Source organism: Sanguibacter sp. Z41_6, from assembly GCF_059621145.1.
In genome coordinates, this window is sequence record NZ_JCAQIF010000004.1 from 282,568 (window position 1) to 372,600 (window position 90,033).

At 71.8% G+C, this 90,033-nt stretch carries 88 protein-coding genes, 3 tRNA genes, 1 other RNA gene and 1 pseudogene (1 of these 93 only partly in view); 37 read left to right on the forward strand and 56 right to left on the reverse strand.

All coding sequences use genetic code 11. The features are described from left to right. The 4 genes from AC54T1_RS11440 to AC54T1_RS11455 form a co-directional block, all read left to right on the forward strand. On the forward strand, positions 1 to 85 hold the final stretch of the coding sequence (locus tag AC54T1_RS11440; RefSeq protein ID WP_496912002.1) for a TraR/DksA family transcriptional regulator. It extends 308 nt beyond the left edge of the window; the window shows 85 of its 393 coding nt (coding positions 309-393); its start codon lies beyond the left edge, outside the window; its stop codon occupies positions 83 to 85. A 37-nt stretch (positions 86 to 122) separates the two neighbouring features. Further along, positions 123 to 761: a uridine kinase family protein gene (locus AC54T1_RS11445; protein ID WP_496912003.1), complete on the forward strand. Its 639-nt coding sequence runs from the start codon at positions 123 to 125 to the stop codon at positions 759 to 761. A 157-nt stretch (positions 762 to 918) separates the two neighbouring features. Beyond that, a complete protein-coding gene (locus AC54T1_RS11450) occupies positions 919 to 1,950 on the forward strand; it encodes a LacI family DNA-binding transcriptional regulator (protein WP_496912004.1) in 1,032 nt (343 codons plus the stop codon). A gap of 89 nt (positions 1,951 to 2,039) precedes the next feature. After that, a complete protein-coding gene (locus tag AC54T1_RS11455; RefSeq protein ID WP_496912005.1) occupies positions 2,040 to 2,858 on the forward strand; it encodes a TspO-related membrane protein in 819 nt (272 codons plus the stop codon). A 146-nt stretch (positions 2,859 to 3,004) separates the two neighbouring features. Here AC54T1_RS11455 and AC54T1_RS11460 read toward each other — a convergent pair whose 3' ends face one another. After that, positions 3,005 to 5,581 carry an ATP-dependent Clp protease ATP-binding subunit gene (locus tag AC54T1_RS11460; RefSeq protein WP_484345495.1) on the reverse strand — a complete coding sequence of 859 codons (2,577 nt, stop codon included), beginning with the start codon at positions 5,579 to 5,581 and terminating at the stop codon, positions 3,005 to 3,007. Between the two features lie 311 nt (positions 5,582 to 5,892). Between AC54T1_RS11460 and AC54T1_RS11465 the strand changes: the two genes are divergently transcribed. Next, entirely contained in the window at positions 5,893 to 7,788 is a 1,896-nt protein-coding gene (locus AC54T1_RS11465) for a M48 family metallopeptidase (RefSeq protein ID WP_496912006.1), read from the forward strand. 46 nt (positions 7,789 to 7,834) lie between these two features. Here the strand turns inward: AC54T1_RS11465 and pgi are convergent, their stop codons facing one another. Next, complete coding sequence (gene pgi / locus AC54T1_RS11470) at positions 7,835 to 9,493, reverse strand: glucose-6-phosphate isomerase (RefSeq protein WP_496912007.1); 1,659 nt, start codon at positions 9,491 to 9,493, stop codon at positions 7,835 to 7,837. Between the two features lie 190 nt (positions 9,494 to 9,683). Here pgi and AC54T1_RS11475 point away from each other — a divergent pair, with 190 nt between their 5' ends. After that, on the forward strand, positions 9,684 to 10,127 hold the full coding sequence (locus AC54T1_RS11475) for a hypothetical protein (protein ID WP_496912008.1): 444 nt from the start codon (positions 9,684 to 9,686) through the stop codon (positions 10,125 to 10,127). A 45-nt stretch (positions 10,128 to 10,172) separates the two neighbouring features. On the opposite strand, the gene AC54T1_RS11480 is transcribed toward AC54T1_RS11475, so the two are convergent. The 6 genes from AC54T1_RS11480 to AC54T1_RS11505 are packed head-to-tail and all read right to left on the reverse strand — an operon-like array spanning position 10,173 to position 14,942. Next, a complete protein-coding gene (locus tag AC54T1_RS11480) occupies positions 10,173 to 11,393 on the reverse strand; it encodes a glycosyltransferase family 4 protein (protein ID WP_496912009.1) in 1,221 nt (406 codons plus the stop codon). After that, entirely contained in the window at positions 11,390 to 11,824 is a 435-nt protein-coding gene (gene dtd, locus AC54T1_RS11485; protein WP_496912010.1) for a D-aminoacyl-tRNA deacylase, read from the reverse strand. The genes AC54T1_RS11480 and dtd overlap by 4 nt, the downstream gene beginning before the upstream one ends. A gap of 3 nt (positions 11,825 to 11,827) precedes the next feature. Next, complete coding sequence (locus tag AC54T1_RS11490; protein WP_484345490.1) at positions 11,828 to 12,145, reverse strand: DUF2516 family protein; 318 nt, start codon at positions 12,143 to 12,145, stop codon at positions 11,828 to 11,830. Positions 12,146 to 12,161: 16 nt separating this feature from the next. Further along, on the reverse strand, positions 12,162 to 13,235 hold the full coding sequence (locus AC54T1_RS11495) for an FUSC family protein (RefSeq protein WP_496912011.1): 1,074 nt from the start codon (positions 13,233 to 13,235) through the stop codon (positions 12,162 to 12,164). After that, positions 13,232 to 14,359 carry a CAF17-like 4Fe-4S cluster assembly/insertion protein YgfZ gene (gene ygfZ / locus AC54T1_RS11500; protein WP_496912012.1) on the reverse strand — a complete coding sequence of 376 codons (1,128 nt, stop codon included), beginning with the start codon at positions 14,357 to 14,359 and terminating at the stop codon, positions 13,232 to 13,234. Before ygfZ ends, AC54T1_RS11495 begins: the two co-directional genes overlap by 4 nt. A gap of 1 nt (position 14,360) precedes the next feature. Then, complete coding sequence (locus AC54T1_RS11505; RefSeq protein WP_484345487.1) at positions 14,361 to 14,942, reverse strand: heme-binding beta-barrel domain-containing protein; 582 nt, start codon at positions 14,940 to 14,942, stop codon at positions 14,361 to 14,363. A gap of 148 nt (positions 14,943 to 15,090) precedes the next feature. Here AC54T1_RS11505 and AC54T1_RS11510 point away from each other — a divergent pair, with 148 nt between their 5' ends. Beyond that, positions 15,091 to 15,474 carry a DsrE family protein gene (locus tag AC54T1_RS11510; protein WP_484345486.1) on the forward strand — a complete coding sequence of 128 codons (384 nt, stop codon included), beginning with the start codon at positions 15,091 to 15,093 and terminating at the stop codon, positions 15,472 to 15,474. Here AC54T1_RS11510 and AC54T1_RS11515 read toward each other — a convergent pair. Next, positions 15,471 to 16,205 (reverse strand): hypothetical protein, encoded by a 735-nt coding sequence (locus AC54T1_RS11515; RefSeq protein ID WP_496912013.1) that lies wholly within the window; start codon positions 16,203 to 16,205, stop codon positions 15,471 to 15,473. The genes AC54T1_RS11510 and AC54T1_RS11515 overlap by 4 nt on opposite strands. A gap of 152 nt (positions 16,206 to 16,357) precedes the next feature. Between AC54T1_RS11515 and AC54T1_RS11520 the strand changes: the two genes are divergently transcribed. Further along, positions 16,358 to 17,152, forward strand: a complete 795-nt coding sequence (locus tag AC54T1_RS11520; RefSeq protein WP_484345484.1) for a winged helix-turn-helix transcriptional regulator — start codon at positions 16,358 to 16,360, stop codon at positions 17,150 to 17,152. Then, entirely contained in the window at positions 17,149 to 18,078 is a 930-nt protein-coding gene (locus tag AC54T1_RS11525; protein ID WP_496912014.1) for an alpha/beta fold hydrolase, read from the forward strand. Before AC54T1_RS11520 ends, AC54T1_RS11525 begins: the two co-directional genes overlap by 4 nt. On the opposite strand, the gene nth is transcribed toward AC54T1_RS11525, so the two are convergent. Beyond that, positions 18,065 to 18,778, reverse strand: coding sequence for an endonuclease III (nth, locus tag AC54T1_RS11530; RefSeq protein ID WP_496912015.1), 714 nt, complete (start codon positions 18,776 to 18,778; stop codon positions 18,065 to 18,067). The two genes, AC54T1_RS11525 and nth, sit on opposite strands and share 14 nt — an antisense overlap. Positions 18,779 to 18,897: 119 nt before the next feature. Here nth and AC54T1_RS11535 point away from each other — a divergent pair, with 119 nt between their 5' ends. After that, a complete protein-coding gene (locus AC54T1_RS11535) occupies positions 18,898 to 19,311 on the forward strand; it encodes a hypothetical protein (RefSeq protein WP_484345481.1) in 414 nt (137 codons plus the stop codon). A gap of 157 nt (positions 19,312 to 19,468) precedes the next feature. Next, on the forward strand, positions 19,469 to 20,104 hold the full coding sequence (locus AC54T1_RS11540) for a Crp/Fnr family transcriptional regulator (RefSeq protein WP_484345740.1): 636 nt from the start codon (positions 19,469 to 19,471) through the stop codon (positions 20,102 to 20,104). A 15-nt stretch (positions 20,105 to 20,119) separates the two neighbouring features. Here AC54T1_RS11540 and AC54T1_RS11545 read toward each other — a convergent pair whose 3' ends face one another. Both AC54T1_RS11545 and sp36 read right to left on the reverse strand, forming a co-directional pair. Continuing rightward, the gene (locus tag AC54T1_RS11545; RefSeq protein WP_496912016.1) at positions 20,120 to 20,614 is read right to left on the reverse strand and encodes a RidA family protein; all 495 of its coding nucleotides are present in this window, start codon (positions 20,612 to 20,614) and stop codon (positions 20,120 to 20,122) included. Further along, the gene (gene sp36 / locus AC54T1_RS11550) at positions 20,611 to 20,778 is read right to left on the reverse strand and encodes a Sp36 family protein (RefSeq protein ID WP_484345479.1); all 168 of its coding nucleotides are present in this window, start codon (positions 20,776 to 20,778) and stop codon (positions 20,611 to 20,613) included. The genes AC54T1_RS11545 and sp36 overlap by 4 nt, the downstream gene beginning before the upstream one ends. A 92-nt stretch (positions 20,779 to 20,870) precedes the next feature. Here sp36 and AC54T1_RS11555 point away from each other — a divergent pair, with 92 nt between their 5' ends. From AC54T1_RS11555 to AC54T1_RS11565, 3 genes are all read left to right on the forward strand, one after another. Next, positions 20,871 to 23,150 (forward strand): transglycosylase domain-containing protein, encoded by a 2,280-nt coding sequence (locus AC54T1_RS11555; protein ID WP_496912017.1) that lies wholly within the window; start codon positions 20,871 to 20,873, stop codon positions 23,148 to 23,150. Positions 23,151 to 23,154: 4 nt separating this feature from the next. Further along, the gene (locus AC54T1_RS11560) at positions 23,155 to 24,096 is read left to right on the forward strand and encodes a metallophosphoesterase (RefSeq protein ID WP_496912018.1); all 942 of its coding nucleotides are present in this window, start codon (positions 23,155 to 23,157) and stop codon (positions 24,094 to 24,096) included. A 94-nt stretch (positions 24,097 to 24,190) separates the two neighbouring features. Next, a tRNA-Pro gene (locus tag AC54T1_RS11565) sits at positions 24,191 to 24,267 on the forward strand. 102 nt (positions 24,268 to 24,369) lie between these two features. Here AC54T1_RS11565 and AC54T1_RS11570 read toward each other — a convergent pair. Continuing rightward, complete coding sequence (locus tag AC54T1_RS11570) at positions 24,370 to 25,473, reverse strand: 3-deoxy-7-phosphoheptulonate synthase (RefSeq protein WP_496912019.1); 1,104 nt, start codon at positions 25,471 to 25,473, stop codon at positions 24,370 to 24,372. A gap of 261 nt (positions 25,474 to 25,734) precedes the next feature. Here AC54T1_RS11570 and AC54T1_RS11575 point away from each other — a divergent pair, with 261 nt between their 5' ends. Beyond that, positions 25,735 to 26,232 carry an NUDIX hydrolase gene (locus tag AC54T1_RS11575; RefSeq protein WP_484345475.1) on the forward strand — a complete coding sequence of 166 codons (498 nt, stop codon included), beginning with the start codon at positions 25,735 to 25,737 and terminating at the stop codon, positions 26,230 to 26,232. Between the two features lie 44 nt (positions 26,233 to 26,276). On the opposite strand, the gene AC54T1_RS11580 is transcribed toward AC54T1_RS11575, so the two are convergent. From AC54T1_RS11580 to AC54T1_RS11605, 6 genes are all read right to left on the reverse strand, one after another. Next, on the reverse strand, positions 26,277 to 26,999 hold the full coding sequence (locus AC54T1_RS11580; RefSeq protein ID WP_496912020.1) for a hypothetical protein: 723 nt from the start codon (positions 26,997 to 26,999) through the stop codon (positions 26,277 to 26,279). Then, positions 26,996 to 27,931, reverse strand: a complete 936-nt coding sequence (locus AC54T1_RS11585; protein ID WP_496912021.1) for an ATP-binding cassette domain-containing protein — start codon at positions 27,929 to 27,931, stop codon at positions 26,996 to 26,998. Before AC54T1_RS11585 ends, AC54T1_RS11580 begins: the two co-directional genes overlap by 4 nt. Then, positions 27,928 to 28,290, reverse strand: coding sequence for a GntR family transcriptional regulator (locus tag AC54T1_RS11590; protein WP_484345472.1), 363 nt, complete (start codon positions 28,288 to 28,290; stop codon positions 27,928 to 27,930). The genes AC54T1_RS11585 and AC54T1_RS11590 overlap by 4 nt, the downstream gene beginning before the upstream one ends. A gap of 227 nt (positions 28,291 to 28,517) precedes the next feature. Continuing rightward, positions 28,518 to 29,612: an aspartate-semialdehyde dehydrogenase gene (locus AC54T1_RS11595; protein ID WP_484345471.1), complete on the reverse strand. Its 1,095-nt coding sequence runs from the start codon at positions 29,610 to 29,612 to the stop codon at positions 28,518 to 28,520. Next, the gene (locus AC54T1_RS11600; protein ID WP_484345470.1) at positions 29,609 to 30,901 is read right to left on the reverse strand and encodes an aspartate kinase; all 1,293 of its coding nucleotides are present in this window, start codon (positions 30,899 to 30,901) and stop codon (positions 29,609 to 29,611) included. Before AC54T1_RS11600 ends, AC54T1_RS11595 begins: the two co-directional genes overlap by 4 nt. Positions 30,902 to 30,988: 87 nt before the next feature. Beyond that, positions 30,989 to 31,738, reverse strand: a complete 750-nt coding sequence (locus AC54T1_RS11605) for a TSUP family transporter (protein ID WP_496912076.1) — start codon at positions 31,736 to 31,738, stop codon at positions 30,989 to 30,991. A 135-nt stretch (positions 31,739 to 31,873) separates the two neighbouring features. Here AC54T1_RS11605 and AC54T1_RS11610 point away from each other — a divergent pair, with 135 nt between their 5' ends. Together AC54T1_RS11610 and AC54T1_RS11615 are read left to right on the forward strand one after the other, a co-directional pair. After that, positions 31,874 to 32,989: an ABC transporter ATP-binding protein gene (locus AC54T1_RS11610; protein WP_496912022.1), complete on the forward strand. Its 1,116-nt coding sequence runs from the start codon at positions 31,874 to 31,876 to the stop codon at positions 32,987 to 32,989. Further along, positions 32,986 to 34,125: an ABC transporter permease gene (locus AC54T1_RS11615; protein WP_496912023.1), complete on the forward strand. Its 1,140-nt coding sequence runs from the start codon at positions 32,986 to 32,988 to the stop codon at positions 34,123 to 34,125. The genes AC54T1_RS11610 and AC54T1_RS11615 overlap by 4 nt, the downstream gene beginning before the upstream one ends. 3 nt (positions 34,126 to 34,128) lie before the next feature. On the opposite strand, the gene AC54T1_RS11620 is transcribed toward AC54T1_RS11615, so the two are convergent. From AC54T1_RS11620 to ffs, 8 genes are all read right to left on the reverse strand, one after another. Then, positions 34,129 to 34,728: a DUF5063 domain-containing protein gene (locus AC54T1_RS11620; RefSeq protein WP_484345738.1), complete on the reverse strand. Its 600-nt coding sequence runs from the start codon at positions 34,726 to 34,728 to the stop codon at positions 34,129 to 34,131. Between the two features lie 35 nt (positions 34,729 to 34,763). After that, the gene (gene recR, locus AC54T1_RS11625) at positions 34,764 to 35,363 is read right to left on the reverse strand and encodes a recombination mediator RecR (protein WP_484345467.1); all 600 of its coding nucleotides are present in this window, start codon (positions 35,361 to 35,363) and stop codon (positions 34,764 to 34,766) included. A 327-nt stretch (positions 35,364 to 35,690) separates the two neighbouring features. Then, a complete protein-coding gene (locus AC54T1_RS11630) occupies positions 35,691 to 38,060 on the reverse strand; it encodes a DNA polymerase III subunit gamma and tau (protein WP_496912024.1) in 2,370 nt (789 codons plus the stop codon). A 141-nt stretch (positions 38,061 to 38,201) separates the two neighbouring features. Beyond that, entirely contained in the window at positions 38,202 to 38,378 is a 177-nt protein-coding gene (locus tag AC54T1_RS11635) for a hypothetical protein (RefSeq protein ID WP_496912025.1), read from the reverse strand. A 34-nt stretch (positions 38,379 to 38,412) separates the two neighbouring features. Continuing rightward, complete coding sequence (locus AC54T1_RS11640) at positions 38,413 to 39,090, reverse strand: methionine ABC transporter permease (protein ID WP_496912026.1); 678 nt, start codon at positions 39,088 to 39,090, stop codon at positions 38,413 to 38,415. Beyond that, positions 39,087 to 40,208 (reverse strand): methionine ABC transporter ATP-binding protein, encoded by a 1,122-nt coding sequence (locus tag AC54T1_RS11645; RefSeq protein ID WP_496912027.1) that lies wholly within the window; start codon positions 40,206 to 40,208, stop codon positions 39,087 to 39,089. Before AC54T1_RS11645 ends, AC54T1_RS11640 begins: the two co-directional genes overlap by 4 nt. Positions 40,209 to 40,334: 126 nt before the next feature. Beyond that, positions 40,335 to 41,222, reverse strand: a complete 888-nt coding sequence (locus AC54T1_RS11650) for a MetQ/NlpA family ABC transporter substrate-binding protein (protein ID WP_496912028.1) — start codon at positions 41,220 to 41,222, stop codon at positions 40,335 to 40,337. 446 nt (positions 41,223 to 41,668) lie between these two features. Then, positions 41,669 to 41,765: signal recognition particle sRNA small type (gene ffs, locus AC54T1_RS11655), an RNA gene on the reverse strand. Positions 41,766 to 41,880: 115 nt separating this feature from the next. Here ffs and AC54T1_RS11660 point away from each other — a divergent pair. Beyond that, positions 41,881 to 41,965, forward strand: a tRNA-Ser gene (locus AC54T1_RS11660). Positions 41,966 to 42,021: 56 nt separating this feature from the next. Here AC54T1_RS11660 and AC54T1_RS11665 read toward each other — a convergent pair. After that, positions 42,022 to 43,560, reverse strand: coding sequence for a hypothetical protein (locus tag AC54T1_RS11665; protein ID WP_496912029.1), 1,539 nt, complete (start codon positions 43,558 to 43,560; stop codon positions 42,022 to 42,024). Between the two features lie 84 nt (positions 43,561 to 43,644). Here AC54T1_RS11665 and AC54T1_RS11670 point away from each other — a divergent pair, with 84 nt between their 5' ends. The 3 genes from AC54T1_RS11670 to AC54T1_RS11680 are packed head-to-tail and all read left to right on the forward strand — an operon-like array spanning position 43,645 to position 45,110. Next, a complete protein-coding gene (locus tag AC54T1_RS11670; protein ID WP_484345462.1) occupies positions 43,645 to 43,941 on the forward strand; it encodes a type II toxin-antitoxin system VapB family antitoxin in 297 nt (98 codons plus the stop codon). A gap of 25 nt (positions 43,942 to 43,966) precedes the next feature. After that, entirely contained in the window at positions 43,967 to 44,620 is a 654-nt protein-coding gene (locus AC54T1_RS11675; protein ID WP_484345461.1) for a LytR C-terminal domain-containing protein, read from the forward strand. Between the two features lie 25 nt (positions 44,621 to 44,645). Further along, positions 44,646 to 45,110, forward strand: a complete 465-nt coding sequence (locus tag AC54T1_RS11680; RefSeq protein ID WP_496912030.1) for a DUF4190 domain-containing protein — start codon at positions 44,646 to 44,648, stop codon at positions 45,108 to 45,110. 82 nt (positions 45,111 to 45,192) lie between these two features. Here AC54T1_RS11680 and AC54T1_RS11685 read toward each other — a convergent pair whose 3' ends face one another. The 7 genes from AC54T1_RS11685 to AC54T1_RS11715 all read right to left on the reverse strand — a co-directional run bounded on the left by AC54T1_RS11685 (position 45,193) and on the right by AC54T1_RS11715 (position 53,211). Continuing rightward, entirely contained in the window at positions 45,193 to 47,256 is a 2,064-nt protein-coding gene (locus AC54T1_RS11685) for a glycosyl hydrolase (RefSeq protein WP_496912031.1), read from the reverse strand. Continuing rightward, entirely contained in the window at positions 47,256 to 47,987 is a 732-nt protein-coding gene (locus AC54T1_RS11690) for an efflux RND transporter periplasmic adaptor subunit (RefSeq protein WP_496912032.1), read from the reverse strand. Before AC54T1_RS11690 ends, AC54T1_RS11685 begins: the two co-directional genes overlap by 1 nt. Further along, entirely contained in the window at positions 47,984 to 49,786 is a 1,803-nt protein-coding gene (locus AC54T1_RS11695; RefSeq protein ID WP_496912033.1) for a glycosyltransferase family 2 protein, read from the reverse strand. Before AC54T1_RS11695 ends, AC54T1_RS11690 begins: the two co-directional genes overlap by 4 nt. A gap of 547 nt (positions 49,787 to 50,333) precedes the next feature. Further along, complete coding sequence (locus AC54T1_RS11700; protein ID WP_496912034.1) at positions 50,334 to 51,251, reverse strand: LLM class F420-dependent oxidoreductase; 918 nt, start codon at positions 51,249 to 51,251, stop codon at positions 50,334 to 50,336. Positions 51,252 to 51,260: 9 nt separating this feature from the next. Beyond that, positions 51,261 to 52,538, reverse strand: a complete 1,278-nt coding sequence (locus tag AC54T1_RS11705) for a hypothetical protein (protein ID WP_496912035.1) — start codon at positions 52,536 to 52,538, stop codon at positions 51,261 to 51,263. A gap of 80 nt (positions 52,539 to 52,618) precedes the next feature. Next, positions 52,619 to 52,810: a hypothetical protein gene (locus AC54T1_RS11710; RefSeq protein WP_496912036.1), complete on the reverse strand. Its 192-nt coding sequence runs from the start codon at positions 52,808 to 52,810 to the stop codon at positions 52,619 to 52,621. A 311-nt stretch (positions 52,811 to 53,121) separates the two neighbouring features. Further along, positions 53,122 to 53,211: transfer RNA gene (locus tag AC54T1_RS11715), tRNA-Ser, on the reverse strand. A 152-nt stretch (positions 53,212 to 53,363) separates the two neighbouring features. Here AC54T1_RS11715 and AC54T1_RS11720 point away from each other — a divergent pair. Next, entirely contained in the window at positions 53,364 to 54,209 is an 846-nt protein-coding gene (locus AC54T1_RS11720) for an NAD-dependent protein deacetylase (protein ID WP_496912077.1), read from the forward strand. On the opposite strand, the gene AC54T1_RS11725 is transcribed toward AC54T1_RS11720, so the two are convergent. Beyond that, entirely contained in the window at positions 54,172 to 54,642 is a 471-nt protein-coding gene (locus AC54T1_RS11725; RefSeq protein WP_496912037.1) for a nucleoside deaminase, read from the reverse strand. The genes AC54T1_RS11720 and AC54T1_RS11725 overlap by 38 nt on opposite strands. 61 nt (positions 54,643 to 54,703) lie before the next feature. Here AC54T1_RS11725 and upp point away from each other — a divergent pair, with 61 nt between their 5' ends. Both upp and AC54T1_RS11735 read left to right on the forward strand, forming a co-directional pair. Further along, positions 54,704 to 55,342: a uracil phosphoribosyltransferase gene (gene upp / locus AC54T1_RS11730; RefSeq protein ID WP_496912038.1), complete on the forward strand. Its 639-nt coding sequence runs from the start codon at positions 54,704 to 54,706 to the stop codon at positions 55,340 to 55,342. A gap of 214 nt (positions 55,343 to 55,556) precedes the next feature. After that, a complete protein-coding gene (locus AC54T1_RS11735) occupies positions 55,557 to 56,189 on the forward strand; it encodes a winged helix-turn-helix domain-containing protein (RefSeq protein WP_496912039.1) in 633 nt (210 codons plus the stop codon). Positions 56,190 to 56,202: 13 nt separating this feature from the next. On the opposite strand, the gene AC54T1_RS11740 is transcribed toward AC54T1_RS11735, so the two are convergent. Beyond that, the gene (locus AC54T1_RS11740; RefSeq protein ID WP_496912040.1) at positions 56,203 to 59,847 is read right to left on the reverse strand and encodes a sigma-70 family RNA polymerase sigma factor; all 3,645 of its coding nucleotides are present in this window, start codon (positions 59,845 to 59,847) and stop codon (positions 56,203 to 56,205) included. Positions 59,848 to 60,048: 201 nt separating this feature from the next. On the opposite strand from AC54T1_RS11740, the gene AC54T1_RS11745 reads away from it, so the two are divergent. Continuing rightward, complete coding sequence (locus tag AC54T1_RS11745; protein ID WP_496912041.1) at positions 60,049 to 60,879, forward strand: hypothetical protein; 831 nt, start codon at positions 60,049 to 60,051, stop codon at positions 60,877 to 60,879. A gap of 84 nt (positions 60,880 to 60,963) precedes the next feature. Here the strand turns inward: AC54T1_RS11745 and AC54T1_RS11750 are convergent, their stop codons facing one another. Next, the gene (locus tag AC54T1_RS11750) at positions 60,964 to 61,269 is read right to left on the reverse strand and encodes a DUF1540 domain-containing protein (RefSeq protein ID WP_496912042.1); all 306 of its coding nucleotides are present in this window, start codon (positions 61,267 to 61,269) and stop codon (positions 60,964 to 60,966) included. Positions 61,270 to 61,478: 209 nt separating this feature from the next. Between AC54T1_RS11750 and AC54T1_RS11755 the strand changes: the two genes are divergently transcribed. After that, positions 61,479 to 62,219, forward strand: coding sequence for a phosphotransferase (locus AC54T1_RS11755; protein ID WP_496912043.1), 741 nt, complete (start codon positions 61,479 to 61,481; stop codon positions 62,217 to 62,219). Positions 62,220 to 62,247: 28 nt separating this feature from the next. On the opposite strand, the gene AC54T1_RS11760 is transcribed toward AC54T1_RS11755, so the two are convergent. The 7 genes and pseudogenes from AC54T1_RS11760 to AC54T1_RS11790 form a co-directional block, all read right to left on the reverse strand. Further along, on the reverse strand, positions 62,248 to 62,718 hold the full coding sequence (locus AC54T1_RS11760) for a heat shock protein transcriptional repressor HspR (protein ID WP_496912044.1): 471 nt from the start codon (positions 62,716 to 62,718) through the stop codon (positions 62,248 to 62,250). A 12-nt stretch (positions 62,719 to 62,730) separates the two neighbouring features. Continuing rightward, positions 62,731 to 63,750 (reverse strand): DnaJ C-terminal domain-containing protein, encoded by a 1,020-nt coding sequence (locus AC54T1_RS11765; protein WP_496912045.1) that lies wholly within the window; start codon positions 63,748 to 63,750, stop codon positions 62,731 to 62,733. 102 nt (positions 63,751 to 63,852) lie between these two features. Further along, positions 63,853 to 64,425: a nucleotide exchange factor GrpE gene (grpE, locus tag AC54T1_RS11770; protein WP_484345445.1), complete on the reverse strand. Its 573-nt coding sequence runs from the start codon at positions 64,423 to 64,425 to the stop codon at positions 63,853 to 63,855. Continuing rightward, a complete protein-coding gene (gene dnaK / locus AC54T1_RS11775; RefSeq protein WP_496912046.1) occupies positions 64,422 to 66,278 on the reverse strand; it encodes a molecular chaperone DnaK in 1,857 nt (618 codons plus the stop codon). Before dnaK ends, grpE begins: the two co-directional genes overlap by 4 nt. A 158-nt stretch (positions 66,279 to 66,436) precedes the next feature. After that, positions 66,437 to 66,859, reverse strand: a pseudogene (locus AC54T1_RS11780) (phosphotransferase); the annotation flags it as partial. A 172-nt stretch (positions 66,860 to 67,031) separates the two neighbouring features. Further along, a complete protein-coding gene (locus AC54T1_RS11785; protein ID WP_496912047.1) occupies positions 67,032 to 67,712 on the reverse strand; it encodes a hypothetical protein in 681 nt (226 codons plus the stop codon). A gap of 28 nt (positions 67,713 to 67,740) precedes the next feature. Further along, complete coding sequence (locus AC54T1_RS11790; RefSeq protein WP_484345441.1) at positions 67,741 to 68,013, reverse strand: CBU_0592 family membrane protein; 273 nt, start codon at positions 68,011 to 68,013, stop codon at positions 67,741 to 67,743. Between the two features lie 142 nt (positions 68,014 to 68,155). Between AC54T1_RS11790 and AC54T1_RS11795 the strand changes: the two genes are divergently transcribed. Together AC54T1_RS11795 and AC54T1_RS11800 are read left to right on the forward strand one after the other, a co-directional pair. Further along, positions 68,156 to 69,061 (forward strand): LysR family transcriptional regulator, encoded by a 906-nt coding sequence (locus AC54T1_RS11795; protein ID WP_484345440.1) that lies wholly within the window; start codon positions 68,156 to 68,158, stop codon positions 69,059 to 69,061. 66 nt (positions 69,062 to 69,127) lie between these two features. Further along, on the forward strand, positions 69,128 to 70,075 hold the full coding sequence (locus AC54T1_RS11800) for a DMT family transporter (protein ID WP_496912048.1): 948 nt from the start codon (positions 69,128 to 69,130) through the stop codon (positions 70,073 to 70,075). Here the strand turns inward: AC54T1_RS11800 and AC54T1_RS11805 are convergent. The 3 genes from AC54T1_RS11805 to AC54T1_RS11815 form a co-directional block, all read right to left on the reverse strand. Further along, complete coding sequence (locus tag AC54T1_RS11805; RefSeq protein ID WP_496912049.1) at positions 69,985 to 70,839, reverse strand: PP2C family protein-serine/threonine phosphatase; 855 nt, start codon at positions 70,837 to 70,839, stop codon at positions 69,985 to 69,987. The genes AC54T1_RS11800 and AC54T1_RS11805 overlap by 91 nt on opposite strands. Continuing rightward, positions 70,836 to 71,963: an RDD family protein gene (locus tag AC54T1_RS11810; protein ID WP_496912050.1), complete on the reverse strand. Its 1,128-nt coding sequence runs from the start codon at positions 71,961 to 71,963 to the stop codon at positions 70,836 to 70,838. Before AC54T1_RS11810 ends, AC54T1_RS11805 begins: the two co-directional genes overlap by 4 nt. A 103-nt stretch (positions 71,964 to 72,066) precedes the next feature. Then, a complete protein-coding gene (locus tag AC54T1_RS11815) occupies positions 72,067 to 73,554 on the reverse strand; it encodes an amidohydrolase family protein (RefSeq protein ID WP_496912051.1) in 1,488 nt (495 codons plus the stop codon). Positions 73,555 to 73,791: 237 nt separating this feature from the next. Here AC54T1_RS11815 and AC54T1_RS11820 point away from each other — a divergent pair, with 237 nt between their 5' ends. From AC54T1_RS11820 to AC54T1_RS11835, 4 genes are all read left to right on the forward strand, one after another. Continuing rightward, the gene (locus tag AC54T1_RS11820) at positions 73,792 to 74,370 is read left to right on the forward strand and encodes a flavin reductase family protein (RefSeq protein WP_496912052.1); all 579 of its coding nucleotides are present in this window, start codon (positions 73,792 to 73,794) and stop codon (positions 74,368 to 74,370) included. 104 nt (positions 74,371 to 74,474) lie between these two features. Next, positions 74,475 to 74,909 carry a cupin domain-containing protein gene (locus AC54T1_RS11825; RefSeq protein WP_496912053.1) on the forward strand — a complete coding sequence of 145 codons (435 nt, stop codon included), beginning with the start codon at positions 74,475 to 74,477 and terminating at the stop codon, positions 74,907 to 74,909. Further along, complete coding sequence (locus tag AC54T1_RS11830) at positions 74,906 to 76,024, forward strand: acetamidase/formamidase family protein (RefSeq protein ID WP_496912054.1); 1,119 nt, start codon at positions 74,906 to 74,908, stop codon at positions 76,022 to 76,024. Before AC54T1_RS11825 ends, AC54T1_RS11830 begins: the two co-directional genes overlap by 4 nt. A 179-nt stretch (positions 76,025 to 76,203) precedes the next feature. Continuing rightward, positions 76,204 to 76,884: a DedA family protein gene (locus tag AC54T1_RS11835; RefSeq protein WP_496912055.1), complete on the forward strand. Its 681-nt coding sequence runs from the start codon at positions 76,204 to 76,206 to the stop codon at positions 76,882 to 76,884. Between the two features lie 100 nt (positions 76,885 to 76,984). On the opposite strand, the gene AC54T1_RS11840 is transcribed toward AC54T1_RS11835, so the two are convergent. The 7 genes from AC54T1_RS11840 to AC54T1_RS11870 all read right to left on the reverse strand — a co-directional run bounded on the left by AC54T1_RS11840 (position 76,985) and on the right by AC54T1_RS11870 (position 84,600). Next, a complete protein-coding gene (locus AC54T1_RS11840; RefSeq protein WP_496912056.1) occupies positions 76,985 to 77,773 on the reverse strand; it encodes a creatininase family protein in 789 nt (262 codons plus the stop codon). Beyond that, positions 77,748 to 79,115 carry an FAD-binding oxidoreductase gene (locus tag AC54T1_RS11845; RefSeq protein WP_496912057.1) on the reverse strand — a complete coding sequence of 456 codons (1,368 nt, stop codon included), beginning with the start codon at positions 79,113 to 79,115 and terminating at the stop codon, positions 77,748 to 77,750. The genes AC54T1_RS11840 and AC54T1_RS11845 overlap by 26 nt, the downstream gene beginning before the upstream one ends. A 39-nt stretch (positions 79,116 to 79,154) precedes the next feature. Further along, positions 79,155 to 80,333, reverse strand: coding sequence for a hypothetical protein (locus AC54T1_RS11850; RefSeq protein ID WP_484345429.1), 1,179 nt, complete (start codon positions 80,331 to 80,333; stop codon positions 79,155 to 79,157). A gap of 76 nt (positions 80,334 to 80,409) precedes the next feature. Beyond that, positions 80,410 to 81,426: an ABC transporter permease gene (locus AC54T1_RS11855; RefSeq protein WP_496912058.1), complete on the reverse strand. Its 1,017-nt coding sequence runs from the start codon at positions 81,424 to 81,426 to the stop codon at positions 80,410 to 80,412. Continuing rightward, positions 81,423 to 82,229, reverse strand: coding sequence for an ABC transporter ATP-binding protein (locus tag AC54T1_RS11860; protein ID WP_484345427.1), 807 nt, complete (start codon positions 82,227 to 82,229; stop codon positions 81,423 to 81,425). Before AC54T1_RS11860 ends, AC54T1_RS11855 begins: the two co-directional genes overlap by 4 nt. A 5-nt stretch (positions 82,230 to 82,234) precedes the next feature. Further along, positions 82,235 to 83,641, reverse strand: coding sequence for an amidohydrolase family protein (locus AC54T1_RS11865; RefSeq protein WP_496912059.1), 1,407 nt, complete (start codon positions 83,639 to 83,641; stop codon positions 82,235 to 82,237). Further along, the gene (locus AC54T1_RS11870) at positions 83,638 to 84,600 is read right to left on the reverse strand and encodes an MBL fold metallo-hydrolase (protein WP_496912060.1); all 963 of its coding nucleotides are present in this window, start codon (positions 84,598 to 84,600) and stop codon (positions 83,638 to 83,640) included. Before AC54T1_RS11870 ends, AC54T1_RS11865 begins: the two co-directional genes overlap by 4 nt. Before the next feature lie 158 nt (positions 84,601 to 84,758). Between AC54T1_RS11870 and AC54T1_RS11875 the strand changes: the two genes are divergently transcribed. From AC54T1_RS11875 to AC54T1_RS11895, 5 genes are all read left to right on the forward strand, one after another. Then, positions 84,759 to 85,412 (forward strand): helix-turn-helix domain-containing protein, encoded by a 654-nt coding sequence (locus tag AC54T1_RS11875; RefSeq protein ID WP_496912061.1) that lies wholly within the window; start codon positions 84,759 to 84,761, stop codon positions 85,410 to 85,412. A gap of 22 nt (positions 85,413 to 85,434) precedes the next feature. Then, on the forward strand, positions 85,435 to 86,073 hold the full coding sequence (locus tag AC54T1_RS11880) for a pyridoxine/pyridoxamine 5'-phosphate oxidase (protein WP_496912062.1): 639 nt from the start codon (positions 85,435 to 85,437) through the stop codon (positions 86,071 to 86,073). 164 nt (positions 86,074 to 86,237) lie between these two features. Then, positions 86,238 to 87,800: an AtzH-like domain-containing protein gene (locus tag AC54T1_RS11885; RefSeq protein ID WP_496912063.1), complete on the forward strand. Its 1,563-nt coding sequence runs from the start codon at positions 86,238 to 86,240 to the stop codon at positions 87,798 to 87,800. Then, positions 87,797 to 88,582, forward strand: a complete 786-nt coding sequence (locus AC54T1_RS11890; protein ID WP_496912064.1) for a cysteine hydrolase family protein — start codon at positions 87,797 to 87,799, stop codon at positions 88,580 to 88,582. The genes AC54T1_RS11885 and AC54T1_RS11890 overlap by 4 nt, the downstream gene beginning before the upstream one ends. Next, complete coding sequence (locus AC54T1_RS11895) at positions 88,579 to 89,568, forward strand: bile acid:sodium symporter family protein (protein WP_496912065.1); 990 nt, start codon at positions 88,579 to 88,581, stop codon at positions 89,566 to 89,568. The genes AC54T1_RS11890 and AC54T1_RS11895 overlap by 4 nt, the downstream gene beginning before the upstream one ends. 81 nt (positions 89,569 to 89,649) lie before the next feature. Here the strand turns inward: AC54T1_RS11895 and AC54T1_RS11900 are convergent. Further along, on the reverse strand, positions 89,650 to 90,033 hold a 384-nt coding region (locus tag AC54T1_RS11900), incomplete at its 5' end, for an ABC transporter permease family protein (RefSeq protein WP_496912066.1).

Below are 90,033 nucleotides of genomic sequence, written 5' to 3' on the forward strand. Positions count from 1 at the left end.
CGCGATCTCCCCCGAGCGGCTCGACGCACGCCCGGCTGCCGACCTGTGCATCGACTGCGCGCGGGCTGCAGCGACGAGGCCGTGACGGCGGGAGCTCGGCGCGCGCCTGGGACAATGGTTGCGTGACACACCCCGACTCCCACGGCCTGTTCGACCTCCCGGCCGGCGCCCGGCAGCCGGGTGCTCGCGTCGTGCTCCTCACGGGGCCCTCGGGCTCCGGCAAGTCGAGCCTCGCGCGCCGCCTCGGCCTGCCGTCGGTCCAGCTCGACGACTTCTACCTCGACGCCGACCACCCCGACCTCCCGCGTCGCTTCGGCATCGCCGACTGGGACTCGCCGACCAGCTGGGACTCCGAGGGCGCACTCCGGGCACTCGTCGAGCTGTGCACGACCGGCCGCGCCGACCTGCCCCTCTACGACATCCCGACCTCACGCCGCACCGGGACGACCCACGCCGACGTCACCGGCGCCACGCTCCTCGTCGCCGAGGGCATCTTCGCCGCTGAGCTCATCGATGCGTGCCGCGCCGAGGGGATCCTCGCGGACGCTCTCTGCGTGACCCGTCCACGGCTCGTGACCTTCTGGTTCCGTCTGCTGCGTGACCTCGGCGAGGGACGCAAGCCCCCGCTCACCCTCGTCCGCCGGGGCTGGGGCCTCCTGCGCGACGAGCCGCGGTCCATCGCGCACTGGGTCGAGCAAGGGTGCCGTCCGCTGCCCGTCGCACAGGCGGAAGCGCACATCCGGTCGCTCGCCCGACGCTGACCCCTCCTCGGCGCCGCGCGAGAGGACCGACACGCTCACATCTTCGTGGGCCGTGGCCTCTAGCGGTGACGCCTGCCCTGGCCTCACACTCTGAACTGGGGCAAGTTCGACAAACCTCGCGAGCCCCGTGAGTGCACGGCGACAGGAGGTGGATCTCATGGTGACGACCGACAGCATCTCCCGCGGGCGCCGCCGGGAACGCGCGACCGTGACCATCAGGGACGTGGCAGCCGCGTCAGGCGTCTCCATCGCGACCGTCTCCCGGTGCTTCAACGGGGGCGAGCGTGTCCTCGCCGAGACGCTCGTGCGCGTCCACGAGGCAGCACGGACCCTCGGGTACAGCCCGTCCCGCACGGCTCGTGGGCTCGTCACAGGCCGGACCTCCAACCTCGGCATCATCCTCCCGGACGTGACCAACCCCTTCTACACGCCTCTTCTCGCCTCGATCGAGTCGGCCGCGCAGCAGCGGGACAACAGCGTGCTCATCGGGGACAGCCGACAGGACCCGGACGCCGAGGAGCGCATCACACGCCGGATGACGAGCCAGACCGACGGTCTGGTCCTCGTCTCGAGCCGCATGCCGGACGACGTGCTGCTGGCGTTGAGCGCCCGGGTACCGGTGGTTCTCGCGAACCGCCTCGTCACGGGCATGGACTGCGCGCTCATCGACATCGCCCCCGCATTCGCCGACGCAGTGCACCACCTCGTCGCGCTCGGCCACGACCGCATCCTCTACCTCGGCGGCCCGGAGACGTCCTGGTCGGGGCGCGCGAAGGAGACCGCTGCCCGGGCTGCCGCCGCGCGGAGCGGCACCACCCTCGCCGTCTGGGGCCCGCACCAGCCCTCGTTCAGCGTCGGGCGGGACCTCGCCGCGGACGTCCTCGCCCAGGGGTTCCGAGCCGTCATCTGCTACGACGACCTCATGGCCCTGGGCGTGATGACCGGGAGCATCGACCTGGGCGTCGCAGTGCCGACCCGGCTGAGCGTCGTGGGATGCGACGACTCCCTGCCCGCCGGGTTCGCCCGGCCGGCGCTGACGACCATCCGCGCCCGCTCCGACGAGCTGGGGCAGGACGCCGTGGACCTGCTCATGCGACGGATGGCGGAGCCGGACGCGTCCGCGCAGGTGCGCCAGGTTCCCGCCCGCCTCGTCGTCCGTGACTCCACGGCGCCCGCCAGCACGATCTGACGACCCGCGCGCCAGCGCCATCAGGTGCTCCCACGACGAGGGCCGACGTGCGACGTGCCGGGCAGATCGGTCCGTGGGAGGCTCGGGAAATGAAGCAATCCTCAGACCTCACCCGTCAGATCGGTGTTCTCGTCCTCGCGGTGCTCGCCATCGTGGGCGCCACGATCGGCTCCGGCGCCTTCGGCGGCACACCGATCGCCGAGGCCGCTGACGGCGCTCTGTCTGCGACGGCCACCCCGGTCGCACCGGGATCGACGGCGTTCTCGATCTGGTCCGTCATCTATGCGGGGCTCCTTGGGTACGCCGTGTGGCAGGCCCTCCCCGCGCAGCGGACGAACGCGCGGCAGCGGGAGCTGGGGTGGTTGGCGGTCGCGTCGCTCATCCTCAACGCGGCGTGGATCCTCACGGTCCAGGCGGAGATCCTGTGGTTGAGCGTCCTGACGATCCTCTCCCTGCTCGTCGTCCTCGTCCTCATCCTCCTCGTGTGCCTGCGCACGCGGGCGTCGTCGAAGGTCGAGGTGGTGCTCGTCGACGGGACGTTCGGGCTGTACCTGGGGTGGGTGACGATCGCGACGATCGCGAACGTCGCGGCGACGCTCAAGGCGGCGGACGTGGGCGACCTGCTCCTGGGCGCGACCGGATGGTCCGTCGTGCTGCTCGGGGCTGCCGCGGTCATCGGGGTGGCGTACGCCGTGGCGACGCACGGGCGCCTGTCCATCGCCGTCGCGCTGGCGTGGGGCTTGACGTGGGTCGCGATCGCTCGCGCCACGGGCGATCTGGAGAACACCCCGGTGGCGGTGGCGGCGGGGATCGCCGCGGCGGTGACGCTCGTGTCTGCGGTCGTCGTCCGGCTCGTGCGCGGTCGCAGGACGGCACGCCCCGGGGCGGTCGCGGCCACCACCGCCTGACGCCCAGCGGCCGGGTGGGCCTGGCACGCAGGTGCAGCACGGCCGCCCGCAGGACGCGCGACACAATGGCCCCGCACGACACAGAACGGCCCCGCACCAGAGCAGGTGCGGGGCCGTTCGTGTGCTGCAGCGGGTCGGCGCGGCGGTCAGTCGGCCGTCGCGGCGGCTGCTCCGCCACCCGGTGCGGGCGGCAGGTCGGTGATGTTCACCGGTCCGTCGTTCACGGGGAGAGACCCGGCGGGGACCGCCACCGGCTGGCGCTTGTGCAGGGACTTCGGCACGCCACGGAAGCTGAACTCTCCGAGGATGCCCTCGCCCTCGGCGTCGACGAGGACGACCTCGCCGGCCTTGATCTCACCGAAGAGGATCTTCTCCGAGAGCACGTCCTCGATGTCGCGCTGGATGGCACGGCGCAGCGGACGGGCACCGAGCACCGGGTCGTAGCCCTTCTCGGACAGGAGGACCTTCGCGGCGTCGGTGAGCTCGATCGCCATGTCCTTGTCCTGCAGACGCGAGTCGAGCCGCGCGATCATGAGGTCGACGATCGCGACGATCTCGTCCTGCGAGAGCTGCGGGAAGACGACGACGTCGTCGACACGGTTGAGGAACTCGGGCCGGAAGTGCTGCTTGAGCTCTTCGTTGACCTTCGTCTTCATGCGCTCGTAGTTCGTGCCGAGGTTCCCGCCGGCGTTGAACCCGGTCTGGACGCCCTTGGCGATGTCCCGGGTGCCGAGGTTGGTCGTCATGATGATCACGGTGTTCTTGAAGTCGACGACGCGACCCTGGGAGTCCGTGAGGCGCCCGTCCTCGAGGATCTGCAGGAGCGAGTTGAAGATGTCGGCGTGCGCCTTCTCCACCTCGTCGAACAGGACCACGGAGAACGGCTTGCGCCGCACCTTCTCGGTGAGCTGTCCACCTTCGTCGTACCCGACGTAGCCGGGGGGCGAGCCGAACAGGCGCGAGACGGTGTGCTTCTCCGAGAACTCGGACATGTCGAGCTGGATGAGCGCGTCCTCGTCACCGAAGAGGAACTCGGCGAGCGCCTTGGCGAGCTCCGTCTTACCGACACCCGTGGGGCCGGCGAAGATGAACGACCCACCGGGACGCTTGGGGTCCTTGAGCCCGGCGCGGGTGCGCCGGATCGCCTGGGACAGCGCCTTGATGGCGGCGTCCTGGCCGACGATGCGCTTGTGGAGCTCCTTCTCCATGTTGAGCAGGCGGGTGGACTCCGCCTCGGTGAGCTTGAACACCGGGATACCGGTGGACAGGGCGAGCACCTCGGCGATCAGGTCCTCGTCCACCTCGGAGACGGTGTCCATGTCCCCGGCCTTCCAGGCCTTCTCCTTGTCGGCGCGCTGCTGCGTGAGCTGCTTCTCGCTGTCACGCAGGCGTGCGGCCTTCTCGAAGTCCTGCTCGTCGATCGCCGACTCCTTGTCGCGGCGCGCCTCGGCGATCTTGTCGTCGAGCTCGCGCAGCTCCGGCGGAGCGGTCATCCGGCGGATGCGCAGGCGCGCTCCCGCCTCGTCGACGAGGTCGATGGCCTTGTCCGGCAGGAACCGGTCGTTGACGTAGCGGTCCGCGAGGGTCGCTGCAGCGACGAGGGCACCGTCCGTGATGGACACTCGGTGGTGCGCCTCGTAGCGGTCACGCAGACCCTTGAGGATCTCGATGGCGTGCGGGAGGGACGGCTCGGCCACCTGGATGGGCTGGAACCGACGCTCGAGCGCCGCGTCCTTCTCGACGTGCTTGCGGTACTCCTCGAGCGTCGTCGCACCGATCGTCTGCAGCTCACCGCGGGCGAGCATCGGCTTGAGGATCGACGCGGCGTCGATGGCGCCCTCGGCCGCACCCGCACCGACGAGGGTGTGGATCTCGTCGATGAACAGGATGATGTCGCCGCGGGTGCGGATCTCCTTGAGGACCTTCTTCAGGCGCTCCTCGAAGTCACCGCGGTAGCGGGACCCGGCGACGAGCGCACCGAGGTCGAGGGTGTACAGCTGCTTGTCCTTGAGCGTCTCGGGGACGTCCCCGGCGACGATGTCCTGGGCGAGGCCCTCGACGACGGCCGTCTTGCCGACGCCGGGCTCACCGATGAGGACCGGGTTGTTCTTGGTGCGGCGGCTGAGCACCTGCATGACGCGCTCGATCTCCTTCGAGCGCCCGATGACGGGGTCGAGCTTGCCCTCGCGGGCGGCCTGCGTGAGGTTGCGGCCGAACTGGTCGAGCACGGCCGAACCGGCGGGCGTACCCTCGCTCGGGCTGCCGGCGGCGACGGGCTCCTTGCCCTGGTAGCCGGACAGGAGCTGGATGACCTGCTGGCGGACCCGGTTGAGGTCCGCGCCGAGCTTCGTCAGCACCTGGGCGGCGACGCCCTCGCCCTCGCGGATGAGGCCGAGCAGGATGTGCTCGGTGCCGATGTAGTTGTGTCCGAGCTGCAGCGCCTCGCGCAGCGACAGCTCCAGGACCTTCTTGGCGCGCGGGGTGAACGGGATGTGCCCCGACGGCGCCTGCTGACCCTCACCGATGATCTCGGTCACCTGTGAGCGGACCGCGTCGAGCGAGATGCCCAAGGACTCGAGGGCCTTGGCTGCGACGCCCTCCCCCTCGTGGATGAGACCGAGCAGGATGTGTTCGGTCCCGATGTAGTTGTGGTTGAGCATCCGCGCCTCTTCTTGGGCAAGGACGACCACCCGACGGGCTCGGTCAGTAAATCTCTCGAACATGTTCGCTCCTCACGGGTGCGGGCCGGAACTGGAGGGTCCAGGCCTGACCGCACCGACTCTAGTGGGCGACAACGGGTGGGAGCGGCTCGATATGCCCTTGTTCGCCAGCGGCGTGACGATGCGCACGCCCGGGCCCTCCGCCCGCGTCGTCCGGTCAGGCACGGGCACCGACCCCGCGTCCGCACGACCGGGTGCTCAAGATCACGACCGGTCCCTCCGATGAGAGGGCAGTGAGCATCCGACGCTCACCCCCCTGAGCTCGCAGCTCATCGCACCCGGTTCCCGTCGGGACCGTGAAAGAGGTCCGCGTGATGACCACCCTCAGAGCCGGTCTGGCACTCGGTCTGCTCGCCCTCTTCTACGTCCTCGTCGTCGGCCTCGTCGTGGCGCTCGGCATGCTCAGCATCCTGGCGTACCGGGCTGGCTGGACGTCGGCCGGCACCGCGCTCGTCGTCGGCACGATCGGGGCCGCAGCTGGTGTCGTGACCGCGCTGCGCACGATCCGCGCCGTGCGGGACGAACCCGAGCCAGGGCTGGTCCTGGCCCGGGAGACGGCACCGGAGCTGTGGGCCGTCGTCGTCGAGATCGCCGGGATCGCGGGCACCCGCGTGCCCGACGAGATCCGGCTGGTCGGCGACGTCGAGGCCGCCGTCACGGAGGACGGGCGGTTCATGGGCCTCCTGCCGGGGTTCCGGCGCCTGTACCTCGGCGCGCCGCTCGTGCAGGGACTCGACGTGCTGCAGCTGCGGGCCGTGCTCGCCCACGAGCTCGGCCACTACTCACGCAACCACACCCGCCTCGGTGCCATCACCTACCGAGGGCGGACAGCGATCCTCACCACCGTGGAGGCGCTCTCGGACCACCTCGTGGGCTGGGTCCTGCGCCCGTACGCCTTCCTCTACGTGCTCGTGTCCGCGGCGTCGAGCAGGCGGCAGGAGCTGGAGGCCGACGAGCTCTCCGTCCGCGTCACCAGCCGTGCCGCGGCGCAGAGCGCTCTCGTCGAGGCCGGAGCCCTCGCCGGGGCGTGGGCCTTCTACCTGCGGGCCTACGTCGAGTCCGCCTGGGAGGACGGGTCCGCTCCGCGGGCCGCCGACTTCTTCAACGGTTTCCCCGCGATGCTCACCGCACGCCCAGGACTCCTCGCCGAGCTGCGCGCGGCGGAGCAGCAGGACGCAGGTTCCGCGTGGGACAGCCACCCCCCGACACCCGTCCGCGTCGCAGCGATGGCAACCATGCCGGATCCCGAGGTGCCCTCGGACGCCCGCCCCGCCTGGGTGCTCATCCCGGACTTCGAGGGAGTGACCGCTGCCCTCGCCGAGCACGTCGTGGACTTCGACGACCGCACGCTCCTGCCGTGGGACGAGCTCACGGCGCGGGCAGTCGGGGCCGACATCCAGCGGATCGCGGACAGCGTGCTCCGCTCGTCCGCGCACATCGACGCAGCGTCCACGTCCACCCCCACCGCCGCAACGGTGCTCGACCTGCTCGAGACCGGGCGTGGGGCCCTCCTGGCACATGAGCTGGGGGTCGGAGCTGCCGCTGCCTCCGCCGAGGACGGGCACGAGACGCGCGAGGAGGTCTCGCTGCACGACTGCATCACCGCCCTTCTCCAGGCGGCCGTGCTGCACGCAGGGGCGGCCCGGGTGCAGCACTCCTGGGCGGACTCCGCTCAGCTGGTGGGGCCGGACGGGCCGCTCGACCTCGCCGGGATCGCCGCACTCGCGATCGACCCCACGACGACATCCGCGGCGCGCTCCCGCCTCGAGTCGCTCGGCGTCGACCTCGACGCACTGCGCCCCGTCGCCGACCGCGAGACGGCGCACGGGTCGGAGCTGCTCGGAGGTCTCGCGACGGTCCACGTGGACGACGCTCCGCACGACCTGTACCTGCTCGACCTCGGCTTCGTCCTCGTCCCGGCGCCGAAGTCGACGGACCGCGGCAAGGACCGCATGCTCGCCGTCCTCGCGTCCACCACGGTGCTCGCGCTGGCCCAGGCGCACACCTTCGTGCCGTTCGAGGAGATCGCCGGTGGGCGGGTGGACAAGGCGATCCCGTTGCGGGCCGAGATCTCCCTGCGTGACGGGACCACGATGCGCCTCAAGGCCAGCTGGTCGGGCGACCGGCTGACCAAGGACAGCGACGAGCTCGTCGCGGGGCACCTCGAGGCGATCCTCGCCGCCCGAGGTCGGAGCGGGGTCGAGGTCTGAGCGGCGGTGCTGGTCGCTGCGGGCCGCGACCAGCACCTGGGCCGGCTCAGCGCCCCCGCAGCTCCCGGTAGCGCGCGACGAGGGCGTTCGTCGAGCCGTCGGCGTCGGCGGCGGGCGCCTCTGCGGACGTGAGCTTCGGGGCGAGCTGGTTGGCCATGACCTTCCCGAGCTCGACGCCCCACTGGTCGAACGCGTTGATGCCCCAGATCACCGACTGGACGAAGGTGATGTGCTCGTAGAGCGCGACGAGCTGGCCGAGCACCGACGGCGTGAGCTTCTCCGCGAGGATCGTGTTCGTCGGCCGGTTGCCGGGCATGACCCGGTGCGGGACGACCGCCTCGGGGCTGCCGTCGGCGGCGACCTCCTCGGCGGTCTTGCCGAACGCGAGCGCGGCGGTCTGCGCGAAGAAGTTCGACATGAAGAGGTCGTGCATCTCACCGAGGTCGTGGTTGGGCACCGCGAAACCGATGAAGTCGGCGGGCGTCACCTTCGTGCCCTGGTGGAGCAGCTGGTAGAAGGCGTGCTGCCCGTTGGTGCCGGGCTCGCCCCAGAAGATCTCGCCGGTCTGCGTCGCGAAGCCCTCGGCGACGTTGTCGGAGACAGGGGTGCCGTCGAGGTGCACGGACTTGCCGTTCGACTCCATGGTCAGCTGCTGGAGGTAGGCGGGGAACCGGTGCAGGTACTGGCTGTAGGGCAGCACGGCGTGGCTGCCGGTGCCGTAGAAGTTGTTGTACCAGACGTTGAGCAGGCCCATGAGGACGGGGACGTTCTCGGCGAACGGCGTCGTGCGGAAGTGCACGTCCATGGCGTGGAAACCGTCGAGCATCTGCCGGAACCCGTCCGGGCCGATGGAGAGCATGAGCGCGAGCCCCACGGCGGAGTCGAACGAGTAGCGTCCACCCACCCAGTCCCAGAACCCGAACATGTTGGCGGTGTCGATGCCGAACTCGGCGACCCGCTCCGCGTTGGTGGACACGGCGACGAAGTGCTTCGCGACCGCGGACTCGTCGCCCCCGTAGGCCTCGACGAGCCACTGCCGTGCGGTGCGCGCGTTGGTGAGCGTCTCCTGCGTGCCGAACGTCTTGGACGCGACGATGAACAGGGTCGACTCGAGGTCGAGGCCGTGGACCTTCTCGTAGACGTCCGTGGGGTCGATGTTGGAGACGAACCGGCACTCGATGCCGCGGTCCGCGTAGGCACGCAGCGCCTCGTACGCCATGACGGGACCGAGGTCCGAGCCGCCGATACCGATGTTGACGACCGTCGTGATGCGCTTGCCGCTGTGCCCGGTCCACTCCCCCGAGCGGACGGAGTCCGCGAACACGCCCATGCGGTCGAGCACGGCGTGCACGTCGGCGACGACGTCCTGCCCGTCGACGACGAGCGTCGCGTCGCGCGGGAGCCGCAGCGCGGTGTGCAGCACGGCCCGGTCCTCCGTGGTGTTGATGTGCTGGCCGGTGAACATCGCCTCGATCTTCTCCGCGAGGCCCGCCTCCTCCGCGAGCGCGACGAGCGCCTCGACGGTCGTGCGTGCGACGAGGTTCTTGGAGTAGTCGAGGTGGAGGTCCGCCGCGTCGGCCGTGAGCCGGGTCGCGCGCTCGGGGTCGGCGTCGAACAGGTCACGGAGGGAGATGCCGGACAGGTCCGAGTGCTCGGCGGCGAGCGCCTGCCATGCGGTGCTGCCGGTGAAGTCGTACGAGGTCACGGGGTTCCCCTTCGAGAGGTGGGCGGACGTGGGCGACGGCGGTGTCACTGGCACCGACTGTTCCACGAACGACCCTACCGACCCGCGCCTCCCGCGACCACGCCTCCGCTGGCCGCGCCGCGTGCGCCGCCTGTCTCTCGCCATGGGCCCGGTCGGAGCCGCCCGTGCTCCGGGTGGGAAGATGGACGGCATGACGGAGCTAGCCTTGCACGTGGTCCTCGATCGCCTCACCGGGGAGGTCGTCGAATCCCTGGGGGTGTGGGAGGACGCCGACGCCGCCCTGGAGGAGATCACCGAGCAGCACCCCGCGGAGCCCGGTCGTTACGCCGTCCGCACGCTCCTGGACGCCGGAGGTCTCACTGACGAGACCTTCACCCAGGCGCCGTACGGCCCGTCGGAGGTGCCGGTCCCGCCCGTCGCGACGCTCACGGACGGCACCCTCCTCACGGCGTCCTTCGCGGCGACCGTCGGCAGGGCGCGCTGCACCTTCCGCCTCCCGACGGGCACGGTGTGCGGAGCGCAGATCCTCACGCCCGACGTCACGAGCACCACCCCGACGGGCGACGTCGTCGTGCCCGCCGACGCGTGGGCCGCCTGGGACACGGGCCGCTGCCTGGAGCACGTCGGCGCCTGAGCGCAGCACCCGTCCGGCCCGGAGGGACGTGAGCGGACGACGACCTCAGTCGCGGTAGAGCGCGAGGACCTGCGCACCGATGACGTCGACGTCGAACCGCGCTGCCTGCCGCACCTGCCGCTCGCTCGCGCGGTCGCGGGCGGCGCGGTCGGTGACGAACCGCGCGAGGAGCGCCGCGAAGGCGGTCGTGTCCGACGCGTCGACGAGCTGCTCCTCGAGCCCGTCCATGACCGTCCGGTAGCCCGGGTTGTCGCCGGCGAGCACCACCCCGCGGCTCGCCGCGAGCGCCTCGACGACGCTGATGCCGAAGCTCTCCCCGCCGGTCGAGGGCAGTGCGACGACGTCGGCGCCCGCAAGGAGCGCCGCCTTGTCCTCCTCCGCCACGAAGCCCGCGAACTCCACGACGTCGGACAGCCCGTTCGCCCGGACGTACCCGCCGAGGGTCTCGCGGAGCGGCCCGGTGCCACCGACGACGACGCGCACCGGGACGTCGGTGAGCGCGCGCAGGGCGACGACGGCCCGCAGCAGCTCCCCCGCGCCCTTGCGCTCCACGAGCCGGCCGAGGAAGACGATCCGCACGGGCTCGTCGGCCGACGACTCCTGCCCACCCGACGGCTCCTGCCCACCCGAGGTCCCCTGGGCACCCGAGGTCCCCTGGGTACCCGGCGGCCCGGTCGGGTGTGCGCGGCGCGCCACCTCCGCGTCGCGGGCGCGCGTGAACCGCTCCACCTCGACGGGGTTGCCGATGACCACGGGCGACACGTGCAGGGCCTCGGCGGCGAAGGCCGCGGCGGGTGCCGACACCGCGACGACGTGGGAGAAGCGCCGTAGCTGGCGTCGCTGGACGAGCCCGAGCAGGCGCGTGCCCCACCGCGTGAGCGCCGTCCAGGGAAGGATGTGGAACGTCCCGACGACCCGCGTCGAGGGCGCGGCTCGCGCGACGAGACGCCCCGCCAGCAGCGGGCTGTACGGCATGTTCACGTGCAGGACGTCGAACCCCACGTCCGCGAGCACCTCGTCGACAGCCCGCGCGGACGCGGGCAGCGGGATGCCCAGCCGGTTGCCGTTGAACCGCAGGCGCAGGTTCCGCGCGAGTGAGTGCAGACCGGGCAGGTCGGTCCGTCCGGTCGTGCTCGTGAGGTAGTGGACGTCGTGGCCCTGACGCGTGAGCCACGCACCGAGGGTGAGGACGTGCTGCTGCACGCCGTCCGGTCGGTCGAGGGAGTCGTCGATGACGAGCCCGACCCGCAGCGGACGCTCGCTCATGAGTCGAGGATGATCGTCACCGGGCCGTCGTTGACGAGCTCCACCTGCATGTCCGCGCCGAACCGCCCGGTGCCGACGGTCAGGCCCCGCGCGCGCAGATCGTCGACGACCGCCGCGACGAGGGGCTCCGCGACGGCGCCGGGCGCGGCGGCGTTCCACGACGGCCGCCGCCCCTTGCGGGTGTCGGCGTAGAGCGTGAACTGGCTGACGACGATGGCGGGCGCGCCGAGATCGACCGCCCCCACCTCGCCGGACGCACCGGGGAAGATCCGCAGCTCGGCGACCTTCCGCGCGATCGTCGCGGCGTCGCCCGGCCCGTCGTCGTGCGTCACGCCGACGAGCGCGACGAGACCAGGACCGTCGAACGCCGCGAGGACCTCGTCACCCGTGGTCACCCGGGCGCGCGCGACCCGCTGCACGACTGCGCGCACGGGTCACCACCGACCGGAGGAGCCGCGATCCCGGTAGCCGCTGATCGACGGCCGCACGTCCGTGAGGTAGATCGCGGCCGGGACGACGACGAACAGCGCCCACAGGCCGAGGTAGCCGCCGCCGATCGGCGGGAAGAGGCCGATGAAGCCGAGCACGGCGAACACCGCGAGCAGTCCCACCCAGAAGCCCTTGGTGCGCTTGCCGGCGCTGACGAAGGCGGCGGGGCGACGGCGCGCGGCGTCGACGAGCGCGAACACCTCGGCGGCGAACAGCACGGCTGAGATGAGAGCGAGGAGGTACAGCTGGAGGTCGTCGAACATGGTCACCAGCCTAGGGTCATAACGGGGCGAGGGCGTCCCGCGCCTCCCGCGGGTCCGCCCCGGCCGCCTCGGCGAGGTCGACGACCGCGGACCTGAGGATGAGCATGAGCGACTGCACCTGCCACTGCCCGTCGCCGAGCAGCCCGGGCGCGGCGCGCCCGGCGACCTCGAGGACGAGCGACAGCGACGGGCGAGGGTAGCGCCCGGCGGCGACGTCCTCCGCAAGCTCCCGCGTGGCCTTGCCCAGGTCGTCGAGCAGTGCCGCGAGGCGCTCGACGTCGTCACCACCGGCCGGCAACGACAGCGCCCGCCGGGCGATGACGCGGACGGTGCGCATCGCCCGGTCGGCGAGCACGGCCGTGCGCTCGAGCTCGGCGAGCTCCTTGCGGTACCGCCGCCCGGCTGCCGTGACCCGGGCCGTGGCGAGCGCGTCGCGCGCCGACGTCTGCCACTCGTCGAGCGCCGGCTCCGACGCGCGGCCGCGGACGAGGGCGTGCTCCTTGTCCGTGTCGTCCCCGGTCCGCAGGCCCGTGGCGATCGCCTGGAGGGTGTCCGCGACCTCCCCGAGGCCCTCCCCGCCGACGCGCCTGGGCGCACGGCGCGGGTCGCCCGGGGTGAGTGCGGTCGCGAGCAGCGCGACGGCCGCACCGACGAGCGCGTCCGTCCACCGCCCCAGCCCGCCGCCCGTCGAGGCGAGCGGCAGACCGATGATGACGATGGCCTGCACCCCCGCCTGCGTGGCCATGAGCGGGCCGCGGTCGACGAACCGGGCGAGCAGGGCGGAGAGCCCCAGGACGAGGCCGATCTGCCAGGCACCGGTCCCCATGAGGTGGAGCAGGATCTCCCCGAGGCCGACGCCGAGCGTCACCCCGATGCCGAGCTCGAGCACCCGGCGGATGCTGCGGTCGGCGGTGAATCCCAGACAGATCCACGCGCACACCGGCGCGAAGAAGGGGTACTGGTGCCCGAACAGCAGCCCCGCGAGCCAGAACGACACGGTCACGGCGATGGACGCCACGAGGACGGGCAGCGCTGCGCTGCGGACTCTCGAGCGGCCCTGCCGGACCTTGCTCGCGAGGAGGAGTCTCACCGGGGCGTGAGGCCTCGGGCGACGGGACCGCGCGGCGCCGGGCGGTCCGTGGAGACCCCTTCGCCCGGGACGATGACCTCCTGGCCGGCGGCGACGGCCCCACCGTCGCACGCGACGAGCAGGTCCGTGTCGACGGGCGCGCTGCGCTTGATGACGGCGAGCGCGATGGGCCCCACCTCGTGGTGCCGCGCCACGCTCGTCACCGTCCCGACGACGCGGTCCCCGGCCTCGACCTCCGCGCCCCGCTCGGGGAGCAGGTGACCGGAGCCGTCGAGGTGCGCCATGACGAGGCGCCGCGGCGGGCGCCCCAGGTTGTGCACCCGAGCGACGGTCTCCTGTCCCCGGTAGCACCCCTTGCGCAGGTGGACCGCGGTGCGCAGCCAGTCGAGCTCGTGCGGGATCGTCTTGTGGTCCACCTCGGTCGCGAGGCGCGGGCGCCAGGCGGCGACGCGCAGGGCCTCGCTCGCCCACGTCCCGGCGAGCCGCCACCCGGCGGCCTCACGCGCGGCGACCGCGTCGACGATCTCGTCCCGGGGCACGAGGACGAGGCGCCACGGCCGCTCGGCGCCCGGGTGCTCGTCGTCCGGCGGGCCGTAGCGGGTGCCGCCGGGAGCGGTGCGCGGCCAGGAGTCGCGCCACGTGACGGGTTCGCCCTCGCCCGCCTCGGCGTCGACCGGCTCGCCGAGCACGGCCCACTGCGCGCTGACGTCCTCGACCTCGACGCGCAGCGCGAACTTCATCCGCGTGAGCCAGGCCGTGAGCGCCGGGGCGTGGCTGCCCTCGGTGATCAACCACGTCGTGGCGCCGTCGTCGACGACGGACAGCGCGTGCTCGACGTGACCGTGCGGGGAGAGCACGAGGGTCTCGGTGGAGTGCCGCGGCGCCAGCCCGGTGAGCTCCTGGGACGTGATGGAGTGCAACCAGCTGAGACGGTCGGGGCCGCTCACCGTGACGACGCCCGCGTGGGAGAGGTCGACGACCGCGCCGCCGGCGACGAGCGCGCGCTGCTCCGCCGTGGGGTCCCCGTAGTGCCACGCGACCCCGGTGTCAGGACCGGCGGCCGCGACGGCGCCCCGGCGGGACAGGAGCGGGCTCGTCCACGTCGTCCCGGACGCCGACGTCATCTCAGGCGTCCACTCGGGAGAGGTTCGCGGAGGCGTAGGACTGCAGCGGGTTCCCGAACGCCGCGAGCTCCCACACCCACATGAGGTTGCCCTCGACGAGGCCGTACAGCCGCTTGGACGCGGTGACCTCGGCGGCGGTGGCCGTCCTGGCGATGAGGTCGTCGACGAGGTCGATGCGGCCGTTGCCGATCGCACCCGCGTACAGCGTCAGTCGACCGGCCGGGTCGGCGAGCATGACCTCGAGGGGCGTCTTGTCGGCCGGGAAGTCCTCCGGCCGCTCCGGCGGCACGCGCCAGTACCCGGTCTCCGTCGACCACACCGTCAGCGCGGCGGCACTCTCGGTCGGGCGGTCGGCGGCGGGCCAGTCGTCCGGCACCGTCTCCGGGACGGAGGGCTCGAGCAGCCGGATCGTCGACTCGTAGCGCAGGTACGGTCCACCGTCGTGGTCGAACACGACGTCCTGGACGAACGCCGCCTCGTCGATCCCGGGGTAGGCGACGACGCCTTCGCCCCGCCAGGACCCCACGAGCCAGGCCAGCGGGTAGACCTCAGGGGCGAGGCCGTCTGGCAGCGCGAAGGCCACGGTCAGCGCTGTCCCTTGAAGAGCTTGTAGACGACGTAGAACGCGAACCATGTGATGACGAGCGTCGCCGCGATCAACAGCCCGAGGTACGTCAGCTCCAGTGCGTGAAGGTCCATGCGCTCATCCTACGTCGCGCTACCCTGACCGCATGAGCGACCCCGCACCGCGTGCGTCACAGCGACTCGTCATCAAGACCACGGCAGGCACGGAGCGTCCGGAGGCGACGAACCAGGCCTTCACCGTCGCTGCCGCCGCGATCGCCGCGGGCGTCGAGGTGAGCCTGTGGCTCACGGGCGAGTCAGCATGGTTCGCCCTCCCCGGACGCGCCGCCGAGCTCGTGCTCGAGCACGCCGCTCCCCTGCCCGACCTCCTCGAGACGCTCCTCGAGGCCGGGACCGTCACGCTCTGCACCCAGTGCGCGGCCCGCCGCGGCATCGGGCCGGACGACGTGCTCCCGGGCGTGCGGATCGCGGGAGCGCCCCGCTTCGTCGAGGAGATCATGGCGCCCGGCACGCAGGCACTCGTCTACTAGGCGATGAGCAGCCGGCCGACGACGTAGACGAGGATCCCGCCCACCGCCACCGGCAGCACGATCGCGGCGAGCGCCGCACGAGGGCTGCGCAGCTCCGGCAGGCGGTCGAAGAGCAGGTGCAGCGCAACGACGAGCCCGCCCGTGACGAGCCCCGTCCAGATGCCGCTCAGCCACGTGGTTCCCGGCATGACGTAGCCGACCGCCACCCCGGCCGCGACGGCGACCGCGACGGTCGCGGTGAGGACGAGCGGCAGCGCCAGCCGGACCGCGGAGACTGCGGACGCCGCGGCGATCGACACCGCACAGCACACGACGAGCGACGTCCCGTCGTCGGACTTGTCCGACGCGATCCACCCCGCCGTGCACGCGGCGACCACGAGCCCGCTCACGCCGCCGCACAACGACTCGACGAGGCGTTCGCGCCCGTCCGCCCGCAACAGCTCGTTGATGAACGCCAGCAGCACGCCCATCGCGATGACGAGCGGCAGGTACCGCAACCACGGGTCCGTGTACGTCACCTGCACCGCGGCGAGCGCACCGAGGCCCGGGAGGACGACGACGAGGAAGGATCCGCCCGGGGCGGGCAGACCCAGGAGCGACGCCCACCCGAGCGCGAAGAGGACGACGAGGACCGCCAGGACGACCAGGAGCGCGACGCCTCCGAGGTACGCACCGCAGGCGATGGCGGCGGCCGCACAGGCCGTGGCGACTGCGCGCGACGAGAGATTCACAGGCCCGAGTCTCCCAGATTCGACGGGTCCCGCCCCACCCGCGGCAGTGAGCATGGAACAATCGGGGCCGAGCAGGGTCCGCGCGAGCGACACCCCGAGCTCCGGCGTCCATCGCATTCCGGTGGTCGCCCGTCGGAGAAGAGGTGAATCTCATGGCCACGTTGCTGCTCCTCACACCCACCGCGGGTGGGTCCGCGCAGGTCCTTCCCGCGCTGGGGCTCCTCACCCACCGGATCCGCGTGCTGCCCATGGAGCCGTCGGCCCTCGTGGACGCCCCGGACTCGGACGTCGTGCTCATCGACGCGCGTCGGGACCTTGCGGGTGCCCGGACCACCTGCCGGCTGCTGCGTGCCACCGGCCTGAGCATCCCGATCGTCCTCATCCTCACCGAGGGCGGGCTCATGGTCGTCACCGCCGAGTGGGGCGCGGACGACATGCTGCTCGACAGCGCCACCCCCGCGGAGGTCGACGCCCGGCTGCGGCTCGCCCGCGAGCGCAGCACGCACGGTGGCGCGCAGGACCAGCCCGAGGAGATCTCCTCCGGCGAGCTCATGATCGACGCGAGCGGGTACACCGCCCGTCTGCGCGGCACCCCGCTCGACCTCACGTACAAGGAGTTCGAGCTCCTCAAGTACCTCGTCCAGCACCCGGGTCGTGTCTTCACGCGCGCCCAGCTGCTCCAGGAGGTCTGGGGCTACGACTACTACGGGGGCACCCGGACCGTCGACGTCCACGTGCGTCGCCTGCGGGCCAAGCTCGGCCCCGAGTTCGAGCAGCTCATCGGCACGGTGCGCAACGTCGGCTACCGCTTCGACGCACCCAAGGACCGTCGAGCCGCGCAGGTGGCTGACACCCTCGCGCTCGACGCCGCGGAGCTGGCAGCGAGGGAGCGTGAGGTCTCGGACGTCCCCGACCCGGGGCCGTCGGCCACGGAACCCGTCCGGTGACCTCGGACTACAGCGACGTCCTCATTCCCGGCGACTGGCGGCACGAGTTCGTCCCCGCGAACGGGGCGCGCTTCCACGTGGCACTGGCGGGGCCGACAGACCCGAGGGCGCCGCTCGTCGTGCTGCTCCACACCTTCCCGCAGTTCTGGTGGGCCTGGCGCGCGCAGCTCGTCGCCCTCGGCGAGGCGGGATACCGGGTGGCCGCGCTGGACCTGCGCGGCACCGGAGCCTCCGACAAGCCCCCGCTCGGCTACGACGTGCCCAGTCGCACCCGCGACGTCGCCGGCGTCATCCGTTCGCTCGGTGCGGAGCGCGCCACGATCGTCGGGCACGGTCTCGGCGGGACCGTCGCGTGGGCGATGGCCGCCCTCCAACCCGTCGTGACGTCCGCCGTCGGTGCGGTCAGTGCGCCCCACCCCGGCGTGCTCCACCTGCCGCTGCGGAGCGTGCTCACGCGCCGGGGGGCGGCCCGGTTCGCCTACCTGCAGCTCCCGGTCGTCCCCGAACGCGCACTGGCTCGCGGGGACCTCCTCGCCACCCTCCTGCGTGAGTGGAGCGTCGCCCCGTGGTCCGACGAGGCGATGGAGACCTACCAGACCGCGATGCGTGTCCCGTTCGCGGCGCACAGCTGCCTCGACGCGGTGCGCTGGTTCGCACGCACGTCCTCGACGGCCAGCGGCCGCCGGTTCCTCGCTGCCGTGCGGGCGCCGATCGACGTCCCGGTGCTGCAGCTGCACGGCGAGGCCGATCCGCTCGCGCGGCTCGAGGTGGCCGACCTCGAGAGCTCGGCGTTGTGCCGGGACCTGCGGTTCGAGGTCGTGCCGGGGGCAGGGCACTTCCTCCCCGAGGAGGCGCCCGACGCCGTCTCCGAGCTCCTCCTCGACTGGCTCGGGAGCATCCCGGACCGCGCGGTCAGCTGGACCTGAGCAGGCCGCTGGCGATCTCCGGGTCCGTCTCGCCGACGCCGTAGGACGGGCACAGCGCGGCGACGGGGCACGCCCCGCACGCCGGGCGCCGCGCGAAGCACACCCGCCGCCCGTGGAAGATGACCCGGTGCGAGAAGACGGTCCAGTCCCTCTTCGCGATGAGCGCGGCGATCTCGTGCTCCACCCGCACGGGGTCCTCGCTCGTCGTCCACCCCCACCGCCTCACGAGGCGACCGACGTGGGTGTCGACGGTGATGCCCGGGACGCCGAACGCGTCCCCGAGCACGACGTTCGCGGTCTTGCGTCCGACGCCCGGGAGCGAGACGAGGTCGTCGAGACGTGCCGGGACCTCCCCGCCGAACCGCTCGACGAGCGCGACCCCGATCCCCGACAGCGCTCGGGCTTTGGGCCGGTAGAACCCCGTCGAGCGGATGAGCTCCTCGATCTCCGCCGGGTCCGCCGCGGCGTACGCCGCGGCGTCGGGGAACCGCGCGAAGAGTGCGGGGGTGACCTGGTTGACGCGCTTGTCCGTGCACTGGGCCGACAGGACCGTGGCGACGAGCAGCTGCAGGGGGGACGTGAAGTCGAGCTCGCAGCGGGCGTCGGGGTGCACGGCGGCGAGCTCGCGGTTCATCCGTCGGGCCCGGCGCACGAGAGCCAGCGGCGGGCCGGGACGCTCAGCGCCGCCTGTGCTCGGCATCGGGGCCTCCGTCTGGTCGCGCGCGTGATGACGGTCTCAGGGTCTCGACGCTCAAGAACCGGTCCGTCCCTGCCGAAAATCTAGTACACGCATCACACGTCGACGTCAGGAGGTCACCAGTGCTGCTGCCCGACGGCTGGCGAGCCGACACCGAGCTGGCGGAGATCCGCCGGACGCACCGCATCCTGCGGCACGAGGTCACCCAGATCGCCCACTGGCGCCGCCTTCTGCGCGCACGCCTCGACCTCACGGTCGCCCGAGCGGTCCTGCCGGACCGGCTGGGTGACGACGCCGCGGCGCACCTCGAGGCGGACGTCACCGCGCCGGTCGTGCCCTACAGCCACCTCGTGGACCTCACTCGCGGCACGGGTGAAGCGTTCCCCGTGGACGATCTCCCCCGCCTGCGCAGCGCGGACGCCTCGCTGTCGATCTACGAGGGGCAGGTGCGGGCTGCGCTCATGGTCGCCACGGATCTGCTCGTCGCGCACCTCAGCCAGGACCCCGCGTCCCCCGCGGTCGCGCTCGCCACCTGACGTCCTGCGGCGACCCACCACCGCGTCCCGGCGCGCTCGCGGCACGGCAGCGGCGCCCATGAGGCAGACTGTGGGGACAAGCTCGCCCGCTACTCGCGTGAAGGACGTCCGCGTGGATAACGAAGATGTTGTGCTCACCGCCCCGCTGTTCGCCACGATGGCTGACGACGAGACACGAGCCCTCCTGGCGTCGATGACACGGATAGACCTGGCGCGCGGCGACGTCCTGTTCAGCGAGGGCGAGCCGGGCGACCGGCTCTACGTCATCAGCGAGGGCAAGATCAAGCTCGGCCGCAGCTCCGGTGACGGCCGCGAGAACCTGCTCGCGGTGCTCGGCCCCGGCGAGATGTTCGGCGAGCTCTCCCTGTTCGACCCGGGCCCGCGCTCGCTCACCGCCAGCGCGGTGTCCGACTCCGTCCTCCACGAGCTCGGCCACGCGGCGCTCGTCACAGCGCTCGAGGAGAACCCCGGCGTCGCGAAGCACCTGCTGACCGCACTCGCGCGCCGCCTGCGCCGGACGAACGAGGCCCTCGCGGACCTCGTCTTCTCCGACGTCCCCGGTCGCGTCGCGAAGGCGCTGCTCGACCTGTCGAAGCGGTTCGGCGAGCCGGTGGACGAGGGTATCCGCGTGGCGCACGACCTCACGCAGGAGGAGCTGGCACAGCTCGTCGGCGCATCCCGCGAGACGGTGAACAAGGCCCTCGCCGACTTCTCGAGCCGCGGGTGGGTGCGCCGTGAGGGCCGCGCCGTCGTGCTCCTCGATCTCGACCGCCTGGAGCGTCGCGCTCGCTGACCGCGGCGACGAGCGTCAGGCCTCGTCGAACTCCACGACGATCTCGACCTCCACCGGGGAGTCGAGGGGCAGGACCGCGACTCCGACGGCGCTGCGCGCGTGGACCCCGGCCTCGCCCAGGACCTCGTGCAGCAGCGCGCTCGCTCCGTCCACGACCGCGGGCTGTCCCGTGAACGACGGGTCGCTCGCCACGAATCCGACGAGCTTGACGACGCGCGTGACGCGGTCCAACGAGCCGATCTGCGCCCGGACGGCTGCCAGGGCGTTGAGCACCGCGGTGCGCGCCAGAGCCGTGGCGACCGCCGGCTCGACGAACCCGGGTCCGTCGCCGACCTTGCCTGTCACGGGCAGCACGCCGTCCACGAAGGGCAGCTGGCCCGACGTCCAGACCTGGCCGCGCGAGCACACGGCCGGGACGTACGCGGCGACCGGAGCGGCGACCTCGGGGAGCTCGATGCCGAGCTCTGCGAGGCGCGCCGCCACGGTCCCCGTCTCGCTCCCGCGCGTCACGCTGACGTACCCGTGGGCCGCTTGAGGTAGGCGACCAGACCGTTGCCGTCGGGCCCGGTGACGACCTGGACGAGCTCCCAGCCGTCAGAACCCCAGTTGTCGAGGATCTGCTTCGTCGCGTGGATGATGAGCGGAACTGTCGCGTACTCCCATGTCTGTGCCATGTACCGAGCGTAGTGTGCATGCACACACAACCCGCACACCGGACGCCACGAGAGGCCTCGATCGCCGAGGGCCCCTCCCGTACCCTGAGACCATGGCAAACTCTGGTCACGAGGGGACTGCTGCGTCTTCCTCCGCCGCGTCTCGGCCCACCGTCTCCCTGAACCTGTTCCAGGTTCTCGCCCTCCTGCTCGCGTTCCTGCTGCTCTCGGTCGTGGGTGGGGTGCTCGCAGCCGGGATCATCGTGCCGGTCGCTGCCGGCGCGAGCGCCGTGACGCGCGGGACGGTCGGGGCGTTCGACGACCTGCCGACCGAGCTCGAGCCCGGCACCCTGGCCGAGGCCTCCTACGTCTACGCGAGCGATGGTCAGACGCTCCTTGCCACGTACTACTCCCAGAACCGGGTCGTCGTGCCCGCCGAGAAGATGTCGCAGTACCTCCGTGACGCGGTCGTGGCCATCGAGGACAAGCGCTTCTACCAGCACAGCGGCATCGACGCCGAGGGGATGCTCCGCGCCGTGATGGCGAACCTCGCCTCCGGCAAGACGGAGCAGGGAGGATCGACGCTCACCCAGCAGTACGTGAAGAACGTGCTCATCGAGAAGGCGTACGCGGAGGGTGACACCGCCGGTGTGAACGCCGCACAGGCCAAGACGGAAGCACGCAAGCTCCGTGAGGCCAAGCTCGCCATCGCCATCGAGGACCGCATGACGAAGGACGAGATCCTCACCAACTATCTCAACATCGCGCAGTTCGGTGTCTCGGTGAACGGGGTCGAGGCGGCGGCACAGCGGTACTTCGGCAAGACCGCCGCGGACGTGACGATCGCGGAGGCCGCGACGATCGTGGGGACGACGAAGGCGCCCGGTACCTACGACCCGATCCAGAACACCGACAAGGCGCAGGAACGGCGCAACGTCGTCCTCAGCGAGATGTTCAAGCAGGGCAAGATCACGAAGGAGGAGCACGACGCCGCGCGTGCGACCCCCCTCGCCGAGAACCTCAACGTGCAACCGATCACCCAGGGGTGCGCGGGTGCCGGGGGCGCGGCCTACTTCTGCGACTACGTCACCCAGGTGATGACGAAGGACCCCGTCTTCGGGGAGACCTTGAAGGAGCGCCAGGACCTCCTCTACCGCGGCGGTCTCACCATCATCACGACGATCGACCTCAACGCCCAGGCGATCGCTGACGAAGAGGTGCGCAACGCGGTCTCCGTCGACGACCCCCAGGGGTTCGCCTCGTCGCTCGTCTCGGTCCAGCCCGGCACGGGCAAGATCCTCACGATGGCGCAGAACCGCACCTTCAGCACGGACAAGGCCCCGCCGCCCGGCTCCACCTCCGTCAACTACAGCACGGACCGGGACCACGGTGGGTCGCGCGGCTTCCAGCCGGGCTCGACGTTCAAGACCTTCGTCCTCGCCCAGTGGCTCAAGGAGGGCCGGACGCTGAACGAATCGGTGAGCGCCGCCTCCAGGGAGTGGAAGGGCACCGACTTCAAGGCCACCACCTGCACGAACTTCGCGGGTTCCACGTGGAACCCGAAGAACTGGGACGGCCAGGGCAGCGGCAACAACACAGTGCTTCAGGCGACCGCCCTGTCGATCAACACGGCGTACGCCTCGATGTCCAGCCAGGTCAACCTCTGCGGCGTCGCACAGCTCGCGCACGACGTCGGCTTCCGGCCCGCGAACCTGGAGACCGAGGTGGGCGACGCCGTCGCGGTGCGCATGGGCATGACGCTCGGGACCCAGGAGACGTCGCCGCTCTCGATGGCGAACGCCTACGCGACCTTCGCGGCGGGCGGGATCCACTGCAACCCGATCGCCATCACCTCCGTCACCGACCGCGACGGGAACCAGCTCCCGATCCCGCAGGCGGGGTGCGCGAAGGTGGAGGGCCTGGACCCCGCCGTGGTCAACGGCGTGAACCACGGCCTGCAGGCCGTCCTCGGTCCGGGCGGCGGTGCTGCGAAGGCCCGTCTCGCCGCTCACTCGGCAGCCGGGAAGACAGGCACGACCAACAACAACGCAGACAACTGGTTCGTCGGCTACACGCCCGCGATGTCCACGGCGTTCTGGATGGGCCACCCGGACGACAAGTCGATCACGCTCCAGAACGTGCGGATCAACGGGGTCCAGCATCGGATGGTCTACGGCTCCACCATCGCGGCCCCGACGTGGAAGCGGTACATGGACCGCGTGCTCGCCGGGACCCCCGACATCCCCTTCGCCGCCGTCGGCCAGGCGCAGCTCGGCGGCCAGCCCGCCGCTCCCAAGACGCCCCGTCGCGCCCCCAAGCCACCGTCCACTCCCGCGGTGCCGCCGCCCGTCGCCGTCCAGCCGGGCGACGGTGCCGGGCAGCCCACGGGCTGACGGCGTGACCGAGACACGACGGACCGTGGCGCGCGTCACGGCCGGACTCGTCGCGGCGGGTGTCGGGGCTCTCACCTGGGCGCACCACGAGTCGAGCCTCTACACGCTGCGGGAGGTGACGCTCCCGGTGCTCCCGGCGGGTCAGCGCGACCTGCGCGTCCTGCACATCTCCGACCTGCACCTCACGCCGACGCAGGAGTCGAAGATCGCCTGGGTCCGCTCCTTGGCCGACCTGCGCCCCGACCTCGTCGTCGACACCGGTGACAACATGGCGCACGTCCATGCGCTGGAGCCCCTGCTGTTCGCGCTGCAGCCGTTGCTCGAGCTGCCTGGCGCGTTCGTCATGGGCTCGAACGACTACTACGCGCCCGTGTTCAAGAGCCCGTTGCGCTACCTGCTCCCGGATGCACGCATGCCGCGTCCGCGGGAGGCCCTCGACCTGCCTGCCGACGAGCTGGGAGCACGGATGCGCGCGGCGGGGTGGAAGGACCTCACGAACCGGCGCGACGTCGCCGTCGCGGACGGACGCCGCATCGCCCTCGTCGGTGTCGACGACCCGCACCTCGATCGCGACGTGTTCCCCGGCGCCACAGAACCTGGCGCGGGGGCCCCGCCCGCGGTCGACCTGCGCCTGGGAGTGAGCCACGCCCCGTACCGGCGCGTGCTGGACCAGATGCACGCGGACGCGTCGGACGTCATCATCGCGGGGCACACGCACGGGGGTCAGCTGTGCCTCCCGTTCTTCGGTGCGCTGGTCACGAACTGCGACCTCGACCGACGCCGCGCCAAGGGTCTGCACGGATGGCCGGGGCCGCGGCCGGACGCACCGGGGGGCACGGACTCGGCCTGGTTGCACGTCAGCGCGGGCCTCGGCACCTCGCCGTACGCGCCCGTGCGGTTCGCGTGCCGACCCGAGGCCACGCTCCTCACCCTGACGGCTGCCTGACGGCTGCTCGGTTTCGTCGCACGGGCTGTTGTCCGCTATCCTAGGCAGGCCCCAACCGCGCATCACTGGTGGTGGGGCGTGTGCGCGAGCACACCGGGGTGTGGCGCAGCTTGGTAGCGCGCGTCGTTCGGGACGACGAGGTCGCAGGTTCAAATCCTGTCACCCCGACCAGCACAGCACAGAGGGCATCTCCCCCGGGAGATGCCCTCTGGTGTTTCTGGGCCCGCGCCCGATGCCGCAGCTGCTGGGCCTCCGGCCAGCACCGCTGCGGTGTCAGGCCCCTGCCCGACGCGCGCGCACCGCCGCCGCCAGCTCCCCGAGCAGCCCAGCGGTCGTGTCCCAGTCGATGCAGGCGTCGGTGACCGACTGGCCGTAGGTGAGCCCCGACGGTGCCGGGTCCTGTCGGCCGGCGACGAGGAAGCTCTCCATCATCACTCCGGCGACGCCCCCGTTCCCCGCGCCGACGGACGAGGCGATCTCTCGCACGACCTCGGCCTGGCGCACGTGAGACTTGCCGGAGTTGCCGTGGCTCGCATCGATGACGAGACGCGGCTCGAGGCCGGCGCCCCGCACGACGTCGAGCGCCGCGGCCACGGACGTGTCGTCGTAGTTCGGTCCGCCGCGCCCGCCGCGCAGGATGACGTGGCAGTCGGGGTTACCGCTCGTCGCGACCGCAGCCGCGCGTCCCTGTCCGTCGATGCCGAAGAACGTGTGCTCGGCCGCGGCCGTGACGCACCCGTCCACGGCTGCCTGCACGTCGCCGTCGGTGGCGTTCTTGAAGCCGATCGGCATGGAGAGCCCGGATGCGAGCTGGCGGTGCACCTGGCTCTCCGGGTTGCGGGCACCGATCGCGCCCCACGAGACGGCATCGGCGATGTACTGCGGGCTCGTCGGCTCGAGGAACTCGCACGCGGCAGGAACACGTTCGGCGAGGACGCCCAGGAGCACCTCCCGGGCGAGCGCGAGCCCGAGGTGCACGTCGAACGACTCGTCCATGCCGGGGTCGTTGATGAGCCCTTTCCACCCGACCGTCGTGCGCGGCTTCTCGAAGTAGACGCGCATGACGATGCACAGGTCGTCGGACAGCTCGCTGGCGACCGTCGCGAGGCGGCGGGCGTAGTCGAGCGCGGCCTCGGGGTCGTGCACGGAGCAGGGGCCGACGATGACGAGCAGCCGGTCGTCCGTGCCGGCGAGGACGCTGCGCACCTCGGTGCGGCTGCGCTCGACGAGCTCCGCGGCCTCGGTGGGCAGCGGCTGCTCCGCACGCACCTGGTCCGGGGCCGGCAGGGGCTCGAGGGCACGGATGCGCAGGTCGCTCGTCAGCATGGAGGCATCGGCGTCGGACGGCGTGGTGGGGTCGAGTGCGTCGATGGGCATGGGGTGGGGCTCCGATCCTGGTCTGGGTGCTCAGACGGAGCCGCGCGCAGGCCGACCGGAGGGGACGGAGTCGGCTCTCGTCTGAATGACGAAGGGCCGAGACGCGTCTGCGTCTCAGCCCTGTGCTGGCTCCGGTGGGTCGGTCGGTCAGGCGTTCGCCCGCTCAGCCCCACCAGGAGCCAGCGTAAAGCGCCAATACCAACGTTGTCCGGTCACGCGCAGCACGCTAGCACACAGCACGGGGGCGGATAGGCTCGAGACATGCCGATCCCCCCGTTCGTCACTGCCCTGCGCGCCCACGTCGGTACGTCCCCCTTGTGGTTGCCGGGAGTGAGCGGGGTCGTGCTCGACGACGCCGGTCGCGTCCTGCTCGCGCAGCGCTCCGACACCCACGCGTGGACGGTCATCAGCGGCATCGTCGAACCGGGCGAGGAACCCGCACGCGCGCTGGTGCGGGAGATCCTCGAGGAGACCGGCGTGGACGCGCGCGTCGAGGCGTTCTCCGCCCTGAGCGTCACCGAGGAGATCGTGTACGAGAACGGCGACCGCGGCCAGTACGTCGACATGTGCTTCGTGTGCCGTCCGACGAGCCCCGCGAGCGCGGCGGCGGCGCACGTCGGGGACGACGAGGCTGTCGCCGTCGGGTGGTTCTCCCCGGACGACCTGCCCACCGGCCTCACGGAGTCCTCGCGCGACCGCATCCGGTGGAGCCTGGCGTTCCTCGCCGACCCGTCCGCGGGGCCGCGCTTCGCGCGCTGAGCCCGGCGCCACCGGTCTCCGCGGCGGGGACGGCAGCCGCCCGGTCAGCCCATGGCGGGCGCGATCGGCACCCGTCGCGCGACAAGCCAGTATGCCAGCGTCACCGCGGCGAGGACGATCACCGCGAGTGCGACCCGCACGCCCACGGCGTCGGGGGGCGTGACGATCAGCCAGTCGCCTCGTGTGCGGACCATGCCGCTGGCGACGAGCACGGGCGTCGCGGTGACGACCAGGGCCACCGTGCCGGTCCCCGCTCCGAACCGGTAGTAGACGATCCCGACGAGGAGCCCGGGGAGTCCCCCTGCTGCGAAGACGATGAGGTGCTGGGCAAGGACGGGCAGCACCTGGTCCGTGGAGGTGAACAGGCCCGCGCCCGAGAAGGCGTGCGTCCACCCGGCTGCGCCGTACACGAGTCGCTCCACCTGCAGGAGGACCGTCAGGACGACGGCATACACGCCTGCCGTGAGCAGCACCCCGAGGATCGACGCCCGGACGAACGCCCGGCGGGTGACCCCCGCGGCGACGTGCACGGGCAGGTGCTGGGTCGTCACGTAGGTCGCGATGGCGAAGGTGAACCACATGCCGACCTGGGCCGCGATCGCGAGGACAGAGCTGTCGACAGTGCCGTACCGGTCCCGCAGGACGCCGATCACGACAGCGACGACGAGGGCCACGCCCCAGAACCACGCGGCCACGAAGAGGTTGACCTCCATGAGCATCCGCAGCGACCGTCGCGCCTGCGAACGTTCCAGTGCCTGCATGGTCATGCCTCCTTCTCGCCGTGCTGAGATGTGTCCGTGCGATGCTCCGGGTGCTCGGTGAGATGGACGACGAGGTCCTGGAGCCCGACTCGCCCCACCTCGACCTGCGTCCGCCGTGCGTGCTCGACGACGTGCGCGGTCACCTCCCCGTACACGGTCACCTCGCTGGTGCCGCCGAGCGCCCGACGTCCGACGACATCGAGGCCCGCCGCGGCCACCACCGCGTCCACGGCAGCGGCAGGACCGGTGAGCGTGGCGCCACGGCTTCGGAGCGCCTGCGCCTCGTCCGCGACGAGGAGCCGACCGCGGTGGAGGATCGCCACGTTCTCCAGCAGCCGCTCGAGCTCACCGATGAGGTGGCTCGAGACGACGAACGTCCGGGGATGAGCGATGTAGTCCGCCAGGAGGGCGTCGTAGAAGGCGTAGCGGGAGGGCGCGTCCATGCCCAGGTGCACCTCGTCGAAGATGGTCAGCGGCGCACGAGCGGCGAGCCCGACGACGACCCCGAACGCGGAGCGCTGTCCCCGCGAGAGCGCGTTGACCTTCGACGTCGCGTCGATCTGGAAGAGGTCGACGAGCTCGTCGGCGTAGCCGCGGTCGAACGAGGGGCGCATCGCCTCGAAGAACCCGAGGTTGTCGCCGACCTTCTCGTCGGCCAGCACGTCGCCGCTCTCCCGGACGAAGCACACGCCCTCTGCGATCCGGGCGTTCTCGAAGGGGTCCTCGCCGTCGACGAGCACCCGACCCGAGCGGGGTCGGCGGAAGCCCGCTGCCAGGGACAGTGCGGTCGTCTTGCCGGAGCCGTTGCGGCCGAGCAGACCGTGCACGACGCCCGCGGCGAGGTCCAGGGTGAGCCCGTCGAGTGCCGGCGGACCGAAGGGGACCCGGACGTCCTCGAACCGGACCGCGTACCCGGGGGCGGTCGGTGCTGGCGTCATGGCCGGGCCCCCGCGTCCCGGATGTAGGCGACGAGCTCGTCGTCGGAGATCCCGAGCACCCGGGCCTGGTCGAGGACCGGCGCGAGGGTCTGGGAGTAGAAGCGGGACCGGTGCGCGGCCCGCAGCCGCTCGGCGGCGCCGTCGGCGACGAACATGCCGACGCCGCGCTGCTTGTAGAGCACGCCCTCGTCGACGAGCTCGGCGAACGCCTTGGCGGCCGTCGCGGGGTTGATCCGGTAGGTCGTGGCGTACTGCGTCGTGGACATCACCTGCTCCCCCTCCTCGAGGGTCCCCGCGAGCACGTCGCGACGGATCTGGTCGGCGATCTGCAGGTAGATGGGATCTCGCCCGTCGAACATCGCCCCTCCCCCGGTTGTTGTTCGGTGGTTCATTACACAAGTAATGAACCATGGAACCGGCCGGAGCGCAAGTGTCTCCACGAGAAGGTTGGCGCTGGAGTCCTGGCGGCCGCGGTCCCGGAGCCGGGCAGCGCCGTGAGCACACGTGCGACAGGCCCCCACCGCGTGCGGTGGGGGCCTGTGGTGAGGCCGTGCGGTCCGTGGCGACGCCACCGACCAGGCTGGGCTCAGCCAGCCGCGGACAGCCGCTGCGCGACGAGCTCCGCGACCTGGACGGCGTTGAGCGCCGCACCCTTGCGGAGGTTGTCGTTGCTCACGAACAGCGCGAGACCACGTCCGCCGGGGACCGACTGGTCCGTCCGGATGCGCCCCACGAAGCTCGGGTCCGCGCCCGCTGCCTCGAGCGGGTTCGGCACGTCGGCGAGCTCGACGCCCGGCGCGGCCGCGAGCAGCTCGCGCGCCCGCTCGGGCGACAGCGCACGCGCGAACTCCGCGTTGATCGCCAGGGAGTGCCCGCTGAACACGGGCACCCGGACGCACGTCCCGGAGACCGCGAGCTCCGGCAGACCGAGGATCTTGCGCGACTCGTTGCGCAGCTTCTGCTCCTCGTCCGTCTCGAGCGAGCCGTCGTCGACGATCGACCCGGCGAGCGGGACGACGTTGAACGCGATGTTCTTCACGTACTTCACCGGCTCCGGGAACGTCACCGCTCCGCCGTCGTGCACCAACCCGACGAGGTCCTGCTCGACGGCCGCACGCGCCTGCGAGTCGAGCTCCTGGGCGCCAGCGAGACCCGATCCGGAGACCGCCTGGTACGTCGAGACGATGAGGCGCTCGAGCCCGGCCTCGTCGGCGAGCGGCTTGAGCACAGGCATCGCGGCCATCGTCGTGCAGTTCGGGTTCGCGATGATCCCCTTGCGCGCGTCGGCGATCGCCTCCGGGTTGACCTCGGAGACGACGAGCGGGACGTCAGGGTCCAGGCGCCACGCCGACGAGTTGTCGATGACGACGGCACCCGCCGCGGCGAACCGCGGGGCCTGGGCCTTCGACGTCGACCCGCCTGCGGAGAACAGCGCGATGTCGATGCCCGTGAGGTCGGCGGTCTCCGCGTCCTCGACGACGACGTCCTCCCCCTGCCAGGGCAGGGTCGTTCCCGCGGAGCGGGCAGACGCGAAGTACCGGATCCGCCCGACCGGGAACTCCCGCTCGGCGAGCAGACGGCGCATGACGGCACCGACCTGCCCGGTCGCCCCGACGACGGCGACCACGAGCCCGCCCGTGCGGCTCCCGGCGCCCTGGACGACGCTCTCCGCCGCGCTCATCGTCCGGTCCCGCCGTAGACCACGGCCTCGCCCTCGCCGTCGAGCTCGAACGCCGTGTGCACCGCACGCACGGCGTCGTCGAGGCTGTCCTCACGCGTGACCACGGAGATGCGGATCTCCGAGGTGGTGATCATCTCGATGTTGATCCCGGCGTCACGCAGCGCCCCGAAGAGCTTGGCCGAGACGCCCGGGTGGGACTTCATGCCCGCCCCGACGAGGGACACCTTCCCGATCTGGTCGTCGTACTGCAGCGACGCGAACCCGATCTCGGTCCGGACGGCGTCGAGCGCCGTCATCGCGAGCTGCCCGTCGCCCTCGGGGAGGGTGAACGAGATGTCGGTGAGGCCCGTGGAGGCGGCCGACACGTTCTGGACGATCATGTCGATGTTGGCGCCCGCGCTCGCGACGACCTCGAAGATGCGCGCGGCGGTGCCCGGCACGTCGGGGACACCGACGACCGTGACCTTGGCCTCGCTGCGGTCGTGCGCCACACCGGAGATGATCGGGGCTTCCATCGTTACCTCTACCTCGCTCGGACCTGCCGCGACGTGCGCGGGGACGTTGGTGACCAGGGTTCCTTCCTTGCCGGAGAACGACGACCGGACGTGGATGGGAACGTTGTAGCGACGCGCGTACTCGACGCAGCGCAGCACGAGGACCTTGGCGCCCGACGCCGCCATCTCGAGCATCTCCTCGTAGGTGATGCGGTCGATCTTGCGGGCGCTGGGGACGATGCGCGGGTCAGCGGTGAAGACGCCGTCGACGTCCGTGTAGATCTCGCAGACGTCTGCGCCGAGGCCGGCAGCGAGCGCGACCGCGGTCGTGTCGGAGCCACCGCGGCCGAGCGTGGTGACGTCGTTCGTCGACTGTGTCACCCCCTGGAAGCCCGCGACGATCGCGACAGATCCCTTCTCGACGGTCTCCCGGATGCGCTCCGGGACGACGTCGACGATCCGCGCCTTGCCGTGCACGGCGTCGGTGATGACGCCCGCCTGCTGCCCGGTGAAGGACTTCGCCTTCACGCCCAGGCTGTTGATGGCCATCGCCAGCAGCGACATCGAGATGCGCTCGCCGGCGGTGAGGAGGATGTCCATCTCCCGGGACGGGGGCAGCGGGGTGATCTGCTGGGCGAGGTCGATGAGCTCGTCGGTGGTGTCCCCCATGGCCGAGACGACGACGACGAGGTCGTTCCCTGCCCTCTTGGACTCTGCGATCCGCTTGGCGACGCGCTTGATGCTCTCCGCGTCGGAGACGGACGAACCGCCATATTTCTGGACGATCAGTGCCACGAGTGGTACTCCGTTGCTCAGCTGGTCCCGTCGATCTAAACGTCCACCAGCATGGTTACGAACACTCGATGGTAGGGCACGACCGGTTCAGCTGACGACGAGGTCGTAGCCCAGCGTGCACACCAGTGCGGCGACGACGACGACGAACACGGCACGGACGAAGCGGTTCCCGCGCGCGACGGCCGTGCGCGCTCCGAGGTAGCCGCCGCAGAGGTTGGCGGCGCCGACGCAGAGCCCCAGCGCCCAGACCACGTGACCGCTGGGGACGAAGAACATGAGGGCGCCGGCATTCGTCGCGAAGTTGACGATCTTGGCCAGGGCGGAGGCCGGCAGGAACGCGTAGCCCAGCACGCTCACGAGGGCGATGACGAGGAAGGTGCCGGTGCCGGGCCCGAGCAGCCCGTCGTAGGCGCCGATGACGAGGCCGATCCCGGCCGCGGTCCAGCGGTGGCCGCTGCCCTCCCACCGCAGCACCGTGTCCTGGCCCAGGTGGGGTGTCCGCAGCGTGTAGGCGGCCACGCCGACGAGGACCACGAGGATGATCGGTGTGAACAGGTCCTCGGGGATGCGCGACGCGAGCGCCGCACCGCCGACCGCACCAGCGAGCGCGGCGAGCGCCATCGGCCCCGCCGTCCGCAGGTCCGGGCCGACGCGCCGGTAGTACGTGACGGCACTGACCGACGTGCCCATGATCCCGGCGAGCTTGTTGGTGGCGAGCGCCTGCACCGGCGTCATGCCCGGGACGAGCAGGAGCGCGGGGAGCTGGACGAGCCCTCCGCCACCGACCACGGCGTCCACCCAGCCGGCCACCAGACCGGCGAGGACGAGGGCGACCATCGTCAGGACGCCGATCTCGAGGTGGCCGACCGTGAGGGTTGCTGCGGTGAGCGCGCTGAGATCCACACGACATCCCTACCATCACTCACCCTGCCGTCCCCACTGACGCGGCTCCGCAGCCGCTACAGTCGGCCCATGACGAGCGCAGAGCCGCCGAAGCCGCCGATACCGGGCGCCGCACCGGGTCCTGGGGACCAGGTGGGCGCGGTGGGGCGCGACGCGTACGGCGCGCATCCGCGCGACGCGTACGGCGCAGATCCGCAGGCTGCGTACGGCGCACCTCCGCACGGCGCGTACGGCGCCCATCCGCAGGCTGCGTACGGCGCACCTCCGCAGGGCCAGTTCGGCGTCATCGCCCAGGGGGTCGCGCGGAGCTTCGGCGCCGTGCGGGCCGTGGACAGCGTCGACGTCCTCGCTCGACGGGGCGCCGTCACCGCGCTCATCGGCCCCAACGGCTCGGGCAAGACGACGCTCATGCTCATGCTCGCCGGTCTCCTCGTGCCCGACGCCGGGCACATCTTCATCGACGGCCTCGACCCGGTCACCCAGAACTACGCGGCACGGTCCCGCGTCGGCTGGATGCCCGACCAGTTCGGCACCTGGGAGTCGCTCACCGCCCGCGAGGTCCTGCTGACCACCGGCGCGACGTACCGGATGTCCGCGGAGCACAGCCGCCAACGCGCGATCGAGCTCCTCGACACGGTGCACCTCACGGCCCTCGCGGACCAGCCGGCACACGTGCTCTCCCGCGGGCAGAAGCAGCGCCTCGGGCTCGCCCGGGCGCTCGTCCACCGCCCGGCCGTGCTCGTCCTCGACGAGCCGGCCAACGGGCTCGACCCACGGTCGAGGATCGAGCTGCGGACGCTCGTGCGTTCCATCGCCGCGGCAGGCACGACGGTCCTCATCTCCAGCCACATCCTCGCCGAGCTGGACGAGATGGTCGACGACGCCGTGTTCATCTCCGCTGGTCGCACGGTGGCCCAAGAGTCGGTCGCCGAGGCGCGCACCGCACACCGCACGTGGCGGGTGAAGGCCCTGCAGGTCGCGCCCCTCGTCGAGTGGCTGCGCTCGGTGGGCATGCCGTTCGTGCAGCAGCCCGACAGCACCCTCATCCTTCAGCTCGGCGGCGAGGAGGCCGCGTCGCGGCTCCTGCGGGACGCCGTCACCGCCGGCGTCCCGCTCGTCTCGCTCGCTCCGTCGGGCGGCGCGCTGGAACAGACGTACCTGTCACTCAACGAGGAGCGCCGGTGAGCACCTATCCTGCCCCACCCCCGCCGGCTGCACCGCAGGTGTACGGGGCGCCACCCCAGGGTCCCGAGAACCGCGGCGACTGGTCGTTGTCCTGGCATGGTGTGACGACGGTCGCCCGCCTGGAGCTCACCCAGCGGCTGCGGTCCACGAAGTGGAAGGTCGCTCTCGGCGTGTGGTTCGTCGTGGTGGGTGGCACCTGCATCCTCATCAGCGCTGCGTCGTCCGCCGGTGCCTCCTACGGCGACATGAAGACCGGTCCGCTGATCTTCGGTCTCAACGTCATCTTCATCCTCTTCCTCGGCCTCCTCGTCACCCCGACGTTGAGCTCGGGGGCGATCAACGGCGACCGCAACGCCGGGACGCTGGCGATCCTCCAGGTCTCCATGCTCACGCCCGTGGAGATCGCGCTCGGCAAGATCGCCGCCGGCTGGCTCGCGTCGATGGCGTTCCTCGCCGTCAGCGTCCCGTTCATGGTCTGGGCGTTCCTGGCGGGAGGGGTGCGTTTCCTGGCGCTCCTCACCACGCTCGTCATCCTCGCGCTGCTGCTGCTCGTCGTCTGCGCGGTCAGCCTGGCGTTCTCGTCGCTCGTGAGCAAGACGAGCGGGTCCGCCCTGCTGTCCTACCTGTCCGTGGCGACCCTGAGCTTCGTCACGGTCGCCGTCTTCTTCCTCACGATCTTGATCGTCACCGAGGAGAACGTCGAGGTCACGACCTACCGACCGACGGAGTGGGACCAGAGCACCGGCAGGGTCACGGAGTGCGAGCTGCAGACGTACCGCACGACGCTCATCCACACGGAGTGGACCTGGTGGCTGCTCGCGGTGAACCCGTTCGTCCTCGTCGCGGACGCCGCACCCGGCGGTGAGGCGTTCGGCCGTGGGGGACCCGACCCGCTCGCCGGGATCCGCGACGGCGTGCGCCTCGCCCGTGCGGGGGCGGACACCGGGAACGAGTGCGAGGAGTTCGTCGACGTGGCCGGCGCGGGAGACCGCGAGACCGAGCTGTCCAGCATGAGTCCCGTGTGGCCGTGGGGGCTGGCGTTCTACCTGCTGCTCGGGGCGGGCGCACTGTTCGTCACCGTCCGGCGCATCCGGATCCCGCAGCACAAGCTGGCACGTGGGACCCGCGTCGCCTGACGGTCAGGACTGGAGCGCGTCGTACTCCGCCTCGGCGGCGACGTCGTCGTCGACGTCGAGGCGCAGGTGGGCGAGGATGAGCTGGAGCACGCGCAGCGCGCTGGCAGCGCGCTCGCCCCAGGAGGACAGGTAGGAGAACTGCCACCACCACAGGGCCTCGACCTCGTGGCCGGCGTCGTAGTGCTGGAGCCCCTGGGTCAGCGCGGACGCCACCGTCGCGAGGTCCGCGGAGAGGCTGGCCCCGCCCACCTCGACCCCGAGCACGGGGTCGATCACCTCGACGTACTCGTCGAGCCCGTCGAGGACCCGAGCGAGTCCCACCCGCAGCGGGTCGAGGTCGACGTCCTCGCCGTCGTCGGGCTCGAACCGGTGGGCCGGGACGACGTCGACCATGGCGCCCAGGCGGGCGCCCGCTCCGAGGATGTCCGACGTCGCGAGGAGCAGCAGGGAGATCGCCGCCTCGGGGGCGCCGCCGGAGGCGACCTCCGCGCAGGTCTGCACGAACCGGGCCGCCTGGGGCGCTACCGCTCGCGCGACCGAGGCGACGTCCGCCGGGTCGGACTCGGTCGGGGTGCGCGGGTTCGTCGGGCCTTCGTCCGTCATGCTCGTTGCGCTCACTGCGTCCCCCGTGGTGTGTGTCATCCTCCGACCAGCCTACGGCCCTCGAAAGCTCGGCCGAGCGTGACCTCGTCGGCGTACTCCAAGTCTCCCCCGACGGGCAGACCGGACGCCAGGCGCGTGATGCGCAGGCCCATCGGACCGAGCATCCGTGCGAGGTAGGTGGCTGTCGCCTCTCCCTCGACGTTCGGGTCCATCGCGAGGATGACCTCCTGGACGGTGCCGTCCGCGAGCCGCGTGAGCAGCTCCTTGATGCGCAGGTCGTCGGGTCCGACGTTGTCGATCGGGTTGATGGCGCCGCCGAGCACGTGGTACCGACCCCGGAACTCGCGGGTCCGTTCGATCGCGACGACGTCCTTGGCCTCCTCGACGACGCAGATGGCCGTCAGGGAGCGCCGGGGGTCCCGGCACACGCGACAGAGCTCGTCCTCCGCGACGTTGCCGCAGATGTCGCAGAACCGCACCCGCGCCTTGACCTCGGTGAGCACCTCCGCGAGGCGACGGACGTCGGACGCCTCCGCCGCGAGCAGGTGGAAGGCGATCCGCTGCGCGCTCTTGGGCCCGATGCCGGGCAGCCGGCCGAGCTCGTCGATGAGGTCCTGGACCACTCCTTCATACACACCCCCAGCCTACGCGGGCGCTCCGAGAGGGCCGGACACGAGCGGCACGGGACGGGACGGGCGGATCCTGACACGGGGGCGCATAGCGCGGGAAACGACGACATCCGCCGCCGTGGCGGGAAACGTCGCGATGCATCGCGATCAATCGTCATTCATCATGATTGATCATCGTTCTTCGCGATGGGTGGGTACATGTCCTGACAAAGGGGCATAAATGCCGACGAATGGGTATTCGCAACATGCTCGTTGCCGCGCCCTCGTGCCGTTTCAGGCTAACACATCCGCTGACCGCAAGTATGAACAGCGGTATGTGAAGGTGATTGTTTTTTATTGCCCGTCGATGATCTCGTCGATGACCCGTCCACCGAGCATCTGGGTCACGAGCGGCACACCGACGAGACCCGACGACGCGAGGTCCTCGTCGTCGGGCTGGGGGTCGTCGACGACACGAGAGCGCGCGTCGAGCGCCTGCCGCGACTCCGCCGCACGCCGCTCCGCCGCCTGGCGCGGGGTCTCGCCCCCACCGGGCGCGTACTCGGGGCCGGCGTCGTAGTCGGCCGGTGGCTCGGGGGCGTCCTCGTCCACCACCCGTGCGGGCGCCGCGACCGGCCCGCGGTGCGCCTGGGGGTCCTGCGGCGTCGGAAGAGCGACGCGCGCCACCGGTGCCGCTGGCGCGTCCCAGGAGGCGGCGGCCGCCGCAGGGTCGACGCCCGCGATCCGTGGGCCTGCCCCGCCCCCGCCGGTCGCGGACGACGCCCGGTCGTTCGTCGCGCGCGCCGCCGGGCGGGCGCCGTCGTCGACGCCACCCTCGACCCGCACGTCGAAGCCGAGGGTCTCGCGCACGGCACGTTGCACCAGCTCCGCACCGGGGCTGTTACGGAACGTCGTGGCGAGCCCGGCGGAGGAGAAGGTCAGGGACAGGGTCGTGTCGGTGAGCTCCGCAACCTGGGCGTTCTGACTCACCAGGGCCCAGGTCGCCTTGCGGAGCCTGCTCAGCGTGTCGAGCACCTCAGGCCACCTCCGCCGCAGCATCTCGGTGTTCGTGGCCTGCGTGGCAGCGGAGGCAGGCATGGCAGCGGAGGCAGGCGCGCCCGCTGCGGGCGCCGACGATGCCGGGGCAGCCTGGGGCGCTGGAGCAGCCGGGGAGCCGGCGCCAGGGCGCGCGGCGGACTGACCCTCCGACACTGCCCGCTCCCGCGCGTCCTGCCGCGGCTGCGGGACCGGCTCCGGCTGCGCGTCCGGCTGCCGCTGCGCGTCCGGCTGCGAGCCTGCGTGCGGCGAGGCCTGCCCCTGTTTCGGCGGCTCGGCGTGCGCCTGGACCGCCGGAGCAGTCTCCCATGGCGGGTCGTCGTGGGACGTGACGGGCGTGGGGGCCGAGGAGGCGGGCGCGGGAGACGCGGGCGCGGGGGACGTGGAGCCCACCTCCGCGGTCGTCGCGGTCACCGGAGCGGGTGCAGTTCTGGTCGGGACGGGCGCGGCGCTGGCGGGGACGGGCGCGGTGCTGGCCGGGACAGGGGCCTGGCGGACTGCCGCGCCCCGTTCGAGCCGGTCGAGGCGGGCGGCCAGACCCGCGGTCGTGTCGTCGACGGCGGGCAGGAGGAGCCGGGCGCACAACAGCTCGAGGTGCAGCCGGGGCGAGGTCGCTCCGCTCATCTCGGACAGCGCAGCGTTCACGGTGTCCGCCGAGCGGGAGAGCTCGCCCGCGCCGAGGTTCGACGCCTGCGCCTGCATGCGCGCCATCTGGTCTGCGGGCACGTTGCGGAGCACCGCCTGCGCGGCGTCCCCCGAGACGGACAGGACGATGAGGTCGCGCAACCGCTCGAGCAGGTCCTCGACGAACCTCCGCGGCTCATGACCGGTGGCGATGACGTGGTCGACGACACGGAACATGCTCGCGCCGTCCCGTGCCGCGAGCGCCTCCACGACGTCGTCGAGCAGCGTGACATGCGTGTATCCCAGCAAGGAGACGGCGCGTTCGTAGTCGAGCGCGCTGTCCTGCGCCCCGGCCATGAGCTGGTCGAGGACGGACAGGGAGTCACGGACGGAGCCACCTCCGGCGCGCACGACGAGGGGCAGCACGCCTGCGCCGACGCTGATTCCCTCGCTCTCGCACAGCTCGCCGAGGTACTCCTGGAGCGTGGTCGGCGACACGAGCCGGAACGGGTAGTGGTGGGTGCGTGAGCGGATCGTCCCGATGACCTTCTCGGGCTCGGTCGTCGCGAAGATGAACTTGAGGTACTCCGGCGGCTCCTCGACGATCTTCAGCAGCGCGTTGAAGCCCTGCGCCGTGACCATGTGGGCCTCGTCGAGGATGAAGATCTTGAAGCGGTCCCGGGACGGGGAGAACGTGGCACGCTCGCGCAGCTCCCGGGCGTCGTCGACCCCGCCGTGGCTGGCTGCGTCGATCTCGACGACGTCGAGGCTGCCCGGGCCCCCGCGGGAGAGCTCGACGCACGACTCGCACTCCCCGCACGGGGTGTCCGACGGCGACTCAGGCGTGTTGCGGGCGCAGTTGAGGATGCGTGCAAGGATCCGGGCCGAGGTCGTCTTGCCGCACCCGCGCGGACCCGAGAAGAGGTAGGCATGGTTGACGCGGTCGGAGCGCAGCGCCTGCATGAGCGGCACGGTGACGTGCTCCTGCCCGATCACCTCGGCGAAGTTCTCGGGACGGTAGCGGCGGTACAGGGCTGTGCTCACGGACGCCACTCTAGACGCCGGCGCTGACAGGGCACCGGGCCGAGAGGGCCGCCGAGCCCTCCAGGTCCGGGCGGCCCGACGGCGGCGGCGCCAGCGCGGTCGTGGGTGCCGTCCGCACGATCGTCCAGCGCTGAAGCAGCATCACCGCGCCCCGGGCGCCCTCTCGATCACGTACATGGGCCACGTCCGCACGGTCGCGAGGTCCATGATCCCGACCACCACCGCGGCCACGACGGCTGCGACCGTCAGCGGGGCGGAGACGTCGATCAGGGAGCGCCAGGGCGACAAGGTAGCGGCGAGGAGACCGACGAACAGCACGGTGTGGACGAGGCTGCGCCGCAGCCTCGGCCAGTCAGCGGTGCAGGGCCTTGCGCGCCAACCAGTTCCCGAGCAGCTGGGCGAGCTGGACGATGAGCACGATGACGACGACGACGACGAGCACGACCTCCCAGTTGAGGCGCTGGTACCCGAACCGGATGGCGAAGTCGCCGAGCCCTCCTCCGCCGATGATGCCGGCCATGGCGGACATGTCGACGATGGCGACGAAGATGAAGGTGTACCCGAGGATGAGCGGGGCGAGCGCCTCGGGGATGAGCACCGACCACACGATGCGCAGGCGCGAGGCGCCCATCGCGCGCGCGGCCTCGATGACGCCCGGGTCGAGCGAGACGAGGTTCTGCTCGACGATCCGGGAGACCGCGAACGTCGTCATGATCGACATCGGGAACGTCGCCGCGCCCGTACCGAGCGCCGTCCCCACCACCTCGAGCGTGAGCGGGCCCACGAGCGCGAGGAAGATGACGAACGGGATCGGTCGGACGATGTTCACGATGATGTTGAGCACCGCGAACACCGGGGCGTTGCTGAAGAGGTTGCCCTTGCGGGTCCCGTAGAGCGCGAGCCCGAGCAGGAGCCCGAAGAACCCGCCGGCGAGCAGGCTGACGGAGACCATGAAGGCGGTCTCGCCCACCGATTCGAGCAGCTGCGGGCCCAGCCGGTCCCAGTCGGTCTCCCGCGCGGCGAGGTTCATGACGCCTTCCCGACGGTCGACCCGGTCGATGCCGCGGAGCTCCGGGGGCCTGTGGCGTCCGGGTCGGTGAGCGGCGCGGCCGCTGTCCCGAGGTCGATGACCGTCGTCGAACGGCGCAGGTCCGCGAGGAAGGCGCGGATCTGCGCGTCGTCCCCCTCGAGCGCGACGGTGAGACTGCCGAAGGGCCGCTCGGAGATCTCGGTGATCCCGCCGTAGACGATGGTTCCGTCGACGGCGTGCTCACGCAGCGCCCGGGTGAGGTCGGTGCTGGACGCACCGTCCTCCCGGACCCCGATGGTGACCATCCGCCCGGGATGGCGTCGCCGCAGGCGCTCGAGCGCCGCGGGGCTGGGCCGGTCCTTGAGGGAGGTGCCGACGAAGCGCTTCGTCGCCGGGTGTTCCGGGCTGGCGAACACCCGGTACACCTCGCCGGACTCCACGACCTTGCCGTTCTCCATGACCGCGACGCGGTCGCACATGTACTTCACGACGTCCATCTCGTGCGTGATGACGACGACCGTGACGCCCAGCTCCTGGTTGACGCGACGCAAGAGGTTGAGGACGTCCTGCGTCGTCTCGGGGTCGAGGGCGCTCGTCGACTCGTCCGCGAGGAGGATCTTGGGGTCGGTCGCCAGGGCGCGCGCGATGCCGACGCGCTGCTTCTGTCCACCCGAGAGCTGCCCCGGGTACTGCCGGGCCTTGTCGGAGATGCCGACGAACTCGAGCAGCTGCGCGACGCGTTCCTTGCGCCTGGCCCTCGGCCACCCGGCGACCTCGAGCGGGTAGGCGACGTTCCCGGCGACCGTCCGCGAGGACAGGAGGTTGAACTGCTGGAAGATCATGCCGATGCCCGCGCGGACGGACCGCAGCTCCTTCTCGGGCAACCGGCTCACGTCCTGGCCGTCGACGTGGACCTGGCCGGACGTCACGGGCTCGAGGGCGTTGATGAGCCGCACGAGGGTCGACTTGCCGGCGCCGGAGTACCCGATGACGCCGAAGATCTCCCCCGCGGCGACGTCGAGGGTCACGCCGTCCACGGCACGCACCTCGCCCGACGAGGTCCGGAAGATCTTCGTCGCGTCCTTGAAACTCACCATCGCGGGCGCGGTGCCGCTCATCGGTGCTCCATCCCTCGTCCGTCGCCAGTCATCCTGCCAGCCGTGCACGACGGCGGCCCGGACGGTCCGGATCCTGTCCGGTACCGCCGGGCCACCCCCGACCGTGCGTTGCGCCGTGCGGCGACGTCAGCCCTGGGACTCGATGTCGGCGGTGATCTCCGCGAGGTAGCCCTGGAGCTCCTCCGCGCTCTGGTTCGCGATGACGGCGGAGCCGCCCGAGGCCTCGAGGAGAGCGGCCTCGACCTCGGAGTCGTGGAAGATCTCGACGAGCTTGAGGTACGTCTCGTTGTCCTTGTCCTCGGCCCGCGCCACGAAGATGTTGATGTAGGGGCGCGCGCCCTCGGAGTCCGCCTCGTCCTGGTAGAGGGCGTTCTCGGGCGTGAGCCCGGCGTCGAGCACGAAGTCGTTGTTGATGATCGACCCGGCGACCGACGACAGGCTGATCGCGGTCTGCGCGGCGTCGACGGGGATGACGCTCACGCGTGAGGACTCGAGGACCTCGGTCTCGTCGGAGAAGGGTGACCCGCCGTCCTCGAGCTCGATGAGGCCCGCGTCCTGGAGGACGAGCAGCGCCCGGGAGAGGTTGGTGGGATCGTTCGGGATGGCGATCTCGCCGCCCTCGGGGATGTCTTCCACGCTGCTGTACTGGGTGGAGTACAGGGCGAGGGGGTAGACCGCGGTGGCGCCGATGGGCGTGAGGTCCTCCCCCGACGTGGCGTTGTAGTCCGCGAGGTAGAGCAGGTGCTGGAACTGGTTGAGGTCCAGCTCCTCCTGTGCGAGCGCGGGGTTCGGCTGCGTGTACTCCGTGAAGTTCACGAGCTCGACCTCGATGCCCTCGGCCTGCGCCTTCTCGATGAAGATCGGCCACTGCTCGTCGGAGTCGTTGACGACGCCGATGCGGATGGGCTCCGACTCGTCCTCGTCGGTGCCGCAGGCGGCGAGACCGAGCACGAGAGCGGAGGCAGCAAGGGCGGCGAACGTCTTCGAGCGGGCGGTGCGGGCGGTGCGGGACATGGTGTTCCTTCCGGTGTGCGCAGGTGCGCGCGGGTGCAAAGGTCGCGGAGGTGGGTGGCCGACGGCCGGGCCGGGGCGGTTGTCGGCGGACGACGTCGGACGACTCAGGGCTGCGGCCCTGTCCGGCAGGCCCGGGGCCCGGCCGGTGTCGTCGCAGTGGGGCGCCGCTGCGCGGCGCGTGTCGGGGTCCTCCCCCGATCCGGGTGTGACGCTCGGGTCAGCGACAACACCCGCCGGGCATCATGCCCGGGCGGCAGCACGCCTGCGGCGAGCGGCACAGGGTGCTGGCTCGTCGCGTGCGGGTGCTGGTGGTGACCATGAGTCACATCATGCGCGGCGTTCGACCGCCATTTCCACTCCGCGGACACCAGGTTCCAGCATGCGGACGTGACGCGGGCCACATGGTGGGCACCGCGATGGCGGGTGCCCCGGATGGCCCCGGGCATGAAAAGGACCCCCCGCACACCCGTCAGAGCTCACCTGCCCTTGCTGCCTTCCGGCCCTGGGGGAGTTCAGCGAGATGACGCCGCACGAGGGGTCTGGGGAAACACTAACCCGGAGCGCGCGCCCCGCCCAAACGTGCGGCCGCGCAGGGGCGATTCGGTGTCCGCCCGGTTCTTGGGTATCCTCGTCAGGCTGGGTCCGCCCGGTGCGTCACGGAGGATTCGCCTAGTGGCCTATGGCGCCGTCTTGGAAAGGCGGTTGGGTTCACGCCCTCGGGGGTTCGAATCCCCCATCCTCCGCCGCGACGAACGGCCTGTCTCCCCACGGAGGCAGGCCTTTCGTCATACCCGCCTCGTCAGAGGTAGAACCCGGTCGCCGAATCCGGCGCCCCGCCGTCTGCCACCGGATCGGCCAGCCGCCCTCGGATGGCGACCCGCTCCACGCCGCCTGCGGAGGTCGTCACGAGCCAAGGAACACCCGTGGCTCCGCACCGCGCGACGACCGTCCCGTCCCCGAGGCTCGTCCGCACCGCGGCGACGACCCCCGCGTCCGTCACCGTCGCGAGGTGGCCCTCCTCGTACGCCAGGGCGACCCTCCCGCGCAGCCCGTGCGCCTGCCAGCACCGGCAGCTGCGCGCCTCAGCCAGCCGCAGCCGCTCGGCCGCCGCCGCCCGTCGCTTCCTGCGGGCAACGAGGTACCGCTGGTGCAGCCGCACGGCGAGCAGGACCGCGAGCACCGGCAGACCGACGAGCCCGAGGCTCCACACACCGATGACGAACACGTCGCCGGAGGGCACGAGCTCCTGGAGCACCAGCGCGACCGGGATACCGAGGCAGACCCCGCCGATCCCGGCGAGCCCGTACCACCCCGTGGGTCGCTCGTGCTCCCCCTGGGTCTCCCCCGACGCAGCGTCGTACCGCAGGGTCCGCAGCGCCCGCCACACCTGGGAGTCAGGCCGCGAGAACCCCGGGACCCGCACCGTGCGGCACCACGTCTGCCGCACCCCGATGACGACGAGGACACCGATGAGACCGAACGGGATGAGCGCGAGAGCCAGGACGGACAGGGCGGTGATGGCCGTGCGGTAACCGACCATGGGATGCGCCCGGCCGAGACGGTCCGCCGCCTCGTCGACGACCGGCGGCACGGGAGACGTCCGGCGGGCGGCCTCGAGCACGAGCCGTGCCCCCGCCTCGTCCGCACGCCTCTCGAGCTGCGCCACCACCTCGAGCAGCCGGCCCGGGTCGTCGACGACCGGTGGGTCGTCATGGACGAGCGGCTGGACGATCTCGAGGACCGCGCGTGCGGGATCGGCCAGGTCGGCCCGACGCGTCGTCTCGGAGACCGCGAGCCTGCCGAGCACGTGCGGCGTGACGATGCCGTAGCGGCCCACGACGGTGCGCCACGCCTCGTCCGCCATGACCCACTCGCCGATCTGCTCGGCGGCAGCACCCACGAGGTAGGCGGCACGCCACGCCACGGGCGACCCTGAGGTCTCGAGGGCAGACTGCAGGAGTCTGCCGAACATCCCCCGGTCGCCCAGCGCCGCGCCGGCCGCGAGCACGATGTCGTCACGCCACCGGGCTGTTGCGTCGCTGTCAGCACCGGGCTCTCGCCCGAGGAGCGCGAGCGCCTCCGCCGACCGGTGCGTGACGACGAGGACGTGCGCCTGCGCCACGGTCGCGGCCGCGCCCGGCGACCACGAGCCCGACACGTAGAGCCGCTCGGCCAGCGCGAAGTCGTCGCACGACACCGCCCAGCCGAACCACGTCTCCCACTGCGCGTCGAGGTCGACCGCGTCCGTGGCCGGGCCACCTCCCGCGGGAAAGGCGCTCCCCGCGCGCGGCGTGCCGCCCGTCATCGCCCCACCCCCACCCGTGCCTGTCTGGTCCATACCCCTATGTCGGTCTCCCGAGGTCATGTCTTGACCACCAGATCTCCACACGTCCGACCGACCACCCCGTCTAGACTTGCGGCCATGATCTTCAAGCGCGTCGGGGACGGCCGGCCCTACCCCGACCACGGACTCGTCACGGCGAAGGACTGGTCGTCCGTGGCACCACGGCAGGTCCGCCTCGACGAGCTCGTCACGACCAAGCGCACCCTCAACCTCGACAACCTCCTCGCGGAGGACTCGACGTTCTACGGGGACCTCTTCGCGCACGTCGTGCAGTACGAGGGCGTCATGTACCTCGAGGACGGCCTGCACCGCGCCGTCCGCGCAGCGCTGCAGCAACGTGGCCTCCTGCACGCGCGCGTCCTCGTGCTCGATTGATCCCGACGGGCGGTAAATTTCTCAGATGACCACGCCGGACGACGTCAAGCGTGCGCGCACGCTGCGCAGACGCCACAAGCAAGAACGCCAGGCTGTGATCTTCGGCGTCCTCATCGCCTTCCTTGCCGTCACCGGCCTCGGGGCGCTCGCCGTGTACACCGGCACCGTCGACCCACCGTTCGAGCGTGACTTCACCTACGCCACGAAGCAGACCGACGAGCAGTACCCGCAGGCGTGCCTGCCCGACGGCACCATGCCGGTTCCCAGCGGCGACATCACTCTCAACGTCCTGAACGCCACCGACCGTGCGGGCCTCGCCACCGTCGCCGCCGAGACCCTCGCCGAGCGCGGGTTCGCTGTCGCGACCACCGGGAACGCCTCGGTCGACCTCGCGAGCGTCCGCATCTCCTTCGGGGCGGCCGGGCTCGCCCAGGCGTACACGGTCGCGGCCCACTTCAGCGAGAGCGACCTCTACTACGACGCACGCGCGGACGCGACGATCGACGTCACGCTGGGCGACGAGTTCGAGTCGCTCAGCGAGGAGGTCGCGCTGGATCCCGCGATCGCGATGATCTCCCGCGAAGGCTGCCTCCCGCTCGACCAGATCGCGCCCGAGCAGCTACCCACCCCGGAGCCCACCACAGAAGAGGCACCAGCTGAGGGCGAGCCCGCCGCATGACCGTCCCCATGACCCGAGGAGTGCAATGTCCGAGCCGAACCTGAGCAAGGATCCCCGCCCCGGTGCGGGCGCGTCCGGGTCGTACCCCGACCCGACCGGCGGTGCGTTCAGCCCCTACCGTCAGGGCCCGTCAGCGTGGGACGAGCCGACCGCTCCCCAGGTCCCGACGTACGAGGCGCCGAGCTACGACCCGACCACCTACCAGTCCCCCGCTGGCGGTCCGGGCTACGTGGGCAGGCCGACGAACGCCATGGCCATCGGGTCGCTCGTCGCGTCCATCGCCGGCTGGACGATCGTCCCTGTCCTGGGCTGGATCGTCGGCATCGTCCTCGGGCACATCGCGCGCTCCCAGCTGCGCACGAGCGGCGAGCAGGGCGCGGGCTTCGCGGTGGCCGGACTGGTGATCAGCTACGTGAGCCTGTTCCTCGTCGTCGGGCTCGTGTTCCTGCTCGGCATGGTGATCCTCGGGCTGAGCTTCGGGTTCAGGTAGCGCGACCGGGCACCTGCACGACACGGCACGGGCCGGACCGCTTCTCAGCGGTCCGGCCCGTGCCGTGTCATGTGCTGCGCCGTCAGTCGAGCTGGGCCATGATCGACGCGAGCATGTAGCTGCGCGTGTTGCCGTCGTCGATGGTGTCGTCGGACAGCTCGCGCGCGGCGACGAGGGCCTCCTCGGCAGCCTCCGGCCCGGCGAGGGCGGAGTACATGAGGAGGAAGTCGCCGAACATGACCTCGTAGCTGTCCGATCCGCCGAGCTCGGACTCGAGGTTCACCGCGATGCGCTCCGGGTCGCTCGCCAGGTACGCGCTCACGGGGCTCATGGGGAGCACGACGATGCCGAGCATGGCGCCCGGCTCGGCGCTGAACCACGTCGCGTAGTCACGCTTGCCGCCCCACACGAGGCTCGTGACGGTGTAGTCGAAACCGTCGTAGACGGGTTCGTCGAGCGGGAAGTTCGTCCAGTAGGCCGACGACGACGCAGCCTCGGCCGAGAGCATCCACCGGGCCTGCTCCGCCAGGCCGTCGTTGCCGCTCGCCGCTGCCCAGAGCCCGAGCCCGTTCCATGCCGTGACGGCCTCGGAGCTCGACTCCTGGTTGTTGCCATCGGCGAACGGGGACATGCCGGACGCCCACGAGTGGCCCTTGTAGACGTCGAAGGCACGCAGCGCCGGCACCTCCTCGGAGGTCGCGGGCGACGCGATGTCCGCCGCGAGGACGTCCATCACCGGTCGCAGCTGCTCCGCGAGCGCAGGGTCGTCCGCGGCGAGGACGCCCGCGGAGTAGAGGAAGTACCCGTAGTGGAAGTGGTGGTCGTTGAACTCCTCGGACCCGAACGACGCCGTGAGTCCCACGACGCCCCGCATCACGTCGTCGTAGACGAAGCACCGCGCCTCGCGTGTGTCGCACCCGTCGGGCTCGGCCCACTCGGAGATCCGGGCCTCGAGGTCCTCCCGCAGGGGCGCCGCGACGTCGTCGAGACCGAGCTCCTCGGCGAGGACGAGGAGGTTCGTATCGCGGTACAGCGCCTTGCCGCCGAAGTAGGTGTCGGAGGGGGCTGCCGGGATCGCGGCGATGTCCGCACGAACCTGCTCGGCGAGCTCGGCGCGGTGCTCGTCGCTCAGGCCCTCGAGGTCGAGGGCCCCTTGCGGCTCCACGACGGGCACGCCCCACGACAGCTCCGTGCCGGAGCACAGCTGCACGGTGCCGTAGACGGTGTCGTAGGTGCCGAGGTCGCAGTCGTCCCCCTCGCCGGCCGACTGCTCCTGGTGGGGCATCCGGACGATCGCCGTGGGGTCGCCGGACGCCGTGGTGTACGTGACGGTCGTGGTCGACGCACCGTCATCGATGCCGTAGCTGGAGCCTGTGCCCGTGACGGGGCTCGCCGCCAGCTCGACGAGAGCCGCGAGCGCCTCGTCGTCCGACGCTCCGTCGGCGGCGTCGGGCGCGACGACGACCGTCGCGACCTGACCGGCGGTGAGCGCCAGGGTAGAACCCTTCAGCGTGCCTGTCGTGGAGAGCCCGTAGGTCTGCTCCCCGACGGTCGCGCTCGGGACGTCCCCGTCCGAGAACGGGACGGATAGCGAGACGTCCTGGTCGACGGCCGCGGTGTAGCTGACGAACGGCGACCCCTCGACGACGATCACGCTGCCGAGGTCGGCGCCGGCGTCGTCGCGCAGGGTCATCGTCACGCTCGCCGTGTCGTACGCGGTGACCGCGAACGACGCCGCCCCCACGTCGAGGCCGACGTCTTCCAGAGCAGGAGCGATGATCCCCTTCTCGCTCGTCAGGGGCATCGGGAGACCCACTGCGAACCCGGAGGCGGTGGGGGTGTAGGCGAGCGGCATGGGGAACACGGGCATCGGCTTGTCGCCGAACACGAGTCCGGAGAACCATCTGTTCGTCGGCGGCAGGAGCCCGTCGTCGAGCCGCATCGTCGGTGGTTCCTTCTCCTCCTCCTCCCACTGCCGCACCGGGAGGGCCGCGACGAGGGCGTCCACGTCGTCGATCGATGCTTCAGCCACGGGCCCGTCCGGCGGCTTGGGTGCGCTCTCCGCATCGTCCGAGCCGCAGGCGGTCATCGTCAGCAGCACTCCGGCCAGAACGGTGGCAGGGAGGGCTGTCGCGAGGGCCCGCATCAGATGCCGATCTTTCGCAGGAAGGACTCGGCGCTGTGCTGCACGTCGGCCATGACGCCGTCGTCCCGCAGCTGGACGCTCGCCGTGACGGGGACGCCCGGCGTGATGAGGCCGTTCTCTGCGCCGCGCTCGAGCGCGGGGCTGACGATCTGGATGACGGCCTCGGCACGGTTGGCGTTCGTCACGACCTCGATGGTGTCGACGCTCCCCTCGATCTCGGTCTGGTTGGGCAGGACGAGCGTGACGTGGGCGCCGGGCTCGAGACGCTCGTAGTCCGTCGGGTCGAGCGAGAACTCGGCGCGGACGAACAGCGACTCGGCGCGCTCGATCCCGGCGAGGACACGGCCGGCCTGGACGAACGCCCCGGGGGCGACGTCGATGGTCTTGACGATGCCGTCCTCGGGAGCGACGAAGGTCATCGTCCCGTCCGGTGTCACCTGGAAGGGCGCCGCGTCGGCACGCACGAGCCCGATCGCGAGGTCGTGGGCGAGGGCCTGGCTCTGGACGGAGACGACGGGGTCACCTGCGGCGACCGTGTCGCCCGGCTCCACGAACCGCTCGACGACGGTGCCCGCGTAGTCGGTGCCGAGCTCCACCTCCGCAGCTCCGATGGACGCGCTGCCGCTGCTCACCTGGGTGATACGGCGGTTGAGGATGATCGTGAAGGCGGCGACGACGGCGAGGATGAGGACGAGGCCGAGCAGGACACGGAAACGGTTGGACCAGGTCATCGGGCACCTCCGGTAGGGGCGGTCACGGTCTGTGCGGGGGCGGCGACGCGGCGGCCGGCCGACGAGGCCCGGCCGGGCTTCGCGGCACGCTTCTCGGCGCGGTTGGCCGCAGCGAGGGAGTGCGCCTCCTTCATCGCGGTGACGACGAACGCACCGAGGATGAGGGCGTTGGTCGCGTTCCATGCGAGGGCGAGACTGAGGGACCCGTCGTTCCAGTCCTTCCATGCCCCGACGATCGTCGTGAGGAGGAGGAACCAGAAGAACAGCACCTGCGGGACCATGAAGTTGAACGGGGACTTGGCGCGGCCGGCGGCGCCGGTGACGTGCCACTTCTGCTCCTTGCGGCAGATCGCGTTCCACAGGGCCTTGGTGTAGATGGGGAACGAGACGCTCGCGAGCATGAGGACCTCCCAGCGGAAGGACCCGAGGGTGAGGAACGCGATGGCGATCTGCATGACGTAGAAGCCGGCGTAGTAGAGCAACCAGGTCCCGGTTCCGATGGTGAGGTTCATCGGTGTGAGGTCGAAGAAGATCTGCAGCGGCGGGACGATGAGCAGGAGCAGGGGCGTGATCCCGGCCAGGTAGTGCGTCGCGGTCACCGTGTACTGCAGCCGCTGGTCCATGGTGAGCTTGCGGCGCAGGCCGAGCGGGTTCTGCTGGAGCATGATCTCGAACCCGCCGGTCGCCCACCGCAGCTGCTGCTTGGTGTACGCCTCGATCGTCTCCGGGGTGTCACCGACGGCGAGGGTCATGGGGATGTAGACGGAGCGCCATCCCCGCTCGTGGAGCATGAGCGAGGTCCACACGTCCTCCGACTTGGAGTCGGTGTGCATGCCGCCGATGTCGTTGATCGCGGCGCGCCGGAAGATGACGTTCGTGCCCACGCAGAAGGCCGCGTTGAAGCGGTTGCGACCGGGCTGGATGAACTTGTAGAACACGGCCTGCATGTACCCCGCGCCGCGGGAGATGAGGTTGTTGAGGTTGCCGTAGGTCTGCGGCGTCTGGACGAACGCGACGTGGTCGTTGATGAAGAACGGCACCGTCTCGACGAGGAAGTTCGGCCTGGGCACGAAGTCGGCGTCGAAGATCGCGAAGAAGTCGCCCTTGCTCAGGGCGAGGGCGTGGTTGACGTTGCCCGCCTTGGCGCCGTTGTTCGACAACCGGCGCACGTACCGCGCCCCGAGGTCCCCGGCGAGGTCGCGGACGGCGTCGGACTTGCCGTCGTCGAGGATCCACACGGTGTGGCGGCCGCGGATCTGCAGGGCCGCCGTGACGGTCTTGCGGATGACGTCGAGGGGTTCGCCGTACGTCGTGATGAACACGTCGACGACGATCGGCTTGTCGTGGAGGTAGAGGGTCCAGTCCCAGGGGCGCGTCTCGGCCTTGTCGCGGATGATCTCCGCGACGTCGTGGAGCCGGTCCTGCGCGTCGTAGAACGCGAAGTCCCGGGGGTTGTAGCCGCTGGAGAGGATCGTCCACATGGCGAGGAGCGCCTGGAGGACGAGGATCGTCTCGGCCGTGATGACGAGCGCGTAGGGCAGGGCGTCACCGACGTTGGCAGGGTTGAGCAGGAAGATCGAGTAGGCGAGGACGCCGAGGGTCGCGAGGAGCACAACCATCATGAGCGACGGGGAGTGCCCGACGTGGGTGGCGCCGGAGTCGTCGGAGTCGGGGAGGGCGGACTCGTCGTCCGCGACGCCGAGCGCACTGTGCAGGCGCTTCTGGGCGAGCACGTCGCCCGAGATGTTCTCGGTACGGCGTGGGGTGACGACGAGTCGTTCGAATTCGGAGACGGCCACTGTGGCCCCCTAACTGGTCCGGGCTCGTTCTGAGCGAGTCAGCGACTGGGGGACGGCGGCAGCTCTGGCGACGTCGGTTGCGACGGGCGACAGGTGCGTGGTGGCGGTTCCTGTCGGGACCCTCGACGGTGGAGGTTGAGTTGTGTGCGATGAGCCTCCGGCTCGTCGCTAAGCAGGAAACGTAACTCGATAACGTTGGCCATGAGGGTTTTAGGACGTGACAAACGTCACAGAGATTCCACCCGTGATCTGGCAGTATCCTTCCGCGCGTCGCGATATAAGGGCTTCTTCAACAACCCCTCATGAGAGCGTTTACTCGGACGCTGACCAGCACTGTTGAGGAACGCTCGGGAACGGCCTGGAACGGGGTACGGCCCACGGGCGTCGTCCGGCGCGCGACGTATGTCCGGTGCGTGAGTGCTCCGGACGCGCACGTGGCGCCGCGGATGCGCGTGGAAGCGCGTCCATCATGTGGACGCGTCGGGGCTCACGGCACGGGCTGCCGACCCCCACGAGGCACCACGCGGGGGGTCGGCAGCGGCGTGGGTCACAGCTGGGGAGCGACCTCGCGGGCGACGAGCTCGAGGTGGTCGAGGTCGTGCAGGTCGAGCACCTGGAGGTAGACGCGTGTCGCGCCCAGGCCGGCGACGTGGGCGAGGCGCTCGACGGCCTCGTCGACGGTGCCGGCGATCCCGTGCTCCCGCAGCTCTGCGGGCTCACGGCCGATCGCCTCGGCGCGCCGGACGAACTCCGCCTCGTCCTTGCCGACGCACAGCACGAGCGCAGCAGAGTACGTGAGGTCGTCGGGGGCGCGGCCGATCTCCTCGCACGCCGACCGGACGCGCGCGAACTGCCCGGCGATCGCGTCGATCTCCGGGAACGCGGCGTTGAACTCCGTCGCGAACCGCGCGGCGATCGCCGGCGTCCGCCTGGGCCCGCCGCCGCCGACGATCACGGGGACGCGCTCCTGGACGGGCTTGGGCAATGCCGGGGCGTCGGTGAGCGTGTAGTGGTCCCCGCTGAAGGAGTACGTCTCCGCGACAGGCGTCTCCCACAGCCCTGTGATGATCTCGAGCTGCTCCTCGAGGATGCCGAAGCGCTTCGCGGGGAACGGCACCCCGTACGCCTCGTGCTCACGCTGGAACCACCCCGTGCCGAGCCCGAGCTCGACGCGCCCGCCGCTCATGTCGTCGACCTGCGCGACCTGGATGGCGAGCAGACCGGGGTGCCGGAACGTCACGGGCGTGACGAGGGTGCCGAGGCGGATGCGGGAGGTCTCGCGGGCGAGGGCTGCGAGGGTGAGCCAGGCGTCGGACGGGCCGGGGAGCCCGTCCCCGCTCATGGTGAGCACGTGGTCGGAGCGGAAGAAGGCGTCGTAGCCGAGCTCCTCCGTCGCGCGGGCGACGGCGAGGAGGTCGGCGTGCGAGGCGCCCTGCTGGGGTTCGGTGAAGATTCTCAGGTCCATCGGACCAGCCTAGGCGCGCTCCGCCGGACGCCGGTCGAGCCCACGCCACCTGCGGGGCACGGCCATGTCGGCCACCGTCATCACAGCGTGTGCCGCGAGCGTCCACCCGATGACGCGCCGGGACCGTCCGCTGCGACCCTCCGACGCACCTCGTCGGAGCAGCGCAGCCGCGCCGGCAACGAGCGCGACGAGCTCCACGCCGGACAGCACCCAGTAGGCGGCGGGCCGGTGGATCCACATCCGCTGCAGGTCGTCGAGCACGCTCCGCTCGGCCGGCTCGGTCGTGAGGGACGACCACACGCTGCGCACGAACGTCTGGGGCTCCACCCGACGCACGCCGGGCAGGTCCGACGGGTCGAGCCAGCCCTCGGCGACCTCGGCCGCCTGCTCGGGCAGGCCGAGGAGGCGCAGCACGTCGGTGAACGGGTCGTCGCGGTCCGGGTCGTCGAGGACGTCGCGCAGCTGCGCCGCCGCGACGGGTCCGAGCCCGAACTCGCGCGCGAGCGGCACGGGGTCGGCCCGGGGTGGGTCGTAGAAGTCGAACACGAGCGTCGTCACGTCCGCCTCGGGCTCGACGCCCTCCGACGGCTCGACGCGCATCCAGCGCGGACCCCACTCGTGGGCGGCGAGGATCGTGCCGTCCCGCATGACGCCGAGGCGGCGCCACGCGCCGTTGCGCTCGAGGCCGACGTGCGCGCTGCGCGACGGGTAGGTCGCCACGGCCCCGAGGTCCGCGCCGGGCTCGACGCCGGCCACGACGGCAGCTCCGTCGATCGTCGCGAACCACAGGGCGGAGTCCGCGACGCGCGCGACGTGCGGGGCCTCGGTGGAGCGCCACCGTCCGACGACCGCGCCCGACCGCTGATGGATGACGAGACCGACGGCGTCGTCGTGGGTGGGCTCGTCGGGGAGCTCGAGCTCGTCCCCGATCGAGCACGCGACGTCGAGCGCCCGCCCGAGGTACGTCACGACGTCGTCGCGCGTGAGGGAGGGGTACGGGCCGCTGACGGGGTTCTCGTCCGGCGCCCAGCGCAGCACCCGGCCGTCGCTCCACCCCAGGGTCCGCGCGACGATCCACCCGGGGGCGCCGAGGAGAGTGCCGTCGAGGACCTCCGCGGGGATACCCAGTTGTGTGAGGACGTCGGCGACCTCGCCGGGTGTCGCGGCAGGCACGTGCTCGATCGCGTCCTCCGAGAGAGCGCCCTCCCCCCGCGGGTCCCGCGGTTCGACGCTGACGTAGACGGGGACGAGCTCGAGCTGGTCGGTGTCGACGGAGACATCGTGCATCACACGAGTGTCACATATCGGGGCGCGGGTTCATGGTCCGATCGAGTTGGTGGCGCACGACGCCATCGTGACCGGAGCGGTCAGCCGGCGGCGAGGTGCGCGGCCAGACCGGCTCCGAGCCGGGTGCGTACATCCGCGACCTGGCCGTCCCAGTCGTCGGCGACCTCGTCGAGCGAGGCCATGAGCTCCTCTGACACCCGGCGCCGCATCTCGGCCACGCGGTCGAGCAGACCATGAGGGTCGACGCCGCGCGTCCGCCGGAGCGCATCCATCGCCGCGGCGTTCTCTGGCAGCAGCCCCCGCGAGCGTGACCGCGAGCAGCCGCGGGGCGCTCACTGCTTCTCCTCGTCGCGGATCGCGAGGCTGGCGTCCAGCGCGTCGAGCAGGCGGATGAGCCGCCCGCCCCCTCGTCGCGACCTTGCTCTTGCGCATCGCGCTCGGCGGATCATCCGACGCCGGAAGGGAACAGGCACTCGGCTCACACTGTGCACTCCGGCAACGACAGAACCCCCCGCTCGGAGCCCTTCCGGGCACCCGCGGGGGGTTCTGTCACTGCGCGGTCCTGAACGTCGTCGGGACCCACTGGCGGTAGCGGTGAGATTCGAACTCACGGTGGACTTTCACCCACACACGCTTTCGAGGCGTGCTCCTTAGGCCACTCGGACACGCTACCTCGCCGAGAACAGTACCTGCCGGTGACCCCAAGCTCCCAATCGGCGGGGCTGTGCGGCTCGCGGGGCGCCGCCCGGCACGCCTGAGCGCCTCGCAGGTGGGAGTCGTAGCCTGAATGACGTGGATACCGTCAGCCTCCGTACTGCCCCCGACCTGGCTCCCGGTCTCACCGCAGACCTCGAGCGACTCGTCGACCTCCTCGACGGCCGGACGATCGCCGCGCTCACCGGCGCGGGCGTCTCGACCGACTCCGGCATCCCCGACTACCGCGGCCCCGACTCGCCGCCGCGCACCCCCATGACGTACCAGCAGTTCATCGGCGACCCCGCGTTCCGCCGGCACTACTGGGCGCGCAACCACGTCGGCTGGCAGCACGTGCGGCGCGCCTCACCGAACGACGGGCACCGCGCCCTCGCCGACCTCGAGCGCGACGGTGTCCTCACCGGCCTCATCACGCAGAACGTCGACGGGCTCCACCAGGACGCGGGCAGCCGCAACCTCGTCGACCTGCACGGCACCTACGACCGTGTCATCTGCCTGTCCTGCCACCGGATCGTGTCCCGGGCGTCCCTCGCGGTCCGCCTCGAGGAGGCCAACCCGGGGTTCGTCGAGTCCGTGGGTAACGTCGCGGACATCGAGATCGCGCCTGACGCCGATGCCGTCATCGAGTCCACCGCCCACTTCCGCCCCGTGGACTGCGAGGTGTGCGGTGGGATCCTCAAGCCGGACATCGTCTACTTCGGGGAGAGCGTGCCCAAGGAGCGGGTCGCGCGGGCGTTCGCGATGGTCGACGCCGCGGACGCGCTGCTCGTGGCGGGCTCGTCGCTCACCGTCCACTCGGGCCTGCGGTTCGTCAAGCACGCCGCGAAGGCCGGGATGCCGGTGGCGATCGTCAACCGCGGCACCACCCGCGGCGACCCGCTCGCCACCTTGAAGCTCGACGCCGGCACCACCGAGGTCCTCACGTACCTGCGCGGTGCGCTCCGAAGAACTCCCTGAGCAACGCCGCGCACTCGTCCTCCCGGACTCCCCCGAGCACCTCGACGCGGTGGTTCATCCGGCGGTCCCGCACGATGTCCCACACCGACCCGGTCGCGCCCGCCTTGTCATCCCACGCGCCGAGGACGAGCCGCGGCACGCGGGCGAGCAGGATCGCGCCCGCGCACATCGCGCACGGCTCGAGCGTCACGACGAGCGTGCAGCCCTCGAGCCGCCACTCCCCCACGGCCGCCGCCGCCTCGCGCAGCGCGAGCACCTCGGCGTGCGCCGTCGGGTCCCCCGTGGCCTCGCGCGCGTTGTGCCCGCGCCCGACGACGGACCCGTCCGGACCGAGCACGACGGCCCCGACCGGCACGTCGCCCGTGCCCGGCGCGAGCCGGGCCTCGTCGAGGGCAAGACCCATCGCGCTGCGGTACCGCCCGTCGTCGTGCATGGTCGCCATTATCACTGCAGGTCGCGGCCTGACGCGGGTTACCGCACGGTACGGTTGGCCCATGCGCCTGCATGTCGCGGACCACCCGCTCGTCGCCCACAAGCTCACCGTCCTCCGCAACGAGGAGACGTCGTCACCGACGTTCCGGCTCCTCGTCGACGAGCTCGTCACGCTGCTCGCCTACGAGGCGACCCGTGACGTGCGCACCGTGCCGCGCACCATCCGCACGCCGGTGGCCGAGACGGTCGGGACGGCCATCGCGGACCCGCGCCCCCTCGTCGTGCCGATCCTGCGCGCCGGGCTCGGCATGCTCGATGGCATGACCCGCCTGCTGCCCACGGCCGAGGTCGGCTTCCTCGGCATGCAGCGCAACGAGGAGACGCTCGAGGCCATCACGTACGCCAACCGGCTGCCCGACGACCTCACCGGCCGTCAGTGCTTCCTCCTCGACCCGATGCTCGCGACCGGCGGGACGCTCGTCGCCGCCATCGACTTCCTCCTCGAGCGCGGCGCGCGGGACGTCACCGCGGTGTGCCTGCTCGCCGCACCCGAAGGGCTCAAGGTCCTCGAGAGCGCGATCGGCGACCGGGCCGACGTGATGATCGTCGTCGCGGCGATCGACGAGCGCCTCGACGAGAACTCCTACATCGTGCCGGGCCTCGGCGACGCGGGCGACCGGCTCTACGGCGTCGTCGACTGACCAGGGAATGAGACATTCAGGTCTTGTCATTGAGATCTGACCCCACCGCTGCGACAGTTCTGGAATGACCTGCACGCGCCTGACCGACGCCACCGCCCCGGTGCGCCTCGTCATGCCCGCGTGCAGCTGTGCGTGTTGTCGGCTCTGACCCTCCCTCAGACCACCCGACACGTCCCCCCTCTGCTGGGGACCCCACGCATACCCGGAGAGTGCCATGACGGCCCCCACCCCTGCCCTTCCCGTCCCCACGTCCCAGCCCGGATTCCTCCTGTGGGTCGGCGTCGACCCACAGCGGCGGCACCACGGGCAAGAGCTCGTCGAACTCGCTGAGACACTCGGCGAGCTCGCCCGCGAGCTCCTCCCGACCGCCGAGACGTTCATCGCGCTGTCCCTCGCCCAGGCCCGACGGCGCGGTGCGCCGCACCTCGACCTCGCCTCGCTCCAGGACCGGCTCGCACACCTCGACGTCGTCGAGCACGTTCCCGCACCCCGGGCCCTCCCGCAGTTCGACGACGTCCCACCCCGGGTGCAGATCGACCTCGGTGCCCGGCGCGTGAGCGTCGGAGGAACCGAGCGTCACCTCACCTCCAAGGAGTTCGGGCTCCTCGCCTACCTCATCGGCGCCACCGGCCGGACGGTGTCCCGGGCCGAGCTCACCCGGTCCGTCTGGGGAGCGCGCGACGGGGACGGGACGTCCCGCACGATCGACGTCCACGTGCGGCGCCTGCGGGACAAGCTCGGCCTCGCGGAACAGATCGTCACCATCCGCGGCGCCGGGTACCTCTTCCACCACTCCGACGACGTGGCCGTGACCGGGAGCCCGACCCCTGCCCGCGTCAGCGCCTGACGTCAGGCAGTCGTCAGACGTCAGCGAGGACGAGCGCGCCCACCCGAGCGAACAGGGTCCCACTCTCCGGGTACCAGCCGGTGAGCAGGTACCCGAGTTCCCCGGCCCGGATGAGTCCGTCCGGTGTGGTGACGTGCACGGGCAGCTCGACCACGGCCCCCGCAGCGATGCTGTGGACACCGCAGGCGATCGTCCTCCCCACCGCCGCGCAGTGCGCGCCGTCCGCCAGGTCGCCCAGAACGTACTGCCCCGGCGGGATGCTGAACACCGCGAGCACATCCCGCGCTGCTGTGGACCCGGTGTTCCGGAGCGTCAGCGGGACGCCGTCCCGGTCCGCAGCGAGCGGCACCGGCTCGAGGACGACGAGACCCCGCCCCGGCACGGCATCCTGCGGCTGGTCGAGCACCCCCGCGGCGCGGGCGTCCGACGACGCATGGACGACAGCCGCGAGCGGTGCACCCGACGTGCCCGCGAACGGACCAACCGTGAGCAGGAGGGGCGCGGCGGCGTCCGCCTCCGGGTCGGCCAGGCCGTCGGTCCGGAACGTCGAGACGCTCCGACCCGGAACGGCAGACGCAGCACCCGCCACCGTGCGCCCGTTGATCGCGACCGACCCCGCCGCACCGGTCGCGGCGCTCACGGAGACGTGCCGGGCGCCCGAGGCAGGAAGCGCATGGCTTGATGCCGCGGCCCCCGCCGTGGGACCCGAGAGCAGCGTCACCGTCGCGTCCGGCTGGTCCGCGACGTCATAGACGACGGTCAACGACCATGCGAGATCGGCCGGCACGCGTTGCCCCGACCCCGCGACGACCGCCCAACGCCCCTGGGTGGGGTGGGCAGCGACGAGGTGCGTGACGTCCACCGAAGCCCAGAACGACCGGTCCGGGGTCCCCACGGGGTCGAGCAGTGCGGGGGTCCCGGCGAGCGACCAGGAGCCCGCACCGCCCGCGTCGGTCGTGAGGTCCAGAGCGGTGAGCTCGTCGAGCGTGAGATCGGAGGTGCTGCTCGCGAGCGGCCCGGCCCAGGTGAGCTCCGCGAACCGCACGCTCGAGCCTGTCGGCACCGACAGCAACCGGTCCTCCCCGACGAGGCCCGAGACCTGCGCGCTGCGGAGCGATCCCTCGAGCATCGTGGACGCCGACAGTCCCCGGGCCACGACCGGCAACGTCGTCGCCGGCGACGCCACGGGCGACTCCCCCGCGACCGATGCGAGGGGCTGCACCACCGCCCCGGTCAGCGTCCCGGCGGCCACCTGCACGGGGAGCACGAGCTCTCTCGTCGCGCCCGGGTCGATCCGCGCGTGCGTGCAGCTGGCGGTGTCGACGGGCGTGACGGCGCACGCCCACCCGGGGTCGCTCCCCGGCGCCGTCTCCACGCTGCTCCCACCGGGCCACCCGATCCCGGCGGGCAGCGGGAGCTCCACGACGACGTCGTCCGCCCCGACGTCGCCCGTGTTCGACGCCACCACCGCGACGTGCCCGTCGACCCCGGCGACAAGCTCGGCGACCGGGATCACCTCGACCGACACCGCCGCGGGCGCCGGGTCGACCGTCCGCGTGAACGTCATGCGGTCGCCGTGCGGAGCGCTGCCCAGGTACATCTGTGCGGCGATCTCGACCGTCGCGCTGTGCCGCGGATAGAGATCGACGACGACGACCGCCGACTCACCGGCCTCGATCTCGTCCACGGCGCACCGCACCACGGTCGAGGACGGCACCTCGCCCGGAGACAGCGCCCCGTCCGCAGACGCTGCGGCGCACGTGGCGCCGAGGCTCGTGATGAGCGGGACGGGGACCGCGGTCCCACCTCCGCCGAGCACCGCAGGCAGGAGCTCCAGGACGTCCGGGACCTCGAGCTCGAGCGCGACGTCGGAGGCGAGGGCGTCGCCGTCGTTCGTGAGCGCGATCTCGAGCGACGTGGCCTGCCGTGCCACGAGTCCTCCCGGGGCCGAGAGGTCGACCGCGAGCGCCGCGACGGCCGACGGCGGTGGGGAGGGATCGGACGGGGTGGTCGGCGTGGTGGGGGTGGTCGGGTTCGCGGGGGTGGTGGTGCCAGGTGGGTTCGTCGGGCCAGGCGGGTTCGCGGCGCCGGGCGGGGCTGCCGGGCTTCCCGGCGTCGCTTGGTCGGACGGACGCGACGGCGTCTGCGGTGCAGCGCCGACGGGTGTGGTCCGGGAGTCTGCGGGGAGGGTGGGTGGCACCTGGCCGGACCCCGCGTCCTCGGCCGCGCCCGAGCCTCCTCCCGGAGCGGGCAGGGAGACGCCACCATCGGGCTCCCCGCCGGGCCCGTCGGGACCCGAACCGTGAGGATCGGCACCGTCGGCACCAGCACTGTCGGAACCAGCACTGTCGGGACCAGCACTGTCACGACCGAGACCGTCGGCACCCGGACCGGCCGTGTCGGGCGAGGCGTCACGCTGGCCCGCGCTCGGACCCGACGCCGTCGGCGGCTCACGGTCTTCGCCGAGCACCCCGAGCAGGACCGCGGCGGCAACGAGCGAGCCGACGATCGCGATCCCCACGACGGCGACGAGCAGCGTCGGCAGACCGCTGATCGCCGCGAGCACGCCACCGGAGCTCGCGGCCCCCGTGCCGACGCCCGCTGCGCCACCCGCCGCCCCGGCGGTGCCGGCCGTCCCGCTCCCGGCACCGCTCGCGCTGCTCCCACCGTCGGCGCTGCTCCCACCGTCGGCGCTGCTCCCACCGTCGGCGCTGCTTCCTCCGTCGGCGCTGCTTCCTCCGTTCGCGCCGCTGCCGCCTGTGGTCCCGTCGCCAGCCGCGCCCGCGCCGCTCGCCGCACCCCCGCCCACGGCCACGCCACCCGCCGCGAGCGCCGTCGTCCCCCACAGGGGCAGACCGGTGCCGGCGACGCCCACCGCAGCGAGGCCGAGCACGAGCGGAGCCACGACGGCCCGCATGCCGTGGGACACGTCGGCGAGCTCGAGCAAGAGTTCACGGCACTCGCCGCACTCCTCGAGGTGCGCGTCGACGGTCGCGGTCTCCCGTGCCCCCAGGCCACCGCGCGCATAGGCGCCGAGCAAGGCGTTGGCCGTCCGGCACGACTCGTCCGGAGCTCCGCCGAGGTGCTGCTGGAGATAGGCCTGCCGAAGCCCTTCCCTGGCCCGGTACGCCAACGCTGCGGCACCGTTGGCCGTGAGCCCGAGGAGCGGGGCGACCGCTGCCGGTGCCTGGTTCTCGACCTCGGTGTACCAGAGGATCGACTGCCACCGCTCGGGCAACGAATGGAAGGCGAGGGCGACCGTGGACCGCTCGAACCCGCGCAGCACCGGCTCCTCGGTGGAGGCCATCGGCCCGACGGCCGACTCGAACGCCGCGTCGTCATCGGTGGGGCGCGTCCGCCGCGAGGCGTTGACGAGGTCGAACGCCGTCCGGCGCACCACGGTGAACAGGTACGCGCGGAACGCCACGTCGGGCCCACCTCCGCGGGACATCACCGCGAGAACCTTCGCGAAGGCACCGGCCACGACGTCGTCGGCATCGGCCGGATCCGTGACGTGCTGCCGGGCGACCGACAGTGCCGCACCCGCGTGCCTCTCGTAGAGCAGGCCGAACGCACCGGTCTCGCCGCCACGGACGCTCGCGATGAGCTCGGCGTCCGAGGACGCCTCTCCCCACGCAGGTGTATCTGCTGCCGTCACGCCGCTCCCTCACTACCCGCGATCCACGTCGGTGCAGACCCCGCCCCGCACGTCCGGCTCACGACGCTGTGACCCCGGACACGCCAAGAATAGGTGATCTGCCCCCCGACTCTCCGGCGAGAACCCCGCGCGCCGCTGCGCAGATCACAAAAAACTGCTCAAGTGCCGTCATGACCGTCACCCTCGCGGCTCCCTATCTGTGTGGAGATCCTCGCCGAGGGCGTCACGACGCCGGCTGCTGCCCTGCGCGAGCAGTGGCGCCGCTCGAGCGCGCGCACCGCGTGGTCGCACCCCGACGACTGGGCGCACACGGCCGTCGACGACGTCGTCCACGAGCTCGTCATGCTCGACACCGCGCGCTCACGTGGGGCGGGCACTGCGCAGACCCGCTCGGCAGCGCTCCTGCGTGCCTACGCGGCACTGGGCCTCGCCCGAGCACGCACCGGGTGCGGCATCGGCGAGGCCATCGACGACGTCGCGTGCCTCTACGCGCTGCGCGGCGGACCACCGCCCACCGACGTGCTCCGGGCGGTGTGCGCGGGGTGGACCCAGGGGCAGGCCGAGCCGCCTGCCCAGATGCTCTGGGTCGATGCGGAGTCAGGGCTCGCGACGGTCGCGTACCTCGGGCAGCGCCTCCGGGAGACCTACGGCGCGAGCGACATGCAGGTGCCCGTGCACCACTCGCACCTGCTCGTGTGCGTCGACCTCGAGCTCGGGCCGCTCCCGTCGCTGGTCCGCATCGCACGGTCCGCCGTCGTCGGCCAGAGCATCATGGCGGCGTTCGGTGAGGGGCACCCCGCAGCCGCGCTCGGCCACGGCCGGTTCGTCGTGCTCGCCGAGGTGGACACCGACCTTCCGGCCCGGCTCGCGGAGCTCGGGGTGCGGATCTCGCGCGCGACAGCAGCGCGCGACATCGGGTACGCCACCCGGTGTCCCCCGCGCGTCACGACGTACGAGATGCCCGCGACGTGGGGCGCCGCGGTCGCGCTGCTCGCACGCCTCCAGGGCGTGGAACCCGGCACGGGCGCCTGACGTCCGCGCCGGGCATCGACGCATCCGGCACAACCCGACGACCAGCTCAGCAGCCCGGCGCGCCGTGCGAGCCGGGCCGCCACGTCACTGAGGGGCGTAGGTGAGGCAGTCCGCCATGTCCCCGGGAGCGGAGCCTGCGCCGACGCGGATGGAATCTGCGTGGCACTCGAGCAGCTCGTTGTGGACGCACTCGCCACGCTGGCACGCTCCGACCTGGGCGATGACCTTGTCGAGACCGCCCTTGGTCGACAGCGGGATGAACGTGGCGCACTCAGCGGCCGCGCCGCGGCCACCGACCGTCACCGCTCCGGCGTGGCAGCCGTCGTGGTTGTACCCGCAGGTCTCGACCGAACAGGTGCTCACGTGGGGCAGATCAAGCAGTGCGCTCATGATTCCTCCAGCTGGCTCCGGTGCACGCTGACGTGCTGATATTCCACGGTAGACCCGGAGGACAATTCACGTATAGGCAGCCAGGACTTCCTTACACGGGCGCACAACCGCATTCTTTTCGGCACTCTCCTGGTGCATGAACGGCCCGCGCACCGGCGGCCGTGCCGCCCCGCAGTGCGACGCGCACAGCGCGGGGCTACCGTCGGAACATGGACGACGACCATTCCCCGGCGGACCGCGCGTCCCCGATGGACGACCCGTCCCTCATCGAGGACGAGGCGCACCTCCTCGTGGCAGGCCGGCACGCGAACGTCTATCTCCTCGACGACACGCACGCGGTCCGTCACCTCCACGACCCCTCAGCGACCCACCACAACGTCGCGGTCCTCGAGTACCTCACCGAGGTCGGCTTCCCTGCCCCGCGCATCGTGCGCGCGGTCGGACCCGACCTCGTCATGGTCCGCCTGCACGGGCCGACGCTCCTGCAGGCGCTCGACGCCCGGGAGCTCTCGATGGACGAGGGTGTGCAGGTCCTCGTCGACCTGCACGCACGCCTGCACGCCCTGCCCCTCCCGGCAGACCTCCTCCCGGGAGACGGGTCGGGTCCGGACGACGTGCTCGTCCACCTCGACCTGCACCCCGCGAACGTCTTCATGACCGACGACGGGCCCTACCTCATCGACTGGGACTCGGCGCGCCGGGGACCCGCGGAGCTGGACCTCGCGACGACGGCCATCGTCTTCGGAGAGGTGGCCGTGGACGACAATCCCTTCGCCGTCCCGGCCCACCACATGCTGCGTGCCTTCCTGCGCGCCGTCGGGCCAGGACTGGGCACCCAGCTCGACGCGGCCGCCGCCCTGCGTGCAGCCCGACCCACGCTCGACCCGGAGGAGAGGGCCCTCGTCCCCCGGGCGTGCGACCTCGTGCGGGAAGAGCTCGACCGGCTCTGACCTGCGCACGCTGCTCGCGTGGCGCCGCTCAGCGGGGCGGGCGCCAGAGGACGAGCGCCGAACCTCCGTCGCCGTCGCTCGTCGGCGGCGGCTCCTGCCGTCGCCAGCCGCGCCGGTGGAACCGCTGGCCCCGGCGCACGGCGACGACGTCGCCCGAGGCACCGGCAGCGAAGATGCGTGAGCCCGGGTCCGCGGCGGCGGCGAGGAGGTCGACCTTGTGCTCGAGGCGCCGCACCTCGGCCTCGAGGTCGAGGATCCGCTTGATCCCGGCGAGGTTGATCCCCTCGTCCTGGCTGAGCCGCTGGACCTCGATGAGCTGCGCGACGTCGCGGCGGGAGTACCGCCGCCCCCGGCCCGGTGTCCGCTGCGGCGACACGATGCCGAGCCGGTCGTACTGGCGCAACGTCTGCGGGTGCATCCCCGCGAGCTCGGCAGCACGGGAGATGACGTAGACGGGTTCGTCCTCGCGCGGTGTCCCGTCGTCGAACACGACCTTCATGCGCACCCCCGATCAGTCCCTGGCGCGTGCGAAGAGCTCCTGCCGGACGTCGCCGTCCCCGGTCGCCGCAGCGAACGCCTCCACCGCCTCGCGCGCGGTCTTGTCGAGCTTCTGCGGGACGGCCACCTGGACGGTGACCAGGAGGTCCCCGGTGCCCTTGGCGGACTTCACACCGTGGCCCTTGACGCGCAGCACCCTGCCGGCGGGGGTGCCCTCGGGGATCTTCAGCCGCACGGTCGACCCGTCGAGGGTGGGGACCTGGATCTGGGCTCCGAGCGCCGCCTCGGGGAACGTCACCGGGACGGTCACGCGCAGGTTCTGCCCGTCGAGGGTGAACACGGGGTGCGGGGTGACGGTGACCGTGATGACCAGGTCGCCCGCCGGTCCACCACCGGTGCCGGGGCGTCCCTTCCCCCGGAGCCGGATCTTCTGGCCGTCGCGCACACCCGGGGGGATGCGCGTGGTGAGGGGGCGACCGTCGACGCCGAGCGTCACGGTGGTCCCCTGGACCGCGTCGCGGAAGCTCAGCGTCGTCCTGGCCGCGACGTCCTGCCCTGCCTGCGCCCGCACGTTGGGCCGGAAGCCTGTCTGTCCGCCCCCGCCCCCGCCGCCGCCGAACATCGACGAGAGGATGTCCTCGAAGCCGTCGGGCATGCTGCTGGAGGCACCACCGGCAGGTCGGAAGCCTCCGCGGCTGCCGGAGCTCGCGCCACCGAACATCCCGCCGAAGAGGTCCTCGAAGCCGCCCGCGCCACCTCCACGACCGCCTGGCCCGGCCGCGAACCGGGGGCCGCCACCGGCCATCGCCCGGATCGCGTCGTACTGCTGGCGCTGCTCGGGGTCGGAGAGCACCGAGTAGGCCTCACCGATCTCCTTGAACTTCCCCTCAGCGCTGGTGTCACCGGAGTTCTGGTCCGGGTGGTACTTACGAGCGAGCTTGCGGTATGCCTTCTTGATCTCGGCGTCGTCCGCGGTCTTCGGGACGCCGAGAGCAGCATAGAAGTCCTTTTCGATCCAGTCCTGACCGGTCAAGGCGCCTCCCTTCCGTCATGGTGCACAGGGTGGGGCGACGACGCGCAACCTGCGCCGGAGCCCCTGCGGGGCCGGACCTCGTGGTCCGGCCCCGCAGGTGGATCAGGCCTCGGGGCCGACCACAGCGACGCGCGCCGCACGGACCACCCGGTCACCGATCCGGTACCCGACCTCGATGACGCTCTGCACCGTGGTCGTCGTGGCGTCCGACGACGTCGAGTGCATGAGCGCCTCGTGCTTCATCGGGTCGAACTCCTCGCCTGCCTCGCCGTACATCTCGACGCCGAACCGCACGAGCGCCGCCGTGAGCTTGTCCGAGATCGCCTCGAACGGGCCGGTGAGCTCGCCCGCCTGCTTGGCTCGAGCGATGTCGTCGAGGACGGGCAGCAGCCCGACCAGGACGTCCTCGACGCCGCGCGTCCGCGCAAGCTCCTGCTCACGCTTGGCGCGCTTCGAGAAGTTCGCGTACTCCGCGTTGAGCCGCTGGAGGTCCGCGAGCCGGTCGGCCGACTCGGCCTGCGCCTTCTCGAGGTCGGTCGGCTCGGCTGCGGCCTCCGCGGGGGCGTTCGTGTCGAACGCCTCCTCGGACGGCTCGAAGTCGAGGCCCTCGAGCGGGTCGACGTTCTCGCCGGCACCCTCAGGGTTCTCGGGGGTGCCGTGCTCAGGGGCCGTCACTTCTTGTCATCCTCGTCGTCGACGATCTCGGCGTCGACGACGTCCTCGTCCGAGGCGCCGGGGGCGTCGCCGGTGGGCGCGTCAGCCGCGGGCGCTTCCGCCTGCTGGGCGTAGAGCACCTCGCCGATCTTCTGCGCCACGGTCGTCAGCGCCTCCTGCTTGGCCTTGACGGCACCGATGTCCGTGCCCTCGAGTGCACTCTTGAGCTCGTCGATCGCGCTCTGGACCTCGGTCTTGACGTCCTCGGGCAGCTTCTCGTCGTTGTCCTTGAGCAGCTTCTCCGTGGAGTACGCGAAGCCCTCGGCCTGGTTGCGGGTCTCGGCCTCCTCGCGGCGCGCCTTGTCCTCCGCGGCGTGCTCCTCGGCCTCGCGGACCATGCGGTCGATGTCCTCCTTCGGCAGCGCGGAGCCACCGGTGATGGTCATCTTCTGCTCCTTGCCGGTGCCGCGGTCCTTGGCGCCGACGTGGACGATGCCGTTCGCGTCGATGTCGAACGTGACCTCGATCTGCGGGACCCCACGGGGCGCCGGAGCGATCCCCGTGAGCTCGAACGTACCGAGCGGCTTGTTGTCCCGCGCGAACTCCCGCTCACCCTGGAAGACCTGGATGAGGACGGAGGGCTGGTTGTCGTCCGCCGTGGAGAAGATCTCGCTGCGCTTGGTCGGGATGGCCGTGTTGCGCTCGATGAGCTTGGTCATCACGCCACCCTTGGTCTCGATGCCGAGGGACAGCGGCGTGACGTCGATGAGCAGGACGTCCTTGCGCTCGCCCTTGATGACACCGGCCTGGAGTGCCGCACCGATGGCGACGACCTCGTCGGGGTTGACGCTCTTGTTGGGCTCCTTGCCGCCCGTGAGCTCCTTGACGAGCTCGGTGACGGCGGGCATGCGGGTCGATCCACCGACGAGCACGACGTGGTCGATGTCTCCGAGGGAGATGCCTGCGTCGCGGATGACGGAGTGGAACGGCGCCTTCGTCCGGTCGATGAGGTCCTGCGTCATCTGCTGGAACTGGGCGCGGGTGAGCTTGGAGTCCAGGTGGATGGGCCCGTTCTCGCTCATCGACAGGTACTGCATCGAGATGTTGGTGCTCGTCGCGGAGGAGAGCTCCTTCTTGGCCTGCTCAGCAGCCTCGCGCAGACGCTGGAGCGCGATCTTGTCCTTGGACAGGTCGACACCGGAGGAGTTCTTGACCTCCTTGATGAGGTGCTCGACGATCCGGTTGTCCCAGTCGTCGCCACCGAGGCGGTTGTCGCCGGAGGTTGCGCGGACCTGGATCGTCGAGAAGTCGTCCTCGTCCTTGCCGACCTCGAGCAGGGACACGTCGAAGGTCCCGCCACCGAGGTCGAAGACGAGGATGAGCTCGTCCTCCTTGCCCTTCTCGAGGCCGTACGCGAGCGCGGCAGCGGTGGGCTCGTTGACGATGCGCAGGACGTTGAGCCCGGCGATCTGGCCGGCGTCCTTCGTGGCCTGGCGCTCGGCGTCGTTGAAGTACGCGGGCACGGTGATGACCGCGTCGGTGACGGGCTCGCCCAGGTACTCCTCGGCGTCGCGCTTGAGCTTGCCGAGGATGCGGGCGCTGATCTCCTGCGCCGTGTACTTCTTGTCGTCGATCGTGACCGACCAGTCCGTGCCGATGTGGCGCTTCACCGAGCTGATGGTGCGGTCCACGTTCGTCACGGCCTGGCGCTTGGCGATCTCGCCAACGAGGACGTCACCGGTCTTGGAGAACGCGACGACGGACGGTGTGGTCCGGGCGCCCTCGGCGTTCGCGATGACGGTGGGTTCACCACCCTCGAGGACGGAGACGACGGAGTTGGTGGTACCGAGGTCGATGCCGACTGCACGTGCCATGTCAGTGATGCCTTTCGTTGCGGGCGTCTCGCGGGTGCCGCGGGGGACGGCCTTGCCGGACGAGTGTTCCGTCCGGCGTCATTGAGTCTGTTCGACTCAAGTCTGCACCCGGGACGTCCCGCATGCAAGCGGAGCACCGAAACTTGAGCGCACCAGACTCAATCTTTCCGCTGCCAGCGGAGCTGGACGTCTACCTCGGCTGCGATCGTCTCGACCATCGCGGTGAGGCGCTCCGTTCGCCGGGGCATGGTGTGCCGATAGTGGGCGATGGTGAGCAGGCCCGGGCCGACGAACGCCCACGCGCGGGCACGGGTCCACGTTTGGTCATCAGCCGCCGATGCGACCTGGAGCGCCTCGCGCGCTGGGGCGTCGAAGATGCTCCACGCGTAGAGCAGGTCCACGGACCGGTCGCCGACACCGGCGCCGCCGAAGTCGATCACTCCGGCCAGCCGGCCGTCGGGGTGAGCGAGGAGGTTCTCCGCGGACAGGTCGGTGTGCACCCAGCAGTCGGCTTCGGTGGCCGCGGGGACGTCGCGCAGGCGCCGCCATGCCTCGCGGACGCTCATCGGGTCGAACAGGTCCGCGAGTTCTGCAGCCGCGTCATCGAGCGTGCCTGTAGGTACCGGGCTTGGTCGTGCTCAGTGTCGGTGGAGGCTAGCCACAACGACCTGGTAGCTCTGCGGGCACGACGCGCCGGTGACGCAGGGGGCGCGTCCGGCGCAAGCGGGGGCATGAACCGTCAGCGGACATGGCTCAACCCTCTCGCTCCCTGCGGACCGCCCGTCGCAGCGAGCCGAGGGCGGCGACGAGCGCGGCGCCGAGCACGTACCCCGCCCCCGCGAGGAGCCAGGAGTACACGGCGACGAACGCACCGACGGGGGTCGTGGTGGCTCCCGCCGCGGCGAGCACGACGGCACAGGCTGCCCACGTCCCGCCGAGGACCGCGAACGCCCCACCGAGGACCGTCCACACGCTCGCCCTCGGGCGGTGCTGCTGGGCGTAGTGGCGCAGCCGCCTCGCGCGCTCCTCCTGCTGCCCACGCTCCCGCGCCCTGCGCTGGGCGTCCGAGAGACGGCCCCCGGCCGGCAGGGCCGTGGCCGGTGCGGCCAGGGCGTCGACCGCCCGGGAGAGCCTGCGCCGGGACTGCGCCCAGCCCAGGAGGGCGGCACACGCCGGAGGACCGAGGACGAGGAGCCCGACGCACCAGGCGCTGTCCGCGGCGACGTCCCACGGGAGCGTCGACCCGGTCCCGCGGCGGTAGGAGCTGGCGGCGAGACGCAAGGACCCCACCGAGGACCAGACCGGCACGCTGGCACCGATCGCGCCCGTGACGAGCATCCCGAGGGCGATGACTCCGACGACGAGACGGGCACGCTGCTCGACGGCGCGCCACGGCGCCGTGAGCTCGCCGCTCGACACTCGCTGGATGCTCATGCGGTCACAGTACGCACGGGCACTCCACCTACGCGGCGACGCACCCCTTGTGGTGCTGGACCAGGGCACGGAGCGCGAAGAGTCCGATGCCCACCCAGACGACGTTGACGACCGCGGACGGCCAGGCGCCGTACACGGACGCGCTGACGGAGAGCAGGCCGGCGCCGACGATGTTGAGGCCCTGGAAGGTCCACGAGTCCGAGTCGATGCGCTTCGCGGTGACGAGCCCGTACGCGGTGACGGCGGCGAGTGCGCCGATCCAGCCGATGGCAGTGAGGGTGAGCGAGGCGAGATCGGACATGGCAGTGCTCCAGAAAGGGGGTGTGGGTGGGATCAGGCCGTGCCACCGGCGGGCTCCCGGAAGGGTCTGACACGCCAATGGTGGGCCTCTTTTGCGTTTAGCACAATCGAATGAAACTCCACGCGGCATGTAGCGTAGCTACATGACCTTGGACCCGAGAAGGCTTGCCGTGCTCCTTGCCGTCCACCGGGCCGGGGGCGTGGTTGCGGCAGCGGACCTTCTGCATCTGACCCCGTCAGCCGTCTCCCAGCAGATCGCCAAGCTCGAGGCCGAGGAAGGCGTCCCCGTGCTGCACCGCGGACCGCGCGGCGTCACCCTCACCGCCGTCGGGGCGATGCTCGCCGAGGCCGCCGAGCGCATCGAGTCCGAGCTCGTCGAGGCGCGCAAGCAGATCGCGACCCTCGGCCCGCACGTCAGCGGTCGGGTGGCCGTCGGCTCCTTCCAGACCGTCACCCGCGCCGTCGCCGCACCGATGCTCGCCACGCTCGCCGAGACGGCCCCGGGCATCGAGGTCACCCTCCACGAGGTCGAGTCCGACGACGCCCTCCGCCGTCTGCGCAGCGGCGACCTCGACCTCGTCGTCCTCGAGCAGGACGTCGCGACCGACCGCCCCGTCCCCCGGGGCTTCCGCGAGGTGCCCCTCGTCGACGAGCCGTGGCGACTCGCGGTCCCCACGACGATGGCCACACCCACGAGCCTGCAGGACCTCGTGGACGCCGTGTGGATCGGAGCCGACGCGAGCACGGCCGCCTCCCGCGCCCTCGCACGCGTCGTCGGGTCCACCGGCACCGCGCGGGCCGCACGCCACAGCTACTACAACTACGAGGTGGCCATCGCCCTCGTCGCCGCGGGACAGGGCGTCGCCCTCCTCCCCGCTCTCGCTCTCGCGGGCACCGACCTCACGGGCGTCGACGTCGTCACGATCGGGGGCCTCGGCATGCGTCGCATCGTCGCGCGGCACCGCTCCAACCGGCACGAGCCCTCCGCCGCGGTGCTCGCCGTCATCGACGCCCTCCTCGCCCAGGTCGCGACGCTCGACCTCGCGTGACAGGTTCACCCGCGGCGAACCTCACCCGCAGGCCTCTTCTCAGGTCCACCTGAGAGAATGCGACCGATGTCCATCTCGATGCTTGCAGCCCTCGCTGCCGCCGCAGGCTATGGCGGCGGCTCTGTCGTGCAGGCGATGGCGTCGAACAAGGCGGCCGGGCTCCGTGTCCTCGCACAGCCCACCTACGCCGTCGGGTCCGTCATCACGCTCGTGGCCTGGGGTTTCTCGCTCGTCGCGCTCCGCTACCTGCCGTTGCTGACCGTGCAGACCGTCCTCTCGGCGTCGCTCGTCATCACGGTGCTGCTCGACCGGTTCGTGTTCGGCACGCGCCTGCGCCCCATCGACCGGGTCGCCGCCTCCGTGGTGATGGGTGGGCTCGTCGTCCTCGCGCTCGGCACGGGGATCCAGTCCCGCTCCGCACCGCCCAGCTGGTTCGGCATGGCGATGCTGGCCCTGCTCCTCGCCCTCGTGGCCGCGACGGCCCTCACGTACCGGCGCGGGAGCGCCCCCGTCCAGGCGCTGCTCAGCGGCCTCGCGTCAGCGGGCCTGGCGATGTGCGGGCGAGCAGCGCACGGCGGCAGCTGGGCCGACTTCTTCCTCACCCCGACCGCGTGGCTGACCATCGGGTTCGGGATCCTCAGCAGCATCACGTTCTCGCGCGCCGTGGAGCGCGGTACCGTCGGGCCGGCCCGGGCGATGGTCAACGTCGTCCAGGTCGCCATCCCGGGTGCCGTCGGCGTCTGGCTGCTGGGGGACGCCGTGCGCGACGGCTGGGAGCTCGCCAGCATCGCGGCCGTCGTCGTCGCCCTCGCCGGGTGCATCGTCCTGGCCACCCGGCCGGCACGGCCCCTCCCGCTCGACCCCGTCGAGCCCGACCAGCCCGACGAGCCGGTGTCCCCGAGCGACCCGCCGGTCGAGGCGGTTCAGCGACGGGTGGGGATCGTGTCCTCGAGGTCGTCGATGTCCGACGACGCTCCCAGTCGTTCTGCGAGTCCCCCGGGTCCTCGGAGGTAGGCCTCGGCACCGGCTGCCACCGGCCGCGTCACCCGCAGGACGTCGACGACCACCGCGGTGATGTTGTCCCGGCCCCGCTCGGCGAGCGCACCGGCGACGAGCCGGCTCGCTGCCGCCTGGGGGTCGGGGCACTCGGCGAGGATCGCGCGGATCTCGTCGTCGACGAGCTCCCCCGTGAGCCCGTCGGAGCAGGCGAGGAAACGGTCCCCCGCCGCCACGGGGATGGACCACACGTCCGCCTCGGAGTCGGCCGTCGGGCTGATGGCTCGCGTGATGACGTTGCGCTGCGGGTGCGTGCGGGCGTCCTGCGGCAGGATCTGCCCGGCGTCGATGAGCTCCTGGACGGTCGAGTGGTCCTTGCTCAGCTGCTCGAGGCGTCCCTCCCTGAACCGGTACGTCCGGGAGTCGCCGATGTTCACCACGACGAGGGCGGGTTCGTCGCCGATGGTGCTCACCGCGACCCCGGTGAGCGTCGAGCCGCCGGACATCCCCGACGGCCGGAAGAACTCGACGATGGCCTCGCGGGCCCGCAGGATCGCGGTCCGTACGTCCAGCTCGGAGACGCTCGTCTGCTCCACGTACTCGGCGAACGAGTCGACGACCATCGCGGACGCGACGTCCCCGGCGTCGTGCCCGCCCATCCCGTCAGCCACGAGGAAGAACGGCGGAGCGGCGAGCAGGGCGTCCTCGTTGTGGCGGCGCACGGCGCCGCGGTCGGTCGCCGCACCCCATCGCGCGACGACCGGGGAGTGCTGCTGGGTCATCGGGGGCCTCGCAGGACGGTGTCGCCGGCGTCCTCGTACTCCTCCTGCGGCGACAGCACCCGGTCGACCGTGAACCAGTGGTCCCCGACCGTGACCGTGGAGCCGTAGGCGGCGAGCGTCGGCTGACCAGGCTCGAGGGCGCTGCGTGCCCCGTGGACGTCGGTGATGGCCGAACCGTTCGTCGTCCACAGGTCGGTGACGAGCAGGCCGGTGCGCTGCACCTCGAACTCGAGGTGCGTCTTGGACACGGTGCGGGTCTCGTCCTCGACGACGATCGCCGTCCCGGTCTCCGCACCCTTCGTCAGGTGCGGCTTGCGCCCCACGACGCCGCGCCCGCTGACCTCCTCGACAGCGCCGGAGTCGAAGCTGAGCGTCGCCACGACGATGCCGGGCGTCCCCGTGGCGTCGGCACCGACCTCGATCGTCACGACCGTCGACTCGACGTCGTCGTCGACCGGGTCCTCGTCCGCGGGCGCCGCAGCGGGTGGGGGTGGGGGCACCGGCGGGTGCAGCGGTGCACCGTCCATCGTCACGAGCGTCGGTGTCGCCGCCATCACCGGCGCGGCCGGCGCTGCCTGCGGCGCCGGCGTGGCAGCCGCGGCGGCCTGCTGCGAGGCCACCGGGTCCCGGCCGGCGACGACGTCGAGCAGCACGAGGTTCGTCGTCGTGTCGTACCACGCCCGCCGCTCCCCGGTACGGTTCTGCAGGATCTGGACGACGGCGACGACGAACCCGACGACGACCGCGCCACCGAGGCTCGCGAGGATGGCGCGCGACCACGCCGGGCCGATGCCCGGTGCCCGGCCGGTGCGTGCGTCGACCAGACGCAGGCCCATGGCCTTCTTCCCCGGGCTCACACCCGTGCGCGCGAACTGCACCGCCACGAGGAGGTAGCCGACGAGCCAGGCGAGCGTGAGGACCGCACCGACGACGACGAGGGCCGTGGAGTCCTGGAGGAGGCCCACCTGGAGGGCGCCGCTCGCGAGACCGGCCGGGAGCCCGGACAGGACCCCGTCGAGCGCCGCTGCGCCCGCGCGGCGTCCCGGCGCGGCCGGGGTGCACCCCCCGAGCGGTGAGAACGGTTGCGGCGACGCGTGCTGCTGGGGTGGAGCCGGCATCGACATCGGGGAGCTCCTTCGGCAAGGCGTGGTGAAGGAACTCTAACCCTGCCAGGTGGGCGTCCGCGGTGACGACGCGGCCGTCGTCACCGCGGTCGTCACGCCGTCGTCACCGGGGTGCGGGTGCCACCTCCTGCGGTGCGGCGGCGGCCCGGACGTCCGCGAGCGCCATGCCCTGACGGCGGGCCGCGGCGAGGGTGCGGTCGAGGAGCTCGGCATCGACCTCGCGGGCCAGGGGCGACGCCGCGACGCCGTCGGTGCTCACGCGGACCCCGCCGACGTACACGTGCTGGAGGTTGCGCAGCCCGCACGCCATGACGTAGGTCGCGACGACGTCCCACACCGGTCCGGTGTCGGGGCGCCGGTGGTCGACGACGAGGAAGTCCGCCATCTTCCCGACCTCGAGGCTGCCGATGCGGTCGGCGACGCCGAGGACCTCCGCGGACCCGAGCGTGTGCATCCGCAGCACCTCCCGGGGCGTCATGATCGACGCGTCGGAGTGCACGGCGCGCGTCGTGTACATGCCGATGCGCATGTTCTGGAACGGGTCGGAGATGTCGGTGCACGACTGGTCGTCGAGCCCCATCCCGATGGGCATGCCGAGGTCGCGGAAGCGGACGACGTCGGCGATGCCCGACCCCAGGCGCCCGTTCGAGGTGGGTTGCCACACCATGGAGCAGCCGGCCGCGACGGCCCGCTCGACCATGGCGTCGGTGGGGTGGACGAAGTGGCCGAAGAGGAAGTCGGGGCCGAGCGCCCCGGCGTCGTCGTACCACCCGAACTTGGACTGCTGGAAGGCGATGCCCTCGGCGGTCTCCACGAAGTGCGCCTGGTTGGACACGCCGTGCTCACGCATCATCTGCGCCTCGAGCTGGGCGGTGCGGGGCGTGCTCGACCACTGCACGGACCCCATGATGGACGTGCCGAGGAGCTGGTCGGCCGGCGTGCGGTCCTCGCTCGCGCGGACGAGCTCCGCGAAGGTGTCGAGCGTCTCGGTCTCGGTGAACGCCTCGTCGTCGAGCCGGAAGCTGTGGACGACGCGGAGCCCGGCGTCCACGGCGCCGTCGAACTGCCGGGTCACGTAGTCGGTGCCGTTGATCCGTGCGGGCTCGTTGTGCCCGGCCGCGGCGTCGTAGAGCCACGACACCCGGGAGTGCGTGAAGTTGTAGGCGGACGTGATGCCGTTGTTGAGGAAGTCGATGCTGCCGTGCAGCGTGAACCAGTACATGTCCTCGGCGCCGCCGCCGAGGAGCAGCTCGGCGTTGGAGCGCACCCACGGGTAGAGGGTCTGGGAGTGCGAGAGTCCGCGCATCCCGGACGTGAACAGGTGGCTGTGCGCGGAGACGAACCCCGGCCCGACCATCGCGCCACCGGCGTCGAGCACCTCTGCGCCGTCGGCGCGGTCCGGGCCGGGGGCTGGCGGCTCGCCGGGGCCGATGCCGGTGATGCGGCCGTCGGTCCCGACGGTGAGCCACCCGAGGAAGCAGTCGGGTTCGCCGGGTGCGGGGTCGGCCATGGGCAGGAGGAGAGCGTTGACGACGGTGAGCCGGGTCGCCGTCGCCGCGTCGGGACCTGTCGTGCCGGGTGGTGTGGTCATGGTGACTCCTGGCTCCGTCCCCGCTGAGGTCGCTGTGTCGCGTAGGGGGCTCGCGGTGACGGCTCTGCGACCCTACGGTCGCCCGGGGTCCGTCCAGCGCCGTCTTACACAGGGAGGCGCAAAGGTTTACGTGCTCGAAACGGGGGCGGGTCATCTCGGCGAAACATTCCGCGTCTACCGTGAATGTTGATGGCATCAACATCCGTTCCGCGCCATCACGACCCCGAGGAGGTTCACGTGACAGCGCTCGCCCACTCCCCCGCAGTGCACGACGTGACCGCGCCGATGGCACCGGCCTCCCTCCCAGAGCCACAGCAGACCGACGTCCGCCCCGCCTTCCGCGACGCCATGGCCCGGCTCGCCGGCGGCGTGTGCGTCATCACGACCACCGACGGGCCCACGCCCACCGGCCTCACCGTCACCACCGGCTTCAGCGTGTCCATGACCCCACCACTCTTCGGTGTGTGCGTCGACACGACCTCCCGCACGCTGCCCGCCCTCCTCGCCACCGGCGCCTTCGTCGCGAACGTCCTGGCCGGCGACTCAGCCCACGTCGCAGCGAGCTTTGCGAGCAGGACCGCGGACAAGTTCGCGCCGCCCGTCGGGGCCATCGCCCGCGGCACGACGCCCCGTGGCCTGCCGTGGCTGCCCGACGACTGCGTGCGGGCCGTCGAGTGCACCATCACCGAGGTCATCCCTGCCGGGGACCACGTCATCGTCCTCGGGGCCGTCGAGGCCGTGCACCTGCCCGCGGTCGACGCGACGCACGGCCTCGGCTACCTCGACCGCGGGTTCCACCCGCTGCCCCTGCGCTGACGCACGACGCCCCGCACCTGCACGACGCACCACCCACCACGCACCACGCACCACGCACCACGCACCACGCACCACGCAGCCACCCCACCACCGGAAGGACCACCATGACCGGCGCCGCACCCATCGTCCGCAAGCTCACCGACATCCCCGGGTTCCTCATCTCCCCTGACGACACGGTCCGGCTCGCCGAGCTCGCCGGACCCCAGCACGGGACGAACGCGAGCGTGTTCCTCGAGATCTGGGAGCCCGGCGGCGCCCAGCCCCTCAACTCCCACGAGGACTCCGCCGAGATCTTCATCGTCCTCAAGGGCGAGGCGCAGGCCCACAGCGACGACGCCCAGCTGCCGCTGACCGCCGGCGACGTCCTCATCCTGCAGCCCGGTTCCGAGCACCGGATCCTCAACACGTCCGCCACCGAGCGTCTCTACACGATCACGGTCATGGCGAACGACGGAGGGTTCGCCAAGCTCGTCACCGACGGCACGCCCACCCCCCTCACGCGCGAGGACCTCGGGGTCCTCGTGAGCTCGCTCGCGTGAGCACCGGCGGGCACCCCGCGGCGCGGAGCCTGAGCAGGCCCGGCCCGGCGACCGGCGCCACGCCGGGCGCCGCCGGGTACCTGCCCGCCACGCCGGCCTCCGTCCTGTGGGGCAGGCTGCCCTGCGCCGACGACGCGGCGGTGCTGTCCGTCGACGCCGGGGACAGCGTATGGATCGACACCGTGAGCCACGAGGGCATCCTCGAGGACCAGGGCCGCGACCCGGTCGCGTTCTTCGGCGCTCGGGGCATCCGCAGCGCCGACGTGCTGCCGGACGCCGTGCGCGTCGCGGCCGAGGTGCCCCACGACCCGGAGGTCGACGGTCCGCACGTCGTCACCGGCCCGATCCGGGTGCGCGGCGCACGCGTCGGGGACGTCCTGTCCATCACGGTGCTCGACCTCCGGCTGCGCGCCGGGTACGGGATCGTCTCCAACCGGCACGGGCGCGGGGCCCTGCCTGCCGAGTTCCCGCTCGGCGGCTCGACGGACACCGTCTCGATCCTCTGCACGGTCGACGAGCCGGTTCCCGGCGGGCAGCTCTACGGGTCGATGTCCGCCGGCCCGGACGACCAGCGCCGCGTGCGCTTCCCGCTCAACCCGTTCCTCGGCACCATGGGCGTCGCCGTCGCCGGGTCCGAGCGCGCGCACTCCGTGCCGCCCGGCCCGCACGGCGGGAACCTCGACGTCTCGCTCCTCGGTGTCGGCTCGACCCTGCACCTGCCCGTCCAGGTCGACGGCGCCCTCGCGTACGTCGGTGACCCGCACTACGCGCAGGGCGACGGCGAGGTCGCGCTCACCGCGTTCGAGGCCCCCCTCCAGGCCCACCTCCGGTTCGACGTCGTCCCGCGGGAGTCGTTCGCCGCCGCACGTCCGCTGTGGGGCGAGACCCCGGAGCTCCTCGTGCCGATCGGCCTCGACGTCGACCTCGCCGAGGCGATGCGCAGTGCGACCCGGGCGGCCGTCGGGCTGCTCGTCGACGCCGGCATGCACCCGGCGCACGCCTACGCCTACCTCTCAGCGGCCGGCAACTTCGCGGTGTCTCAGGTCGTCGACCGGGTGAGCGGCGTCCACGGGGTCATCCGTAAGGCGGACCTCGCGGAGCTGCTGCTGCCCTGACGTCCCCGTCCACCTCCCCAGCAGGACGGAGCCCGGGCCGCCCGCACCTCAGCCCTGGGTGGGGTACGGGACCGGGGTCCGGCCAGGGTGATCCCTGATGTGTCCGGCGGTGGCGGCCTCGTAGTGTCGACGGTGCGGGGAGGAACCCCGCGGCGACACGAGCGGCGGGGGTGGTGGAGGTGCTCGAGGACTGGGTGCTCACGCTCGCGGCGTCGCCCGCCGTGTATCTCGCGATGTATCTCTTCGCTGCACTCGACGGCCTCCTGCCGCCCGTCCCGAGCGAGTCGCTCGTCATCGCCCTGGCGGCCCTCACGACGTCGGCAGGACAGCCGGCCCTGTGGCTCGTGACCCTCGTCGCCGCCGCCGGCGCGTTCACGGGCGACCAGCTCGCCTACACCCTCGGGCGGCGCATCGACCTGCGCGGCACACGGGTGCTGCGCGGCGCGCGGACCCAGCGCGCGCTCGACCGCGCGGAGGCGCAGCTCACCGCGCGGGGAGCGACGATCATCGTCGGGGCGCGCTTCGTGCCGGTCGGCAGGGTCGCGGTGAACCTCACCGCAGGCGCCTTCGGGTACCCCCGCCGGCAGTTCGTCCTCCTGTCCGCCCTCGGGACGGTCGCCTGGGCGGTGTACTTCACGCTCATCGGCGTCGGGGCGGGGGCCTGGCTCTCCGGACGACCGGTGCTCGCCGTCGTCGTCGGCGTCGTCGGGGGCGTGACGCTCGGGATCGCCGCGGACCGCCTCGTCTCCCGGGTGCGCCAGGCACGGGAGAGCCGCCAGGAGGACCCCGCGCTCGCCTCATCGGAGCCCGCGCCCCGGATGCCCGAGGCCGAGCTCGTCCCGGTGCCCGCCGGGCGGTGACCGCCGCCGCAGGTGGCCCGCCCGTGCCGACCACCATCCGGGGAGAGCCTCCTCCGCGCGCCGACGGGCGTGCACCCCTGGTGCACGCCCGTCGCCCGGCTCAGCCGATGCGGAAGTGGCTGGCTTCCGTGATCGCCGCGGCGCAGCGCTGCACGGCCGCCTCGAACAGGACCTTGCCGATGTCCGCCGTCGCCCCCGTCGGGTCGCCGATGACGCCACCGGGACCGAAGTCGTCGGACGTCCAGCCGAAGCTCACGGCCTTGCCGAACCCGATGTGCTCGTAGGCCGCCATGGCGTCGGGCACCTGCCGGGTGGCCCGGTCCATGTGCACGAGCTCGGGCCGCAGGTGGAGGATCATCGACGTCTCGCCGTGACCCCCGTGGATCCCGAACCCGTTCTCCACGTCGGTGCTGCTCGACCCGCCCTGGTCCTTGGGCATCGAGGGATGCGCGAAGAACGTCATGAGCCCGAACCGCCGGTGCAGCTCGCGGCACGCCACCTGCCCGAGCGCGGAGTTGCCGCCGTGCCCGTTGATGAACATCAGCCGCTTGACCGGCGTCGTGGCGAGGGAGCGGCCGATGTCGATGAGCGTGTTCATGAGCGTCTCCCACGACAACCAGATGGTGCCCGGTGCCCAGTGGTGCTCGTCGGACTTCGTGTACGCGAGCCCGGGCAGGAGCACGACGCTCGCGGCGCCCGCCTCGGCGACGGTCGCGACCGCCCCCTGGGCCACGCTCGTCGCGACGAGGTAGTCGGTCGAGACGGGCAGGTGCGCCCCGTGCTGCTCGATGGCCCCGAGCGGCAGGACCGCCACCGTGTCCGCCGGGAGTGCGGCGACCTCCTCATAGGTGAGGTCGGTGAAGCTAGGAGCGTACGGCTGTGCGGGCAATGAGCACCTCGTTCCTGGTGTCGGCCGGCGGGGGCACGGCACCGTCGCGGTCGAGCTTGCCCTGGTTGAGCAGGCCCTTGGGGTCGGTCTTCGGTGCGGTGACGAGCGCCTCGGCGACGTGCCTGTCGACCATCCACTGGTGCGGGCTGTGGAAGCCGATGCCCAGGTCGTCGAGCACGGGGTAGCCGGCGAGGACCTGCTCCTCGGACTCGTAGTCCGCCACGTACATGGCCATGGGCGCCTCGACCCGCAGCTCCATGTGGATCATCGACCGCGGGTACACCGTCCGGACGAGCTCGGGCTCGTCCCACAGGGGCAGCCCACCGACCTCCAGGTGGAAGCACGGGTACCCGGACTGCTGGAGGAAGTACACGGGGTGGTTGTAGGACATGGAGGACAGGCGGTCGCACTCGGCGTAGTCGTCGTACGTCGCGACGACCTCGCCGCCGCCGGCGACGACGAGTGCCGTGGCCTCCTCGACCGTCGACGCCTCGAGGATGATCCGCAGGCTCGAGCGGGTCGCGTCGAGCGGGAGCGCCGCCGGGAGCGTCGCGACGAGCCCGGGCTCGTCGAGCGACGCGAGCCGCGGCAGGACCGACAGGCCGGGCAGCGCCCGGTGCACCGCGAGCGCCTGCCGGTAGTCGACGAACGACGCGTACATCGCGACCCACTCGCGGGCCGGGCTCGTGCGCAGCGTGATCTCCGTGGCGACCCCGGTCACCCCGTACGTGTGCACGTACGGGATGGTGTCGGCGCCCTCCACGTGGAACGTCGTCCCGCTCCCGTCGCACGGGGCGATGGTCATGGCGGCGACGAACCCGTCGGCCGTCGTGCCGAACTCGATGGAGCCGGCGCCCGCGCTCCCCCCGGCGATGAACCCGCCGACCGTGGAGCCCTTCGTCGACGGGAACATCCACAGGTCCTGCCCGGAGGCGCGGACGGCCTCGTCGACCGCGGTGAGCTTGGCGCCCGCCTGGGCGACGACGTAGCCGTCGCCCACCTCGAGGATCGCGTCCAGCCCGCGCAGGTCGAGGATCGCACCGCCGGTGAACGGTGTCGCCTGGCCGTAGTTGCCGGTGCCCGCACCGCGGGGCACGACTGGGATGTCGTGCTCGTAGGCGAGCTTGAGGAAGGCGGGGACCTGCTCGGACGTCGTGGGCCGCACGACGAGGTCGGCCGGGAAGCGACCCGGGGGGAGCTTCTCCTGGAGGATCGGGGACATCCTCGACCAGTCGGAGGAGCACTTGAGGATGAGTGCGGGGTCGGTGCTGACCACGCCCTCGCCGAGCTCGCGCGTGGCGAGCTCGACGAAGGCGGCAGCCCCCTCGGGGGTGAGAGTCATGTCAGTCCTGTCGTTCGGAGGTCCGGTGGGTGCGGTGCGTCACTCGAAGGTGATGGACGTGTCGAGGAACTCGTTGGTGAAGAGGTCCGCCGGGACGAGCCCGTCCTTGAGCTCCGCGCCGCCCGCCTCGAGGATCGGGCCGAAGGAGTCGATGACGCCCTGGATGCGGGTCTCGTCCATGCCACCGAAGATCCCGGACGTGTCGGTCTGGATGATGCCGAGGTCGATCATCGCCTGGTGCGAGAAGTCGGCGACGTCCTTGGAGTACACCCAGCCGGTGTTGTACTTCTCGACGAGCTCGACGATGAGGGCGTTCGTGCTCTCCGGGTCCTCGAGGTAGTCGATCTGCGCCTGCTGGAGGATGGGCACGAGCTTGGTGAGGCAGGGGCGCAGCTCCTCGAGATCGCCGGTGCGGACCGCGAGCGGCTCGGGGTACACGGTGTAGCCGACCTCGGACGCGAGCTGGTAGGCGACGGGCTTGCTCCACGCCGAGATCTCGTTCTCGTAGATGTACGGCTCGGCCGTCGCGAAGCCCTGCTGGGCGATGGTCGGGTCACCGACGAAGCGCGAGGGGTCCCCGTTGTAGCTCGGGTCGATCTGGTCGGCGGGGACCGTTCCGTTCCCGGAGAGCATCGCGCCGAGGTTGCTGCCCCCGCCCGCGACGACGACGGTGGCACCGTCGTCGGCGATCTCCTTGATGGTCGTCGCGTCCGGGTAGGACTCGGGGTCCCACATGACGATCTGCGGGCTCATGTTCAGCTGTGCGATGACGGCCGTGAGGGGCTGCTCCTTGGACGCTGCGATCCCGGCGTCGGTGGTGGCGGCACCGAGCATGATGTCGGTGTCGACGTACATCTGGGACGCGACCGACTGGTAGCTGATCGCGGCCCCGCCGGGGCGCACCTCGATGTCGACGCCGGTGTCGACGCCCTGGGCGACGAGCGACCCGGAGACGCGCTTCTTGTCGGTGTCGATCGAGTAGTCGGACCCGACGAGCGAGTACATGCCCGAGTGCTCGGCCTCCGGCTCCCAGTCCTGCTGCATGACGACCGTCGCGGGGCAGACGTCCGAGAGGTCGAGGTCGGAGCCGGCCTCGGCCGCCTCGACGTCCAGCTCGGCGGACTTCGCCTCGTCCTCGCCCGAGCACGCGGTGAGCGTGACGAGCGAGAACAGGGTGAGGGTGGCGCCGAGGGTCCGGAGGGTGTGGGGGCGGTTCATGGTGGCTCCTTGGGGGGTGAGAGCGGTCGGGCGTGGGGTGGGGAGGGTGGGGGACGTCGGTGAGCGCGGGAGCGGCCTAGCGGCGCACGCCGTACCACTTCGTCATGACGACCTTGTCCGCGATGGTGAAGAACGCGAACACGAGGACACCGAAGAGGCTGGCGATCCCGATGGCGGTGAGGAGGTTCTCGGACTCCACCCGGGCGCGGTAGACGTCGAGCAGGCTGCCGATGCCGGGTGCGCCCTGGCGGAAGAACATGTCGCCGACGATCGCGCCGACGACGGCCAGGCCGGCGGAGATCTTCAGCCCCGCGAAGATCGACGGGACCGCCGCGGGGAGCTGCAGCTTCCACAGCCGTTGGGCACGGGTGGCCTTGTTGAGGGTGAGCAGGTCGTGGGCCGCGGCGTCGGCGGAGTGCAGCCCGAAGAGGGTGTTGGAGATCATCGGGAACAACGCGATGATCACGCACACGATGACCCTCGAGGTGAAGCCGAAGCCGAACCACAACCCGATGAGGGGCACGAGGGCGAGGATCGGGATCGTCTGCATGACGACGGCGTAGGGGTAGAGGGACTTCTCGATCCAGCCGGCCTGGCTCATGAGGATCGCCTGCGAGATGCCGAGCACGACGGCGATCGCGAGCCCGGTGAGCGCGACACGGGAGGTGAGTGCGAGCGCCTCGAGCATCGGCTGGACCTTGCTCCACTCGAGCACCGACTCCGTGAGGACCTGGTGCGGCGGCGGCAGCAGGAAGCGGCGCCCCTCGGGGATGACGACGTAGGAGACGAAGTACCACAGGGCGAGTGCCGACACGGCGGCCAGGAGGATCGGCCAGGCGGTCGACGCGACCTTCGTGACGACGGCGGTCATCCGGGCGGGTGCCGCCGCGCCTGGCGTCGGGGTCGTCGGGCTGGTGGGCGTCGGGGTAGCGGGCGTCGCGGGCGTCGCGGGCGCACTCGTCGTGGAGGCAGCAGGTTCCGCTGCCTCGTCGGCCGGGTGCGCCACCGGACGACCCTGGGGCTCCGGGGTCACGGGTGTCACGGGACGTGCGCCCGGCTCGGACAGCTCTGCGGCGGTGGTGTCGGTGCTCATCGGTGGTCTCCTTCCAGGGCTGCCGAGACCTGGCCGGCCAGCTCGGCGAACGCGGCGTCGAACCGGAGCTCGGGGGGACGGGGGTAGCTGAACGGGACGGGCAGGTCCGCGACGACGGTGCCGGGGCGACCGCTCATGACGATGACGCGGGTGCTGAGGTACACGGCCTCGGAGACGGAGTGGGTGATGAACAGGCCGGCGAACTGCTTGAGCGAGAAGAGACGCTGCAGCTCGGTCTGCATGTTGAGCCGGGTGATCTCGTCGAGGGCACCGAACGGTTCGTCGAAGAGGAAGAGGTCCGGCTCGGCGACGAGCGCCCGCGCGAGGGACACCCGCATCCGCATGCCGCCCGACAGCTGGCGGGGGTACTGCTTCTCGAACCCGCCGAGCCCGACGAGCTCGAGCGCCTCCATGGCGGCGCGGCGCCGGTCGAGCTTGGAGACGCTGCGCAGCTCCCCGATGAGCTCGACGTTGCGCAGCGCGGTACGCCACTGGAGCAGGGTCGGGTCCTGGAACACGTAGCTCGTCGAGTCGGTGTTCACCTCGACGGAGCCGGACGTCGCGTCGTCGAGCCCGGAGGCCAGGCGCAGCAGCGTCGACTTGCCGCAGCCGGACGGTCCGACGACGGACACGAAGTCACCGGCGTTGACCTGCAGGTCCACCCCGGTGAGGGCGACGGTCCCGGTGCTGAAGGTCTTGGACACGTTCTCCATGACGAGGGTGCGGGTCTTGGAGACGTGCTGGATGCGTTCGCTCGGCGGAGCGGCGGCGGGACGGGAGTCCTCGACGATCGGTGCGGTCATGGGTCTCACCTCACGGTTGCTGGGGCTGTGGCGGGACGGACGGACGGGGCAGCTGCGGGAGACCCGCCGCTGGGCTGGAGCGCGAGGGTGCGGACGGTCCGGGTGTCGGCGAGGACGCGACCGGCGTGCAGGACGACGCGGGAGTCGGTGGCGCCGGCGAGGACGTCACCGAGGTCGACGTCGGGGACGAGCAGGAGGTCGGCGGCGTTCCCGACGCCGCTGGTGAGCGTGACGCCGGCCGGCGGCAGGCCGAGGACGGTGCGGGCGCCGCTCGTCACGGCGTCCAGGGCTTCGCGCGGGGTGAGGTGCCCCGCGGTGATGAGCAGGGACGTCGTCTCGAACGGGTCCGCGCGGCCGACGGGGTTGAAGGGGTCCCGGAGGTTGTCGGCACCGGCGGCGAGCGGGATGCCGGCGTCGAGGATGGCCCGCACCGCGGTGAGGCCGCGCGGCGGGAGGTGGGTGGCGTCCCATCCCTGGAGGTAGAGGTTGGTGATGGGCAGGGTGACGATCCCGACGCCGGCTCGCGCGACGACGTCGAGCACCGGGCGGAGCTCGTCGGGCGGCAGCGAGCCGAGGCGCACGCAGTGGCTCGCCGTGACGCGCTGCTCGAGCCCGCGCGCGATGACCTGGCGGGCGAGGTCGAGGATGTCGACCTCGTGCGCGGGGACCTGCTCGTCGGTGTGCAGGTCGACGGGCAGGCCGGTGCGCTCGGCGAGGTCGAGCACGCGGCTGGTCTCCCGGTGCGGGTCCGGGGAGATGTGGGGGCACCCGCCGAGGACGTCGAGGCCGAGGGCCACGGCCTCGTCGACGACGGAGTCCGGCGTCTCGCTGCTCGCGAGACCGGTGATCTGCAGGGTGAGCACCCCGGCGAGCGCCTCCCGGACGGCGAGCAGGGCACGGATCCCGCGCAGGGGGTCCCCGACGAGGGGGAAGTCGACGTGGGTCCGGATGCTCGTGATGCCGCGGGCCACGTACCGCTCCACGGCGCGGGTGGCCCGCACGCGGATGTCGTCCTCGTCGATCGAGGGGAGCAGGTCGCGCCACTGCGCGATGGCACCCGCGAGGTCGTTCTGCGCGGTCCCGGCGAAGGTGTCCACCCGCTCGGCGCTGAGGGCCTTGTCGAGGTGCGCGTGCGGCTCGGACGCGGCGGGCAGGAGGCGCCACCCGCTCGCGTCGAGCTCGACGGCGCCGGGGGGCGGGGGCGTCGCGGGTCCGGAGCCCGCCGGGTGCGCCGTGCCTGCGGGCAGCACGGCGGAGATGGTCCCGGCGTCGAGCAGGACGTCGGCGAGCGTGCCGTCGAGGAGCCGGACGCCGCGGAGCGCGGACACGGTGAGCCCGGCCACGTGCGCGGGGGCGTCGGGGGCGCCGACGCTCACGACGTCCGTGGCGGCCGGGAGGATGGTCTGGGTCATGAGAGGTCCTCGTCGGTGGTCGCGATGGATGCCCCGTGCGGGGCGGGCAGCAGGAGGGTCACGGCCCCGACGTCGTGGCGTTCGACGGGGTTCCCGAGCATGTCGGTGCCGGGTGTGCCGTGGGAGTGGCCGGAGTGGACGACGGCGGCGGCGTGCGCGACCTGCGCGGCGTACGCCGGCGGGCGCTCGGGGAGGAGGTTGTGGGCGGTGAGGATCCGGCGCAGCGGAAGGTCGGCGAGGCGGGCGCTCGACTGCGCGAACGCCGCGGTGCTCGAGCCACAGTTGTGCAGCCAGAACGCGGCGGCGATGATCGTGTCGCCGGCGAGGAGGATGCCGGTGGCGTCCTCGAAGAGGCAGAGCGAGTCGGCGCTGTGACCCGGGGTGTGCAGGACCCGGAAGGTGCGGCCGCCGAGGTCCACGACGTCCCCGTCGACGAGCGCGATGGTCGGTGCGACCGCCGGGACGTGCCAGTCGGTGAGGTCGGGCATGGGGCGCATCCTGGCGAGCCCGGGCAGCACGTAGAAGGCCTGCTCGTCGAGGGCGGCGTAGGCGTCGTACTGGTCGACGACCCGGACCATGGCCGCGCCGTACGAGGCGAGGAACGCGGGGTCCGCGGCTCCGTGCCCCTCGGCGCCGGCGATGTGCGCGGCGATCCCCACGAGGTCGAGCTCCTCGGCGTGCGCCACGAGGTCGGCGTTGCCGCCGCGGTGGTCCACGTGGTCGTGGGAGTTCACGACGACGAGGGGGAGGTCCGTGAGCGAGCGGACGACCTCGGAGATGGGTGCGATCCCCGTCCCTGAGTCGAAGAGCAGCGCACGTCGTGACCCGAGGACGAGGAACGTGTTGACGTGGCCGGGCTCGGCGATGAGGTGGACGCCGTCGCCGAGGTCCTCGACGTGGAACCACTCGTCGGCGCGGGCGCAGGAGGTGCCTGCGGCGCTGAGCGTCGGTGTCGCCATGATGGTCCTTCCAGCGGTCCCCTGCCGGGGCCGGGGCTGGTGCGGCTCGCCGGACGCCCTGGGCGGGTCGACGGGCGAATGTTGATGTGACTAACATCGAGAACGCTAAAGACCTGCTGTTTCCGCCACGTAACGCTTGCGAACCGGATGTGTGACCGTTGAGCCAGACCACCCAGGACCGCCCGGACGCCGAGTCCGTGACCACGCCCGCGCCACCCCCTGAGGCCGAGGCGGACCTCCGGCTCGGCCGCGTCGTGCGGGCCCGCCGCCACGCCCAGGGCAGCACGCTCGTGCAGATCGCGCGGGCGAGCGAGCTCTCCCACTCGTTCCTCAGCCAGCTCGAGCGCGGCCGTGCGCGGCCCTCCATGCGGTCGCTCTTCCTCATCGCCCGGGCGCTCGGCACCACGCAGCAGACCCTCCTCGCGGAGGCCGCACCGGCGTCAGCGACGGGCTCCTCCGCCATCGATGTCGGCCAGCGGGGCGCCCCGGACTCCGGGACCGCGCGCCTGCTCAGCCACGTCGAGGAGGGCGCCGACGTCACCGAGTTCGTCAACGTCCCCCCGACGTTCGAGCACTACTTCTGCCACGGACGGCACGAGCTCGTGTACGTGGTCTCAGGAGAGCTCGAGATCGAGCTGGCACCGCACGACGACGAGGCGGACACCCAGGTCCACCGCCTCGGCCCGCGGGAGAGCATGGGCTACCCCGGATCGGTGCGCCACCGCCACCGCCGCGTGGGTCCGCAGGAGTGCGTCATCCTCGTCGTCCACTCCGGCCCCGAGGACTACTCCGACGCTCCGCACCCCCACTGACGCCTTCCCCCCGAGGAGACCCATGCACGAGATCCGCACCGGCAACCCGCTCACCACTCTCGCGCAGTGGGCCGAGGACGCCGAGTCCGCGGGCCTGCCCAGCCCGCGGACCCTGACGTTCGCGACCGTCGACGCCACGGGAACCCCGCACGCCCGGACCGTCCTCAGCACTCTCATCGACGACGAGCACGTCCGCTTCCACAGCTCCCGGCCGACGGCCAAGACGCGCGACCTCGCGGAGAACCCCCGCGCGAGCGGGGTGTTCTTCTGGCCCTCGCTCGCCCGGCAGGTCATCCTCCACGGCACGGCTCACGAGCTCGACGAGGCGACATCACGCGCCGCGTACCCGACCCGCCCGCGCCAGCTGCAGCTCGTCGCGTGGGCGTACGACGACGTGCTGCGGGAGGCCGGGCCCGGCACGTCGGAGCGCCGTGTCGCGTCGGACGTCGCGACCTCCGCCGAGCGGATCGACCGGAGCGTCGCGGAGCACGCCACCCGCGATCCGGCGACCCTCCCGGCGCCGGACTCGTGGACGACCATCGCGTTCGTCCCGGACCGCGTCGACGTGTGGGAGGGCGTCGGGCTCGACGTCGCCGCACGCAAGACACGGTTCGACAAGCAGCCCGACGGCGGATGGACCCGCAGCGAGATCCTGCCCTGACCGATCTCGCTGTTTCGGAAAAGCGCCGGAAACATCGCACGGATAGCGTGCGTGGACGCCACGCGAGCCCTCCGCTCGCCCGACCACACCGACCCGTGTCCCACGGTCGCGTCCCGTCCCGCCCCGCGGTTCGGCCCCTGCCCGCCCCACAGAGCGAGGACCCCATGTACCCCACTCCCGCCCCGCCCGGTCTGCTCGATGCCTTCTGGCGGTACGAGCGCGCTCTCATGACGGACGACGTGCCGGAGCTCGACGCCCTCTTCGCCGCAGGTCCGGAGACCATCCGCAGCGACACGGGGACCACCCTCGTCGGCCACGACTCCATCGCGGCCTTCCGTGCCGCACGCGGGCCCGTCCCGCAGCGCCGCCTCGCCCGCGTGCACGTCCGCACGATCACCCCGGAGGCGGCCGTCGTCGTCGCGGAGTCCGTGCGCGAGGGCGGTGGGACCGGCGTCCAGACCCAGGTGTGGGAGCTCTCGGACGGGCAGTGGACCGTCACGACGGCGCACGTGTCCCTGGCCCCTGCGCCACCGGCGCCCGTGCCCCTCGAGGATGCGGACCTCGCCGCGATCTGGCGGGTCGCCCCGGGCGCCCTGCCGTCACCCCCGCCCGCACCGGGCGCGTTGGCGGGCGCGCGCGTCGCGGTGAAGGACCTCTTCGCCGTCGCGGGTCAGCGCATCGGCGGGGGGAACCCGGCCTGGCTCGCGGGCGCCCCGGTCGAGCAGGAGGACGCGTGGGCGGTCGACGCCCTCGTCGGCGCAGGGGCAACGCTCGCGGGCATCGCGCACACGGACGAGCTGGCCTTCTCGCTCGCCGGGACCAACGTCCACTACGGCACCCCGCCCAACGTCGCCGCCCCGGGCCGGATCAGCGGCGGTTCGACGAGCGGTCCGGCCGCGGCGGTCGCCGCCGGCCTCGCCGACGTGGCCCTCGGCACGGACACCGGCGGCTCCGTCCGCGTCCCCGCGTCCTACTGCGGGCTCTACGGCCTGCGCACCACGCACGACGTCGTCCCACGCACCGGGCTCGTCGGGCTCGCGCCGACGTTCGACACGGTCGGTGTCCTCGCTGCGACGCCACACCTCCTCGTCGGCGCGGCCCACGCGCTCCTGCCTCCCCAGGACACCGTCCCGGTGACGCGCCTCGTCGTCGCTCCCCCGCTCCTCGACCTCGTGACGCCCGACGTGCGCGCGGCTCACGATGCGGCGCTCCTCGCCCTGTCCCTGCGCACGGGCGCACCGGTCGAGGTCACCGACGCCCTCACCGCGGACCACGTGGAGGCATGGTTCGGCGCGTTCCGGACCGTCCAGCAGGCCGAGGCGTGGCGCGAGCACGGCGCCTTCGTCACCGCCCACCCCGGCCGGTTCGAGCCCGCCGTCGAGTCCCGCTTCCTCGCCGGCGGCGACGTCTCGGCCCACGACGAGGCGACCGCCCGCGACACCATCGCCGCCGCCCGCGACCTCCTCGACACGCTCCTCGCGCCAGGGTCCGTCCTCGCCCTCCCGAGCTCCTCCACCCCCGCTCTGCCACGCGACGCCGGCCCGGCCGAGATCGACGCCGCCCGCGCGAGCACCCTGCGACTCACCTGCGTCGCGGGCGTCGGCGGGCTGCCCGCACTCTCCGTCCCCACGGCGCGCGTCGGCGCCCTTCCCCTCGGCCTGTGCCTCGTCGCCGGCCGGGGCCAGGACCGCTCCCTGCTCGCCCTCGTCACGAAGGACACCCCATGACGCAGCCCGCGCACGGACGGCACGCCCGGAACGCGTGGGGCCTGAGCCCCGGCCACGTCGACCTGCGGCGACCAGCGCCGGCGGAGCACGCCGTCCGCATCGACGCCCTGCCGCAGGCCCTCACGCTCGACCTCGCCCGCACCGCCGTGCTCGTCGTCGACATGCAGAACGACTTCTGCCACCCCGACGGCTGGCTCGCCGGGATCGGCGTCGACGTCACGCCCGCGCGCGCGCCCATCCCCGTCCTCGCCGAGCTCCTGCCCGCGCTGCGCGAGCAGGGCGTCCCCGTCGTCTGGGTGAGCTGGGGCAACCGTCCCGACCGCGCCAACCTCCCGCCCGGCGTGCTCCACGTCTACGACCCCGACGGCACCGGCGGGGGCATCGGTACCGCGCGCCCACCGGGAGGCTCCCGCGTCCTCGAGCTCGACTCCTGGGGCGCGGACGTCGTCGACGAGCTCGCCGACGACCCAGACTTCTCCGCCGACCTCCAGGTCGACAAGTACCGGATGAGCGGGTTCGTCGACACCGTCCTCGACTCCGTCCTGCGGAACCTGCGCGTCGACACCCTCCTGCTCGCCGGCGTCAACGCCGACCAGTGCGTCCTGGCGACGCTCATGGACGGCGCGAACCTCGGCTACGACGTCGTGCTGGTCACCGACGCGGCGGGCACGACGTCCCCGCAGTTCTGCATGGATGCGACCCTGTACAACGTGCGCCAGTGCTTCGGATTCACCACGACCAGCAGCTCCCTCCTCACCAGCCTCCCGGCGGGCACCGCGTGAACCGCGCGAGACGCGTCGTCGCGCGGGTCGACCTGTTCATCGCTGCCCTGCTCGCAGCCGTCGTCGTCGCGTCGTTCCTGCCCGCCCGCGGTGACGCGGCGGAGGTGCTCGACGTCGTCGTCGTCGTGGCGGTCGGCTGGCTCTTCTTCCTCTACGGGGTGCGGCTGCCCACCCGGGAGGCCCTCGCGGCCCTGCGGGACTGGCGCCTGCACGGCGCCGTCCTCGGGGTGACATTCATCGTGTTCCCGCTGCTGGGGCTCGCCTGCCAGCTCCTCGCGCCCACGGTCATCCCCACCGACCTCGCCCGAGGACTGCTGTTCCTGTCGCTGCTGCCCTCGACGGTGCAGTCGTCCATCGCGTTCACCTCGATCGCCCGTGGCAACGTCGCGGGAGCCGTCGTCGCGGCGTCGTTCTCCAACCTCGCGGGGGTCGTCCTCACCCCGCTGCTCGTCGCGCTCCTGCTCGGTGGGACGGTCGGGTTCTCCGCCGACTCCATCGGCAAGATCGCCCTGCAGCTCCTCGCGCCGTTCGTCGCCGGTCAGCTGCTCCGCCGGTGGCTCGCGCCGTGGGTGCTGCGGCACAAGCGGCTCACGACGCTCACGGACCGTGGGTCCGTCGTCCTCGTCGTCTACGCGGCCTTCAGCCACGGCGTCGTCGACGGCATCTGGACGACCGTGTCCGTCGGGTCGATCGTCGCGCTCGTGGTGGTCAGCGCGGTCGTGCTCACCGTCGTCCTGTGGCTCACGTGGTCGATCGGCCGGGTCCTCGGCTTCTCCCGCGAGGACCGTGTGGTCCTGCTCATGTGCGGCTCGAAGAAGTCCCTCGCGAGCGGCGTCCCCATGGCCACGGTGCTGCTCCCGGCGGCCGCCATCGGGTACATGGTCCTGCCGCTCATGATCTTCCACCAGATCCAGCTCATCGTGTGCGCGGTCATCGCCCGCCGGCTCGGCGCGGAGCCGGAGCCGGTCGGGGCGACGACGGGCTGAGCGCGGGTCAGGCTGTCGTGGGGCCGGTCCTGTCGGGACCGGTCCCGACAGGACCGGTCCCGGAACCGGGGTGGTGCGAGGTCATCCCTTGACCGAGCCGAGCATGACGCCCGAGACGAAGTACCGCTGCACGAAGGGGTAGACGCACAGGATCGGGATGATGGTGAGGATCATCGTCACGGACTGGATGTTCGCCGAGATGGCCGCGGTGGTGCTGCCGGCTGCTGCGGCACCTTCGGAGGCCGTGCTCGACGCGCCGGCGACGAGGTTGCGCAGGAACAGCGTCACCGGGAACAGCTCTTGCTTGTCCAGGTAGAGGAACGCCGGGAACCAGTCGTTCCAGATCGCCACCGAGTAGAACAGGATCATCGTCGCGATGACCGCCTTCGACAGCGGGAGCACGATGCGTCCGAAGATCCCGAACCAGCCCAGACCGTCGATCTGCGCCGCTTCCTCGAGCTCACG

Excerpts from the sequence above, each read along its gene's own strand:
- AC54T1_RS11450 (WP_496912004.1), top strand. The coding sequence starts at position 919 with ATGGTGACGACCGACAGCATCTCCCGCGGGCGCCGCCGGGAACGCGCG.
- AC54T1_RS11455 (WP_496912005.1), top strand. The coding sequence starts at position 2,040 with ATGAAGCAATCCTCAGACCTCACCCGTCAGATCGGTGTTCTCGTCCTC.
- AC54T1_RS11460 (WP_484345495.1), bottom strand. The coding sequence starts at position 5,581 with ATGTTCGAGAGATTTACTGACCGAGCCCGTCGGGTGGTCGTCCTTGCC.
- AC54T1_RS11465 (WP_496912006.1), top strand. The coding sequence starts at position 5,893 with ATGACCACCCTCAGAGCCGGTCTGGCACTCGGTCTGCTCGCCCTCTTC.
- AC54T1_RS11475 (WP_496912008.1), top strand. The coding sequence starts at position 9,684 with ATGACGGAGCTAGCCTTGCACGTGGTCCTCGATCGCCTCACCGGGGAG.
- AC54T1_RS11480 (WP_496912009.1), bottom strand. The coding sequence starts at position 11,393 with ATGAGCGAGCGTCCGCTGCGGGTCGGGCTCGTCATCGACGACTCCCTC.
- AC54T1_RS11490 (WP_484345490.1), bottom strand. The coding sequence starts at position 12,145 with ATGTTCGACGACCTCCAGCTGTACCTCCTCGCTCTCATCTCAGCCGTG.
- ygfZ (WP_496912012.1), bottom strand. The coding sequence starts at position 14,359 with ATGACGTCGGCGTCCGGGACGACGTGGACGAGCCCGCTCCTGTCCCGC.
- AC54T1_RS11510 (WP_484345486.1), top strand. The coding sequence starts at position 15,091 with ATGAGCGACCCCGCACCGCGTGCGTCACAGCGACTCGTCATCAAGACC.
- AC54T1_RS11520 (WP_484345484.1), top strand. The coding sequence starts at position 16,358 with ATGGCCACGTTGCTGCTCCTCACACCCACCGCGGGTGGGTCCGCGCAG.
- nth (WP_496912015.1), bottom strand. The coding sequence starts at position 18,778 with ATGCCGAGCACAGGCGGCGCTGAGCGTCCCGGCCCGCCGCTGGCTCTC.
- AC54T1_RS11540 (WP_484345740.1), top strand. The coding sequence starts at position 19,469 with ATGGCTGACGACGAGACACGAGCCCTCCTGGCGTCGATGACACGGATA.
- sp36 (WP_484345479.1), bottom strand. The coding sequence starts at position 20,778 with ATGGCACAGACATGGGAGTACGCGACAGTTCCGCTCATCATCCACGCG.
- AC54T1_RS11555 (WP_496912017.1), top strand. The coding sequence starts at position 20,871 with ATGGCAAACTCTGGTCACGAGGGGACTGCTGCGTCTTCCTCCGCCGCG.
- AC54T1_RS11570 (WP_496912019.1), bottom strand. The coding sequence starts at position 25,473 with ATGCCCATCGACGCACTCGACCCCACCACGCCGTCCGACGCCGATGCC.
- AC54T1_RS11575 (WP_484345475.1), top strand. The coding sequence starts at position 25,735 with ATGCCGATCCCCCCGTTCGTCACTGCCCTGCGCGCCCACGTCGGTACG.
- AC54T1_RS11580 (WP_496912020.1), bottom strand. The coding sequence starts at position 26,999 with ATGACCATGCAGGCACTGGAACGTTCGCAGGCGCGACGGTCGCTGCGG.
- AC54T1_RS11585 (WP_496912021.1), bottom strand. The coding sequence starts at position 27,931 with ATGACGCCAGCACCGACCGCCCCCGGGTACGCGGTCCGGTTCGAGGAC.
- AC54T1_RS11590 (WP_484345472.1), bottom strand. The coding sequence starts at position 28,290 with ATGTTCGACGGGCGAGATCCCATCTACCTGCAGATCGCCGACCAGATC.
- AC54T1_RS11595 (WP_484345471.1), bottom strand. The coding sequence starts at position 29,612 with ATGAGCGCGGCGGAGAGCGTCGTCCAGGGCGCCGGGAGCCGCACGGGC.
- AC54T1_RS11605 (WP_496912076.1), bottom strand. The coding sequence starts at position 31,738 with ATGGTCGCCCTCGTCCTCGCCGGTCTGGTGGCCGGCTGGGTGGACGCC.
- AC54T1_RS11610 (WP_496912022.1), top strand. The coding sequence starts at position 31,874 with ATGACGAGCGCAGAGCCGCCGAAGCCGCCGATACCGGGCGCCGCACCG.
- AC54T1_RS11620 (WP_484345738.1), bottom strand. The coding sequence starts at position 34,728 with ATGACGGACGAAGGCCCGACGAACCCGCGCACCCCGACCGAGTCCGAC.
- AC54T1_RS11640 (WP_496912026.1), bottom strand. The coding sequence starts at position 39,090 with ATGAACCTCGCCGCGCGGGAGACCGACTGGGACCGGCTGGGCCCGCAG.
- AC54T1_RS11645 (WP_496912027.1), bottom strand. The coding sequence starts at position 40,208 with ATGAGCGGCACCGCGCCCGCGATGGTGAGTTTCAAGGACGCGACGAAG.
- AC54T1_RS11650 (WP_496912028.1), bottom strand. The coding sequence starts at position 41,222 with ATGTCCCGCACCGCCCGCACCGCCCGCTCGAAGACGTTCGCCGCCCTT.
- AC54T1_RS11665 (WP_496912029.1), bottom strand. The coding sequence starts at position 43,560 with ATGGACCAGACAGGCACGGGTGGGGGTGGGGCGATGACGGGCGGCACG.
- AC54T1_RS11670 (WP_484345462.1), top strand. The coding sequence starts at position 43,645 with ATGATCTTCAAGCGCGTCGGGGACGGCCGGCCCTACCCCGACCACGGA.
- AC54T1_RS11675 (WP_484345461.1), top strand. The coding sequence starts at position 43,967 with ATGACCACGCCGGACGACGTCAAGCGTGCGCGCACGCTGCGCAGACGC.
- AC54T1_RS11680 (WP_496912030.1), top strand. The coding sequence starts at position 44,646 with ATGTCCGAGCCGAACCTGAGCAAGGATCCCCGCCCCGGTGCGGGCGCG.
- AC54T1_RS11685 (WP_496912031.1), bottom strand. The coding sequence starts at position 47,256 with ATGCGGGCCCTCGCGACAGCCCTCCCTGCCACCGTTCTGGCCGGAGTG.
- AC54T1_RS11690 (WP_496912032.1), bottom strand. The coding sequence starts at position 47,987 with ATGACCTGGTCCAACCGTTTCCGTGTCCTGCTCGGCCTCGTCCTCATC.
- AC54T1_RS11700 (WP_496912034.1), bottom strand. The coding sequence starts at position 51,251 with ATGGACCTGAGAATCTTCACCGAACCCCAGCAGGGCGCCTCGCACGCC.
- AC54T1_RS11705 (WP_496912035.1), bottom strand. The coding sequence starts at position 52,538 with ATGCACGATGTCTCCGTCGACACCGACCAGCTCGAGCTCGTCCCCGTC.
- AC54T1_RS11710 (WP_496912036.1), bottom strand. The coding sequence starts at position 52,810 with ATGGATGCGCTCCGGCGGACGCGCGGCGTCGACCCTCATGGTCTGCTC.
- AC54T1_RS11725 (WP_496912037.1), bottom strand. The coding sequence starts at position 54,642 with ATGCACGACGACGGGCGGTACCGCAGCGCGATGGGTCTTGCCCTCGAC.
- upp (WP_496912038.1), top strand. The coding sequence starts at position 54,704 with ATGCGCCTGCATGTCGCGGACCACCCGCTCGTCGCCCACAAGCTCACC.
- AC54T1_RS11735 (WP_496912039.1), top strand. The coding sequence starts at position 55,557 with ATGACGGCCCCCACCCCTGCCCTTCCCGTCCCCACGTCCCAGCCCGGA.
- AC54T1_RS11750 (WP_496912042.1), bottom strand. The coding sequence starts at position 61,269 with ATGAGCGCACTGCTTGATCTGCCCCACGTGAGCACCTGTTCGGTCGAG.
- AC54T1_RS11755 (WP_496912043.1), top strand. The coding sequence starts at position 61,479 with ATGGACGACGACCATTCCCCGGCGGACCGCGCGTCCCCGATGGACGAC.
- AC54T1_RS11760 (WP_496912044.1), bottom strand. The coding sequence starts at position 62,718 with ATGAAGGTCGTGTTCGACGACGGGACACCGCGCGAGGACGAACCCGTC.
- dnaK (WP_496912046.1), bottom strand. The coding sequence starts at position 66,278 with ATGGCACGTGCAGTCGGCATCGACCTCGGTACCACCAACTCCGTCGTC.
- AC54T1_RS11785 (WP_496912047.1), bottom strand. The coding sequence starts at position 67,712 with ATGAGCATCCAGCGAGTGTCGAGCGGCGAGCTCACGGCGCCGTGGCGC.
- AC54T1_RS11790 (WP_484345441.1), bottom strand. The coding sequence starts at position 68,013 with ATGTCCGATCTCGCCTCGCTCACCCTCACTGCCATCGGCTGGATCGGC.
- AC54T1_RS11795 (WP_484345440.1), top strand. The coding sequence starts at position 68,156 with ATGACCTTGGACCCGAGAAGGCTTGCCGTGCTCCTTGCCGTCCACCGG.
- AC54T1_RS11800 (WP_496912048.1), top strand. The coding sequence starts at position 69,128 with ATGTCCATCTCGATGCTTGCAGCCCTCGCTGCCGCCGCAGGCTATGGC.
- AC54T1_RS11805 (WP_496912049.1), bottom strand. The coding sequence starts at position 70,839 with ATGACCCAGCAGCACTCCCCGGTCGTCGCGCGATGGGGTGCGGCGACC.
- AC54T1_RS11810 (WP_496912050.1), bottom strand. The coding sequence starts at position 71,963 with ATGTCGATGCCGGCTCCACCCCAGCAGCACGCGTCGCCGCAACCGTTC.
- AC54T1_RS11815 (WP_496912051.1), bottom strand. The coding sequence starts at position 73,554 with ATGACCACACCACCCGGCACGACAGGTCCCGACGCGGCGACGGCGACC.
- AC54T1_RS11825 (WP_496912053.1), top strand. The coding sequence starts at position 74,475 with ATGACCGGCGCCGCACCCATCGTCCGCAAGCTCACCGACATCCCCGGG.
- AC54T1_RS11845 (WP_496912057.1), bottom strand. The coding sequence starts at position 79,115 with ATGACTCTCACCCCCGAGGGGGCTGCCGCCTTCGTCGAGCTCGCCACG.
- AC54T1_RS11850 (WP_484345429.1), bottom strand. The coding sequence starts at position 80,333 with ATGAACCGCCCCCACACCCTCCGGACCCTCGGCGCCACCCTCACCCTG.
- AC54T1_RS11855 (WP_496912058.1), bottom strand. The coding sequence starts at position 81,426 with ATGAGCACCGACACCACCGCCGCAGAGCTGTCCGAGCCGGGCGCACGT.
- AC54T1_RS11860 (WP_484345427.1), bottom strand. The coding sequence starts at position 82,229 with ATGACCGCACCGATCGTCGAGGACTCCCGTCCCGCCGCCGCTCCGCCG.
- AC54T1_RS11865 (WP_496912059.1), bottom strand. The coding sequence starts at position 83,641 with ATGACCCAGACCATCCTCCCGGCCGCCACGGACGTCGTGAGCGTCGGC.
- AC54T1_RS11870 (WP_496912060.1), bottom strand. The coding sequence starts at position 84,600 with ATGGCGACACCGACGCTCAGCGCCGCAGGCACCTCCTGCGCCCGCGCC.
- AC54T1_RS11880 (WP_496912062.1), top strand. The coding sequence starts at position 85,435 with ATGCACGAGATCCGCACCGGCAACCCGCTCACCACTCTCGCGCAGTGG.
- AC54T1_RS11885 (WP_496912063.1), top strand. The coding sequence starts at position 86,238 with ATGTACCCCACTCCCGCCCCGCCCGGTCTGCTCGATGCCTTCTGGCGG.
- AC54T1_RS11890 (WP_496912064.1), top strand. The coding sequence starts at position 87,797 with ATGACGCAGCCCGCGCACGGACGGCACGCCCGGAACGCGTGGGGCCTG.